The organism is Dermacoccus sp. 147Ba (genome assembly GCF_004151355.1).
In the GTDB taxonomy this organism is placed as follows: domain Bacteria; phylum Actinomycetota; class Actinomycetes; order Actinomycetales; family Dermatophilaceae; genus Dermacoccus; species Dermacoccus abyssi.
The window spans coordinates 1-84,449 of the sequence record NZ_SEHL01000011.1 but is presented as its reverse complement, the minus strand read 5'-3'; the positions used below and the strand labels follow the sequence as shown (position 1 = coordinate 84,449).

Here is an 84,449-nt window from a genome sequence, read left to right as displayed (position 1 = left end):
GGGCGCTGACGGGACATGAGCCGCCGGGCACCCGTGTGGGTGACGACTCGGTGTGAGAGGCGAAACCCATGGGAAAAATTAGGGATCGACTCTAGGGTGAAACTCATGGAGACGTCGCGCAGCCAGTCGGATCACCCGGTCAGTTTGCCGAACCAGAATGCATCGGCTTCGTCAGAGAATCCCTTGGCACTCGTCGCGGGAGCCTCGCGCGGGCTGGGTTTTCTCGTCGCCACCGCCCTCGCCGACGCCGGGCACCGCGTCGTCCTCGCATCTCGCTCCGCGGACGCGCTGACGAAGGCCGCCGACACGCTTGTCTCCCACGGCCACGCGCGCAGTGCCGTCTCGACGATCGTCATGGACGTGAGCGATCGCGACGGGGTGGCTCGAGCCGTCGCCCAGGTCGAGGGCGAGCACGGCCCGATCGACGTCGCCATCCACGTCGCCGGTGTCATAGAGGTCGGCCCGGCCGAGAACACGACGCACGAGCACATCGAAGGCGCGATGAGCATCATGGCGTGGGGGCCGATCAACCTCTCCGACGCCGTCATCCCCGGCATGCGCGAACGCGGGCGCGGGCGCTTCGGCGTCGTCACCTCCATCGGCGGCCTGCTGAGCGCACCGCACCTGCTCGCGTACTCGACGGCGAAGTTCGCGGCCATCGGCTACACCGAGGGCCTCGCCGCGTCGCTCGCCGGCACGGGTGTGAGCGCCACCGTCATCGCCCCGGGGTTGATGCGCACCGGCTCGCACACGGCCGCACAGTTCTACGGCAACGCGCAGGCCGAATACGCGTGGTTTGCGCCCGCCGCGTCGCTGCCGTTCGTCAGCATGGACGCCACGAAGGCCGCGCGACGCATGGTCGACGGCGTCCTCGCCGGCAAGCCGTACGTCATCCTCACGCCCGCCGCGAAGCTCGGCGCGCGCGTCCACGGCGTCATGCCGGGTGTGACGACGCGCGTCATGGGCCTCGTCGGGCGTGCGCTGCCCGGGCCCGTTCCCGGTGCGACGACGCCTGTCCCCGGATCCAAGCTCGCACCTAGGGCCGGACGATTCGTCAAGCTCCTCACGACCCTCGGTGATCGCGCGTCGCGCAGCAACCTCGAACCCGAGGGTTGAGCGGCCCCGGGTCGCGCCACCCGAAGATTTGAACCCAACCACCCGACCATCCGAGGCCCCCGACGAAAGGTACGCACCATGTCTGCTGGAACCCCGAAGTCCGACATCTCGCAGGAGCAGGTCGTCGAGATCATGCGTGGTGAGCGCTTCGTCATGCTCACCTCGATCGCAGTAGACGGGGCCCTGCACAGCCACCCGATGACGCCGCAGGAGGTGACGGACGACGCCGACGTGTGGTTCTTCGTCGGCCTCGGCACCGAGCAGGCGCAGGCGCTGCAGAGCAACCCGCAGGTCAACCTGTCGTTCGCGCACCTCGGTTCGTGGCTGTCCGTCGCGGGACGCGTCGAGTTCGTCGACGACCGCGCTAAGATCGACGAGCTGTGGGGCGACGACGTCGCCGCTTGGTACGACGGCGGCAAGGACGACCCGGACCTCGGTCTCGTCCGCGTCGTCAGCGAGTCCGCGCAGTTCTGGGGCCAGCCCGGAGGCAAGGCCTCCGCGCTCGCGAGCATTGTCAAGGCGCGCGTCAGCGGCGAGCGTCCGAAGGGCCAGAGCGCCACGACCGAGCTGTGACGAACCCGGGAGCCGAACCGACGCGCGGCGGCTCCCGGCGCCACGCTCCCCACCACCCCATCCCCACCACCCGATCGCCGCACGTCGCGGTGATCCTCTCGAGGAGAAACTGATGCGAGCACTCACCTGGCAGGGCCAGGGCAAGGTCTCGGTCGAGCAGGTCGCCGACCCGAGCATCCAGGAGCCCACCGACGCGATCGTGCGCGTCACCTCGACCGCGATCTGCGGTTCGGACATGCACCTCTACACCGTCCTCGCGCCGTTCCTGACGAAGGGCGACATCCTCGGCCACGAGTTCATGGGCATCGTCGAGGAGGTCGGCTCGGGCGTCACGAACCTCAAGCCCGGCGACCGCGTCGTCGTGCCGTTCAACATCTCCTGCGGCCACTGCTGGATGTGCAGCCGAGGCTTGTTCGCGCAGTGCGAGACGACGCAGAACGTCGACCAGGGCACCGGCGCGAGCCTGTTCGGCTTCACGAGCCTGTATGGTGCGGTGCCCGGCGGCCAGGCGGACTACGTCCGCGTGCCGCACGCCGATTTCGGCCCCATCAAGGTGCCTGAGGCCGGCGAGGACGAGCGCTACCTCTACCTGTCCGACATCCTGCCGACCGCGTGGCAGGGCGTGCAATGGGCGAACGTGCGCCCCGGCGACACGCTCGCCGTCATGGGTGCCGGCCCCGTCGGTCAGCTCGCCGTCGCGAGCGCGCAGTACCTGGGGATCGAGGACGTCATCGTCGTTGACCGCGTGCCGGAGCGCCTCGAGCGCATGAAGGCCCGCGGCGCCCGCACAATCAACCTCGACGACCTCGACGGCTCGCAGGTCAGCGCCGTCGGCGACGCGGTGCGCGACCTGACGGACGGGCGCGGTGCGGACGGCGTCGTCGAGGCCGTCGGCATGGAGGCACACGGCAACCCGGTTGCCGCTGCGGGCCTGTCGGCCGTGAGCAAGCTGCCGTCGGCGATCTCGGAGCCGCTCGCGAAGAATGCCGGCATCGACCGTCTCGCCGCGCTGCACGCCGCGATCGACAGCGTCCGCCGCGGCGGCACCGTCTCCGTCTCCGGTGTCTACGGCGGCGCGCTCGACCCGATGCCGATGATGCAGATGTTCGACAAGGGCATCGCGATGCGCATGGGCCAGTGCCACGTCAAGCAGTGGACCGGCGAGCTGCGAGACGTGCTCGTCGACGCCGACCCGTTCGGCGTCGAGCAACTCGCGACTCACCGCGTCGGGCTCGACGAGGCGGCGACGATGTACGACGTGTTCCAGAAGAAGCAGGACGGCTGCCAGAAGGTCGTCCTCAAGCCCTGACGCACTGACGGCCTGGGATCGGGTCGGCGTCCACCGAGACGCTGGGCCACCCGGCCGCCCGGCCACCACAGGCTGGCGGGTAACTCACTGGTAGGCGCGCGGTTAGGCGCCGACCTGTGGGTTACCCGCCATCGTGCGTTCTACGTCCAGGCGGCGCCGCCTGGAGTGCTGCGCGGAATAGTGCGGGCGCGACGGGCGCTGCAGTGAGCATGACGCCCGAGCAGTACGCCGCGAACATCGCCCGCGCCCTCGACGTGCAGGATCAGTCGGTGCGGTTGCAGGCCGCGATGGCGGCGGGCACACATCCGCATCCCGATCTGTTGGAGACGCTCGTGCGTCGCTGCGGCGTCGAGCCCGACTTCTTCGTCCGCGAGACCCTCGCCTGGGCGCTGACGCGCCTGCCGGCTGACGACGTCCTGCCGCGCGTTCAGCGCGAGCTGGCGTCGAAGAACATCCAGGCGCGCACGCAGGCGTTGCACGTGCTGTCGAAGGTCGGCGACGAGCGCGCATGGCCCTGGATCACGCCCGAGTTCCTGCACGACGCCGACGACGATCTCGCCCGCACCGCCTGGCGCGCGGCCGCCGCGCTGGCCCCGGAGAGTCAACATGGCTCTCTCGCTGACGAATTGGTCAAGGAGTTCGGCCGTGGTGACGCTGGCACGCAGATGGCGTTGAGCGTCGCATTGCTTGGTCTCGGCGACGCCGCCGTCCCAGCGGTCACGTCGGCAATCCGGAGCCAAGACGCGGCCGTCACCGAACATGCTCGCGCGACCGACCTGCTGCGCACCCGCCCCGAGCTCGCGTTCGACGGCGCCGTCGAGGAAGCCAAGCGCATCGTCGCGATGGGTTGAGCGCGTCGGCCCCGCCCCCGGCCATGCGACGGGAGAGCGGGTAACTCACGGGTAGGCACGCAACGACGCGCCGACCCGTGAGTCACCCGCCATCCCATCGACGAAGGTGACGCAGCGGCCGCCCCATCCCCCAGAGCTTGCAATCACAACGCCGGGGGCCGCTCAGCACCAGGCCGGCCTGTCGCCGTCGGTGCGGTGCCTCGCCGTCGATGACATTGCACAGCAGGGTGCTGATGAACTTCACCTCGAATGTCGCGGCGGCATGCAGTGTAGTGAGCGCCACACGTGAATGATCCTTGTTCTTTTCGGCCCGTAGGTGGCGCCCCTGAAGGCGCCTCGGGAGGGACGCCACACATGGCGGTCACCACCGACCAACCTGGACAGCTGGGGTCAGGCCGCGTCAGGGCGATCAGGCAAGGCGAGGCGCCCGAGCGGTCCAGCGGGGCGACTCGTCCGACGGCTCACCAGCGGAGCGCAGCGAATGTCAGTTCAGCGCAGCGTCGCGGCCGCTTCGGCGTGGGCGGCGACGAGGCGTTCGAGCTGGCTGTCAGCGCGCACGATGAGGTCGTCGAGTTCGGCGACGTCGATGCGCGCATCGTCGGTCGCGAGCACGCGCAGGCCCTCCCAGCCGGCCCGCTTGCCACGAACGGCCGACAGCAGCGCCTCGAGTTCGAGCACGTCGCTCAGCGGGGAGCGGCGCACGAAGCGGCCGTTGAGTTTCACGCGGCTGACGGTCTCGCCGACGCTCAGCGCGAGCTGCGCGAGCCGCGCCTCACCCACCCCGAGCGCGTCGGCCATGACGCGCAGGCGTGCGCGGTCCTCGGCGATCTCCCGCGTCAGCGTCGCGAGCACCTTCCGCGTGCGCGCCGAACTCTGCGAGCGCGACGCGCGCTCGAACAGGTCGAGCCCACCCTTCGATGCGGCCCAGTGATGAGCGACGTAGCTGGTGACGAACTTGTCGCGCGATTCCATCATCGACCTCCTGCAGGTCTGCGAGAACGGGTGCCACCGTCAGCCTAGGAGGTCACCGTGCGCGCGACCAGCCCCACGCAACACGGTCGATGTCGGAATTTCGTCATGGTTAATTTCCTTGTGTCGCAACATGTTGGCAAGGTATCCGCATGTCGTCCCACCCGAGCACCGATGGAGCCGCACACCTCCGTCTGGCGACGGGTGAGGAGTCGAGGGGCGCGCCCGCACCCCGCGCATTGCGCGTCACCCTCGTCGACGACGACGCCCTCGTCATGGCCGGTTTTCAGGCACTCCTCTCGCCCTACACTGCACGCGTCGAGGCGACGTGCAGCCGCGGCGTACCCACCGAACTCACCGACGTCGCGCTCTTCGACTGCTTCGCCGCCCCCGAGCCGGGGTGGGCGACGCTGGCGCGCCTGCGCGACACAGCCACCGTCACGCGCCTCGTCGTCTACACCAACGGCCCTCCGCAGGCGCACGTCGGCGCGCTCACCGACTTCGGCGTCGCGGGCATACTGACGAAGCACGCGACGGCCGACGAGCTCGTCACCGCACTCGAACGCGTCGCCCGCGGCGAGCGCATCGTCGACCCCGCGTTCCCCGTCGAGCTGGGTGACGACTGGTGGCCCGGGCCCGCCGAGGGGCTCACCGAGCGAGAGGCGCAGGCCGTCACGCTCATCTGCCGCGGCCTGCCCAACGGCGCGATCGCGAACGAACTCAACGTCTCCCTCAACACGCTCAAGAGCTACATCCGCTCCGCCTACCGCACCATGGGCGTCGCCTCCCGCAGCGAGGCGGTGCTGTGGGGCGTCGCGCGCGGACTGCACGTCGACGGCCGGTCCTGACGCGCTCACCACTTTCCAGCATGGCGCCGCGCACCGGCGGTCCATCAGGCAGCCGACGCTTCACCTCCTTGCGGGTGTGGCGCGAAACACGGTGAGCGACAACACTTTTCATCACCACCGACACCTCACGACCCTTGATCGTCGGATCGCTCGAAGGAGAGCTGTGCCCCGCCTCACGGTCGCCGTCGTCGCACGTAGCGAGCTGTTCGGATGCGGCGCGATGGCGGCTCTCGACGCGTTCGGCGTCGCGACACGCCTCGTGCTCGTGCGTGGCCCGGGCCTGCGCGCCGATTTCGCGCTCGATGCCGACGTCGCCGTGCTCGAGTGGAACGAACCCAACCGCAACGCCTGGGATCAACTGCGCGCGCTGCACGCCGCGAACCCGACGACGAAGCTGCTCGTGTCGTCGCTGCACACCGACGATGCCGCCATCAGCCGGCTCCTCGCGCGCGGCGCGTCGGGAGTCGTCGGACGGTCGGCGAGCGCCGCCGATCTGCGCGCCGGGGTCGATGACGTGGTCGCGGGTCGAATCGTCCGCCCCGCGGTGCTTCGACCCTCCCCCACGGACGCGCGGCCGACCGTCCCCTCCGACGGGCTGACCGCACGTCAGGCGCAGATCGTCGATCTCATCTGCTCGGGCATGCCGAACGCGCAGATCGCCGAGCGCCTGCACCTGAGCGTCAACAGCATCGAGTCACACATCAGAGGCGCCTACCGCGCGATGGACGTGCAGACGCGCCCTCAAGCCGTGTTGTGGGGTCTGGCGCGCGGCTACGGTGGTCATGTGTCTGACGATCACTGGCCGCCAGCCGCGGCCCCCACCTCATCATCCGGCTCGTCGACCCACCCAACCGATGACGACGAGTCGCAGGCCCGTGACCTCGCCGACTGGCTCGCCGAACAAGCCGACGCGGGCCTCGAGGGCGCGGACGAGGCAGCCATCCGCGACGTCATCGGCGCGATGATCGAGCACCCTCGGTTTCCGTGCCTCGGAGCGCGTTCGGCGCTGAAACGCGACGGCGCGCTCGTCCGCGTCTTCGACGACATGACCGATGACGCGTGTCTCTCAACGCTCAGCGCTGAGCTGGCTGACTTCGCCGCGATCGAGCGTGGCCCGCGCGAGTTCGGCTCGTTCATCGCCGTCTTCCGTCGCCCGCGGGCGGGTGACGAGCGGAAGTTCGAGAACCTCCTGTGGGGCATGCTGCAGCGATTGCACGATCGTGACGACGCGCCGTGGGCCGAGCGCGTGTCACCCGACACGACGTCACCACACTTCAGTTTCAGCCTCGGCGGCGTGCCGTTCTTCCTCGTCGGGTTGCATCCGCGGGCCTCGCGCATCGCGCGCCGTGCTCCGCTGACGACGGTCGTGTTCAACCTGCACGATCAGTTCGAGCAGCTGCGAGCTGACGGCGGCTTCGACCGGATGCGCGACGCGATCCGCCGCCGCGATGCTGCGTTGCAGGGTTCGATCAATCCGGTCGTCACCGATCATGGACGCTCGTCGGAGGCGCGTCAGTACTCTGGGCGGCACGTGGAGGACGACTGGCGTGCCCCGTTCACCGCGCACCCTTCGAAGGAGAATTCTGATGACTGACCCGCGACGCCCGCGCTCCCCCCACCCGCCGACGCCGCGGCCGCCGTACGCGGGCGGCCCCGAAGCTCCCGCCGACGGTTGGTCGCGCATCGCCCCGCAGACGGGGGTGCTCGTGCCGCTGGCGGCCGGCCAGGTGCTCGAGGTCGTCGACCCGTGCGGTGAGCAGGTGAGCGACTTCTACGCCGTCATGCAGGGCGACATCGCCGAGTGCTTCTCGGCGGGGCGCACCGTCGACTACAACAACACGTTGTACCCATCGACGGGGCACCGGTTGTGGAGCAACCGCAGCAGCGTCATGGCGACGATCGTCGCGGACTCGGTGGGCATCCACGACATGACGGTGACGCCGTGCAGCCAGCAGACGTTCGACATCCTCTACCCCGAGTTCGACGGCGCCCCGCACCCGAGTTGCTTCGCGAACCTGTGCGGCGCGCTCGAACCCGTCGGCGTCGCGCCCGACCACATCGGCACGACGCTCAACATCTTCATGGACGTGTGGACGAGCCCCGACGGTGAACTGCACATCGACCCGCCGCCGACGCAGGCGGGTGACGTCTTCGCCATCCGCGCCGAAGCCGACCTGTTCGTCGGGCTGACGGCCTGCTCGGCCGAGAAATCGAACGCCGGCGTCTGCAAACCCATCGACTACCGGGTGCGCTGAGGCGCTGACGTCGCACCGGCCCGGTCAGCGAAAGTGGTGAAACAGGCGGCCGTTCAGGCCCCGTCGGGGCTCAGGCGCTCCGAGCAGAATGAGCATCGAGATGGCCCATGGTGTGTCACGACCACGCGAAATAGCGCGCGTTCATGACGCAACATCCTTGGGTGGGGAGGCGTTGTGCGCCGACACTGCGCTCCGATGGTCAGGAGAACGTGACGCCCGACCCCGCCCATTTGGTGCCGTCCTTGATAAAGGACGCGACGTTGAGCGTCACGGTTGTCGTGCCCTAGCCGTCGACAGTCACGAGGTCACTGAGCGACACGGGGGCCGGGTTGGCGCTGCTCGTGCCGGAGGAGTTCGTGAGTGAGATGCCGATGTACGTGTTGCAGTCCTGGGCTGTTGAACTGGCAGGACCACTGCAGCCGCCGTTCGGCGTGCCGGCAGTACCGGAGCCCGCGACGCCGGTGCCGCCCGTCAACGCGTAGCTCTTGCCGTTCGTCAGGTTCATCGTGCCACCGGCGCTCGTGTTGAACGCGAAGAACGCCGACGCAGGCAGCGGACGGCCCTTGATGATCTGCGAACACGGGTTCGCCGCCATTGCCGGAGCCGCGCTAGCGGCACGCACTCGGGCGCGTGATGCTCGAACGCGCGGGCGCCGTCGCGGGTCACGTCGGGCAGTGCCACCCAGAGCTGGACGCCGTGCAGCGTCTCGGTGCCGGGCGTCGAGACCTCGGAGTGGACGATGCCGCGGCCGCTCGTCATGAGGTTGACCTCGCCGGGGCGGACGACGGCGCGCGCGCCACCAGAATCATGGTGTTCGATGGCGCCCTCGAACAACCTCGAGACCGTCTGCAGCCCGGTGTGGGGGTGCGGCGGCACGTCCATGCCGACGCCGCGTTCCGGGCCGTAGTGGTCGACGAAGCACCACGCCCCGACGAACGAGCGGTCGCGGTGCGGCAGGGTGCGTCGCACCTCGAGGGCACGCAGCCCGCCGAGCGGAACCTGACGGGGTGAGAGAACCTGAACGACGCCCTCGACGGGGCGTTCTGCGGTGGGCGCCTCGTTCGCCTGGGCGACGATCACACCTGCAGGGTCGAAACCACTGGCGGCCCTGACGTCGGCGTCGGCGCCTGACGTGCGGGCACCGGCGTCGCGGGTAGTGGTCCGACGAGCGCCGTCGCGTGGGTATGGCGGGTGGGTGTTGTCGTGAACACCGTCGCCCTGGATGCCGGACGGGTAGGCGCCGGCGCCGGCGTGATGCGTGGTGTTGGTGCGGGCGCCTGTGTCCTGGGTGTCGTCGAGCATTTCAGCGGTCCCTGATGTCGACCGTTAGCGCCGACGAATGGGGCCCTCATGCCACCCAAGCACCCACGGTGTGCAGGAGCAACAGTCGGCCGATCGTTGTGGACGAAAATCGCAGTTGGGTCGCTCTGCACCGTTAGGAGGGAGGGCGTGGGAACCGTCGCGCCGCGCGGGCTCGCTACCGCTCACTCGCGCGTCGCCCCTCCCAAATCCCCAACCTGTCATGCCGCAGAGAAGTAGGACCCCCGCCGGGCGACTTCATCGCTGATCCGGCGGGGTCCTACTCATCTGCGGAGGGCGTGGGATTTGAACCCACGGTTGGTTTCCCAACTCCGGTTTTCAAGACCGGTGCACTCGGCCACTATGCGAGCCCTCCTCGTCGCTGCACCAACCGCGAACACCACGGGCAACGACCCGTCGAGCGCATCGTCGTCGACGCTCCCAGCAGGGCCGAACCCAGGCGTCGCACGGCAACCGCGCAACGAGAAACCATCGTAAGGCACTGGCGCGCCAACGCAGATTGGGTAGGCTCGACGGCAAGTTGTCCGTTCACATGACATGGAGCCACATCATGGGCAAGATCTCCTTCCTCGCCGGCGGCGTCGTCGGCTACGTCCTCGGCACCCGCGCCGGGGAGAAGCGCTACGAGCAGATCAAGAAGCAGGCCGACAAGGCCTGGCAGAACCCGGCGGTCCAGGAGAAGGTCACCGCCGCAACCGAGCAGGTCAAGACGAAGGCCCCCGCCGTCGCTGCTGCCGTCGGCCAAAAGGCTGCCGACGCAGGCAAGAACGCGGGCCAGGCTGCTGCCGCCAAGGCGGGCGACGCCAAGGACGCCGTCGCGAACCGCGGCGACAAGGACCTGCCGGAGACCATCCACCGCGGCGAGGACGGCGAACTCCACGCCGACACGAGCGGTTTCGGCCCGGGTGGCGAGAAGCTTCCCTGACCTTTCGGGTCGTACGCCCAAATTCCGACTGCGACGCGTCGTGAAGCACTCCGAGCCGGTCTTTCACCCCTTCGGGCGCGACATTTCGCGGCGCATCGCGTAGATTCGCAGACAACGCGGCCTAACGCGGGGCCTTCGGGGCACCGTTCTGGCTGCGACAGGTTAGAGAAGAGGATTCATCCATGAACCGCAGTGATCTTGCCAGCACCATCGCCCAGCGCACCGGCGTCAGCGTCAAGGACGCCTCCGCCGTCATCGCCGGCCTGAACGACGTCATCATCGAGGCCGTCGGCCGCGGCGAGAAGATCCAGCTCCCGGGTCTGCTCACGATCGAGCGCGTCGAGCGCGCCGCCCGCACGGGCCGCAACCCGCAGACGGGCGCCGAGATCGAGATCCCGGCCGGCTACGCCGCCAAGGTCACGGCAGGCTCCAAGCTCAAGGCTGCTGCCAAGGGCTGACCCAACGCCTGACACACGAAGGGGCCCGCGCCGACACGGCGCGGGCCCTTCGTCATGCTCGAACGTCGGACCTGACGATGAGCTCGGGTCAAGAAGCCACCTGCTCCGCGTGCGCGCGACCGGCCGCGATCATGTCCTCGCGCGAAACGATCTTCACGCGCTCGCGGCCCGCGCCCGCGCCGAGCGCGATCTCCTGCGCGTCCAAGCGCTCCCAGTCGTCCCACAGCGTCACGTCGACACCGCTGTCGAGCAGGTGACGCAGCAGCGCCTCCTCGTCCTCGACGGTCGGCGCCGCGAGCGACGGCAGGTCCTCGAGCAGGCAACGGATCGTCTCCGAGGCGTCCGACTTCGTGTGGCCGATGAGACCCACAGGGCCGCGCTTGATCCAGCCCGTCACGTACGTCGCCGCGATCGGCTCTCCGGACTCGTCGAGCACGCGACCGGCCTCGTTCGGCACGACGCCGCGGGCGTCGTCGAAGGGCAGGTTCTGCAGCGGCGACGAGTAGTACCCGACGGCGCGGTACACGGCCTGCACGTCCCAGTCGATCGTCTCCCCCGTGCCGCGCACGTTGCCGTCGCCGACGAACTCGGTGCGCTCGGTGCGCAACCCCGTCACGGCATCCTCACCGAGCACCTCGACCGGCGCCTGGCAGAGGTGGATGTGGATGCGGTGCGGCGCCCCGGTGGGCTCGGTGTCGAGGTACTTGAGCAATGTGTTGACGACGAGCTTCGTCGACTTGCTCGCGTTGATCGCCGCCTGGCCAGCCTCGTCGATCTCGAAGCCCTCCGGCTCGACGATGACGTCGACGCTCGGCGAGTGCGACAGCTCGCGGAACTCCATCGGCGTGAACTTCAGCTGCGCCGGGCCACGGCGAGCGAACACGTGGACGTCCGTCGCCTCGTTCAGCGAGAGGCCCTGGTAGACGTTGTCCGGGATCTCCGTGGTGAGCTGCTCGTCCGCGGGCTTGGCGAGCATGCGGGCGACGTCGAGGGCCACGTTGCCGGCACCGATGACGGCGACGCTCTTCGCCGTGAGCGGCCAATCGCGCGGGGCGTCCGGGTGACCGTCGTACCAGCTGACGAAGTCCGCGGCGCCGTAGCTGCCCGGAAGGTCGATTCCCGGGATCTCGAGCGGGCGGTCCGAGGACGCACCGGTGGAGAAGATCACCGCGTCGTAGTGCTGCTGCAGACGCTCGAGGTCGACGTCCGTGCCGTAGTCGACGTTGCCGATGAAGCGGATGCGATCCCCCGAGAGCACCCGTCGCAGCGCCTTGACGATCTCCTTGATCCGCGGGTGATCGGGCGCCACCCCGTAGCGCACGAGCCCGTACGGAGCCGGAAGTCGGTCGAAGATGTCGACCGTCGCACTCTCGTGCTCCTTGGTGAGGATGTCGGCCGCGTAGATTCCTGCGGGGCCGGCACCGATGATCGCTACGCGTGGTGCGCGCACATGACCTCCTTGGTCGGGAGGTTCACCCCAAGGTGACGGGGTGAACCGTCGGATGGGGTGCGTTCAGATGTAGAGCGCGGGGTCCGTGAACGGGTCGACGGCAGGCGCCTGGGGCACCCGAACCTTCGCCGGAACACCCACCGCGACGCCCGTGGCCGGGACGTCCTTGACGACGACGGCGTTGGCGCCCACCTGAGCGCCGTTGCCGACGACGACGGGCCCGAGGATGCGGGCACCCGCGCCGACCGTGACGCCGTCACCGAGCGTGGGATGACGCTTGACCTTGGCCAGCGTGCGCCCACCGAGGTTGACCCCGTTGTAGAGCATGCAGTCATCGCCGACCTCGCTCGTCTCACCGATGACGACGCCCATGCCGTGATCGATGAAGAAGCGGCGACCGATCGTCGCGCCCGGGTGGATCTCGACGCCGGTGACGGCGCGCGTCACCTGCGAGCCGAGGCGCGCGGGCAGCTTCCAGCGCCCGCCGCGCCGCCACATGGCGTGTGTGACGCGGTGGCTCCACACGGCGTGCAGACCGGGCGACGCGAGCGCCATCTCGAGGCGCGAGCCGCCCGCGGGGTCGCGCGCCAGCGCAGCGTCGACGTCCTCGGCCATGGTTCGGGCCACGGCCTTGCCTGCGTCACGCACGCGCGTGAGTGGGTTCTTCGCCACCGTTCCTCCTCGTCAGGTCACCAGTGAAGCGACCGGCCTTGAGGGGCAACCCCTCGAAGGCCGGTCGTCTTCCCCACATCAGTCGTCGAGGACGCCCTCGAACAGGATGGTCGACAGGTAGCGCTCACCGAAGCTCGGGATGATGACGACGATCGTCTTGCCCTCGTTCTCGGGACGAGCGGCGACCTGCGAGGCGGCGTAGAGCGCAGCGCCCGAGGAGATACCCGTGAGGAGGCCTTCCTCGGTGGCGGCCTTGCGCGCCCATTCGACGGAGGTGGCGGCGTCGACGTCGATGACCTCGTCGTAGATCTCACGGTTGAGGATCTCGGGCACGAAGTTGGCGCCGAGGCCCTGGATCTTGTGCGGGCCGGCCTGACCACCGTTGAGGATGGCCGACTCGGCCGGCTCGACGGCGATCATCTGCACCTCGGGCTTGCGCTCCTTGAGCACCTCGCCGACGCCCGTGATCGTGCCGCCCGTGCCGATGCCCGCGACCACGATGTCGACGGCGCCGTCGGTGTCGCGCCAGATCTCCTCGGCCGTCGTGCGGCGGTGCACCTCGGGGTTGGCCGTGTTGGCGAACTGACGGGCGAGGACGGCGCCCCGCTCCTCGGCGATGGCCTCGGCCTTCGCGACGGCACCCTTCATGCCCTCCGAGCCCGGGGTGAGCACGAGCTCGGCGCCGAAGCCCTTGAGCAGCGCGCGGCGCTCCTTCGACATCGTCTCCGGCATCGCGAGGACGACGTCGTAGCCCTTCGCAGCGCCGACCATCGCGAGCGCGATACCCGTGTTGCCCGAGGTGGCCTCGACGATCGTGCCGCCCGGCTTCAGCTCACCGGAGGCCTCCGCGGCCTCGATGATCGCCTTGCCGATGCGGTCCTTGACGGACGCGCCGGGGTTGTTGAACTCAAGCTTCGCGGCCACCGTGGCGCCCGAGTCGATGATGCGGTTGATCCGCACGAGCGGCGTGTTGCCGATGGCCTGGGTGACGTCGTCGAGGATGGGCATGCGGGCTGACCTCCGTGTGATCCGAGTGAGCGGGATGATTAGAACTGCTTATGAGCATACCAACGTGTGGTTATCGCGAAACCTTCCCCCGAGAGCTTCACTTCCTTTAGCACACGAGGGCGTTGACTAATTCCCGGGTGACATGTGATGGGGCATCCCAGCAGTTACGCGCCGGTAACGCCGTTTAGACTGAGGCGCATGTCAGCCCTTCAGATCGTCGCCGCAGTGATCTGCGTCGTCATCACCGTCGTGGGCGTCGCGCTGCTGGTGCGAGCGGTCATGCGGATGGCGTCGCTGTTCCGACTCGGCGCCCCCGAAAAGCGCACCGATTCACCGGGTGCCCGCACCGTCACGCTCCTTCGCGAATTCCTCGGCCACACGCGCATGGCGCGCCTGCCGATCGTCGCGATCGCCCACTGGTTCACGATGATCAGCTTCGGCGTGCTGTTCTTCACGCTGGTCAACGCCTACGGCCAGATCTTCGACCCGGCCTACGCCCTGCCGCTCATCGGCCACTTCCCGCCGTACGAGTGGCTCACCGAGTTCATGGCGTGGACGGGCTTCGCCGGCATCCTGTGGCTCATCTGGAACCGCCGCAAGCACCACCCGGCGCGTTCGGCGGGTAAGGACGGACGCAAGTCGCGCTTCTTCGGTTCGACGTTCTGGCAGGCCTACTACGTCGAGTTCACGATCTTCGGCGTCGGCGCCTGCATCCTGACGCTGCGTGCCCTCGAGTACGCCCTCGCCGCAGTCACGGACAACGACCACGCGAGCGCCCTGCACTTCCCGCTCACCTTCTTCCTCGGCATGCCGCTGGAGTCGATGGGCCGTGAGGGCATCGAGCAGTTCATCGTCGCCGTCGCCGCCATCAAGATCCTCATCTCGATGGCCTGGATGATCACGATCTCCCTCAACACGACGATGGGTGTCGCCTGGCACCGCTTCCTCGCCTTCTTCAACATCTGGTTCAAGCGCAACGCCGACGGCCGCACGTCGCTCGGCGCGCTGCAGCCGATGAAGGTCGACGGCGAGCCGGTGACGAACGTCGAGGAGCTCGACTTCGACGAGGACACGAGCTTCGGCGTCGGCAAGGTCGAGGACTTCACCTGGAAGGGCCTGCTCGACTTCTCCACCTGCACCGAGTGCGGCCGCTGCCAGAGCCAGTGCCCCGCCTGGAACACCGAGAAGCCGCTGTCGCCCAAGCTGCTCATGATGACGCTGCGCGACCACTCGTCGGCCAAGGCGCCGTTCCTGCAGGCCGCTGCGGCCGGCAAGAGCGCCCCCGCGACGACGGACGGCGAGGCACCCAAGGGTGACTACAGCAACGTCAACCTCCTCGAGACGGCCCTCATCGGCGACACGGGTTACGACATCGAGAACCCGCTGACGGCGTACAACCCGCACGGCCCCGACGCCGTCATCGATCAGGACGTCCTGTGGTCGTGCACCACCTGTGGCGCCTGCGTCGAGCAGTGCCCCGTCGACATCGAGCACGTCGACCACATCGTCGACATGCGTCGCTACCAGACCCTCATCGAGTCCGCCTTCCCGCAGGAGCTCGCCGGCCTGTTCAAGAACCTCGAGAACAAGCAGAACCCCTGGGGCATGTCGGCGCGTGCGCGCCTCGACTGGGCCAAGGGTCTGCCGTTCGACGTCAAGGTCATCGGCTCCGACGTCGAGTCGGCCGACGACGTCGAGTGGCTGTTCTGGGTCGGCTGCGCCGGCGCCTACGAGGACCGCGCGAAGAAGACGACGCGTGCCGTCGCCGAGTTGCTGCACACCGCGGGCGTTGACTTCGCCGTCCTCGGTGACGGCGAGAGCTGCACCGGTGACCCGGCTCGTCGCGCCGGTAACGAGATCCTGTTCCAGATGCTCGCGGGCCAGAACGTCGAGACGCTCAACGATGCGAACGTCAAGAAGATCGTCGTCACCTGCGCACACTGCTTCAACACGATCAAGAACGAGTACCCGCAGATCGGCGGCGAGTTCGAGGTCGTCCACCACACGCAGCTGCTCAACCGCCTCGTGCGCGAGAAGAAGCTGACGCCGGTGGCTGCTCCGGAGGAGTTCGCGAAGCAGCCGAAGGACAAGTCGGGTGCTGCCTCCACGGGCAAGAGCGTCACGTACCACGACCCGTGCTACCTCGGCCGTCACAACAACGTGTACGCGCCGCCGCGTGAGCTCATCGGGGCTCTGCCGGGTGTGGAGTACAAGGAGATGGAACGTTCGGGCATGACCTCGTTCTGCTGCGGCGCCGGTGGCGCGCGCATGTGGATGGAGGAGAAGCTCGGCCAGCGCATCAACGTCAACCGCACGAAGGAAGCCGTCGCAACCGGCGCCGACCGCATCGCCATCGGCTGCCCGTTCTGCCGCGTCATGATGACGGACGGTCTCACCGCCGAGCAGAGCAACGGCGACGCCCGCGAAGAGGTCGAGGTCGTCGACGTCGCCAACATGCTCCTTGCGGCTGTGCGCCGCGGCGAGGAGCAGAAGGAGAACGGCGAGGCGGAGCAGACCGTCTGATCGCTCCAGCACGGCTGACATGAAGCGTGGCACCCACCGATTCGGTGGGTGCCACGCCTCGTTGTTGCCGGTGTTCGTTCACAGGAGGTGACGGCTGTGGGCTCCTTCACTCGGGCCGGGCGGGCCCTTCCACAGGCCGCTCGAGGCGGCACATGACGAGGCGGTGAGCGCTTCGTAACGTCGCGGGCATGAGCAGCCTCGCAGACGACATCAGGGCCCAGGCGCGGGTGGCCCGTACGGTCGGCACCTCTTTGTCGACGACCGCATCGAACACCCGCACGAAGATCACGACGATGCACTGGAAGTCGACGTCGGCCGACTTCTGCCGTCAGAAGCTGACGGAGTTCACGCGGATCATGGATCAGCGCAGCGCTGACGCACATGCCCTCGCGGCCAAGATCGACGCGCACGCGGCGAGCGTCGAGTCCCGCGTCGACACGATCGAGGCGATCGCGGGCCTACCGGGACGTGTTGCCGACGCCGTGACCGGACCGCCCGCGCAGTCTCGCCCCATCCCCACCGAAGCCATCCGGGGAGGTGCGGCGTGGTGAGCAGCCTGACGTGCGCCCGGCCGGAGCTGTCCGTGCGCGTCGACGTGGGCGACGCCTCGACGACGCGGACGTGTCGAGCCGTGGGTGACGGATTCGCGGTGGGTGTCGCCGGAGGTGACGCCGAGACCATCGCGGTCGAGGACGTCGTCGCCCGCCTGACGAGTGAGGTCGAGCAGGCGGATTCGAGCGAGCGGTGCACTGTGGCGGCCGTCGTCAGCGTCGAGGAGGACGTGCAGGTCTACGCGCTCGCCGAACGACGCGAAGGTGTCTGGACCGCCCTTCGCCAGCCGCTCGAGCCGACCCCGACGACCTGGGAGGACGTGCGGAGCGGCATCGTCCTGGCGGCGCTCGACCTGCTCACGGTGGCCGGGGTGACGTCGTGAGGGCGCCCGACGGGTCGTCGTCCGTTTCGTTCAAGGTCCACGGCCCGAGCGCCTCGCACGTCGACGCGAAGCTGTCCGACCTGCGGCTCACCGCCGCAACCTTCCGCACGGTCGCCGACGAGTGTGACGGTCATTTCTCCACCGTCTTCACCATCGAGTGGAACCTGCCCTTCCGCGGCGATGTCCTGTCGCCGGGCACGAGCGCGGCGTGTGCGAAGGCCATCCTCGGCCTGACCATCGGCAAGCAGGGCCTGATGGCCGCGCAGGTGCGCGCCAGCATCATGGCGGCGTTCCTCGACTACTCGGTCAAGACCTACGAGGACGCAGAGCTGATCGCGGGTCAGTTCGTCGACCGGCTAGCCCTCCCCGCCGACCTCGTCATGACCGGCCTGAAGCTCAACCACGTCATCGCGGATGCCATCTCGGGCAAGGACGTCGATCTGGCCACGATCCAACGCGAGGCACCCGATGCCATCGACATGGTTGTCCAGGTCGTCTCCGATGTGCTGCCCGGCCCCTACGCCCAGGACATCACGGCCCTGCACGCCGCCACGATCGTTCTCACAGGCGTCCCGAAACGCGTGGGCACCCGACTGACGTCCGACCCGAACTCGGCGACCAAGGCACCGGAGGTGCGGAGCGTGAGCGAGGCGGCCGGGCGTATCCCGGAGCTCTACAAGAACCCCGAGAACGCCGGGCACATCCAGGTGCAACGCGTCGTCGATCCGACAACGGGTCAGGGGGCGTGGACGCTCATCCTGCCGGGCACCTCGACGTTCGCCCCGAACGGCAAGAACGGTTTCAACGGCAACGGCAACCTCTACGCCGCAGCCGGCCGCCAGAGTCCGGTCGAAGCTGCGGCGCTGACGGCCCTGCGTCAGGCCATGGCGAAGGAAGGCGTGGCAGGCAAGGGCGAGCCGGTCATTGTCCTCGGCCACTCTCAGGGTGGCATGGTGGCCACGAACATGGCGCGCCACCAGGTGAAGGGTGACATCAACATCACGCACGTCGTCACGTACGGCTCGCCGGTGGGACACCTCAAGGTGCCGCACAAGACCTCCGTGCTCAACGTCGAGAACTCGGCCGACCCCGTGCACCGGATCGACGGGCGCGCCAACGGAACCGGTGAACCGAACCGCACCCGGGTCGTGTTCACGGATCCAGGCTCGCTCACCGCGCCGGACGGCTCGACGGACAACTTCGAGGCGCACAGCATGGCGCGCTACAAGGACAACTACCAGGCCATCTCGGAACAGGTCAGGAGCCATCCCGAATCGCAGGTGGCGCAGTACGAGCACTCCACCGAGAAGTTCTTCACCGGCAACGCCCGCACCTACACATTCGATCTCGCAACGGTGGATCCGTCCTCCGAGACGAAGCCCTCACAACCGCCCCAGGGAAAGTCGGAGCCCTACCGTCCGTCGGGCGCGCCGCTCCCGTTGCGCAGTAGGTGATCGATGAGGAACTGCGACGACTCCTTGTGCCAACGCATCGGCCGCCACAGCATGGCGTGCCAGCCCGGCAGATCGACGAACCGTGCGTCGCCACCGGCGGCGGTGATGCGCTCGACGAGATCGGCGGTCGCCGCCGGATCGGTGACGGTGTCCTGGCGTCCGTGGATACCGAGGAACGGCGTCGTGCCGAACGGCTCGGCCTCGTATTCGTCACTCGCCCAGGGCGCGAGACCGACGACGGCCGCGAGGTCATCGCCCTCGTCGCTCGTGGCGAGGTCGAGGGCCACGCGTCCGCCCATCGAGTGGCCGACGACGGCGAGGGGCAGCCCCGGGTATTGGCGGCGCAGCTCACGCAGCGCCCACCGGGCGTCCTGAACGGCCGGCTTCTCGGGCTCGTTCCAACCGCGCACCGCGAGGCGCAGCACGGCTCCCCCGATCCGTCCGTGACTGCGGCGCTCCACGTCGCGGGCGAAGGGGATGACGCGTAGGTAGGCCGGGTCGCCGCGGTACATGGCGATGCTGGCGTTGACCTCCCCGCCGTGGATGAACAGGGCGACGGCCTCGGGATGCTTGGCTCGCGGCAACGACAGCACCGGACTCGCGGTGACCGGCTTGCCGGAGCGCTTCGTCGTCGCGGGCCGATTGGGCGCCTCGACGGTGACGGCTTCGTCGTCGAGGGAGGCAACGTCGTCGTCCACGACCGAGCCGTCGGTGAGCAGGGAGTCGGCCACGTCGTCGAGGGTGTCGGCCACGCGGTCGCCGAACTCACTCTCGTCGACCGTTCGGGCCGGCGCGTCGGGCACCGGTTCGGAGCGCGGCGCTTCCGCAGCGCCCGACGACTTCGCGCTACTCGCCTCGGCGCCCGTCACGGCTCAGACCGTGGTGTGGTGGAAGTTGGCGAAGCTGCGGCTGGCGGTGGGGCCACGCTGGCCCTGATAGTGCGAGCCGTACTGCGCGCTGCCGTAGGGGTGCTCGGCGGGCGAGGTGAGCTGGAAGAAGCACAGCTGGCCGATCTTCATGCCCGGCCACAGCTTGATCGGCAAGGTGGCGACGTTGCTCAACTCGAGGGTCACGTGCCCCGAGAAACCCGGGTCGACGAAGCCGGCGGTCGCGTGCGTGAGCAGACCGAGGCGGCCCAGCGACGACTTTCCTTCGACTCGCGCCGCGACGTCGTCCGGCAGCGTGATCGTCTCGTACGTGGAGCCGAGCACGAACTCGCCGGGGTGAAGGATGAACGGCTCGTCGGGCTCGACCTCGACGAGGCGCGTGAGCTCGGGCTGCTCCTCGGCCGGGTCGATGAAGGGGTACTTGTGGTTGTCGAACAGGCGGAACAACCGGTCGAGACGAACGTCGATGCTCGACGGCTGGATCATCGACGGGTCGAAGGGGTCGAGCACGACCCGCTCGTCGTCGATCTGTCGCTTGATGTCCCGGTCAGAAAGCAGCACGTCTCACACCGTAGTCGACCGTCGTTCCGGGAGCAGGCGCCCGAGGCAGTCTGCTCGAAGAACGGCAACGGATCACTGCGCGGAGGGTCGGCGTGCACGCGTCCCCGCGACCCGCTAAAGTAGCGAAACGCCCCGGAAATCCGGGGCCGTGCGGGCGTAGCTCAATGGTAGAGCGCCAGCTTCCCAAGCTGGACACGCGGGTTCGATTCCCGTCGCCCGCTCCATCACACGTCGTCCTCGTCCGCCTTTCGAGCGGCACATTCGGCGCACACCCCGAGCAATGCCGCGTGTTGCGCGTCCACCGAGAAGCCGGTGAGCTCCCGAATCCGCGCCACGAGTGGCGTGAACTCCTCCACGGCGACATCCGTGAAGCGCTCGCAGCGCACACACTGCAGATGCGCGTGACCGTGCCCGGCGTGACCCGAATGGGCATCTTCAGCGGCATCATCGCCCGCCGCGCACAGCTGCTCGAGGCTCGCGAGGTGGTAGATCGTGGCTCCGCCGGGCACGTGCGTGTGCCGCACGATTCCTTTGTCGACGAGAGCCTGGAGCGAGCGGTAGATCGTCGCCCGGTGCACCCCCGGCTCGAGATCGGCCACCGCCGTCGCGATCGCCTCCGCGTCGAGGTGGCGCGAATCGGCGTCCAACACCTCGATGACGGCACGGCGCCCCGGCGTCAACCGCTCCCCCGCAGCGCGCAGACGCTCCACCGCAGCTTCGACCCGACTCTTCGCTTCGCCCACGCCTCCATCGTCACCCGAGGCCCCGGGACGGGCAAGCGCACCCCGTGTTGCGAGCATTACTCGCGAGTAGCACAATGCAGGAGACCCATTTTTCACGCTGCGGAGGATCCGTGACTCACTACAAGAGCAACGTTCGCGACATCGAGTTCAACCTCTTCGAGGTGTTCAACCGCCAGGACGTCCTGGGCACCGGCATCTACGAAGACGTCGACGAGGACGTGGCCCGCGACATCGTCCACCAGGTGGCGAAGCTCGCCGAGGGTGACCTGAGCGCCAGCCTCGTCGACTCCGACCGCAACCCGCCGGTCTACGACCCGGCGACGAAGTCGGTCACGATGCCCGAGTCGTTCAAGAAGTCCTACTCCGCATACATCGACGCAGGCTGGGGCATGCTCGACGCCCCCGTCGAGCTCGAGGGCATGAAGGTTCCGCCGTCGGTGCGTTGGTCGCTCGCCGAGCTCGTCTGCGGCGCCAACCCGGCCGTCCACATGTTCTCCGCCAGCTACGCGTTCGCCTCCCTCCTGTACTACATGGGTAACGACGAGCAGAAGAAGCTCGCCAAGCACATCGTCGACGGCGCCTGGCACTGCACCATGGTGCTCACCGAGCCCGACGCCGGTTCGGACGTCGGCGCCGGCCGCACCAAGGCCACGCAGAACGACGACGGCACGTGGAACATCACGGGCGTCAAGCGCTTCATCACCTCGGCCGAGTCGGACATGGTCGACAACGTCGTCCACTTCGTCCTGGCCCGCCCCGAGGGCGCAGGCCCCGGCACGAAGGGCCTGTCGCTCTTCATCGTCCCGAAGTACCACGTCGACCTCGAGACCGGTGAGCTCGGCGAGCGCAACGGCGCCTACGTGACGAACGTCGAGGACAAGATGGGCCTCAAGGTCTCCACGACCTGCGAGGTCACCTTCGGTGACGAGCACCCGGCCGTCGGCACGCTGCTCGGCGATGTCCACGACGGCATCGCGCAGATGTTCAAGGTCATCGAGAACGCCCGCATGTTCGTCGGCACGAAGGCCATCGCGACGCTCTCGACCGGTTACCTCAACGCGCTCGAGTACGCCAAGGAGCGCGTCCAGGGTGCCGACATGACGACGCCGGCCAAGGACGCCCCGCGCGTCACGATCACCCACCACCCGGACGTTCGTCGCAGCCTCATGCTGCAGAAGGCGTACGCCGAGGGTCTGCGCTCGCTCGTCGTCTACACGGCGTGCCAGCAGGACATCGTCGACCAGGCGCAGAAGGGCAACCCGGCCGTCGAGCTCGAAGAGGGCACCGAGGCAGAGCTGGCAGCTCGCCTCAACGACCTGCTGCTGCCCATCGTCAAGGGCGTCGGCTCGGAGCGCGCCTGGGTCCTGCTCGGCACCGAGTCGCTGCAGACGTACGGCGGTTCGGGCTTCCTCAAGGAGTACCCCGTCGAGCAGTACGTGCGTGACGCGAAGATCGACACGCTGTACGAAGGCACAACCGCCATTCAGGGCCTCGACTTCTTCTTCCGCAAGATCGTCAAGGACCAGGGCGTCGCACTCGGTGAGCTGCAGAAGCAGATCATGGCCACGATCTCCGAGGCTCCGGCCTCGCTGCAGCGTGAGGCCGGCCTGCTCGGCCAGGCCGCGACCGACCTCAAGGACATGGGCGAGTTCATGTTCGGCGCTGCGATCAACTCGCTCGAGAAGCCGACGGACGCCTACAAGGTCGGCCTGACGTCGACGCGCCTGCTGCTGGCTGCGGGCGACGTCGTCATCGGCTGGCTGCTGCTCAAGGCCGCCGTCGTCGCGCAGGCCCGTCTCGACGCGGGTGACGCCGGCAAGGACGAGGACTTCTACACCGGCAAGGTGGCCGCCGCGCAGTTCTTCGCGCGCACGGTGCTGCCGCGCATGGCGTCGGAGAAGGCCATCACCCTCGCCGAGGACGGCGCCCTCATGGACGTCCCCGAAGCTGCGTTCTGATCCGAACGCTCCACGCGAGTGGCCCGACACCCCCACCCCGGGTGCCGGGCCACTCGGCTTTTCTGCGGCTACTTCGTCCGGTCGGAGGCGAGTAATCCGTACTTGATCGTGTCGGTCCATTCGCCCTTCGACCAGAAGTCCTCGCGCAGGTACGCCTCCCGCGTCATCCCGAGGCGCTCACACAGGCGCGCGGAGGCATCGTTGCGACCGTCCATCTGCGCTTCGAGGCGGTGCAGCGGGAAGTGTGCGAAGACGGCGTCGATGAAGGCCGCCACAGCCTCGGTCGCCAACCCCTTCCCTGCCACCTCCGGGGAGAACACCCACCCGATCTCGGCCCGTTCGTTCGTCTCGTCAAGAAGCCAGATGCCGACGTCACCGACGACGGAGCCTTCGTACTCGACGGCGACGGCCACGGCTCGGGCGTCCGTGTCGAGCCCGATCTGAGTCTTGTGCCGCTCGATCTTCGCGATCACGCCGGCACGGTCGAGCGGCCCCTTGAGCAGATAGCGGGCCACGCCGGGGCGCGCGTGATAGTCGAGCAGGTCGTCGACGTCGTTGTCGGTGAACGGACGAAGGGTCGTGCGCGCGGTAGCGATCGGCAGGGGAAGCGGCATGGAGCCCAGGCTAGCGAGCGTTTCGAACTCAGCCGATCCAGTTGTAGTGCCAGTACTCGGGGTTCGTTCCGTTCTTGTCCAGGTGCTCGGGGCGGTCCCACCCGTAGGCCTTGCCGTTCAGGGTGAGCCATGTATCGGCCGTGCTCCCGAACTCGAACGGAGACTTACTGCGCCCTTCAGCCAGCGCGCTCGTGTTACCGAGGAGATCCATCGCTCGCCCGTAGCCGTGGTTGGACGTGCCCGGGTTGGCCGCGCGTGGGAAACCGTAGACCTTCGCGTACATGTTCTGCCTGGGCGTATTTCGCACTCGGGCACCACCGGGTGTCGCCCATCGCGTATCCCGTGCCCTTCTCCGTCAGGATCGCCGCACCACCGCACCGCGTGGTCGGCAGCCCCTTGGGCCACCCGTGGGCATACATGCCGTCCCAGGCGAACTTCGTCGTGCCGGGCACCCGCGTGTTCGGCTTGAACGACGCCGGCACCACGGCCTTCGCACCTGAGTTGGCCACCGTCACCCAGCCGCCGGCGAAGGGATGAACGGTGCCTCCGCCGACTCGCGTCCAGGCCTTCACCGCGGACGACGACGCCGTCGCGCTCCCAACCATCTGTCGAACGGCGGGATTCGAGACGTAGTAGTCGTAGACCCGTGACTCGACCCCGTGGATCGGGGCGGAGGCCGAGGCGCGCATGAGCGCGCCCCGGTACGCGTGGTTCGGCGAGTCGAACCGCTGCCAGAGACCCTTCGCGTCCGACATCTGAGGGCTCACCGGCCAGCCGGTGTTCGGATGCGCCTTGCAGTACTCCGCAAAGCCGCGAGCACCACACCACCCATCGTCGGAATCGGCCGTCCCGAAGCGTCCACGGCGATCAGGGCGAGGCCCCTCTCGAAGTGTTGCGCATAACCACCACCGGCTCGGTACCACCGTTGCTCGGTGCTCGTCGGCTTGCCCAGGGCTTCGATGTCGGTGACGGTGGCGACGTGCGGACCCACGGGGATCGGCGCCGGGGTGGGCGAGGTGCTCGTCGGCTCCGTAGGCGTCGGCGTGGGCGGTGACGAAGTCGTGCTGCTGCTCGTCGCCGGGGAGGACGCCGAGGGTTCGGACGACGACGGTGTGGGCGTCGGCGGTGTGCTCGAAGCGTTACCGGGCACCGTCGTGGTGGGCTCGGCGCCGGGTACCACCTGCGGTGCCGAGGGCGACGTGGATGCGACGGTTCCGGCTCCCGGCGACGGATGGGGTTCCGCACCCGCCGCGCTGACTCCCCACGCGGCGAACGGCGCCGCGACCGTGCCCGACAGAACGGTCGAGAAGATCGATCGAATCTTCATGTGCGCCCCGGGTACTGCGTTCCCTTGTGCGAGGTCAAGGCTAGGAGAGGCGGGGTGACGTCGGGGCGGAGGATAGGTGAAAATTCGCTGACATCGCTGTGCACGACTCCGGTCGGGCACTACGGTGCTCAGTCGATGACGGCCACGGTGTGCTGAGCGATGGCGAGTTCCTCGTTCGTCGGCACGACGCAGAGGGCCACCTTCGAGGCGGGAGTCGAGACGACGCGCGGGTCGTCGCTGCGCACCTCGTTCGCGGCCTCGTCGAGCTCGACGCCGAGCCACGAGAGACGCTCGCAGACGGCGGCCCGGACCGCGGCGTTGTTCTCGCCGACGCCGGCGGTAAACGTCACGGCGTCGACGCCACCGAGAACCGATGTGTAGGCGCCGATGTACTTGACGAGGCGGTGCACGTAGACGTCGAACGCGAGCGTCGCCGTCTCGTCACCCGCCTCGACGCGCTCCATGAGGTCGCGGAAGTCGGTCGCACCGGCCATGCCGAGGATGCCCGAGCCCCTGTTGAGGAGGGTGTCGATCTCGTCGACGCCGAGCCCCGCGACGCGGTTGAGGTGCAACACGGCACCGGGGTCGATGTCGCCGCCGCGCGTGCCCATGACGAGGCCCTCCAGCGGCGTCACACCCATCGACGTCTCCACGGCACGACCGCCGTCGATGGCCGACATCGAGGCACCGTTGCCGAGGTGGCAGACGATCTGCTTGAGGGAGGCCGGATCGGCGCCGAGCAGTTCCGGCACCCGCGCCGACACGTACTCGTGCGACGTGCCGTGGAAGCCGTACCGACGCAGGGCGTGCTCCTTGGCGAGCGCGGCGTCGATGGCGTAGGTGTACGCCGCGGGCGGTAGCGTCGCGAAGAAGCCGGTGTCGAACACGGCGACGTGGGCGTGGTCGGGAAGGATGCGCTGTGCCGCCTCGATTCCCGTCGCGTTCGCGGGGTTGTGCAGCGGCGCGAGGGTGCCGAGGCGCTTGATCTCGGCGAGCACCCGCTCGTCGACGAGCACGGGGGCGGAGAAGTTTCGCCCGCCGTGGACGACGCGGTGACCGACGGCGACGACGCCCGCGTCCGCCAGTGCGAGACCGGTCTCGCTCATGACGTCCGTCATCTGCTCGAGCGCGACGGCGTGGTCGGCGATCGCCACCTCGCGGTGGGTCTTCTCTCCGTCGTACTCGTGCGTGATCGTCGCGTTGTCGTGCCCGATCCGCTCGACGAGGCCCTTGACGAGGTGCTCGCCGGTGGTGGGATCGACGATCTGGTACTTGAGCGAACTGGATCCGGCGTTGAGAACGAGGACGTTGCCGTCGCGCTGGGTCATCGTGCTTCCTCCTGCGCCTGGACGGCGGTGATGGCGATCGTGTTGACGATGTCCTCGACGAGCGCACCACGCGACAGGTCGTTGACCGGCTTGTTGAGCCCCTGCAACACCGGGCCGATGGCGACGGCGCCCGCGGAGCGCTGCACGGCCTTGTACGTGTTGTTGCCCGTGTTGAGGTCGGGGAAGACGAGCACCGTCGCGCGTCCGGCCACCGGCGAATCGGGCATCTTCGAGCGCGCGACGCTCGGTTCGACGGCCGCGTCGTACTGGATCGGCCCGTCGACGAGCAGCTTAGGCGCCCGCTCGCGCACGAGTTCTGTTGCGCTGCGTACCTTCTCGACGTCGGCACCGCTACCGGACGTGCCGGTGGAGTAGGACAGCATCGCAACGCGCGGATCGACGCCGAACGCCTCGGCAGTACGCGCCGAACTGATGGCGATGTCGGCGAGTTCCTCGGCGCTCGGGTCGGGGTTGACCGCGCAGTCGCCGTAGACGAGCACGCGATCGCCGAGCGCCATGAGGAAGACGCTCGAGACGATCTTCGCGTCCGGAGCCGTCTTGATGATCTCGAAGCTCGGCTTGATCGTGTGCGCCGTCGTGTGCGCGGCACCCGAGACCATGCCGTCGGCGAGCCCGAGGTGCACCATCATGGTGCCGAAGTACGACACGTCCTGAACGATCTCGCGGGCCTTCTCGAGCTCCAGCCCCTTGTGCTTGCGAAGCTCCGCGTACTCGGTGGCGAACTTCTCGACGAGTTCCTCGTCCTGCGGCGAAACGATGCGCGCCCCGCGGATGTCCAGGCCCTTGCTGCTCGCGAGGCCGCGCACCCGGTTCTCGTCGCCGAGGATCGTGAGGTCGGCGATGCCGGCGCGCAGCACCTCGTCGGCGGCCTGCAGGATGCGGATGTCGTCACCCTCGGGCAGCACGATGTGCTTGCGGTCGCCGCGCGCGCGGTCGAGCAGGCGGTGGCCGAACATGAGCGGCGTGACGACGGCCGCCTCGTCGACCTCGATCGCGGTGAGCAGTCGCTCGGCGTCGATCGACTCGCTGAACACGCGCAGCGCCGTCTGCTTCTTCGCGAGGCTCCCCGAGGACAGGGCACTGCGCGTGCCCGCGAGCGCCGCCGTCGTCTCGAAGGTGCCGTCGTTCGTCACGAGGATCGGCACGTCGAGCTCGGTGCCGTCGAGCAGTTGCTGGACGCTCTCGGGCGGGCGGTAGCCGCCGGTCAGGACGACCGAGGCGAGGCCCGGGAAGGTACCCGACTGGTGGGCGAGCACGAGGCCGGGCAACACGTCGTAGCGGTCACCGGGAGCGATGACGGTGACGTCCTCGACGAGGCGCGTCAGCACGTTGGGCAGCGACATGGCGGCGACGACGAACCCACGCGACTCGCGCTGCAGCCACTCCGGGTTGCCGCGCCACAGCGTCGCGTTGCACGCGTCCGCGAGCGCCTGGATCGTCGGCGCGACGAGCAGTGGCACCTCGGGCACGACGCCGGCGACGGGCACGCTCTCGGTCTCGGGGTCCTGCGCCAGCGCGGCGCAGATGGCGTCGGTGTCACCGCTCGTGGCGCGGTTGACGACGAGCGCCACGGGCACCGCGTGCTGGGCGCGAAGCTGCGCGCAACCCATGACGGCGACCTGCTCGATCTCCTCGGGCGTGCGCTCGCGCCCGTGGACGACGAGAACGACCGGTGCACCGAGGTTCGCGGCGATCTTCGCGTTGAACTCGGCCTCCCGGCCGGTGGAGACGTCGGCGAAGTCGCTGCCGAGGGCGAGCACGACGTCGGCGTTCTGGGCCACGGCGTCCCGACGCTGCAGGATCGTGCCGAGTGCGGCCTGCTCGTCGTCGTGCAGGGCGTCGTACGTGACGCCGATGGCGTCCTCGTAGCTCTGGTCGACGGCCGGGTGCGACAGGAGGAGGTCGACGACCTTGTCCCTGCGCGCGGCCGTGACCGGCCGGAAGACGGCGATGCGACCCGCTTGGCGGGAGAGGAGGTCGAGGAGGCCGTAGGCGACGGTCGACTTACCCGTCTCGCCTTCGGCCGAGGTCACAAAGACGGTGCGCGACATGCCTCCACCCTAGCGAGGGCATTCGTCTCAGACCGCGATCTCCCCACCCGGAACGAGGGCATCGAGGCGACGTACCGCGAACTCGTACCCCTGCACACCGCAACCGACGATGACGGCGGCGGCCTTGTCGCTCAGGTACGAGTGGTGGCGGAACGGCTCGCGCGCGTGGACGTTCGAGATGTGCACCTCGACGAACGGTGCCTCCAGGTTCGCGAGGGCGTCTCGGATGGCCACGCTCGTGTGCGTGTACGCGCCTGCGTTGATGACGACGCCGACGCTCGTGCGGCGGATGCGCTGGATCTCGTCGACGAGGGCACCCTCGTGGTTGCTCTGGAAGCACTCGACGTCGAACCCGAGCTCCCCGCCCGTGCGGCGAGCCAGCTCCTCGACGTCACCGAGGGTGTCGGCCCCGTAGATGTGGGGCTCACGCTCGCCGAGCAGGTTGAGGTTCGGGCCGTTGAGGACGTGAAGGGTGCCGCGCGCCGAAGTCATGCGCCCATCTTGCCGTTCGCGCGGCGCGTGCGAAACCCACGGCTCACGGACTCGACCCCTATCGTGTGTCGCACCGAACCCGACAGCGCACAGAAGGCACCGGCCATGAGTGAAGCCAAGAAGGCCCACATCCACCGCTACTACGAGGCCGTCGACGCCGCCGACGTCGAGGGAGTGCTCGACATCTTCACGCCGGACGCCTCCTACCGCCGCCCCGGCTACCCCGACATGGTGGGCGCCGACGCGCTGCGTGCCTTCTACGAGGGTGAGCGCGTCATCGAGAGCGGGCGCCACAGCGTCCACACGCTCGTGCTCGAGGGCGACGAGGGCTTCGTCGGCGGCTCGTTCGAGGGCGTGCTGAAGAACGGCGATCAGGCGTCGCTCGAGTTCGCCGACCTCTTCCGGTTCGTGCCCGACGGCAAGGTCTCCTTCCGCCAGAGCTACTTCTACGCCCCTTTGGTCTGAGCCCGGCGCACGCCCGAGGGCGCTACGGGTCCGCGCTCAGACTCCGCGCAGGTCGAGTGTCAGCGTCGACGGCGCTCCGTCGACGACGATGACGGGGATGCCCCAGTCCTGCTGGTAGAGGTGACACGCGGCGTGCTCGGGCACCTCACCGGTGACCGGATCGCCGTCACAGGCCGCCGCGCGCACACTGACGTGAAGGATCGCCGAGCCGGCGCTCTCGTCGATGACGAGCGACCGCGTGAGTCCCTGACCCTTGCCGGCACCTTCGCGCAGGAACGCCTCCGGCGAACTGCTCACCTGCAGCATCGTCGGGTCACCCCAGCGCATGTCGAGCTTCTGCCCCGCAGGCGGTTCGAACGTGACGACGAGTTCCGCTGCGCCACTCGCGATCTCGGTGACGGGTCGTTGCGTCTGGTGCGCATCGCCGCGCACGTGCTGTGCTTCCTGCGTCAGCGCGACGGGCGTCAGGCGGTGGGCGTTCGCCTCGACGACGAGCAGATGGGCGCGGTCGTCGCCTGTCGCCGGAACGACGATGACGTCGCTCGGCTCCGCGAGGCCGGTCGTGAGCGATGAGACCTCGCCCTTCGCAGGGTCGAAGCGGCGTAGTGCGCCGTTGTAGGTGTCGGCGACGACGACGGAGCCGTCCGGCAGTTCCGCGACGCCGAGCGGGTGCTGGAGGAGCGCTTCGTCGGCCGGTCCGTCGACGTGCCCGAAGTCGAACAAGCCCTGCCCGACGTGGGTCGTCACCTCGAAACCGTCGTCGGTGACGGCAATGCTGCGCAGCGCGGATGTCTCCGAATCGGCGATCCACACGCGCGAACCGTCGGCCGAAGTGGCGAGGCCGCTCGGCTGGGCGAACCAGGCGTCGTGGGCAGCACCGTCGCGGATGCCCTCGTTCGACGTTCCGGCGAGGACGGCAACCGTGTTGTCCGCCGGGTCCTCGGCGAGGTGAAGCACCCACAGCTGATGTGTGCCCGCCATGGCGACGACGACACGGTCGTACCACCACGCGAGGTCCCACGGCGTCGACAACGCCTGCCTGAGCGCCGGCCCGGAGCCTTCGCGCTCGCGCAGCTGTTCCCCCGTTCCGGCGAGGGTGCGCACGCGCCCGTCGCTCAGGCGGATGCCCTTGATCTCGTGGTTGACGCTGTCGGCGACGAGCACGTCGTCACCGGTGCGCTCGGCCGCCTCCGGCGGGAGGACGAGCAGGCCCTGGGGTTCGTTGAAGACGCCCTCACCACCGAAGCGTGCAAGCTCGATCTCGTCGTCGGCCGCGAGGTGGACGACCTCGTGATGCGCGGTGTCGCTCACGACGACGGTGCCGTCGGCGAGGCGCGCCACCTTGCCGGGGAAACGCAGCGCCGTGCTCGGCGCGGGCGGCGGAACGTACGGGCCGCTGCCGGAGCGCAGGGTGCCCTTGGCCTCGTGCTCGACGAGCAGTTCCTCGACGAGCGTCGTGAGGCCGTGGCCGTGACCTTCGCCGGACATCGACGCGACGATGTAGCCCTCCGGGTCGATGACGACGAGCGTCGGCCACGCGCGGGCGGCGTACGCCTGCCACGTCACGAGGTCCGGGTCGTCGAGCACCGGGTGGTGCACGGCGTACCGCTCGACGGCGGCCGCGAGCGCCTCCGGGTCGGCCTCGTGCTCGAACTTCGGCGAGTGCACCCCGACGATGACGAGCTTGTCGCCGAACCTCTCCTCGAGGGGGCGCAGCTCGTCCAGGACGTGGAGGCAGTTGACGCAGCAAAAAGTCCAGAAGTCGAGAACGACGACCTTGCCGCGCAGGTCCGCCAGGCGCACGTCGTCGCCTCCGGTGTTGAGCCAGCCGCGTCCGGTCAGTTCGGGGGCGCGAAGTTTCATGCGAGACACCCTAACGGTCGATGTTTGGGTATCAGCGAGACTGCCCGGTCACGCTGATACTCGAACATTCGCGTTGTCCACAGGGCTCCTGCAGCACTCCACCGGTTTCTTCGACAGTGGGGCGTATGACTCACAGACATCGGGACGTCTCCGCCCTGGGCCGAGAGCTCGCTTCGTCCTCCTACGGCGTCCTGTCGAGGCGACGTCTCGCCCTCGTGGGTGTCGACCGCTTCGATGTGCGCACCCAGATCCGCCTCGGCCGGTGGGAACCCCTCGGGCACCACTCGCTGCGCGTCGTCGACGTGGCATGGAACGACGTCCGCTCGCCCATCGTCGCCGCAGCCTTCGACGCCGCTCCAACAGCCTGGGCAGACGGGGTGAGTGCACTTCTCCTCGCCGGCTTGAGCGGGTGGCGGTCGAACTGCATCGACCTGGCCATGCCCGCCACCGCCTCGGCTCGCTCCACGCCAGAGGTTCGACACCACCGCGTCACCGTCACGCCGTTGCGCTGGCCCCACCCCATACCGCGCGCCCACGAAGCCATCGCAGCCGTGCGCGCGGCGGCGTGGGCCGAGACAGACCGTCAGGCCGCGGCACTTCTGTCCATGAGCGTCCAGCAACGGCTGGTTCACGCACCCCGGATGACGCAGGCGCTGGACCTGCTTCCCAAACTTCGACGCCGCGCTTTCATCCGCGACGTGATTGCGGATATCAGCGGAGGTAGCGAATCGATGGGTGAACTGGACTTTGTCGCCGAATGTCGGCGCCGCGGCCTTCCGATACCTGATCGGCAAGTGCTGGGGCCCGGCCCCCGCGGGCGGATGTACCTCGATGTCGTGTGGGAAGCGGCACGTTTGTGTGTCGAGATAGACGGCGCGCACCACTACGTCGGCGACGTACCCATGGCCGACGCGCTGCGTCAGAACGAGATAGCGATGGGCGGACTCACCGTGATGCGTATCCCTCGGTTGGCCCTACGTGTCAGCCCGGAGCCCTTCTTCGCGCAGATCCAGCGCTATCTCTCCGCTCATGGTTGTGTACGAGCGTGACTCAGGCGTCCCGCTCGTACACAACCATTCACAGGCGTCGGTCGGACAGAACGGGGAAGCTCTCGCGGGCCGCGCGCACCTCGCCCACGTCGATGTCGAGCGTGAGCACGCGCTCACCGCGGCCCGCCTCGGCGAGCACCTCACCGCTCGGGGAGATGACGGCCGAGTTGCCACCCATCTCCGTCTTCGCGTGCGTGCCCGCAGTGTTGCAGGCGATGACGAAGACCTGGTTCTCGATGGCCCGTGCCTGCAGGAGCGTGCGCCACGCTGCGACGCGTGCCGCCGGCCACGCCGCGGGGATGACGAAGATCTCGGCGCCCTCGTCGACCTGCTTGCGGAACAGCTCCGGGAAGCGCAGGTCGTAACAGGTGGCGAGGCCCACCTTGACGCTGCTGCTGCCGCTTTCGTCCCCCGACGACGGCTCGTCGAGGTCGAGCACGACGACGTCCTCGCCCGCCTCGAGAAGCTTGGGCTCGCCGTTGCCGAACCCGAAGCGGTGGATCTTGCGGTAGGTGCCGACGAGTTCACCGTCGGGGTCGAACACCATCGACGTGTTCCACAGTCCACGCCCCTCGGGGCCGGGTTCGCCCGACTTCTCGATGATCGAACCGGCGTGCACGTACGCGCCGAGGTTCGCAGCGGCTTCGGAGAGCGCCTGCGCGACCGGACCCTCGACGTCCTGGGCCTTGTCGGGCCACGCCGGGTAGTCGAAACCTCCGGCGCTCCACAGCTCGGGCAGCACGACGAGGTCGGCGCCCTCCTGCGACTCGACGAGCGAGGCAACGCGGTGGATGCGCTCGGCCATCGGCTCCGAGTCGGTGTAGGCGAGCTGGATGAGGGCGACGCGCATGTTCTCAGTCCTTCGTGGTCGACGAGTTCGAACGGGCCTCTTCGTTCTCGACGGTAGCCGACGAGGCGCCGTCACGCTCCACCCCCGAAGCGGGGCGTCCACCGCGCGCCGCGAGGTACTCGTTGTAGGCGCGAAGTTCGGCGTCGTCGTCCCTTTCGGCCTGACGCTCGGCACGCTCACCCTCGATGCGGTCGGAGCGGTACCACTGGGACGCCACGATCATGGCCAGCAGGAACGTCGGGCCCTCACCCGAACCCCACGTGATGGTTCCCGCGGCCTGCTGGTCGCGTAGCGGGTTGTCGACGAAGCCGAGCTGCTCGAAGAACCCCGGGGCGAGCAGCGTGTCGCCGGTCATCATCGCGACACCGAAGAACGCGTGGAACGTGATGGTGATGAGGAGCACGAGCAGGCGCAGCGGTGCGGGCCACTTCTTGGGGCCCGGGTCGATGCCGATGAGCGACCACGCGAAGAGATAACCGCTCACGAGGAAGTGGACGTTCATGAGGATGTGGCCGGTGTGCGTCGTGAGCGCCAGTTCGAACAGCGGCGTGTAGTAGAACGCCAACAGGCTCACGAAGAACAGCGCCGCCGCGACGGCCGGGTTCGCCACCACGTTGAGGTAGCGGCTGTGGACGACCGAAAGCAGCACCTCACGCGGGCCACGCGTGCCGTCCTTGCGCTTCGCCCAGGCGCGCAGCATGAGCGTCACGGGAGCAGCCATGACGAGGAGGACGGGCACCGTCATCGAGATGACCATGTGGCCGGCCATGTGGACACTCATCATGACGCGCCCGTAGACGCCGGCTCCGCCGTTGACCGTGACGAGGAAGACGAGCCAGGCGACCACCCACAGGATGGTGCGGTGGATCGGCCAGGCGTCACCACGGCGGCGCAGGCGCTCGGCCCACCGCACGTACTGGACGATGGCGACGACCGCGACGACCGTGAACAGCCACTCGATGCGCCACTGGCCGAAGAAGTTCTCGACCGAGAGCGGCGGCGGTGCCGCGTAGCCCGTGAGGTTGACGATGCGGTCGGAGCTCTCCGTCACCTCACCGACCGGCGGGGCGGAGCGGGCCAGGGCGGCGGCGAGGCCCATCGCGCCACCCATGACGAGAGCCTCGACGAACGCGAGGCGTGCGAACAGTGCCTTGCTCGGCTTGTCCGAGGCGTCACGTTCGAGGACGGCGACGACGCGGCGGCGCTGCTGCCAACCGATGATGCCGAGCACGAGAAGACACACGGCCTTGGCCACGATGACGAGACCGTAGCGCGTCGAGAAGTACTCGCCGATCTCGTGCACGCGCAGGGTCGAAGCGAGAACACCCGACAGACCGACGAGGCCGATGCACCACGTAGCGACGGCCGAGAAACGGCGCACCGACGCCGCGGCTCCCTTGCCGAGGCGCGGCCACATCACGCCGAGCGCGATGATGCCGCCGACCCACGCGGCGACCGGCGCGATGTGCAGGATGAGCGAGTCGACGGCCGTCTCGTGATCGGTCGATCCGGCCGCGTGCCCGCTGAGCGCAATGGGCCACAGTGCGAGGAAACCGAGCCCCGTCATCCAGGCGAGCGTGACGCGGGTGGCGCTCCACCAACACACGAGCGCGATGACGAGGGCCGCGAGCGCTGTCAGGGCGGGGTTGCGCAGCAGCTCGATCTGCCAGGTGTTGCTCCACCACTGCCCCACGTACCCGGGGCTGCTCACGGGCAAACCGGCGAGGTCGCCGTAGGAGAGGAAGCTGACGACGACGAGCGACGCGAACCACAGCGCGGCGCTGATGGCGGCCCAGCGTCCGGCCCGAGCAACACGAGCGGTCTTGCTGCCCTCGGGCACGACGAAGGCACCGAGCGCGGCGAATCCGATCGTGGCCGCCATCGCGACGTCCGCGACCGGCTTGAACACGGCGATGCCCCAGCGCACGAGCGCACCCGAGTCGAGAAGCTGCTGGGCCTTGCTCGCGCCGGTGAAGACGATGGTGGCCGCAGCCACGACGACCGCGACGCAGAGGACGACGAGGAGAACCTGAGGGCCGCTGACCCCCGAAGCCGACCCCCGCGACGTGGACGCAGCAGAGCCGGCACGGGGCGTTTCGGGGGCGTTCGTCGACATGGTTCCAAGCCTACGGTCCGGCCCCGACAAGCCGATCACGGCCACCCGGGCGCCACGGTTTGCTTGTATGGCACAACCAAACATATAGTTGTTCGCGCCAAGGAACGCCCGTCGTCCGACGCGGCACCACCCACCCCGCGAAGGACACCATGACCGTCGACCGAGCCGTGGCGCGCGAAATCGCCACGTCGCTCGTGGGCACGTTCAAGGCGCTCAGCGCGCACAAGCGTCGCCTCCCACGCCCCCACCCCCACGCCGAACAAGGGTCGATCCCGCTGCTCTACGCCCTCGCGGCCGAGCCGCTGCGCGTCTCCGCACTCGCCGAGGTCATCCACTCGGATGTCTCGACCGTCAGCCGTCAGGTGAGCGCCCTCTCCGGAGGCGGCCTCGTGGCCAAGATCCAGGATCCCGAGGACGGGCGAGCCCAGCTCGTCAGCCTCACCGACGAAGGCACCGCCCTCATCGAGGACATGCGAGAGCGCCGCGCCCGCTGGGTGCAGTCGCTCCTGTCCGACTGGAGCAGCGACGAAGCGCTCGAGTTCGAACGGCTCCTCACCAAGTTCTCGGACTCGCTCGACGCCTACGTGGCGCCCGCGGCCGACACCGCCTCCCCCACCACCGACTCCTCACGAAGGAACGACACGTGACGTCACCCGCAGCGCCGCCGGCCCCCGCGCCCGCAGCCGGCGAATTCACCCACGCGCAGATCATGCGCATCCTCTACGGGCTGCTCATGGGCATGTTCCTCGCCGCCCTCGACCAGACCATCGTCTCCACCGCGATACGCACCATCGGTGACGACCTGCACGGGCTGTCCGCGCAGGCGTGGGTGACGACGGCCTACCTCATCACCTCGACGATCGCGACGCCGCTCTACGGCAAGCTGTCGGACATGTTCGGGCGTCGCCCGTTCTACCTGTTCGCCATCGTCACGTTCATCATCGGCTCGCTCGCGTGTTCGTTCGCGGACACGATGTACCAGCTCGCCGCGTTCCGTGCGATCCAGGGCATCGGCGCCGGCGGCCTCATGTCGCTGGCTCTCGCCATCATCGGCGACATCCTGCCGCCGCGTGAGCGCGCCAAGTACCAGGGCTACTTCCTCGCCGTCTTCGGTACGACGTCGGTGCTCGGCCCGGTCATCGGCGGCTTCTTCGCCGAGCAGAGCTCCATCCTCGGCCTGACGGGCTGGCGCTGGGTCTTCCTCATCAACGTGCCGCTCGGCGTCGTCGCGTTCTTGCTCGTGGCGCGCACGCTGCACCTGCACCACGAGCGCCGCGAGGCTCGCGTCGACTACCTGGGCGCGGCTGCGCTCGTCATCGGCCTCGTGCCGCTCCTGACGGTGGCCGAACAGGGCCGCACGTGGGGCTGGGACTCGACGAAGTCGATCGCCTGCTTCGTCATCGGCATCATCGGCATCCTGCTGTTCATCGCCGTCGAGGCGCGCATGAAGGACGACGCGCTCATCCCGCTGCGCATCTTCAAGAGCCGCGCCATCTCGGTGACGATCGTCGGTTCGATCATCATCGGCATGGCGATGTTCGGCGCCATGATGATGCTGCCGCTCTACATGCAGATCGTGCACGGCGCGTCGCCGATGAAGTCCGGCCTCATGATGCTTCCGCTCGTGCTCGGCATGATGTCGGCCTCGATCATTTCGGGTCAGATCACGGCGCGCACCGGCGTCATCCGCATCTTCCCGATCATCGGTACGGCCCTGCTGTCGATCGGCATGTTCGCGCTGTCGCACATCACCGCCGACTCCGAGCTGTGGGTCGTCATGGCGTTCATGCTCCTCGTCGGCCTCGGCCTCGGTAACTGCATGCAGGCGCTGACGCTCATCGTGCAGAACGCCGTGTCGCCGCGCGAGATCGGTATGGCCACGTCGTCCGCGACGTTCTTCCGCCAGATGGGTGGAACCATCGGTGTCGCCGTCTTCCTGTCGATGCTGTTCTCGACGGTCGGCGACCGCATCAAGGAGAACATGACGGCGGCCGCCGCGACGCCGGAGTTCAAGCAGGCTCTGCAGACCGCGCTCGGCGACAAGACGCTCATGGCCGACAAGGAGGCCTACGGCATCGTCCAGGGTCTCGCGAACCCGAAGGGTGGTGGCGCTGCGCTCAACTCGGTGAGTGAGGACTCGTCCGTCATCTCGCGTCTGCCGAAGGCCATCGCGCACCCGTTCGAGGCGGGCTTCGCGGACGCCATGGACCACGTCTTCCTCACGGCGATGGGCATTTCCGTCCTCGGCTTCCTCGTGCTGCTGCTCCTGCCGAAGATCGAGCTGCGCACGCAGTCCGGCATGGCGGCCGCTGCTGCGGCCAAGTCGAAGGCCGAGGGCGAGGACGCCGCTGCTGCTGCGAGCGTGGGCGGCGTCGACGATAGCGAGGCTCCCGCCACCACTCGCGCTGCCGACGGTCACGTCAGTGGCACCTCGCCGGCCGCGGAGGTCGTCGGTACGGGCTCCGCGTGGTGCGCAGCGCCGACGATGGAGGAGATCGCCGCGGACGGTCAGCCCGTCCCGGAGGCCGTCCACGACGCCGAGGTTCGTGTGGAACTTCGCGAGCAGGGCGAGGACGTCGCGCACAAGACCCCGCGTCACCGTCGATCGGACGACTGAACGACGTCACCTGAAATGCCCGCTCCGGCTCTGACGGGGCGGGCATTTGCGTGTGATGGAATGTCGGCGCACGCCGACCTCTCGTGAGCGCGATGAGGATCGAAGATGGAGAACTGGAGCCTGGACCATCCGGGGCTCGGCCGCTTCGAGGCGTACGTCGGATGGCATGACGAACTGCGCCAGATCGACCCGAGTTACCCCGAACCCGACGAGGACGATTCGCCCGAAGCGCTCGCGCAGACTGCGGCGGCGAAGAAGGCCGACGGACGGCTGGGGCGCCTTGCCGGTCGAGTGCGCCCGATGCTCGGCATGAACGAGCAGTGGCAGCGCCAGGGGCTCGTCATCACCCGTGACGGGCGCACGATCTCGCGCCACCAGAGCATCGGTTCGCGCAAGGCACCGATGGCGCGCTCGCTGCCGGACGGCAAGTTCACCTCGAGTTCGTCCGCGACGAAGCCGTACTTCGACATCACGGCCGACCCCCTGGGGCGTCACCTGACCGACATCCACCTCAAGACTGAGGACGAGGTCGTCGCCTTCGAGCCGCCCGAGGACTCCCCAGCTGCCCGTCGTCAGGACGCGATGGACGCGTCCCCGTGGAAGCGCGTCGTGTACCCGCTGCTCGGCGGGCTCGGCAAGAGCGGGTGGACCATCGTGATGCTCCTGCTCGCGCCGGTCATCACGGAGATCATCGCCACCGTCATCGCGTGGATCGTCGAGTTGCTCGCGCCGCTCGTGCCCGACATCGACTGGCCCAACATCTCGCTGCCGAGCATCCCGTGGCCCGATCTGCCCAACATCAACTGGCCCGACATTCCGTGGCCGAGTCTGCCGAGCATCCCGTGGCCGGACTGGACTCCGCCCGGCTGGGTGGTGTGGCTGCTCGACCATCCGAAGGTCTGGTTCCCCATCTTCCTGGCCGTCTTCTGGGGTGTGGGGGCGCGCCGCGATGCGAAGAAGTCGCAGGCCAAGAAGGCCGAGTGGGCCAAGCGCCACGAGTACGCCCGCCTGGCCGGAGCGATGCGCGAGCTGGCCGCCCGGGAGACCGACGACTGACGCCCGGCGCGTGGGTCGCTCAGCCGATGAGCGGGCGCCCCTCCGGGTAGGTGTAGCGGCGTGTGCTCTCGCGCAGCGCCAACGCAGAGACGAGGGTGATCGGCCCGAGGCGCCCCAGAAACATGAGCGCGACGAGCAGCAGCTGACCGGCATCCGGCAGCTTGGCCGTAACACCGGTCGACAACCCGACCGTCGCGAACGCCGACGTCGACTCGAACAGCAACTCGGCGAGGCGAATGTCGGATATCTGCGTGAGGATCAGGGTCGAGGCGACGACGGCCGCGATGCCGATGAGGGCGACGTTGAGAGCCTGACGCATCGTGCGATCGGCGATGCGCCGCTCGAAGATCGTCGCATGCGTCTCCCCGCGCATCTCGGAGACGATGCCGACGAGCAGGAGGAAGAACGTCGTCACCTTGATGCCGCCCGCAGTACCGGCGGATCCTCCACCGATGAACATCAGGATGATCGTCGACAAGAGGGTGCCCTCGTCGACCTGGCCGTAATCCCACGCGTTGAATCCCGCGGTGCGCGGCGAGACGCTGTGGAACGTGCCCACGAGGAGCTTCTCGCCGAGGCCCATCTGGCCGAGCGTTTTCGGGTTACTCCACTCCACTGCGGTGATCACGACGGCGCCGATGAGCAGCAACGACGTCGACATCATGAGGGTGATCTTCGTGTGCAGGCTCCAACGGCGCCGCCTGCGGACCCGGATCACCTCCATAATGACCGGGAACCCGAGCCCACCGAGGATTATCGCGGCGCTGATGGGCGCAATGATCCACACGTCACGCGCGTAACTCATGAGATTGTCGCTGAACAGCGCGAAACCGGCGTTGTTGAACGCCGAAACGGCGTGGAAGACACCGAGGTACGCGGCACGGCCGAACGAATGGCCGTAGCCGAGCCACCATCGCAGAGTCAGGGCTGTCGCGACGAGGATCTCGACGGTGCACGTCACGCGCACGACGCCGAACAGCACGTTGCGGATGTCGCCCAGACCCTCGGCCTTCGTCTCGCTGGCAGCTGTGAGGCGGCTGCGCAGCCCGAGCTTCTTCGTCAGCACGATGGCGAGCAGCGACGCGAGCGTCATGACGCCGAAGCCGCCGATCTGGATGAGGACGAGGATGACGACCTGGCCGAACGGCGTCCAGTAGTTCGGCGTGTCAACGGTCGACAGGCCGGTGACGCATACGGCGCTCGTCGCGTGGAACACAGCGGTGACGACGGGCGCAGAGCCTGGCGCCGTGGTGGCGATCGGCAGCATGAGCAACGCCGTGCCGACCGCGACCGCTGCCGCGAATGCGGCGACAACGACCTGCCCCGCGTGCCGGAACCTCAGCTGCTTGACCCACTGATCACGCATCGGCTTCCCATCTCCGCCCTGCGGGCCGCCTGACTGCGGCCCGCCCCGAGCGTAGTCCCCGCCCTGCCACACGGGCGGCGTCAGGCCCAGGCAATGCCCTTCGCGGGGTTCTCGAGGATCTGGCCGACCGTCGAGAGGAAGCGCGAGCCGACGTCGCCGTCGATGAGGCGGTGGTCGAAGCTCAGCGAGAGCTGGGCCACCTGGCGGATCGCGATGTCCTGCTCACCGGCGTCGTTCGTGACGACCCACGGCATCGGACGCACCGCGCCGATGGCCAGGATGCCGCTCTCACCGGGCTTGATGATCGGCGTTCCGGCGTCGACTCCGAAGACGCCGATGTTGCTGATCGTGAACGTGCCGCCGTTGAGGATGGCCGGGCTCGGCTTGCCGTGACGGGCGATGTCGATGAGCTTCGCCATCTCCCGCGCCAGATCGAGCAGGCCGAAGCGTCCGGCGTTCTTGATGTTCGGCACGAGCAGGCCACGGTCGGTGGCCGCCGCGATGCCGAGGTTCACCTCGGAGCGCATGACGATCTCGGCGTTCGCCTCGTCCCACAGCGCGTTCATCATCGGCTCGCGCTTCATCGCAATGAGGCACGCCTTCGCGACGATGAGGTTCGGCGTCACCTTGACGTCGCGGAACTCGCGGTCGCGCTGCAACTCCTTGACGAACTCCATCGTGCGCGTCATGTCGACGGTGTAGAACTCGCTGACGTGCGGCGCGGTGAACGCGCTGCTCACCATCGCCTGGGCCGTCACCTTGCGCACACCCTTGATCGGCAGACGCTCGTCCGTCAGGCCACCCGAAGCAGCCGGGGCCGCTGCCGGAACGACCGGAGGCTCGGGGGCCGTCGAGCGAGCCGCCGCAGCGGCGTCGACCGCGCTCGGGGCAGCCGGCGCCGTAGGCGCGTCGGGACGCATGTGGCGGGGAGTCGACGCTCCTGCCGCAGCCGACACATCGTCACGGCTGGCGACGCCGTCGTCGCGCGAGGCCTTCACCTCGTCGATGTCGACGCCCTGCGCCTTCGCGAAACCGCGCGTCGCCGGGGCGGCGAGCGCACGCTCACCTGCGTCCGGGCGGTTGCGACGGGCGCGGCGGCTCGTGCTGGACGCCGTCGGGCCGTACCCGACGAGGGTCTTCTGCTGCGGCTCCTCGTCGCCCTCGGCTGCCGTGGCCGCCGGAGCGTCGTTTGCCGGGGGCGCGACCTCGGCGGAGGCCTGCATGTCGTCAGCCGCTTCTTCGGCCGGCGACTCGGACGTCGAGGCGTCGACCTCGGCAGCACCGTCGACGGCGGCCTCGACAACGTCGACGTCGCCGCCGACCTCGATCGTCACGATCGGCGTACCGACCTCGACGGTCTCACCCTCGGGAACGAGGATCTCGACGACCTTGCCCTCCCACGGGATGGGCAGCTCGACGAGCGACTTGGCCGTCTCGATCTCGAGGACGGGCTGGTTGACCTCCACGGTGTCGCCCGCGGCGACGTGCCACGTGACGATCTCGGCCTCGACGAGGCCCTCACCGGGATCGGGCAGGGGGAACTGCAGAACAGGCACTGGCGTGTCTCCTAGAAGCTGAAGGCTGCGTCGACGGCATCGAGGATGCGGTCGAGGCCGGGAAGGTACTCGCGCTCGTGGCGGCTCGGCGGGTACGGGATGTCGTATCCCGTGACGCGCTGCACCGGCGCTTCGAGCGAGTAGAAGCACTTCTCCTGGATGATGGCGGCGATCTCGGCGCCCATACCGAGCGTGCGGGCGGCCTCGTGGACGACGACGGCGCGACCGGTCTTGCGAACCGACTCGCAGATCGTCTCCTCGTCGAGCGGCGAGAGCGTGCGCAGGTCGATGACCTCCAGGGATCGTCCCTCCTCCTCGGCGGCCTTGGCCACGTCGAGGCAGGTGCGCACCATCGGGCCGTAGGCCAGGAGCGTGAGGTCGGTGCCCTCGCGCAGAACCTCGGCCTCGTACAGGTCGCGCTGCGGGCCGGCTGCGAGATCGAGCTGGTCGGGGCTCGGCTCGTGGTAGCGACGCTTGGGCTCGTAGAACACGACCGGGTCGTCGGAGTCGATGGCCTGGCGCATCATCCAGTACGCGTCGACGGGCCGCGAGCAGACGACAACGCGCAGGCCGGCGGTGTGCACGAAGTACGACTCGTTCGACTCGCTGTGGTGCTCGACGGCGCCGATGCCGCCACCGAACGGGATGCGGATGACCATCGGCAGCTTCACCGCGCCACCGGTGCGGTTGTGCAGCTTGCTCACCTGACTGACGATCTGGTCGAAGGCCGGGTAGACGAAGCCGTCGAACTGGATCTCGACGATCGGGCGGTAGCCGCGCATCGCAAGACCGACGGCCGAACCGACGATGCCGGACTCGGCCAGCGGTGGGTCGATGACGCGCTCGCCGAACTCGCGCTTGAGGCCGTCGGTGAGGCGGAAGACGCCGCCGAGGTCACCGACGTCCTCACCGATGACGACGACCTTGTCGTCGGCTACCATCGCGTCGTGCATCGCCGCGTTGAGAGCGCGGGCGAGCGAGAGCTTCGGCGGCTTCTTGGCGCGAACGGGAGCCTTCTCAGCGGTCTCCGACGTGCTCACGCGCTCGCCTCCTCGAAGGACGCGAGGTACTCGGCGAACTCCTCGCGCTGCGCGCGCAGCTGCGGGTCGAGGTGGATGTAGGCGTTGTCGAACATCGCCGTCATCTCCGGGTCGGCCATCTCGACGCAGGAGCGGCGCCAACCAGCGGCCAGATCCTTCGCCTCGGCGTCGACATCGTCGAAGAACGACGCGTCGGCGTGGTTCTCACGCTCGAGCAGGGCGCGCAGACGCGCGATCGGGTCCTTGGCCTTCCACGCCTCGACGTGCGCCTCCTCGCGGTAGCGCGTCGGGTCGTCGGACGTCGTGTGGGCGCCCATGCGATAGGTGAAGGCCTCGATGAGCGTCGGGCCGAGCCCGCTGCGTGCGTTGTCGAGGCTGCGGCGCGTGACGGCCCAGGTGGCGAGCACGTCGTTGCCGTCGGTGCGCACACCGGGGAAGCCGAAGCCGTCCGCGCGTTTGTACGGCGGAATGATGAACTGGCGCGTGTTGGGCTCGCTGATCGCCCAACCGTTGTTCTGGATGAAGAAGACCATCGGCGAGTGGTTGACGGCCGCGTAGACCATGGCCTCGTTGAAGTCACCCTGGCTCGTGCCACCGTCACCCGTGAACGCGATGACGGCCGTGTCCTTCGTGTCGTCTCCGGTGCCCACGAGGCCGTCGAGGCGCACGCCCATGGCGTAGCCGGCGGCGTTGAGCATCTGGTTGCCGATGACGATGGTGAACGTGGCGAAGTTGTGGTCGGCCGGGTTCCAGCCACCGTGGCTCACACCGCGGTAGGTGGCGAAGACCTGCGCGGGCGTGATGCCGCGGCAGAACGCGACGCCGTGCTCGCGGTAGCCCGGGTAGGCGAAGTCCTGCTCACGCATGGCGTGGCCGGCGGCGACCTGCGCGGCCTCCTGGCCGAGGAGCTGCGGCCACAGGCCCAGCTCACCCTGGCGCTGGAGGCTGTAGCCCTCGATGTCGAACCGGCGCACGAGCACCATGTCGCGGTACATGGCGCGCACCTCTTCGGCCGTGATGGCCTTGAGCGCTTCCATGTACGGCTCGTTGACGCTCGACATCGGCGTGCGCGAACCGTCGGGTGCAATGAGCTGCACCATGTCCGGGCCGCCGTCCGTGACGTCGGGCAAACCGTCGAGCTTGTGGCCTGCGACGTGCGTGACGCCGTCGATGCCTTCCGATGCTCCGGAGATCGTCATCGTTCCTCCTCGGCGGAGGCGAACGATGCGTCACCCCCGCGTTCGGTGGTGGACGGTTGATGCGCCGTACCACCTCGTCGGGATCTTGTGACGCAGGTCACGCCACAGATGATGACGGTACCCGACCAAACGACCTGCGAAGCACTACCCGCGCGTCACTTTTTCCTTGCGCCGCCGCGGATTTCGAGGGGTGAGCGGCGAGTCTCACCATGTGGTCATCGAGGGCCGACGAAACCCTTCACAACGTCGACAAGGCGGTCGTTGGCCTCCGGCTCCGCGATGGTGGCGCGCACGCCCTCCCCCGCGAACGGACGCACGACGAGTCCGGCGTCCTTCGCGACGCCGGCGAACTCCTCCGTGCGCTCGCCGAGCGGCAGCCAGACGAAGTTGGCCTGCGTGTCGGGGATGTTGAGGTCGGCGTCGGCGAGCGCCTCGACGACGCGTCGGCGCTCGGCGACGAGGGCCTGCACGCGCTCCTCGAGTTCGTCGTACGCAGCGAGGCTGGCGACAGCCGCCTTCTGTGCCATGTCGTTGACGCCGAACGGCGTGGCCGCCTTGCGCAGGGCCTCGGTGATGCGCGGGCGCGCCACGGCGTAGCCGACGCGCAGCCCCGCCAGGCCGTAGGCCTTGGAGAACGTGCGCAGCACGACGACGTTGGGGAACTCCCGGTAGAACGCGAGCGCGTCCGGAGCGTCGTCGGCCTCGACGAACTCGAGGTAGGCCTCGTCGAGAACGACGAGCAGATCCTTCGGAAGCTTCTCGATGAAGGCCCGAAGTTCGTCGGTACGAACGCTGGGGCCGGTGGGGTTGTTCGGGGTGCACACGATGAGCAGGCGGGTGCGGTCGGTGACGGCGGCTGCCATGGCGTCGAGGTCGTGGCGGGAGTCGGCGTCGAGGGGCACCTGAACCGAGCGTGCACCGGTCAGCGCGGTGACGATGGGGTAGGCCTCGAACGAGCGCCACGCGTAGACGACCTCGTCACCCGGCTCGCACGTGATGGCGATGAGCGCGGCGAGGATGCCGACCGATCCGGTGCCGAAGCTGACCTCGTCGTCACTGACACCGAGCTTTTGCGCGAGAGCGTGCGTGAGCTCCGAGGAGGCCATGTCGGGGTAGCGGTTCATCGTCGCGACGGCCTCGTGGACGGCCTCGACGACGGACGGCAGCGGCGGGTACGGGTTCTCGTTGCTCGAGATCTTGTAGACGACCGTGTCCCCCTCAGCTGCGGCCGGTTTGCCGGGCTTGTAGCCGGGCACCGAGTCGAGCGTCGTACGCAGTCGGACGGGGGTGGCGAGGGTCTCGTCGGTCATACCCAGCACCTTAGATCTGCCCCGGCGCCCTCCCAGCCGGGCGCGGGCTCGGACCCAATCGGCCAGTTCGACCCGGCGGGTCGCGACCACGTGTCAGTCGGTATTGAGTTTGCTACTGGGCGTATGAGTGGGTCCGTCAACTTCGCCGACGGAGACATCAACTATTCTGCCGGGACAGGCATTGGAACCCCAGGCGTAGGCATTAACGCTCAGCGAAAAACTGGAGATCTTCCGAGTGGTCCGCAGACTCAGCTCCTCCTCTCTGGTCTGGGCTACACGGATTCAGATTCGGCAGGAGACTATGGCGGTTTCGGTGCCGATGCGCACGTCGCCATTGTCAGCCAAGCTGAGAATTAGGGTGACCCCTTCGTGGTCTTTTGGGTGAATGGAGCACACATGTTTGTATCCCTCGGAGGCTCGTCCGTGACTCCCCTCGGCGTTCTCTTCTTCGTCATTCTTATGGTTGGAGCTGTGCTCTACATCCTTTTTGAGTTTGGATCCTGGGGGAGCGATAACTGGAAAGCCAGCAAGGGTTCTGGCCCTCTTTGGAAGCGGAGAATTCCGCATGATGATGAGAGCGACGAGTGACCTTTGAGTGACCTTGGAACCCGGACCTCCACCTGTATCTGACGCGGCTCGACCGCGCCTTCGGTGGCCACAACTACGCCACCTACCAGCCGCACCTCGACGAGATGACGCTCTGGGCCCTCACGGCTCCGCCACAGGCTTGAGGGTCACACTGGAGACATGCGCACTCTGCTCAAGATCGCCATCAACGGCCTCGCACTCTGGGCCGCCGCAGCGCTCGTCGACGGCATCACGCTGGCCGACGGCGCGAGCACCACGACCTCCAAGGTGCTCACCATCGCCGTCGTCGCGGCGGTGTTCGGCCTCGTCAACGCCGTCGTCCGGCCCGTCGCGAAGTTCTTCGGTTTCCCGTTCCTCATCGTGACGCTCGGGCTGTTCATCTTCGTCATCAACGCGGCCATGCTGGCCTTGACGTCGTGGCTCTCGGGAGTGTTCGGTCTCGACTTCCACGTCGACCAGTTCTGGCCAACGGCAGTGCTCGGCGCCCTCGTCGTGACGTTCGTGTCGTGGGTGCTGGGCCTCTTCTTCGACACCGACGACGACACCCGCCGTCCTGCGCCGCGCGGCTACGACCGCCGCGGCCCCGGTCGCCCGGGCGGGCCGACGATGTCGCGCTACTGAGCCTCGATCACGCCCAGTCGGGCGCTTCGCCGTTCTCGAGGTAGACGCCGAAGCGTCCGGCGTCGGCGGCCGCGATCGCCTGGCGGATCACCTTGGCCGTGTACGCCGCGACGTGGTCGTCGAGATCGCTGGGCGCCACGTGGTGGATGCCGGCGATCTCCTTGCGCTGCAGGGTGAAGTCGTCACTCGAGCGGTCGAGCGTGGCCTCGAAGACGTAGAGCATCGCGTCGTCCCAGCCGCGCCACGGCGGCAGCCACGACACGATGCGCAGCCCGGTGAGGGTGGCCTTGACGCCGAGTTCCTCGTCGAGTTCGCGCACCACCGCGTGTGCGGGCGACTCGTGGGGGTCGACGACGCCGCCGGGCAGATCCCAGAAGCGCTTGTACGAGAGCTCGCACAGCATGACGCCGCCCGCTTCGTCGCGCACGAGTGCCTGCGCGATGGTGCGGGTCTTGGGCAGCTTCGTGTTGAGGTAGACGGCCGCCTTGGAGACGGTGTTCTCGTCGGGCAGCTCCTCGGCCGAGGCCTCGGCCACCGTCGCCTCGCGCAGTTCGGCGGCCACCTTGGCCTTGATCTCGCTCTCCTGCTCGTGCGTCTGGTCGCTCATCAGCCCTCCGGTTGCATGTGGGCGATCTCGTCGAGGAAGTCGTCGACCTCCTTGGGGTCGTACCCTCGGCGCAGCCCCGCCGAGTCGAACCGCGCGTACTGCGGATCGGGCAGTTCGATGCCACGGCGCATCGCGATGACGACCGAGTCGAGGTAGTCGTCGACGTCGTGTTCGTCGTAGCTCGTCGAGGCGCGCCCGATGAGGGTGAACTTCTTCTCCCGCACGAGGTCCATCTGCTCGTGCGTCCAGCGCAGCGTCGTGTCGTCGTCCCGTGTCGTCAGCGCGGCGATCTCGGCGTCGCGCTCGCGGCGCGCCACCTCGTCGGGGTGCTCGACGACGGTGGTGGCCGACCACACCGACATGAGGGTGAGGAAGCCCGCGACCTGCGTCCGCGACACGCCTCCGCGCGGCGTACGGCGCAGCGCCATGGCGTCGAGGTCGGGCAGGGGCTTCGCCTTGCGCATCGCCGTCAGGGCGCGCACGCGCAGGCGTTCGACGTCGTCCGCGTGGTACCCGCCGGCGGCGACCGACGCGAACCTCGCGGACTCGACGACGGCGATCTGCTCAGGACTCCACGACATGACCCCACCTTTTCACGAGGCGGCGGCCGCTCGCGCGTCAGAGCGTGAGGACGAGCTTGCCCTCGGCGCGGCGCTCCTCCATCTCGGCGATGGCCTCGCCGGCCTTCTCGAGCGGACGCACGGGGCCGAGCACCGGCTTGAGCGCGCCGCTCGCGACGAGGGGCTCGATGGCCTTCCACTGCTCGGGCACCGTCTCGGGCCGGGGCATCCAGAACGCGCCCCAGCCGACGCCTACGACGTCGATGTTGTTGAGGAGCAGGCGGTTGACCTTGACCTCGGGGATCGAGCCGCCGGTGAAGCCGAGCACGAGCATGCGGCCCTCGACGCCGAGGCTGCGCAGGGAGTCGGTGAAGCGGTCGCCGCCGACCGGGTCGACGACGATGTCGACGCCGCGGCCCTCGGTGATTTCCATGACGGCGTCCTTGAAACCCTCCGGCGCGATGGCGTGGTCGGCGCCTGCAGCCGTCGCGATCTCGCGCTTGGCTTCGCTCGACGCGACGGCGACGACCTTGGCCCCGCGCGCCTTCGCGTGCTGGATCGCCGCGATGCCGATGCCGCCGGCGGCTCCGTGGACGAGCACGGTCTCCCCCTCGGCGAGGCGGCCGCGTCGGTCGAGCGCGAACTGCACGGTGAGGTAGTTCATCGGCAGGGCCGCGCCCTCCTCGAAGGAGACGCCGTCGGGCAGCGCGAAGACGAACGGCGCGGGCACGGCCACGCGCTCGGCGAGGCCACCGAAGCCGGGGAACGCGACCACGCGGTCGCCCTCACTGAACCCCGAACCTTCCGGGGCACTGACGACAACGCCCGCCACCTCGGAACCGAGGACGAAGGGCGGCTCGGGCTTCATCTGGTAGAGCCCGCGCGTCAGCAGCGAGTCGGGGTAGCACAGGCCCGCGGCCCGCACCTCGACGAGAACGTCGCCCTTGCCCGGCGTGGGCTCGGCGATGTCGTTGATCTCGACGGCCGACGGGCCGTCGAGCGTGGTGACCTGTACTGCGCGCATCGTTGTTCTCCTTGGTGCGGTTCGTCGGGTGTCGAGTGGTTCAGGCGGTGGGGTTCTCGCCCCACGGCAAGGGGGTGGTGCGGTTCACCGCGAGCAGGGCGTCGAGGGCGGCTTCGCAGTGGTCGACGAGTTCCTCACGACCGGGCCGCTCACCGTCGACCTCGCCGCTCGTCCACGACAGGGCCAGGTCTTCAACGTAGGCGAGCCAGCCGCGGATCGCGACGGGACTGGCGTTCACGCCGTCGTCGGCAAGGGCGTCGAGGACGAAGTCGGTGACGCGACCGCGCCACGTGTCCGCGGCCTCCGCGCCGCCGAAGTCGCTGAGGTTGCCGCGCACGAGGGCGATGTAGATCTCGCGTCGTCGCGCAATGCGTGCGATGTAGCGGGTGATGACCTGGCGCAGCGCTTCACGCCCGGTGGCGTCGGCGTCCGGTTGTACCGTGTGAACGACCCGGCGCCCGGCGGCGTGCACGACGGCCTCGTAGTACGCGGCCTTCGTCGGGAAGTAGTGGAAGAGCAGGGCGCGCGAGATGCCGGCCTCGGCGGCGACCTCGTCGAGCGACACCTCCTGGATGGGGCGGTACGCCAGCTTCTTGAGGCCGATGATGACGAGTTGCCGGCTGCGCTCGTCCTTCGTCAACCGCACCCTCTTGGCGGGTACTGGAGAAATCTGCTCGTTCACACTATTGAGCATTGCTCAATAGTGTGACTACAGTCAAGACATGGACCTCACACTCTCACCCCTCGCCCAGGAACTCGCCGATGAAGTGGACGCCTTCGTCCGCGAGAAGATCGAGCCCGCCGAAGTCGAGATTCAACACTTCTACGCCGACCTCAAGGCCAAGGGCGAGAACTCGTTCGTCGTCCACCCGAAGATCGAGGAGCTCAAGGCCGAGGCCCGAGCCGCCGGTCTGTGGAACATGTTCTTGCCCGTGGGCGAGGGCGACGAGTGGGCCGAGCGCTTCGGCACCCGGGGCGGCAAGGGCTTCTCGAACGTCGACTACGCAGCCATCGCCGAGAAGACGGGGCGCACGGCACTGTCGCCGATGATCTTCAACTGCAACGCACCGGACACGGGCAACATGGAGGTGCTGCTCAAGTACGGCACGCGCGAGCAGCAGGAGGAGTGGCTCGTGCCGCTGCTCGAGGGCAAGATCCGCTCGGCGTTCCTCATGACGGAGCCGGCGGTCGCCTCCTCGGACGCCACGAACATGGACGCGCGGGCCGTCATCGACGGCGACGAGGTCGTCATCAACGGTCGCAAGTGGTGGAGCTCGGGCGCCGCGCACCCCGACTGCAAGGTCTTCGTCTTCATGGGTCTGAGCGACCCCGACGCCGACCGCTACGGACGTCACTCGATGGTGCTCGTTCCGGCCGACGCTCCGGGCGTCACGATCAAGCGCGCCCTGCCCGTCATGGGTCAGCTCGACGAGCCGTTCGGCCACTGCGAGGTCGAACTCAAGGACGTTCGCGTTCCCCTCTCCAACGTCCTCGCAGGGCCGGGCAAGGCCTTCGCCATCGCACAGGGCCGTCTCGGCCCGGGCCGCATCCACCACTGCATGCGTCTCATCGGCCTGTCGGAGATGGCCCTCGAACTTTCGTGCAAGCGCGGCACCGAGCGTGTCGCGTTCGGCAAGCCGCTCATGCTGCTCGGCGGCAACCGCGAGCGCCTCGCGAAGGCGCGCATCGAGCTCGACATGGCGCGCCTGCTCGTGCAGCAGGCCGCGTGGAAGCTCGACGACGGCGGCACCCAGGCGGCGCGCGTCGACGTCAGCGCCATCAAGGCGATCGTGCCGTCGATCGCGTGCGACATCATCGACTTCGCCATCCAGATCCACGGCGGCGGCGGCATGTCGGACGACTTCCCGCTCACGGCCGCCTACGCGAACGCCCGCTCGCTGCGCCTGGCCGATGGCCCGGACGAGGTGCACCTCGGCATGGTGGCCCGTGAGGAGCTCAAGTCCTACCTCGCGGCGCAGGGTGCCGGAGCGGCCAAGTGACGACGCCCGCCGACAAGACGCTCGACGACGTCGAGGCCAACGCGGGAGCGATGCGCGAGGAGGACGCGTTCGACGTGGCCGCCGTCGCGCAGTGGCTGCGCGAGAACGCACACCCCGAGGCCGACACGAGCGGTCTCGACGGCACGCCCGAGGTGCGACAGTTCACGGGCGGGGCGAGCAACCTCACCTACCTCCTGCGCTACCCGGAGCGCGACCTCATCCTGCGCCGCCCGCCCTCGGGCACGAAGGCCAAGGGCGCGCACGACATGCGCCGCGAGCACGACATCCAGCGCGCACTCGCGCCGCACTTTCCCGCCGTCGCGCCGATGGTGGCCTTCTGTGACGACGAGTCGGTCATCGCCAGCGAGTTCTACGTCATGGAGCGCCTCGACGGCATCATCCTGCGTCAGGAGATCCCGCCGGAGATGGGCCTCGACGAGGACGGCGTGCGCAAGCTGTGCGAGACGGCGATCGACGAACTCATCGCGTTGCACTCGGTCGACATCCAGGCCGCGGGGCTGGAGTCGTTCGGCAAGGGCGAGGGCTACGTGCGTCGTCAGGTCGAGGGGTGGTCCGCGCGCTACCGCAAGGCCCGCACGCACGGCGAGGAGCACGGCACCGGCTCGTTCGAGACGGTCATGGCGTGGCTCGACGAGCACCAGCCGCAGGACGTCGCGAACTGCCTCATCCACAACGACTACCGCTTCGACAACTTCGTGCTCGACAAGGACGACCCGACGCGCATCCTGGGCATCCTCGACTGGGAGATGGCAACCCTCGGCGATCCACTCATGGATCTCGGCGGGGCCCTCGCCTACTGGGTGCAGGCCGACGATGACGAATTCATGCGCGGCTCACGCCGTCAGCCGACGCACACGCCGGGCATGATGACGCGCGACGAGGTGTGGAGCTACTACGCCGAGAAGTCCGGGCGCACGATCGACCCGAAGGATCAGCTGTTCTACGAGGTGTTCGGGCTGTTCCGCCTGGCCGTCATCGCGCAGCAGATCTACTACCGCTACGCGAACGGGCAGACGCACAACCCCGTCTTCAAGCAGTTCCGACCGATGGTCAACTACCTCGAGTGGCGCTGCGAGAAGCTGATCGGCGCGAACGGGGACGGGGCGTGAGCATTGTCTACCTCGTGCGTCACGGCCAGGCCAGCTTCGGGCGCAGCGACTACGATAAGCTGTCGCCGCTCGGTGAGGAGCAGGCGCGCATGACGGGCGCCGCCCTCGCCGGGTGCGGCGTGAAGCCCGCCCTGCTGGTCACGGGTTCGCTTCAGCGCCAGCGCGTCACGGGTTCGCGCATGTGGGAGGAGGCCGGCTGGGAGGCTCCCGTCGACATCGACGAGGGGTGGAACGAGTACGACCACGACGCCATCGTCTACACGCACAAACCGGCGTACACGAACCAGGCCGTCATGCAGGCCGACCTCGCGCGCCGCGGCAACCCGCGCCGGGCGTTCCAGGAGATGTTCGTCGAGGCCACCGGTCGGTGGACGTCGGGTGAGCACGACGACTACGACGAGACGTTCGCCCAGTTCGCCGACCGCATCATGCTCGCGCTGGGGCGCGTGACGTCGCGGCTCTCCTCGGGGCAGGACGCCGTCGTCGTGTCGTCCGGCGGGCCGATCTCGTGGGTGGCTTCGCACCTGCTCACGAGCTCGGCGAAGGAACGCGCCGTCTCGAGTGCGGGCGCCGCGGGCGTCAGTGACGCCGCGGTGGCCGTCTGGCACAATCTCAGCGCCACGACGGTCAACGCGTCCGTGACGAAGATCCTCGTCGGGCGCACACTCACGGCACTCACGGTGAACGACCACAGCCATCTCCAAGGTCGCGAGGGGTACGTCACCTACCGTTGAGTCGCCCGTCCCCAGCCGACTTCTCACCCTCTCGGGCAGGGTTCCGAGTCGCCCGTCCGACTAGCGGCCGGCGATTCACCCCGTGAGGAAGGAGTGCCCGTGACCGAGTTGAAGCGCCCTGGTGCGGCCCTCCACTTCATCGAGTCCGGCCCGCGGAACGCCCCCGTGGTCGTGCTGGGGCACGGGTTGTTCTTCACGGGGTCTCTCTTCCACCATCAACTCGACGCACTCGGACAGCAGTTCCGTTGTGTGAGTTTCGACTGGCGCGGGCACGGGCTGACGTCGGCCCGCGGCCCGTTCGCGATGAACGACCTCGTCGACGACCTCGAGGCGCTTCTTTCGACGATCAACCGGCCAGTGCACTACGTCGGGCACGGCTTGGGAGGTTCGGCGGCCTTGCCGCTCGCGGCCCGGCGCGGTGAACTCTTCCGTTCCCTCACCTTGCTCGGGGCGTCGGCGAACGCGGAGGATCCCGACGACGCGTACTGGTACCTGCGCCTGGCCAATCGCTATCGGCGCCTCGGCGGGTGGGCGGTTCGCCCGAAACTCAGGCAGGCGCTCTTCTGCGAGACGAGCCTGCGCAGCGGGCAGGTGCGGCGAGAGGTCGACCACTGGGCCGAGGAGTTCGGGCAGCCGTCGCGAGCCGAGTTGCGCCACGCGATCCGCGCGTTCGCGAACCGCCGCGGCACACAGCCAGAGGCCCACAGCCTCCGAGTTCCGACACAGCTCATCGTCGGCGAGGACGACGCCGTCAATCCGCCATATCGCAGCAGGCGGCTCGAGGAGCTCATTTCGGGCGCCGAGGTGCACACGGTCGAAGGCGCCGGACACGCGGTACCGCTCGAATCGCCGCAGACGGTGACTCATCTGGTGCGCTCGTTCGTCGAACGCGTGGAGCACCTCCCCCGCCACTGACGCCGCCTCCCCCGACCTGTCACGTCGGGGCCGTATCCTGGCGGCATGCGCGTTCTCGTCACCGGCGGTGCCGGTTTCATCGGCTCCCACACCGTGCTCGCCCTGCTCGAGGCGGGCCACGAACCCGTCATCGGCGACAACTTCGCGAACTCGAGCCCCAAGGTGCTTGAGCGCTTGGAGCAGATCGCCGGGCAGCCGGTGACGTGTCACGAGGTCGACCTCACCGACGTCGCAGCCACGGACGCCCTCGTCGCGGACGTGAAGCCCGACGCGGTCATCCACTTCGCCGGCTACAAAGCCGTCGGCGAGAGCGTCGAAAAGCCGCTCATGTACTACACGAACAACCTCGACTCGACGTTCGCGGTGCTCGCGGCGATGACCGAACACGGCGTGGAGAAGTTCGTGTTCTCGTCGTCGGCGACGGTGTACGGCCCGGATGCGCCGCTGCCGTACCACGAGGAGTACGAGCCGCTTCGGGCGACGAACCCGTACGGCTGGACGAAGGCGATGATCGAGCAGATCGTCACGGACGTCGCGGCCGCGAGCCCCGGTTTCAAGGCGGCGCTCCTGCGTTACTTCAACCCCATCGGCGCGCACGAGAGCGGGCTCATCGGTGAGGACCCGAGCGGCATCCCGAACAACCTCATGCCGTACATCGCGCAGGTGGCCGTGGGGCGGCGCGAGAAGCTGGGCGTCTTCGGTGACGACTACGACACGAAGGACGGCACGGGTGAGCGCGACTACATCCACGTCGTCGACCTCGCGGCCGGGCACGTTGCGGCGCTCGACCACCTCGACGCGATGAGCGAGTCGGCGCGCGCCTTCAACCTCGGCACCGGGCAGGGCACGAGCGTTTTCAAGCTGCTCCACGCGTTCGAGCGGGCGTGCGGCAAGGAGTTGCCGTACGAGGTGGGTCCGCGGCGTGCGGGCGATCTGCCGGTGACGTACGCCGACCCGACGCGCGCGCGTGAGGAGCTCGGCTGGAAGGCCGAGAAGACGATCGACGACATGTGCGTCGACACGTGGCGTTGGCAGTCGGCCAACCCGAACGGGTTCGGCGGCTGAAGCGCCGATGACGAGTTGGGCGCGCACGATCGCGGACGACCCGAACCACTCGACCTGGTACGTCGAGCGGATGCGTGGGCTGGCCGCCGACGGTGAGGATCTCGCGGGCGAGGCGCGCTTCGTCGCGGCGCTCGTCGGGCCGGGTTCGCGGGTGCTCGACGCCGGATGCGGACCAGGGCGAGTCAGCGGCGCGATGAAGGCGCTGGCGCTCGAGCCTGTGGGCGTCGACCTCGATCCGGTGCTGCTCGATGCGGCACGCGAGGACTGGCCCGGCATCCGCTTCGAGCAGTGCGACATGGGCGCGGTGCCGGCGGGTTCTTCGAGAGCCTGGGAGCGCCGTTCGACGCTGCCGTGTGTGCGGGCAACGTGTTGCCGTTCATGGAGGACGGCGACCAGGCGCGAGCGCTGGCGTCGTTGTTCGAGGCGGTGCGTGACGGCGGTCGCCTGGCCGTCGGGTTCGGCACCGAGCGCGGCTATGTGCTCGAACAGTTCCTCGCGGACGCCGAACGCGCCGGCTGGCGCCGTGACGCCGTCTTCGCGACGTGGGAGCTGCACGCGCGCGACAACGCGTCAGACTTCGTGGTGGCCGTGTTCACGCGGGTCGGGTAGCGCTCGAGCACTGCCTGCCCCGCCCGTCAGCGCCGGGCGCGCAACGCGTGACGGTTGAACGTGCCATCTCACACTGCGAGAATTGAATCTCGCAATGTGTCGCAGTGCGCGATTTCCAGACACTCTTGACCCATGAGTGGCGATGCCTCCACCGTCTACACGCACGGCCACAGCGAACCGGTCCTGCGTTCACATTCGTGGCGCACCGTGGAGAACTCGGCGGCGTACCTGGCGCCGCACCTCACCCCCGGGGCACGCCTGCTCGACGTCGGGGCCGGACCGGGCACGATCAGCATCGACTTCGCGCGGCGCGTGAAGCACGTGACCGTCACCGAGATCAGCGACGACGCGCTGAGCCACTCCCGCCAGGCCGCCTCGACGGCGGGCGTGACGAACATGAGCTTCGCGGTGGAGGATGTGCACGACCTGTCCTTCCCGGACGACTCGTTCGACGTCGTCCACGCGCATCAGGTGCTGCAGCACGTCGCCGACCCCGCCGTCTCACTGCGCGAGATGGCCCGTGTGACGCGTCCTGGTGGTGTGGTGGCCGTCCGTGATGCCGACTACGGCGCGATGACCTGGTGGCCGGAGTCGGCGGACATGCAGCGGTGGCGCGAGCTGTACTCGGCGGCCGCACGGGCCAACAGGGGTGAACCCGACGCCGGGCGGCGCCTGTTCGCCTGGGCCCACGCAGCGGGGTTGGTCGACGCCACAGCGTCGAGTTCCACGTGGACCTATGCTGCATCCGACGAACGCCTGTGGTGGGCCGAGCTGTGGGCCGATCGCGTCACCCACACCTTCTTGGCCGAACAGCTCGTGGCCGACGGTTCGGCCGCCCGCCCCGAACTGGAGGACATCGCGACGGCATGGCGCAGGTGGGGTGAACATCCTGACGGCTGGTTCTGCGTGCCGCACGGCGAGATCCTCTGGCGCAAGCCCTGAGGCCGGGCCCTGGTGGTGGGCGGTGCACGGTCCCGGGATGGGCATGCCTGAGGTGACGATCAACCCGGTGGGTACGGATGCCGAGGATCAGTTGACGTTGCGATACGAGTGGTCCGGCGTCCCCACCGGGGACAGGGAGTTCGAGCGACACTTCCGCGCGTGTTGGCAGACGGAACGGCACCGACGACGTGCTTTCGTCGCACATGCGGCGGACGGGCGTCCGGTGGGGATGGCTAATGCCCTGATCTACACGAGGGTGCCGAGCCCTGGACGTCCGACGGCTCGGTGGCTTTACGCGGCCAACGTCTTCGTGACACCGACCTTTCGCCGCCGCGGTGTTGCCGCCTCCTTGATGGCCGAGGTCATCGACGCCGTCCGCGCCGAGGGGATGGTGCGCATCGTGCTCGCCCCGTCGGAGATGTCGATACCGCTGTACCGTTCGCTCGGGTTTCGTGTGGCCGACGATCTCATGCGTCTGGATCTCGAGTGAGCCCCGTTCGTCAGGCGATGAGCGCGTAGCCCTCACGAGAGGTGATCTCGTAGGCCGTGGTGTCGGCCGGGTCGGTGCGGTACCAGGTGCCGGTCGGGGAGTTCCAGACACACACGCCGTCTGATCGCATGACCACCGCCCAGCCGCCGAACGTCTTCGCACGGTGATGGTGACGGCACAGCAGTTGCAGGTTCTCGCCCGACGTTGCACCGCCGTCGGCGTACGGCACGACGTGGTCGGCATCGCAGAACTCGCCCGGGCGCATGCAACCGGGGAAGCGGCAGTGCTCGTCACGCTGCTCGACGAACCGGCGCGTGGTGATCGACGGGCGGTAGGTGAATCGCGACGTCCACCGCGTCACGCCGCGCTTCTCGTCGACGAGTGCGACTGTGAAGGCGGAACCGACCGTCCCTGCGAGGCGCTCCACGCAGGCCGCCGACACAACACCGACGCCGGGCACGTGCAGGTCGGCGACTCGCGTCGTCGAGCGCGGGGCGGTTGCGGCGCGTCGCTGACCTGCCGTTCCTATCCCGACGCCATCACCAACCTGCCCTGCGGCAAGTGGCGCGACGCCGTCCTCGGCTTCCCGGTAGAGCGCGCCCCACGGGGCCTGCCCAGCGGCGGGCCGCGCAACGCCACGGCCCGAGCCACCCTGTGCAGAACAGCCTCGACTGCGATCGATCGCACCGAACGGAACGGGCATGCCGCTCCCCTGACCGGCGAAGGGCATGGTTGTGCCTGGGGTGGTGCCGTCCTCGAAACAGCGCACGGGCACGGTGAGCCGCACGATGGGGTCGAATCTCACGGAGCCGAGGAGCAGGTCGACGAAGGCATCGACCCGCGCCCGGTTCATCCGGTACCGCGTCGCGCCGCCGTGCAGACGCTCGTGTTCCTGCGCCAGCTGGCGCGCACGCGCATCGATGGCGGCCTGGACCTGCCACGCCTGGTCGGCGTCCATGACAACGGTCATCTGCGTGAGCCTGGGCTGATCGGGGTGCTCGCGGAACGAGACCTCGACGAGCGCCTCCGACGCGTCCTCATCCGCCGGCGCCGACAGCCCGAGCGAGGCAAGGAGCCGCCGCACACGACGCTTCACCGCCGCCGAACCGCCCAACAGCGCCCGGCCGGACACGAGCATCCCCTCGACGCTCTCCCGCTCGGCCGGCGCGAGGTGTTCGAGTTCGCGAAGCACCGTCTCGCAAGTCGTCATGCGCATCTCGCCCGCGCCGGCCATGACGAACATGCGAGGCAACGAGGCTCGCACGGCGTCACCCGCTTCAGCCCACGCCTCCGCCGTACCGACACGGACTCCGAGCCGGGCCGCCAGATCGTCGGCAGCGAACTCGCCGGGCACGAACTGACGCGGGTCGCTCTCCCACTGGTCGACCTCGAGAACGTCGTGTCGCGTGACGACGCGAGCGTGGGCCGCCGCGAAGGCGTGCATCGTGGCGTCGGCGCTGCGCGAGACGTACGCGGCCGTGACGGTGAGCTCTTCGAGGGCGCGTCGCTCGGCGTCGAGTTGGGCGAGTTCCTCATCAACGGTTACCGCGTCCACCGCGAGCGCCGACGACTCACCCCAGTCGATCGTCGGACGCGATGCGACCTCGAAGAGTTCGACGCCCACCGCGTGCCACGCCTCGACCCGCGCTTCGAGAGGCAGCGCACGAACGGCGGCCAGCACCTCGGCCACGTCGTCACGCTGTGTTGTCTCCACGCCTCATTTTATCGAACTTATGTTCGATTATCGAGCGAAAAGTCCGCCCAAATTTACCGGAGAGAAGCGGTCAGACACCGCCGCCAGCAGCCGACGCAGTTCGGTGCACCTGACGCACTCTGAGCCTGCTCAAACCGCATCAGCTGCACCGAAGTGCGTCAGCTGCACCAAGGCCCCCAACGCAAACGCCGCTGGGGCGTCACATCTTCTCGGGCGTCTCGATGCCGAGGAGGCCGAGGCCGTCGCTGAGCACCTGCAGCGTCAGTGCGCACAGGGCGAGGCGCGAGTCGCGCACGGCGTCGTCGTCGGCCTTGAGCACCGGGCACTTCTCGTAGAAGGCCGTGAACGCCGTCGCGAGTTCGAAGAGGTAGGCGGCGAGCCGGTGCGGTTCGAGCATCTCGCCGACGAGCGCGACGACGGCGCCGTAGTCGAGCAGCTTCAGCGCGAGCGCGCGCTCGGCGTCCTCACCGATCGTGATGGCGGACGCCGGGGTAGCACCCGCATCGGCGGCCTTCGCGAGGATCGAGCGGATACGCGTGGCGGCGTACTGCAGGTACGGGCCCGTGTTGCCGGTGAGCGCGAGCATGCGGTCGAAGTCGAACGTGTACTCGCTGTCGTGGGAGACCGACAGGTCCGAGTACTTCACCGCGCCGATGCCGACCTGGCGCGCGACGACGGCGCGCTCGGCGTCCGTCATGTCGGCCTTCGACTCCGCGACGACCTTCTCGGCGCGCTCGATGGCCTCGTCGAGCAGCTCCATGAGCCGCACCGAGTCACCCGAACGCGTCTTGAGCATCTTGCCGTCCGCGCCGAGCACCGAACCGATCTGCACGTGGATCGGTGTCGACTCCGGCCGGATGTAGCCCGCCTTGTCGGCCGCCGACCACGTCATGCGGAAGTGCAGGTTCTGCGGCGCGCCGACGACGTAGACGAGCCGGTCGCCGAGCAGATCCTGCGAGCGGTGCCGGACGGTGGCGAGGTCGGTCGTCGCATAGCCGTAGCCGCCGTCGCTCTTGCGGATGATGAGCGGCACGGGAGCGTCGTCACGGCCGGTGAACTCGTCCTGGAAGATGCACAGCGCGCCGTCGGAGATCCGCGCGATACCGCGCGACTCGAGGTCCTCACAGATGCCCGCGAGTTCGTCGTTGTACGTCGACTCACCCGCGAGGTCGGCGTCCGTCAGCGTCACGCCGAGCGTCGAGTACACCCGGTTGAAGTACGCCTTGGAGCGGTCCATGAGCTTGTTCCAGTGCGCCAGCGTCTCGGGGTCGCCGCCCTGCAGCAGCGTCACCCGCTTGCGGGCCCGCATGTTGAAGTCGCCCTTCGAGCCGGCCGGCTCGGCCTTCTCGGCGGTGTCGAACTTGACGCGCGCGGCCTGGTAGAAGGCGTTGGGGTCGGTCTCGAGGAGCTCCGCCTCGGGGCTGTTCTCGCCGACCTCGAGCAAGTGCTCGATGAGCATGCCGAACGGCGTGCCCCAGTCGCCGACGTGGTTCTGGCGCACGACGGTGTGCCCGAGGCGCTCGAGCACGCGCGCGAGCGAGTCACCGACGACCGTCGTGCGCAGGTGACCGACGTGCATCTCCTTCGCGACGTTCGGCGAGGAGTAGTCGAGCGGAATGACCTCGAGCTTGCTCGGGGGCAGGACGCCGAGGGTGCCGTCGGCCAGGATCGTGGAAGCCTCCGCGGCCACCCAGTCCGTCGACAGCGTGATGTTGAGGAAGCCCGGGCCGGCGATCGCGACGTCCGAGATGAGCTGCATCGCAGCGGAGTCCGCCTTGAGGGCCTCGACGATGGCCGTCGCCACCTCGCGCGGGTTCTTGCCCACCTTCTTCGCGAGCGCCATCGCCGCGTTGACCTGGACGTCGGCGCTCGTCTGCTTCTTGTTGGCAGGTCGGATGACCGGGTCCGCGTCTCGCCACTCCTCGCCGAACGACGTGGCGATGGCGTTCTGAACGAAACCGGTCAACGAAGCGATTGGATCTGCCATACGTCAAGGTTAGAGCGGCGGCGCAAATCAGTTCTGCTACGTCGCACGGCCCCGCCGGCCCAGTGCGTGAGAACTCGGGCGGAACCTCAGCGAGGCCGGCGGCGTCGGACTCCCCGAGTCTGTAAGACTGACAACGAAGAATTGCACCCCACGGGAGGAAACACCATGAAGCTCCGCAGCACGGCTGCCGCCGTCGCAATCGCCGCCACCGCCACGATGGGCCTGACGGCCTGCGGCGGCGAAGAAGCCCCCAAGGCCAAGGACGCCTGGAACGCCTCCCAGGAGTCGGCCGGCAAGTACAAGAGCATGGAGGTCAAGGCCTCGGGCAAGAGCAACGGCAAGCCGGCGAGCTTCACGATCAAGGGTGACGTCGACGGCGACCCGCAGACGCTCTCGGGCGAGATGGAGGGCGGCAAGATGGAGGCCGTCATCGTGGGCAGCAAGTCCTACATCAAGGCCGACTCCGCCTACTGGAAGTCCGCGATGGGCAACAGCGGCGCATCGAGCGCGATGACGTCGATGATGGCCGACAAGTGGGTCGAGTCCCCCGAGAGCAACAGCGGGGACACGAGCGACACGCTCAAGGACCTCGTCAAGGAACTCAAGGACGACAACAACGAGTCCAACAAGAAGCTGCTGTCGGACAAGGCCACCGTCACGGAGGAGAAGGTCGACGGCAAGGACGCCTGGAAGATCGAGAGCGAGGACAAGAAGGTCAAGGCCTGGGTCTCGAAGGAGGACTCGCGCGACGTCCTCAAGGTCGAGGGCTGGGAAGCCAAGGGCTCGTCCAACGGCGAGGAGATGACGACGGTCAACTTCGTCTCGCACGACAAGGACTACGGCATCAAGGCGCCGAGCGGCGCCAAGAAGATGACCGACCTCATCAAGGGCTGACGCTCCGATGACGACGACGGCGCCGCTGCGTCCCCTCAGCGTGGCCTCGGCCGTCACCGCGCTTCTCGCGGTGACGCTTTCGGGGTGCACGAAGGGCTCGGACGCGGCGGCGCCGTCGCGTTCGGGCGCGGCGACGCCGGCGTCGTCCTCGAGTTCGTCCAGCTCATCGAGCACGACGCTGCCCTCCGCCACGGCTGCCTGGACCAAGACGCAGGACCGCATCGACGCCTACACCTCGCTGCGGGTCGACGGTCGTGACGCGATGGGCGAGAAGTCTCCACGGGCGATCATCAGCGGAGACCTCAACACCGACCCGAGCGACATCGTTTTCACGAGCGACGAGATCGGCAACTTCACGTTGCGGCGCATCCGCTCCGACATCTACCTCAAGGGCGACGACGCCTACTGGAAGGCCGTCGCGGAGGACGACCCCACGCTCCCGGACGCGTCGTCGTTCGCCGACCGCTGGGTCAAGGCACCTGCGTCGACCTGGGACGACAACGATCTCGACGACATGTCGATCAAGCCGATCTTCGACGCGATGACCGACGACAGCGACCCGAAGTGGAAGACGCTCGCCTCCGACGACGCCGAGCTCACCCGAGACACCGTCGACGGGGTGGAGGCGTACAAGATCACTGGCGCCGACGGTGACACCGTCGTCTGGGCGAGCGCCGACGGCAAGTACAACCTGCTCAAGATCGAGGACGCCTCACCCGGTGAGGACGAGTTCTCGCTGGCCTCCTTCTCGCGCTGGAACGAGAAGTTCGAGGTCACCGCCCCCAAGGGCGCGCTCGACCTGGGTTCTGCCGACCCCGAATCCGGCACCGAGAAGACGACCTGACGCTCTGGTGGCGCGCCGAACCCGCGTGCCATGATGAGCGCGCAGTCGAGCGCTCGCTCCGATTGACGACCCCTCGGAGACGAACCGCCTTGACAACCACCCCTCGCGCTCGCCGCGTGCAGGCTCTCGTCAGCGCGCCGCTCGCCCTCGCCGTTCTCGGTGGATGCAGCGTCGCCGGCAAGAGCGTCGCGCCGGCGAAGACCACCTTGAACTCGAGCACCACGTCGACCACCCCGGCCGCCACACCGAGCACGGACAATCTGCCGAGCACCGACAACCTGCCGACCGCGTCCGTCCTCATCTCGCGAGCCCAGGACGTGCTCGTCCGGACGAAGACTCTCACCATCCGCACGACGATCACCGTGCCCGGCGGCGAAATGTCCACCACGACGAGACGGGGCCGAATCATCGGTACGCCCCAAGCACTGACCTACACGCAACTCGACTACGGCACAGAAGAACTGCGCCTCATCGGCGCGACGCTCTACGTCAAGGGAGATGCGACGTACTGGGGCGAGTACGCCACTGACTACGCGAACCGTTGGACGCGTTCGCCCGACGACGAATGGACACGCACCGCCATCGAGGACATGACAATCGTGCCTCACGTCGACGAACTCCTCGAGGAGGACAGCGAGATCGTCCAGGCGCTCACCGGCAAGGCCGCCTCGGTCACCATGGAGACACTGGACGGGCAGCGGATGTACTGCGTGGAGAACGAAAACGGTGTGCTGAGGGCCTGGATCGATCCCAAGAGCAATCAGATCCGCAAGGTCGAGGGGTACGGGACCGACGGCGATGGCACCGGCATCGACGAGCTCTCCGGTTACGACGGTGACTACTCCGACATCGTGGCCCCGAAGACCACCCTGACGCGTCCGCCCGTCGAAGCCTCCTCCACGACCTGATCCCACCCACCCGACACGCCGGGCACTTTGGGCGCGCCACGCGCGTTTGGCACAGTGGCTCACCGCCGAGCCTCCCCGACGCGATACGGAGTCACCCCTCATGACGCTGCGCACCACGGCTGCCGCCACGCTGACGACGGGCGCCGCCCTCCTCGCCCTGAGCGCCTGCGGCGGAACCCCGAGCGCCGCTGACCTCACGAAGGACGCCAAGTCCTCGTCGACGTCCGCCAAGTCGACCTCCGTCGACATCGTCGGCTCCGTCAACGGCACGCGCACGACGTTCAGCGCCTACGGCGCGACGAACGGCTCCAACCAGAAGCAGATCCAGACGCAGGGCAAGGCCTCCTCCGAGGGGCTCGTCATCGGCAAGCAGGCCTACCTCAAGGCCAACACCGACTTCTGGCAGCAGATCGGCGCCAACGCCACCGACGCGAAGAAGCTCAACGGCAAGTGGTGGAAGGGCGCGGCCAACGATCCCGCCTCCAACCCGGCGCTCGACGTCAAGCAGATGCTCACCGAGTTCTTCGACTCCGAGGACGGTAAGAAGCTTGCGTCGAAGGACGCCAAGGTCGCCGAGACGAAGACCGCGGGCAAGGACACGTACACCGTCAGCGCCTCCGACGCAAAGGACGCGGTCAAGCTCGTCGTCACCCGTGACGACAAGCCGCAGGTCGTCAAGATCGAGAACTACAGCTCGAAGCTGACGAACACGAAGGCGAACTACACGTTCTCGAAGTGGAACTCCGTCGAGACGTACAAGGCCCCCTCGGGAGCGAAGCCGATCACGTCCGTGCTGGGCGGCCAGTCCGGTTCCGGCGCATCGGGTTCCACGGGCAAGTGAGGCCCGTGACACATCCCACCCGCAAGTGAGGACCTAGGTCCTCTGGAGATCGGAAACTCCTGAGTAGCCTTTCTTGTGAAAGTCTTCACAAGTCTCGTCGAGGGGTCACAACCGATGGATGTCCTGGAACTGGCGCGGTGGCAGTTCGCCATCACGACCGTTTACCACTTCCTGTTCGTGCCGATCACGATCGGCCTTTCGGCCCTGGTCGCCGGCTACCACACCGCATGGCTGCGCACGGGTAACACCCAGCACCTGCGCCTCGCCAAGTTCCTCGGCAAGTTGTTCACCATCAACTTTGCCCTGGGCCTCGTCACCGGCATCGTGCAGGAGTTTCAGTTCGGCATGAACTGGAGCGACTACTCGCGCTTCGTCGGTGACATCTTCGGTGCGCCGCTCGCGATCGAGGCGCTGCTCGCGTTCTTCCTCGAGTCGACGTTCCTCGGCCTGTGGATCTTCGGCTGGGGCCGCCTGCCGCGCAAGATTCACGCCGCCTGCATCTGGCTCGTGCACATCGGCACGTTGCTGTCGGCGTACTTCATCCTCGCCGCCAACTCGTTCATGCAGAACCCGGTCGGCTACCGCTTCAACCCGGAGACCCAGCGCGCCGAGCTCGTCGACTTCGGCGCCGTGCTGCTCAACAAGGTGCAGCTCGTCACCTTCCCCCACGTCGCGTTCAGCTCGTACATGGTCGGCGGCGCCGTCGCCATGGGCGTCATGCTCTGGAACCTGCGCAAGCGCACCCTCGAGGCCCGCGCGGCCGCTGACGCCGTCGAGACGGGCGGCGCGACGAAGGTCGCCCCCACCGCCGACGACCTCACGATGTACCGCAAGGCCTCGCGCGTCGGCGCCATCGTCATGCTCGTCGCGAGCCTCGGCGTCGTCGTCACCGGAGACCTCCAGGGCAAGGTGATGACCGAGGTGCAGCCGATGAAGATGGCCGCCGCGGAAGCCCTCTACGACACATACGAGAAGGACGCCCCGTTCTCGATCTTCACCGTCGGCACCCGCGACGGCAAGGAGGAGAAGTTCGCCGTCACCGTGCCGAACCTGCTCAGCTTCCTCGCCACGGGCGACTTCCACGGCAAGGTCGAGGGCGTCAACGACCTCGAACCGGAACTGCAGAAGAAGTTCAACGAGGGCAAGCTCACCTCCGCGGACAGCTACACGCCCAACATGATGTGGTCGTACTGGAGCTTCCGCTGGATGATGGGCTGGGGCGGCATCTGCATGGCCATCGGCGTGTGGGTCCTGTGGATCACCCGTAAGGGTCGCAACCCCGTCAACCGCTGGATGGGCCCCGCCGCCCTCGTCGGCGCCCTGTCCCCCGTCTTCGCCATGAGCATCGGTTGGATCTTCACCGAGATCGGCCGCCAGCCGTGGGTCGTCTACGGCGTCATGACGACGAAGCAGGGCGTCAGCCCGAGCGTCTCCGCCGGCGAGGTGCTCACCTCGATGATCGTCTACACGCTCCTCTACGGAGCACTCGCCGTGGTCGAGGTGAAGCTCTTCATGGACTACATGAGGAAGGGCGCCGAACCCGTCGCCGACGACGGGGAAGACCTGCCCGGTGGGCACTCCGACGGTTCGAAGAACGACGACGAACTCTCGTTCGCGTACTGACAGGGAAGTTGAACGATGGAACTCACCACCTTCTGGTTCATCATCATCGGCGTCCTGTGGACGGGCTACTTCGTCCTCGAGGGCTTCGACTTCGGCGTCGGCATGCTCCTGCCGGTGCTCGGCAAGGGCAAGGCGGACTCGACGGATCAGGTGACGGACCCCGTCACCGACCACATCGGCGAGAACGAGAAGCGCCGCCGCGTGCTGCTCAACACGATCGGCCCGGTGTGGGACGGCAACGAGGTGTGGCTGCTCACCGCCGGTGGCGCGACGTTCGCGGCGTTCCCGAACTGGTACGCGACGCTGTTCTCCGCGGCCTATCTGCCGCTGCTCATCATCCTCGTCGGCCTCATCGTGCGGAACATGGGCTTCGAGTACCGCCACAAGCGTGACTCGGTGGCGTGGCGCAAGGGCTGGGACACGGCAATCATCGTCGGCTCGTTCATCCCCGCGATCCTGTGGGGTGTCGCCCTGACGAACATGGTGCGCGGCCTGCCGATCAACGCCGACATGGAGTTCACCGGCAACCTCTTCACGCTGCTCAACCCGCTGTCGCTGCTCGGCGGTGTCGTGACGATGCTCGTGTTCATGACGCACGGCTGCTTCTTCGTCGCGCTCAAGACGGACGGCGCCATCCGCCACGACGCCCGTGCGCTCGCGACGAAGACGGGGCTTGCCGCTGCCGTGCTCGCCGTCGTGCTGCTCGTGTGGCTCGGCATCGAGGTCGGAACTGTGACCTCGTGGGTGACGTCGGTGCTCGTGGCTCTGTTCTTCCTCGCGGCTCTCGCGTTCAACCTGCGCGGCAAGGAGGGCGCAGCCTTCGCGGGCACGTTCGTGGCCATCGCGCTGTTCGTGCTGACGTATTTCGTCATGCTGTTCCCGAACGTCATGCCGAGCACGACGAACGCGGCCTGGTCGCTCACCACGGAGAACGCGTCGAGCTCGCACCACACGCTCGTCATCATGACGTGGGTGGCGCTCATCTTCACGCCGCTCGTGGTGCTCTACCAAAGCTGGACGTACTGGGTCTTCCGCAAGCGCATCACGACCAAGCACATTCCGGAGGCCGTCGACCCGAGCAGGCCCGACCCGATCAAGGTGCACTGAGGCTCGCCCGGTCGCACGAGGACGCCGCCGCCCGATTCGGGCGGCGGCGTTCTGATGTTCCCTGCTGGTTGCGCTGCGAAGTCGAACTGAGCGGCATCTCGAAACGGCGCACTCGGGCGCCCTCCTCCTGACAAGCTGACGCCATAGAACAGCCGGGCAACGGAGGAAAGATGACAACCAACGTCGAAGAGATCGTCGCGGCGATACGCGGTGGAAAGGGCCTGCCGTGGTCCGACGAGAAGGTCTACGAGCAGAAGGAACACTTCTTCCCTGCTACCTGGCGCGCCAAGTGGCCCGAAGGGACGCCCCTCGCGCCGTACCTGCGTTCTGCCGAGGCGGGTTCACCGGCACGGCGAGACGTGACCCGCCGCGAGATCTTCAACGCCGCCGAGAAGGTTGCAACGCCCGAGGACGCACTGGATCTCTACGTGCTCATGTGCGGCTGGGGCGCCGGTTTCCAAGGTCTGACTAGTTACCGCTGCCAGCGGCCCCTTTCCGACCCGGGGATCACGACCAAGCTGTTCGACTCCTACCAGGCCATTCGCGGCGGCGCCGACCCTGTCGACGTCTACCGCGACCTCCAGTCCGGTGGCTTCAAGATCAAGTACTTCGGCCCGGCGTTCTTCACGAAGTGGATCTACTTCCTCGGGTACGAGCTGCCTGACACAACCCACCCGAAGCCGCTGATTCTCGACTCCCGCGTTGCCACCACCCTGGGGTGGAAGTCGTGGGGGTGGACCCCCGAGGAGTACAGACAATACCTCTGCCTCGCGGCCGAAGTCGCGGAGCGTCTCGGCGTCGAGCCGCACGTCGTCGAACACGCCCTCTACGCCCTGCGTGGTGACGTCGTTATCGACGAGCCCGAGGCGGGACTGCGCTCCATCGTGGTCAACGGTGTGCCCGAGGAGGTGCGCACCCAGCTCGAACGGCAGGCAGCGGCGCATGGGCGGACCTTCGAAGACTACGTTCTGAAGGTACTCATCGACGCAACCGAACAGCCGTCGCGGTAACGCTCTGCGAGAGCAGCCGCACGCCGTCGGCAAACTCGCCACCCGCGAGGGCGCCAAAAGTGTGAAGGGGATGGTGTCCGGGCCTTGGCCCCGGCCCACCGCACAGGCATCCGCCCAACCGTTCGGGCCCCGTCCGTGCTTGCATGGACGTATGAAGAAACTCATCAACGACGCGGACGCCGTGGTTCGGGAATCGCTTGAGGGACGCGTGCTGCTTCAGCCGAACGTCAGCCTGCTCGGCTCGAGCCAGACGGTCGTTCGCACCGACCGGGTCGTGAACGATGACAACCGCGCGACGGTGCCGGTGGCGTTGATCTCCGGCGGCGGCGCGGGTCACGAGCCGGCGCACGCCGGATACGTGGCACACGGCATGCTGACGGCCGCCGTCAGTGGCGGCGTGTTCGCCTCGCCCAGCGTCGACGCGGTGCTCGACGCCATCCGCGCCGTCACCGGTGACGCCGGCTGCCTGTTGATCGTCAAGAGCTATACCGGCGACCGCCTCAACTTCGGAATGGCCGCCGAACTCGCCCGCCATGACGGCCTCGACGTCGAAATGGTCGTCGTCGGAGACGACGTGGCGCTCAGCGACGACGACACACACGCAGGACGGCGCGGTCTCGCGGGTACCGTCCTCGTCCACAAGGTAGCGGGAGCCGCTGCGGAATCCGGGAGCACACTGCGAGAGGTGCACGACGTGGCCACACGGGTGACCGGACACCTCGGCACCATGGGCGTCGCCCTCGCCCCCTGCACCACCCCCGGCGCGGACGCACCGAGCTTTGAACTCGGTGACGACGAGATCGAGCTCGGCCTCGGCATCCACGGTGAACCCGGCGTCGAGCGCACGCGCCTCACCAGCGCCGATGACATCGCACAGACGCTCGTCGGGCGGATCCTCGACGACCGCGAGATCGTCGACGGTGACCGCGTCGTCGCCCTCGTCGGCACCGCCGGCGCCACCCCGCCGAGCGAACTCGACATCGTCGCGCGGGGTGCGCACACCGCCCTGACGAATCGGGGCGTCGTCGTCGAGCGTCTCTGGGCCGGCCCGGTACTCACCTCCCTCGACATGTCCGGTGCGCACGTGTCACTCCTGCCCGTTGACGACGGTCTTCTCGACCTGCTCGACATACCCACCGCGTCGCCCGCGTGGCCGGGGTTCCCGGACGCTCGGCGCCCGGCCCTCAGCGTCGTGACGACCCCTGAATCCGCCGACCGCGCTGGGGGCCCGAAGGGCGAGGCCGACCCGTTCGTGCGCCAGGTCATCGACGCTGCCTGCGAGCGCCTTCTGCGCGCACGCACCGAACTCGACGCGGCCGACCAGCACGTCGGCGACGGCGACCTCGGATCGGCGCTCGCTCGCGGCGCCCGGGCCTGGCTCGACGACCCCGGCGAAGGCGACGCGGCCTTGTTGCTCCAGGAACTCTCCGCGCGATGCCGACGGGCGATCGGCGGCACGTCGGGCCCGCTGTACGGGATGCTTCTTCTGCGCGCCGCGCAGGCACTCGCGGACGGTGCGTCGTGGGGTGACGCTTTGCGTGCTGGCGTCACGGGCGTCCGGGAACTCGGCGGCGCCCAGCCCGGTGACGGCACGATGGTCGACGCCCTGGAGCCTGCCGCGGACGCGGCCGATTCGGGCATCGACGCCGTCGTGACGGCTGCTCGGGAGGGTGCCGCCCGAACTTCGGACGCCGTCGCCACCAAGGGGCGCGCCAGCTATCTCGGTGAGCGCGCGAAGGGGTACGAAGACCCGGGCGCCACTGCCGTCGTCATGTGGCTGGAGGCCGTGCGAGAAGCAATGTCACAGCAGTGACACGCGGTTCTTTCGTCTGAGCACGGTCGCGGAGCGTCCGCTCGCGCCGGCGCTGTTCACCGACTACCGCGGCACCTCGACGAACGTCGTCACGCGGGTGACGGCGGGGCGGCGCGGGGTGGAACTGAACCCGAAGTTCGGCTCGGGCGCGACGTCGGCCAGCGCTCCCACCGGCTCGCCCGCCCACGTGCCCTCGATGTGCTCGACGGCATGCAGATCCTGGGCGAGATAATGCTCGCGCCGCCCGTTGCCCGCCGTACCCGAGGTGCGCACGCCCGTCATCACCCGGCGCGCCACGGGGTCGATGAGGCGGGCCGTGAGCGGGTGGACGAGCGGCCCGCGCACCGGCAGCAACGGCGCAGCCAGGAGCAGTCGCCCTCCCACTGCGAGCGACAGCTGCAGCTCACCTGCCTGGACCACCCAACGCTCACCCCCGTCACGAACCGAGCGATCCACCACGACATCGACGAGCGTCACCCCATCGAACTGGTAGGTGCCCGAGACGTACTCGGCCACCTGCTCGCTCGGGGCCAGCAACTCCCGGCACCCGTCGGGGTGCGCCACCATGACGTCGGCGAACGCACCGAGGGGCGAACGCTCCCACACCCCGACGACAAAGCGCCGCCCGGACGTCGAGCCTGCGCCCGCGATGTAGCCGTCGAAGCGGTCGCGTCGGTACGTCGTCATGCCGTTCCTCCCTCAGCGAGAGCCGTGGCGCCTTCGCGCTCAGGCGCCGAGGGACCCTCCCGGTCTCGCTCAAGCCATCCCATCACGGATGTCACGGCGATGCCGTGCACGACGACGCAAGTCGACGCTGCTCAAGCTGCCCGCCGGCGCTCGTCGGCCGACGTCCGGGCGCATCGAGGTGCCGAGCACACACCTCGTCTCGCAGCGGGGTTGCTCACGACACGCCTGTCCATCAGCGCGAGCCCGGCTCTCTTCTGCGCGCTCACCTCGCTGGTCGTCCTCGTCGCGAGAATCCCCATGATGCGCGGGGCAGCGGACTGAGCCCGTTCATCTCGCACGACGAGGCGCCACGCCACGTGAGAGCCGAACCCAATCGGCCGTTCGCCGGCCGCCCGTGAAAACCGAAGGCGCCTGGACCCCACGGGGATCCAGGCGCCTTCGGAATGTTCGCGCGTCGCGCAGCCAGGCTCAGCTCAGGCGCTCGAGCAGCTTCTTGGCGAGCGCCTCGGACGATGCCGGGTTCTGACCCGTCAGCAGGTCACCGTCGACGACGGTGAACGGCTGCCAGGCGGGGCCGGTCGAGACGTCAGCGCCGAGTTCGCGCAGCCGGTCCTCCAGCAACCACTTGGCCTTGTCAGCCTTGCCGGCGGCCTTCTCCTCCTCATTCGAGAAGCCGGTGATCTTGCGTCCGGCGACGACGGGATCGCCCGCCGACGTCCGCGCCGGAAGCAGCGCCGCCGGGCCGTGGCACACGATCGCGACAGGCTTGCTGCCCTCGAGCGCGTCCGCGATGAGCTTGCCGGACGTGGCGTCCTGCGCAAGGTCTTCCATCGGGCCGTGCCCACCCGGGTAGAACACCGCGTCATAGTCGCCGAGGACGACGTCCTCGAGCTTCATGGGGTGCTGCAGGCCGTCGATCGCGTCGAGGTCAGGACGCACGTCCGCGCCGCCGTTCGCGTCGGGGGCGAGGCTGACCTCATCGGCCACCGGCGTCACACCACCGGGCGTGGCGAACGTGACCGAGTGACCTGCCCCGGTGATCAGACGGTAGGGGGTGAGAAGTTCTTCCGCCCAGTAACCCGTCGGGACGCTCGAGCCGTCGGCCAGGGTCCAGGAGCGGGCGCCGGTGACGACGAAGAGAACGTTGGACATGTCAATCTCCTTGCTGATTCAGTGCGCAGCAGCGCGTGGCGTTCGCATCGGGGCGAGTCGTCACTTGTTGTAGGTGAGGCACTTCTTGGGTGCGAAACGGTGAGATCAGCGACGCGAGCCGCGTCGGGGGAACCCAGCCGCCGACAGCGCCGCAGCGATGAGGGCGGGCTGGCCGAACAGGCGGACGAGGCGCTTGGTGTCGGTGTCGAGGCCGAAGGCGTCGTGCCGCTCGGCGTACTGGCTGATGTTGCCGGGGAAGATCGCGGCGTAGAAGGCGGCGAGCGCCACCCCCACCGCGGCGCGACGCTGCGGCAGGGTGAGCATCGCCGCACCGAGCGCGACCTCGACGACACCGGAGGCGAGGACGACGACGTCCTTGTCGATCGGAAACCAGTCCGGCACCTGCGCCTGGAAGTCCTTGCGGGCGAACGTGAGGTGCGAGACACCGGCGAACGACATGAAGGTTCCGAGGCCGAGACGGGCCACCTCCTGCCCACGGGTCGCCGGCGGGGCCGGCTCGGCAAGTGATCGGACGGATTCGATCAGTCGGGTGAAACGAGTCATGGTTGTTCCCTCCTCGCGTCGCGGGTCACGACGCATCGATCACTTGGCGACGCGGACGAGCTTCGTGTTGGCGAATTCGCCGAAGCCCCAGCGTCCGAGCTCACGCCCATAACCGGAGCGGCGCACACCACCGAATGGCACGCCGGCCTTCGTCGTGCCGTGCTCGTTGACATAGGTCATGCCCACCTCGAGGCGTCGTGCGATCTGCTCCGCCTTGTCGGTGTCCTTGCCCCAGACGGAGCCGGACAGGCCGAAGGAGGAGTCGTTGGCGAGCTCGACGGCTTCGTCGATCGAGTCGTAGGAGTAGACGACGGCGACGGGCCCGAAGATCTCCTCCTTGAAGGCGTCCATCTCACGCGTGACACCGGTGAGCACGGCGGGGGCCATCCAGGCGCCGTCCTGCTCGAGCGCCGTGCCACCCGTGCGCAGGGTCGCACCCTGCTCGACGGCGCGCTCGACCTGAGCGATCGCGTCGTCGCGAGCCTCGACCGACGAAAGCGGGCCCATGTCCGTGCCCTCGTCGTCCGGGTTGCCGACCTTCATGCCCTCGACGGTGGCGACAACGCCGTTGACGAAGTCGTCGAACATCGTCGACGGCACGAAGATCCGCTTCGGGGAGTTACAGGCCTGCCCGGCGTTGCTCATGCGCGCGGTGGCGACGGCCTTCGCCGTCTCGGCGACGTCGACGTCGTCGAGGACGATGAGCGCGTCCGAGCCACCGAGTTCGAGGACGCTCTTCTTGAGGTTCTGCGACGCGGTCTCGGCGACGGCCTTGCCGGCGCCCTCGCTACCGGTCAGGGAGACGCCGCGCACGCGCGGGTCCTCGATGATCGACGTGATCTGCTCGTTGCTGACGAACAGGTTGATGTAGGCATCCTGCGGCACACCCGCGGCGTGGAGGATCTCCTCGATCAGCTCGGCCGTGCGCGCGCAGATCGAGGCGTGCTTGAGCAGGATCGTGTTGCCGAGCATGAGGTTCGGGGCGACGAACCGCGCGACCTGGTAGTGCGGGAAGTTCCAGGGCATGACGCCCATGAGCACACCGATCGGGTCGGTGACGACGAGCGACTTCGCGTCGTCGCCGATGTTCAGCTGCTCCTCGACGAGCAACTCCTCACCGTGCTCGGCGTACCAGCGGAAGATCGACGACGCGAGCGCGACCTCACCCTGCGCCTGCGCGAGCGGCTTGCCCATCTCGGCGCCGATGACACGGGCGAGCTCGTCGGCGCGCTCGTCGTAGATGTCGGCGACCTTCGTGAGGACGGCGGCGCGCTCGGACGCGTCCGTCGTGCGCCACGTGCCGAACGCGGCGTCGGCGCGCTCGATGGCGCGGGTGACGTCAGCATCCGTCGCGGAGGTGTACTCCTTCTCGACGACGCCGGTGGCGGGGTTCTCGGTGCGGTAGGCCATGAGGTGCCTCCTGAGATCGATGAGCTCTTTCATCGATCACAACACCACCGGCCCCCAGAAGCATTCCTGCACGCAGTTTTTCACCTCGAGGGGTGAAGAAACGCGCCCGCGTGTGCGGCCCGGCCAGCCCGGCGCCGGGGGTGCAGCGCAGGCGCCGCCGGGGCGCCGGTGGATCAAGCGTCCGCGAGCGCCCGACGGTGGTTCGTGCGGTGACGTTCGAGCCAGTTCATCGCGGGCGTGACGGCGATGCCGTGGACGACGACACTCGCGATCATGACGACGGCGACCGTCGACCAGAGCCACTCCGCGCCGTCGAAGGACGCCTTCCCCGTCGCGTAGGCGACGTAGAAGACCGTGCCGATGCCGCGGACGCCGAAGAACGCCGTCACCCACCGCTCCTGCGACGTGAGGCCGACGGCGCGGTCGGTGTCGTCACGGCGACCTGCGAGGCTGATCCAGCCCGAAGCCGGGCGGATGAGGAAGATCAGCACGAGTGCGATGACGACGCTGCGCCAATCCGCGTGTGCCAGAAGCCCGTTCGTCGCCGACGCGCCGAGCAACAGCAGCATGAGCAGCGTGAGGATCTGCTCGAGCCGCTCGATGAACGAGTGCATCTCGGCGTGGTAGCTGTGGCCGCGCTCGCTGGCGCGCAGTACGAGACCACAGACGAACACGGCGAGGAAGCCGTACCCGCCCACCACCTCCGTCAGGCCGTACGCCGCCATGATGGCCGCGAGCGCCGCAAGCGGCTCCCCCGCGTCGGCGAGCCGGTACTGCTTGTGGGGCAGACGGAAGAACAGCTTGCCGAGCACCCACCCGACGAGCGCACCCGCGACGGCGCCGATGGCGACCTTGCCGATGAGATCCCAGCCGATCCATTTCAGGGCCCAGTGCGAGGGTGCGCCCTCCATCGTCCACGCGATCGCGGCGTAAATGAAGGGGAACGCGAGGCCGTCGTTGAGGCCGGCCTCGGAGGTGAGGGCGAAGCGCACCTCGTCGGACTCGTCGATCTCCTCGTCGCCGACACCCATCTCCTGCGTCTCGGGGCCGGCGACCTGGACGTCGGAGGCGAGCACCGGATCGGTCGGTGCAAGTGCAGCGCCGAGGAGCAGCGCCGTCGGCGCCGCAATGCCCATGCCCCACCCGAGCAGCGCCACCGCCGCGATGCACAGCGGCATCGCGACGCCGAGCAGACGCCACGTCGCTGCCCACGCGCGCCACGACGAGCCGTGACGCAGGCGCAGCGGGCGGTCGAGCGCGAGCCCGACGCCCATGAGCGCGACGAGGACGGTGGCCTCGGCGGCGTGGACGAGGAACGTGTTGTGCATGGCCGGGTCGAGCGAGAAGCCCTCCGGCAGCGGCATGAGACCGAACAGCACACCGACGCCGAGCAGCACAAGCGGTGTCGAGATCGGCACGCTGCGCACGAGCGTCGGGAGGAAGACGGCGAGCAGCAGCGCCACTCCGCCGAGCAGCCAGGTCATGTCGACAGCCACGCCGCCACCTCTCGTTGTTCGTCCGTGCCTCCCTGAGATTAAGGCGTGCCACATGACGACGGCCACCGTTCGCCCCATCCCGTGCCCGCGAACGCCGGCGGGTGCGGGACAATGAGACCCATGCGCCCGTTCGACCCCGCCCTGCTGCGCGCCGTGCCTGCCACCCGGCTGCCGGTCGCGCTGCTCGCCCTCATCGGAGGGCTCAGCGGAGCCGTCGCGATCGCCCAGGCCGTCGCCGTGGCGCACCTCGTCGTCGCCGTCGTCGAGGGCCACTCGTTCTGGACGCCCGGCCTGTGGGTCCTGGGCCTCTTCACCCTGCGCGGGGTGCTCAACGCATCGACCGAGACGGTGGCCGCCCACGCGGGCGCACGCATCTCCGGGGCGCTGCGCGAGGGCGCGATGCGCCGCTGGATGACGCAGACGGCGGACGAACGCCCCGGCCCCAGCGCCATGCTCACCATGGCCACGAAGGGCGCGGCCGCCGTCGAACCGTACGTCGCGCGCTACCTTCCGGCTCTCGTCACAGCTGGCGTCGTGCCGGTGTTCGCCATCGCCGCGATGCTCGTCGTGGACTGGCCGAGCGCCCTCATCGTCATCGTCACGCTGCCGCTCCTGCCGGTCTTCGCAGCGCTCATCGGCCGCTACACGCAGCGCGCCACGGCGGAACGATGGGTCGAGACGACGATGCTCGCCGGACACTTCTCCGACGTCGTCGCGGGCCTTCCGACGCTCGTGGCCTACGGACGGGGCGAGCACCAGGTCGAGCAGATCCACCGCGTCGGCGAACGTCACCGCTCGGCCACGATGCGCACGCTGCGCATCGCCTTCCTCTCCTCCGCAGCGCTCGACCTGCTCGCGACGATCTCCGTCGCCATGGTCGCCGTCGCCGTCGGCCTGCGCATGGCCCACGGCGACGTCTCGCTGCTCACCGGCCTCATGGCCATCCTCATCGCGCCCGAGGCGTACTGGCCGATCCGCCGCGTCGGGCAGGAGTTCCACGCGGCGGCCGACGGCGTAGAGGCCATCGACTCGCTCCTCGCGGACAGCGACGCCCGGCCGTGGCACGCGCCCGCCCCCGAGCAGGCCGGCGGCCTCGCGCGCGCCATGCTGAGCGGCGTCTCCTACACCTACCCCGGCCAGCAGAGCCCGGCCGTCAGCGGTGTCACCTCCGTCGTGCGCGACGGCCTCACCGCCCTCACCGGCCCGAGTGGATGCGGCAAGTCGACGCTCCTCGAAGTGCTCGCCGGCGCGCGCCGCCCGACGGCGGGGCGCCTCGAGGTGCCGAGCACGCACCTCGTCTCGCAGCGTCCGTTCATCGCGCCGATGTCGGTGCGCGCCAACCTGACGCTGGGCAACGACGCGAGCGTCGACGAGATCCGCGAGGCCATGGCCGCCACCGGCTTCGACGACGTCGTCCTCGGCATGCCCGACGGCGTCAACACCTCCCTCGGCGACGAAGGGTTCGGCCTCTCCGCGGGCCAGCGCGCCCGCCTCGTCCTGACGCGCGCGTGGCTCTCCGACGCCGCCATCGTCCTGCTCGACGAGCCCACCGCTCACCTCGACCCGGCGAGTGCTGCGGACATCCGTGAGGCGATCGTCGCGCTCGCCGCGCGCAAGCCCGTCGTCGTCGTGACGCACGACGAGGAACTCGCGGCCCGCGCCGACAACCAGTGGCGTCTCACGGCCCGCCCGATCCGCGACGAGGTGACGGCATGACCTCCGAAACGCAGGAGCGACGCCCGCTGTTCAAGCCGGTGCGCGGCGTGACGCTCGCCGGGCTCATCGGTGCGCTCGCGTTCGCGTGTGGCGTTGCGCTGACGGCTACGTCGGGCTGGCTCATCGTGCGCGCCAGCGAGCGCCCCGTCGTCCTCACCCTGCTCACCGCCATCGTCGCCGTGCGCGCGTTCGGTATCGGGCGCCCGGTTTTCCGCTACGTCGAGCGACTCGTCTCCCACAACGCCGCGCTGGCCGACCTCACGGATCGTCGAACCGCGGCCTACCGCCAGCTCGTGCCGCTCACCCCGGCGCGCCTGGGCACGAAGCGCCGCGCCGACCTTCTCTCCGGCGTCGTGCGCGACCTGGACGACGAGGTCGACATCCAGGTGCGCGTCGTCGTCCCGCTCATCACGACGGTCGGTGCCGCGCTCGTTGCCGTCGTCACGACGTTCGTCGTCCATCCGCCCGCGGGCTTCGTCGTGCTCGGCTCGGTCGTCGCGGCGGCCCTCGTGGGGTGGATCGACCTCGCGCTCGAACGCCGCGGCCAGGCGGCGTCGCTCGCGGCGCGCGGCCAGGTCGACCGGGTGGCGCACCTCGTGGCGTCCGGAGCGAACGAGCTCGGCGCCATCCGCGCCACCGACGAGCCGATGACGTGGCTCGCGTACGCGCAGAAGAACGTCGAGAAGGCCGCGTTCGCCCAGTCGCGCGGCCGCGCCGCCGGAGTGGCTCTCGCGCTCGCCGTCACGGGAGTGGCAACCCTCGCCATGGCGTGGGTTCTCGACGGCGAGGTCGAGGCCGGAACGATCAACGGGCCCTTCGCTGCGCTGCTGCTCCTCACCCCACTCGCCCTCGGCGACGTCGTCGGCCTCATCCCCGACGCCGTGGGCTCGCTCGCCCGCTCGTCCGCCGCCCGCGACCGTCTCGAAGCGCTGCTCACGCAGGAGCCGGCGGTGCGGGATTCGGGCTCGGAGGCTGCGCCGGACGAGACGGTGCCGCACCTGCGCGTGCGTGACCTGACGGCTTCGTGGACCGGCGAGAAGACCGACCTCGGGCCTGTCACCCTCGATGTCGCACCCGGTGAGCACATCGCCGTCACCGGCCCCAACGGGTGCGGCAAGTCGACACTTCTCGCCGTCCTCGCGCGCCACCTCGACCCGACCGGCGGAACGTACGCCTGGGGCGAGCGTGACGTCCGCGACCTCCCGCTGGACGCCGTGCGCGACGGCATCGCCTTCGTCGACGACGACCCGCACCTGTTCGCCGGCTCGCTGCGCGCCAACCTCCTGCTCGCCCGCCCTGACGCGGACGACACGGACGGGCTTCGCGCGCTCGAGCGCGCCGGGCTCGGGCCGTGGCTCGCGGAACTCGGCGAGGGTCTCGACACGCACCTCGGCGAATACCTCGTGAGCGCCGGACGTTCGGGGGCCGAGTCGGTGGCCACCGCCACCGAGCGCTCGATCAGCGGCGGCGAGAGGGCGCGCCTCGGCATTGCGCGGGCACTGCTCTCCGAGCGTCCCGTCATCCTGCTCGACGAGCCCGTCGCCCACCTCGACGGACCGACCGCCGACGCCGTCGTCCGCGACCTGCTCACCGCGAGCGCCGGACGCACCGTCGTCATGGTGAGCCACCACCCCATCGCGTTCGACGCGCTCGACCGCGTAATCGACCTGCCCGCCGTCACGAGCTGAGCTTCGACGGTTCCTGCGCACGAACCGCATGGCCGTCGTACGCAACGAGCCCCACACCGCGTTGGTGTGGGGCTCGTTGGTCGTTCAGTTCGGTTCAGCCACCGAAGAGCTTGCCGAAGATGCCTTTCTTCGGCTCGCTCACGGCCGAGCGTTGCGCCGTCGAGGGCGCCTGTCGCGGGGCGGACACGACCTCAGGTGCCTGCGTCGAAACGCCCCCGCGCGATTCGTACGCGCGTAGCGTCTCGCGGGCCTTGACGAGGAAAGCATCGACGCTCGCGGCGTCGTACCCTCTGCGCCCGAAACCACGCGCCCGCGTGAACGCCACGTCGTCGATCGAACGAGACGTGACCACGCCCTGACGCGGCGCGCCCTGCTCGTAGCCGCGAAGGGTGATCACAAGGGAATCGAGGAAGTCATCGACCTCGATCTCGTCGTAACCAGCCCCGCCGCGCCCTTGCTCGAACTCGACCTTGACGACGTCGTCCGACGCCAGCACGTCAGCCCTTGAAGATGCGACGCAGCAGGCCCTTGCGCGATGTGTCGTCACGCTCCGGCAGCGGCTCGGCCTTGTCGATGGGCTGCGGACGGTCGATCGACTCCGGGCGTTTCACGTCGGACGCCCGACGGTCGTCGGCGACCGGGCTCGACGCCTCGAACGACTGCTGCTCGCGCACGTCGTCGCCACCACCGGCAACGTCGAACGAACCGTCACGACGGGCGTCGTCGGCGAACGGGTCACGGTTGCCGACGCCGGGCTGCTCGAAGCCACCCTCGCGCGGCTCACGCACGCGAGCGGTCTCCTCGTTCATCGGCGCCACACGCTGCGGGCCGTCCGTGCCGCGCCCACCGAACGTTTCGGCCCGGGCCGGCTGCTCGGGGCGCTCGAAGGAGTCCCGACCAGCGTCGTCCGCGAACGGGTCACGCTCGAAGCCACCGGTCTGCGGCGGGGCAGCCTGCGGCGCCTCGCCCCGTTCGGTCGGCTGCGTCGGCAGCGGACGCTCGGTCACAGCGCTCGGCTCGGAGAACGGGTCGAACTCCCCATCGCGACGGGCGTCCTGTGCCACGGGGGCCTCGGGCGCCACCGGACGGTCATCGACGAGCGGCGCCTGCTCGGTCGGCAGAACGCCGGCGTCCGGCCCACGATCGAGATCGCTCGCCGGCATGCTCGAGCTCTCGTCGTAGGCGCCGCCCGTGCTGCGACGCGGGGAGTCACCGGCCCCGTCCTCGGGCGAGGAGTATGCGCTGTACTCGGGGTGGTACTGAGCCTCCGCCTCGCGGTCCTCATCGCTCATCGAACGGCGAGCCTCACTGCGGGGCAGCGGAACTCGACGGTCGGTGGCGCGGTAGGAGACGATCTCGGGCTGCGTGGCGATCGGGCGCTCGTCGGCGACGGCGTCACCGCCGGCCACTGTGTCGCCTTCGTACGCGTTGCTGCCCTGGAAGCGCTCGTCGGCGCGGGGGCCCTCATCCTCACCCTGGCGAAGGATCGCGCCTTCGTCGGGGTAGCGGGGGGCGCGGTCGCGGCGAAGACCGTTGTCCTCGAAGGCCCAGTTGTCACCCTGCTCGGCTGCGGCGACCGGGCGGGCCTCCTCGGCACTCACCTGCTGCGGCGGCACCGGCTCGGCGAACGTCTCGCTGTGGGCTGCAGCCGGGTCGTGGTAGTCGGCGGCGTCGTGCTCACGACGCACCGGGTCGCCGGCAGAGTCACCGGCGGGCTCGCCGTCGATACGCACGGCGTCGCGCTCGTCACGCGGGGCCCACTCGTTGCGCTCAACCTGCTCGCCCTGATCGCTGTGGCGGTGAGCGGCGTAACCTCCGGCGGCAGCACCGCCGGCAGCGGCTGCGACACCGGCGGGGCCGAAGCCCGAGGAACGCTCCTCGCGCTCGCCCTCGAAGCCACGCTCGTCACGCAGGTCTGCGTCACGACGCTCGTCCGCGAAGGGGTCGTTGCCCAGCTGCTCGTCACGTACGACGTCATCGCGGCGCTCGGCGTCGAAGCGCTCCTCAGGCGTGACCGCGGAGTCGTTCGCCAACGTGTCGCGCTCGGCCGGCGGCGCGTACGCGGCGTCGTGGGAGGTGTTCACGTCGGAACGGCCCTCCGAGCGCAGCTCACGGTTGCGGCCCGACTCGTCCGGGGCCATGATCGGCGCCTCGTCGACCGGGTCGGATCCGACCATGTTGACACCGCCCTGACGGCCGGCCCCTGCATGACCGGCGCGGTCGTCGCGCACGTCATCACGCGTGTCGGAAGCGAAGGCGTCGTCACGGCGCTCGTCGCGCTGACCGTGCGCAGCCGCGGCACCTCCGGCGGCGACAGCGCCGCCACCTGCCACCAGGCCCGCGTCGCGACCGTCGAAGCCACGCTCGTCTCGGCGCTCACGACCGTCGAAAGCGCGCTCATCGGCGACGTTCTCGTCGCGGCGGCCGTCGAACGCTGCGGCGTCCGAGACCTCGTCGACACGGACGCCGGGCTCACCGAAGCCACCCCGACGCTCGTCGGCGGGCTCGAAGCCGCGCTCGTCGTCGAAGCGCTCCTCACGCCGCGGCGCACCGCCGGCGACCGCGAGGGCCTCACCGTCACGCACGCCCCCGTCGTCGGCGAAGGCGCTGCGCGGCGAGTCCTGAAGCTCAGGCGCCGCAGGCTCTGCGTAGGCCTCCGGGCGACGCTCGTCGCGCAGGTCACGCTCGTCGACGAAACCGCGCTCGTCGTAGCGATCGTCGCGGACGTCGCCGCGCGGATCGACGTCCGCACGGTCCTCGCGGCGCTCGTACGCAGCAGCACCCGCGACACCGGCGCCGGCGGCACCTGCCGCAGCCACACCGTGACCGCCGTGTGCGCCGTGTCCACGCTCGTCGCGGACGACACCACGGTCGTCGGCCTCGACGTCACTGGGGAGTCCTGCGTCGACAGGCGCGGACGCCCGACGCACGCCGTCCTCGTAGGCACGGATGCGCTGGGCGACCCGGTCGAGCAGGTCGTCGACGTCGTCGAGGTCGTATCCACCGGCAGACTGCGGGCCGCGCTCGGAGAACACCACCTCGACGACGTCGTTGGCGCTCACGGCGTGCGACGGCATCTGGCCGCCGCGCTCGATGGCTTCGAGCGTGTCGGCGACGCGGTCGAGGTAGTCGTCGACACCGACCTCGTCATAGCCGACCTTGCCGGCGTCGGCGCGGTGGAACTGCGCCGTCCTGACCTCATGCGCGGTGATCATCTTCATATCCCCTCGGTTACGGATGCGCTGCGGGGGCAGCGGTTCTTGGTTGAGCCTAACCACGGGCGCACCTGGCCGATACCCCCTTGTTCGGAGTGTCGTCTCCCGGTGACGCGCCAAAGCGGCCCGAGCCCCGAGGCGGCGGCGCCACAGGTGTAGTTGCACTTCATAGCTCATTCGTGCAAAATTGCACTCGCATATTTGACAGTGCAAAGGAGTGGCCGTGGGTTTCATGTGGGATTGCAGCACTGACGACCCCCGAGCCCAGCGCGCCCACAAGCGGCTCCAGGAGATCCGCTCGGCGGCGTGCATCCTCGTCATCGAGCGCGGGTACGACGGCTTCACCATGGACGACCTCGCCGAGGCCGCCGGCGTCAGCCGCCGCACCCTGTTCAACTACGTGCCCGACAAGGCGTCGGCCGTCCTCGGCCCCGACGGCGTCGGGGACAACCCGCAGGTCGCGCTCTTCCGTGACGGCGGCCCCACCGGTGTCCTCATGCCCGACCTCATCCAGGCGCTCGACAGCGTCATGAGCGAGGTCGAGGATCCCTCCATGGCCAGCGATCAGCACGCCCTTGTCGAACGGGCCATCGCGAGCGACGGCAAGGTGGCCCACCTCGCGATCGAGCGGTTCACGCACCTGTCCGACACCCTGGCCACCCTGATCTGCGAGCGCGAGAAGTGGGACGCGGGCGACCTGCGCGCCCGCACGATCACTGCAACCTTCCTCGCCATCGTCAAGGTCAGCCTCGAGGAGTTCTCCCTCCGCAAGGCCGACTCCGACTTCATGACCGTCTTCCACGACGTGCTCGACGCGGATGCCGCCGTCCGCTCGATGCGCTGACACCCCACAGACCCCCCTTTCACAAAGGAGTTCCCCAGTGGCAAACATGCTCTACCGCCTCGGAAGGACGGCCTACCGCAAGTGGCCGTTCTTCCTCGTGGGGTGGCTCATCGCCCTCCTCGCGCTCGGCGGATTCGCCGCCGCGAAGTCGCGGCCGATGACGTCGCAGTTCACGATTCCCGGCATCCCCTCGCTGCAGGCCGCCGAGACGCAGAAGGAACTGTTCCCGGATCAGCCCGCCGCCGACAAGCAGGTCAACGGCCAGCTCGTCATCAAGGCACCGGCCGGGCACACCCTCGCCGAACAGCCCTACAAGGGCCAGGTCGACGAACTGATCAAGAAGGTCAGCGGCGTCCAGCAGATGCCGAAGACGAAGCTCGCCAACCCCGCCGAAGCCGGCCCCGCGATGAAGCAGCAGATCGTCGCGCAGGCCACGAAGCAGGGCACGCCCAAGGCTGTCGCGGAGAAGAACGCCGAGGCGCTCTCCCCGCTGAGCAAGGACGGCCGCATCGGCACGGTGTCGTGGAACTTCGCCGTCGACAACATCATGGACATCAAGCCCGAGACGCAGCAGAGCATCCTCGACGCGGCCAAGGCCGCCGAGAAGAACGGGCTCACCATCGCGGCCGGCGGCCAGGGCATGCAGGAGATGATGCAGCCGGGCACCACCTCCGAGCTCATCGGCATCGGCATCGCGCTGCTCGTCCTCGTCCTGACCTTCGGCTCGTTCGTCGCCGCGGGCATGCCGATCCTCAACGCCGTCATGGGCCTCATGCTCGGCATGATGGGCATCACCGGCGCCACCGCGTTCTTCGACCTGCCCGAGACGACGACCGCGCTGGCCTCGATGATCGGCCTCGCCGTCGGTATCGACTACGCGCTGTTCATCCTGTCGCGCTACCGCGCGGAGCTGCGCCACGTCGACATCAAGAGCCAGGCCGACCGTGAGCACGCCATGGGCCGCGCACTCGGCACGGCCGGTTCGGCGGTCGTCTTCGCCGGCCTCACCGTCATCATCGCGCTGTCCGCGTTCGGCGTTCTCGGTATCAGCATGCTGACGGCGATGGGTCTCGGCGCGGCCGGCACCGTCACGCTCGCCGTCATCACGTCGCTGACGCTGCTGCCCGCCCTCATGGGCATGCTCAAGACGAAGGCGTTCGCCGGTCGGGTCCGCGAGGACAAGGCCGCCGACGAGTTCGACCACGACTCGACCAACGGCTCGGTGCGCCTCGCGCGCGGTATCCGCAAGGCCCCGTGGGCGGTCGCACTCGCTGTCGTCGCGCTGCTCGCCGCCCTGGCCTCGCCGGTGCAGCACCTCCACCTCGGCCTGCCGTCCGACGCGACGGCGCAGAAGGGTACGGAGGCTCGACAGAGCGCCGACCTGCTCGCCGAGGGCTGGGGCGCGGGCAAGAACGCGCCGATGATCGCCATCATCGACGGCCGTGAGATCGACGGCGGCCAGAAGGCCCAGATGGGTGCCTACGCCAAGGTCGTCGAATGGGCGGCCAAGGACGAGAACGTGGCCAACGCACAGATCGTGCAGATGGCGAAGAAGGGCGACGGCGCCGTCGTCATGGTGACGCCGAAGACGGGCCCGGCCGACAAGGCCACCGACGAGATGCTGGAGCGTCTGCGCGACCAGCAGGCCGCCACCGAGAAGGCCACGGGCACGAAGCTCGGCATCACCGGCCAGACGGCGATCGCGGCGGACGTGTCGGAGAAGCTCGCCGACGCCCTGCCGAAGTACCTCGCCATCGTCGTCGGCCTCGCGTTCCTGCTCCTCGTGCTCGTGTTCCGTTCGATCGTCGTGCCGCTGCTCGCCACGCTGGGCTTCCTGCTCTCCGTGCTCGCGACGCTCGGTTTCACGACGAAGCTCGTCACCGACGGCACGTTCGGCATCTTCGAGCCGCAGCCGATCATGAGCTTCATGCCTACGCTGCTCATCGGCATCGTGTTCGGGCTCGCGATGGACTATCAGGTGTTCCTCACGACCCGCATGCGCGAGGCCTACGTGCACGGCACGGAAGCGCGTGACGCCGTCATCGACGGTTTCCGCCACTCGGGCCGCGTCGTCGTGGCCGCTGCTCTCATCATGATCTCGGTGTTCGCCGCCTTCGCGGCACAGGACAACGCGCTCATCCGTGAGATCGGTATCGCGCTCGCGGCAGCGATCGTGTTCGACGCCTTCCTCGTGCGCATGATCCTCGTGCCCGCCGTCATGCTCATGCTCGGCGACAAGGCCTGGTGGATGCCGAAGTGGCTCGACAAGATCCTGCCGAACGTCGACGTCGAGGGCGAGAGCCTCGCCCAGCACGGCGCTCGCCCGGGGACGCCGGCCGTGGCCGGCGCAGCTGGTTCGGCTGCGGGCACCGCTGACGCACCTGCCGCGTCGGGCTCGGTGACCGCTGGTGGCGCCACCCCGGCGTCCACGGTGGCGAAGGTCTTCGAAGGCGAGAGCCACAGCGAGCCGAAGCACCTGGCCGACGACAACGACACGGTGCGTGACGACGGCTACAA

At 68.7% G+C, this 84,449-nt stretch carries 75 protein-coding genes, 2 tRNA genes and 2 pseudogenes; 43 read left to right on the top strand and 36 right to left on the bottom strand.

Translation table 11 applies throughout. From position 1 onward, the window contains the following. Positions 1–183: 183 nt before the first annotated feature. The 4 genes from EVU97_RS13400 to EVU97_RS13385 all read left to right on the top strand — a co-directional run bounded on the left by EVU97_RS13400 (position 184) and on the right by EVU97_RS13385 (position 3,849). The gene (locus EVU97_RS13400) at positions 184–1,116 is read left to right on the top strand and encodes an SDR family oxidoreductase (RefSeq protein ID WP_240730236.1); all 933 of its coding nucleotides are present in this window, start codon (positions 184–186) and stop codon (positions 1,114–1,116) included. Between the two features lie 78 nt (positions 1,117–1,194). Further along, a complete protein-coding gene (locus EVU97_RS13395) occupies positions 1,195–1,689 on the top strand; it encodes a pyridoxamine 5'-phosphate oxidase family protein (RefSeq protein WP_006946673.1) in 495 nt (164 codons plus the stop codon). A gap of 112 nt (positions 1,690–1,801) precedes the next feature. After that, positions 1,802–2,998, top strand: a complete 1,197-nt coding sequence (locus tag EVU97_RS13390; protein ID WP_129666514.1) for a zinc-dependent alcohol dehydrogenase — start codon at positions 1,802–1,804, stop codon at positions 2,996–2,998. 209 nt (positions 2,999–3,207) lie between these two features. Next, positions 3,208–3,849, top strand: a complete 642-nt coding sequence (locus tag EVU97_RS13385) for a HEAT repeat domain-containing protein (RefSeq protein WP_225910997.1) — start codon at positions 3,208–3,210, stop codon at positions 3,847–3,849. 489 nt (positions 3,850–4,338) lie between these two features. Here the strand turns inward: EVU97_RS13385 and EVU97_RS13380 are convergent, their stop codons facing one another. Continuing rightward, positions 4,339–4,821, bottom strand: a complete 483-nt coding sequence (locus tag EVU97_RS13380) for a hypothetical protein (RefSeq protein WP_047310604.1) — start codon at positions 4,819–4,821, stop codon at positions 4,339–4,341. 149 nt (positions 4,822–4,970) lie between these two features. Here EVU97_RS13380 and EVU97_RS13375 point away from each other — a divergent pair, with 149 nt between their 5' ends. The 3 genes from EVU97_RS13375 (at position 4,971) to EVU97_RS13365 (ending at position 7,921) form a co-directional block, all read left to right on the top strand. Then, on the top strand, positions 4,971–5,666 hold the full coding sequence (locus tag EVU97_RS13375) for a response regulator transcription factor (RefSeq protein WP_129666508.1): 696 nt from the start codon (positions 4,971–4,973) through the stop codon (positions 5,664–5,666). Between the two features lie 163 nt (positions 5,667–5,829). Next, a complete protein-coding gene (gntA, locus tag EVU97_RS13370; protein ID WP_129666506.1) occupies positions 5,830–7,260 on the top strand; it encodes a guanitoxin biosynthesis heme-dependent pre-guanitoxin N-hydroxylase GntA in 1,431 nt (476 codons plus the stop codon). Then, the gene (locus EVU97_RS13365; RefSeq protein ID WP_129666504.1) at positions 7,253–7,921 is read left to right on the top strand and encodes a DUF1989 domain-containing protein; all 669 of its coding nucleotides are present in this window, start codon (positions 7,253–7,255) and stop codon (positions 7,919–7,921) included. The genes gntA and EVU97_RS13365 overlap by 8 nt, the downstream gene beginning before the upstream one ends. A 283-nt stretch (positions 7,922–8,204) precedes the next feature. Here EVU97_RS13365 and EVU97_RS13360 read toward each other — a convergent pair whose 3' ends face one another. The 3 genes and pseudogenes from EVU97_RS13360 to EVU97_RS13350 form a co-directional block, all read right to left on the bottom strand. After that, positions 8,205–8,426, bottom strand: coding sequence for a hypothetical protein (locus EVU97_RS13360; RefSeq protein WP_052946804.1), 222 nt, complete (start codon positions 8,424–8,426; stop codon positions 8,205–8,207). A gap of 107 nt (positions 8,427–8,533) precedes the next feature. Beyond that, positions 8,534–9,223: pseudogene (locus EVU97_RS13355) on the bottom strand (pirin family protein); the annotation flags it as partial. A 288-nt stretch (positions 9,224–9,511) separates the two neighbouring features. After that, positions 9,512–9,596, bottom strand: a tRNA-Ser gene (locus tag EVU97_RS13350). A 195-nt stretch (positions 9,597–9,791) separates the two neighbouring features. Here EVU97_RS13350 and EVU97_RS13345 point away from each other — a divergent pair. Together EVU97_RS13345 and EVU97_RS13340 are read left to right on the top strand one after the other, a co-directional pair. Further along, on the top strand, positions 9,792–10,166 hold the full coding sequence (locus tag EVU97_RS13345; RefSeq protein ID WP_052946805.1) for a YtxH domain-containing protein: 375 nt from the start codon (positions 9,792–9,794) through the stop codon (positions 10,164–10,166). 182 nt (positions 10,167–10,348) lie between these two features. Further along, positions 10,349–10,624 (top strand): HU family DNA-binding protein, encoded by a 276-nt coding sequence (locus EVU97_RS13340; protein WP_047310606.1) that lies wholly within the window; start codon positions 10,349–10,351, stop codon positions 10,622–10,624. An 88-nt stretch (positions 10,625–10,712) separates the two neighbouring features. On the opposite strand, the gene EVU97_RS13335 is transcribed toward EVU97_RS13340, so the two are convergent. From EVU97_RS13335 to cysK, 3 genes are all read right to left on the bottom strand, one after another. Beyond that, positions 10,713–12,074, bottom strand: a complete 1,362-nt coding sequence (locus EVU97_RS13335) for an FAD-dependent oxidoreductase (RefSeq protein WP_047310607.1) — start codon at positions 12,072–12,074, stop codon at positions 10,713–10,715. 63 nt (positions 12,075–12,137) lie between these two features. Next, positions 12,138–12,689: a serine O-acetyltransferase EpsC gene (gene epsC, locus EVU97_RS13330; protein WP_047311146.1), complete on the bottom strand. Its 552-nt coding sequence runs from the start codon at positions 12,687–12,689 to the stop codon at positions 12,138–12,140. 135 nt (positions 12,690–12,824) lie between these two features. Next, positions 12,825–13,754: a cysteine synthase A gene (gene cysK / locus EVU97_RS13325; RefSeq protein WP_047310608.1), complete on the bottom strand. Its 930-nt coding sequence runs from the start codon at positions 13,752–13,754 to the stop codon at positions 12,825–12,827. 198 nt (positions 13,755–13,952) lie between these two features. Between cysK and EVU97_RS13320 the strand changes: the two genes are divergently transcribed. The 4 genes from EVU97_RS13320 (at position 13,953) to EVU97_RS13305 (ending at position 18,665) form a co-directional block, all read left to right on the top strand. Further along, positions 13,953–16,277: a (Fe-S)-binding protein gene (locus tag EVU97_RS13320; RefSeq protein ID WP_129666502.1), complete on the top strand. Its 2,325-nt coding sequence runs from the start codon at positions 13,953–13,955 to the stop codon at positions 16,275–16,277. A gap of 188 nt (positions 16,278–16,465) precedes the next feature. Then, on the top strand, positions 16,466–16,828 hold the full coding sequence (locus EVU97_RS13315; protein ID WP_129666500.1) for a hypothetical protein: 363 nt from the start codon (positions 16,466–16,468) through the stop codon (positions 16,826–16,828). Then, a complete protein-coding gene (locus EVU97_RS13310; protein WP_129666498.1) occupies positions 16,825–17,211 on the top strand; it encodes a hypothetical protein in 387 nt (128 codons plus the stop codon). The genes EVU97_RS13315 and EVU97_RS13310 overlap by 4 nt, the downstream gene beginning before the upstream one ends. Then, positions 17,208–18,665 (top strand): hypothetical protein, encoded by a 1,458-nt coding sequence (locus tag EVU97_RS13305; RefSeq protein ID WP_129666496.1) that lies wholly within the window; start codon positions 17,208–17,210, stop codon positions 18,663–18,665. The genes EVU97_RS13310 and EVU97_RS13305 overlap by 4 nt, the downstream gene beginning before the upstream one ends. On the opposite strand, the gene EVU97_RS13300 is transcribed toward EVU97_RS13305, so the two are convergent. Next, positions 18,623–19,534 (bottom strand): dienelactone hydrolase family protein, encoded by a 912-nt coding sequence (locus EVU97_RS13300; RefSeq protein ID WP_129666494.1) that lies wholly within the window; start codon positions 19,532–19,534, stop codon positions 18,623–18,625. The two genes, EVU97_RS13305 and EVU97_RS13300, sit on opposite strands and share 43 nt — an antisense overlap. Before the next feature lie 3 nt (positions 19,535–19,537). Further along, positions 19,538–20,113 (bottom strand): dCTP deaminase, encoded by a 576-nt coding sequence (dcd, locus tag EVU97_RS13295; RefSeq protein WP_047310613.1) that lies wholly within the window; start codon positions 20,111–20,113, stop codon positions 19,538–19,540. A 150-nt stretch (positions 20,114–20,263) separates the two neighbouring features. On the opposite strand from dcd, the gene EVU97_RS13290 reads away from it, so the two are divergent. Continuing rightward, positions 20,264–20,337, top strand: a tRNA-Gly gene (locus EVU97_RS13290). Here EVU97_RS13290 and EVU97_RS13285 read toward each other — a convergent pair. Beyond that, on the bottom strand, positions 20,338–20,856 hold the full coding sequence (locus EVU97_RS13285; RefSeq protein ID WP_240730235.1) for a Fur family transcriptional regulator: 519 nt from the start codon (positions 20,854–20,856) through the stop codon (positions 20,338–20,340). A gap of 110 nt (positions 20,857–20,966) precedes the next feature. Here EVU97_RS13285 and EVU97_RS13280 point away from each other — a divergent pair, with 110 nt between their 5' ends. Next, positions 20,967–22,814: an acyl-CoA dehydrogenase gene (locus EVU97_RS13280; RefSeq protein WP_047310615.1), complete on the top strand. Its 1,848-nt coding sequence runs from the start codon at positions 20,967–20,969 to the stop codon at positions 22,812–22,814. Positions 22,815–22,882: 68 nt separating this feature from the next. Here EVU97_RS13280 and EVU97_RS13275 read toward each other — a convergent pair whose 3' ends face one another. Then, positions 22,883–23,428: a GNAT family N-acetyltransferase gene (locus EVU97_RS13275; protein ID WP_129666490.1), complete on the bottom strand. Its 546-nt coding sequence runs from the start codon at positions 23,426–23,428 to the stop codon at positions 22,883–22,885. A 28-nt stretch (positions 23,429–23,456) separates the two neighbouring features. Next, complete coding sequence (locus tag EVU97_RS13270) at positions 23,457–23,735, bottom strand: D-alanyl-D-alanine carboxypeptidase family protein (protein ID WP_129666488.1); 279 nt, start codon at positions 23,733–23,735, stop codon at positions 23,457–23,459. A 625-nt stretch (positions 23,736–24,360) separates the two neighbouring features. On the opposite strand from EVU97_RS13270, the gene EVU97_RS13265 reads away from it, so the two are divergent. Beyond that, positions 24,361–24,813: a hypothetical protein gene (locus EVU97_RS13265; RefSeq protein WP_129666485.1), complete on the top strand. Its 453-nt coding sequence runs from the start codon at positions 24,361–24,363 to the stop codon at positions 24,811–24,813. A gap of 70 nt (positions 24,814–24,883) precedes the next feature. On the opposite strand, the gene EVU97_RS13260 is transcribed toward EVU97_RS13265, so the two are convergent. The 3 genes from EVU97_RS13260 to aroQ are packed head-to-tail and all read right to left on the bottom strand — an operon-like array spanning position 24,884 to position 28,647. After that, positions 24,884–26,083 (bottom strand): acetate/propionate family kinase, encoded by a 1,200-nt coding sequence (locus EVU97_RS13260; protein ID WP_129666483.1) that lies wholly within the window; start codon positions 26,081–26,083, stop codon positions 24,884–24,886. Then, positions 26,080–28,155, bottom strand: a complete 2,076-nt coding sequence (gene pta, locus EVU97_RS13255; RefSeq protein WP_129666481.1) for a phosphate acetyltransferase — start codon at positions 28,153–28,155, stop codon at positions 26,080–26,082. The genes EVU97_RS13260 and pta overlap by 4 nt, the downstream gene beginning before the upstream one ends. A 27-nt stretch (positions 28,156–28,182) precedes the next feature. After that, entirely contained in the window at positions 28,183–28,647 is a 465-nt protein-coding gene (aroQ, locus tag EVU97_RS13250) for a type II 3-dehydroquinate dehydratase (RefSeq protein WP_129666479.1), read from the bottom strand. 105 nt (positions 28,648–28,752) lie between these two features. On the opposite strand from aroQ, the gene EVU97_RS13245 reads away from it, so the two are divergent. Next, positions 28,753–29,112: a nuclear transport factor 2 family protein gene (locus EVU97_RS13245; protein WP_129666477.1), complete on the top strand. Its 360-nt coding sequence runs from the start codon at positions 28,753–28,755 to the stop codon at positions 29,110–29,112. A gap of 36 nt (positions 29,113–29,148) precedes the next feature. On the opposite strand, the gene EVU97_RS13240 is transcribed toward EVU97_RS13245, so the two are convergent. Beyond that, positions 29,149–30,975 carry an NHL domain-containing thioredoxin family protein gene (locus EVU97_RS13240; protein ID WP_129666475.1) on the bottom strand — a complete coding sequence of 609 codons (1,827 nt, stop codon included), beginning with the start codon at positions 30,973–30,975 and terminating at the stop codon, positions 29,149–29,151. Positions 30,976–31,190: 215 nt separating this feature from the next. Between EVU97_RS13240 and EVU97_RS13235 the strand changes: the two genes are divergently transcribed. Next, on the top strand, positions 31,191–32,024 hold the full coding sequence (locus EVU97_RS13235; RefSeq protein ID WP_165357972.1) for a DUF559 domain-containing protein: 834 nt from the start codon (positions 31,191–31,193) through the stop codon (positions 32,022–32,024). Positions 32,025–32,052: 28 nt separating this feature from the next. On the opposite strand, the gene EVU97_RS13230 is transcribed toward EVU97_RS13235, so the two are convergent. Then, on the bottom strand, positions 32,053–32,874 hold the full coding sequence (locus EVU97_RS13230) for a carbon-nitrogen family hydrolase (protein WP_129666471.1): 822 nt from the start codon (positions 32,872–32,874) through the stop codon (positions 32,053–32,055). A 4-nt stretch (positions 32,875–32,878) separates the two neighbouring features. Beyond that, positions 32,879–34,990: a cytochrome c oxidase assembly protein gene (locus tag EVU97_RS13225; protein WP_129666469.1), complete on the bottom strand. Its 2,112-nt coding sequence runs from the start codon at positions 34,988–34,990 to the stop codon at positions 32,879–32,881. A gap of 149 nt (positions 34,991–35,139) precedes the next feature. Here EVU97_RS13225 and EVU97_RS13220 point away from each other — a divergent pair, with 149 nt between their 5' ends. The 3 genes from EVU97_RS13220 (at position 35,140) to EVU97_RS13210 (ending at position 38,663) form a co-directional block, all read left to right on the top strand. Then, the gene (locus EVU97_RS13220; RefSeq protein WP_047310625.1) at positions 35,140–35,637 is read left to right on the top strand and encodes a MarR family winged helix-turn-helix transcriptional regulator; all 498 of its coding nucleotides are present in this window, start codon (positions 35,140–35,142) and stop codon (positions 35,635–35,637) included. After that, the gene (locus EVU97_RS13215) at positions 35,634–37,607 is read left to right on the top strand and encodes an MDR family MFS transporter (protein ID WP_304988626.1); all 1,974 of its coding nucleotides are present in this window, start codon (positions 35,634–35,636) and stop codon (positions 37,605–37,607) included. The genes EVU97_RS13220 and EVU97_RS13215 overlap by 4 nt, the downstream gene beginning before the upstream one ends. 105 nt (positions 37,608–37,712) lie before the next feature. After that, on the top strand, positions 37,713–38,663 hold the full coding sequence (locus tag EVU97_RS13210) for a hypothetical protein (protein ID WP_129666467.1): 951 nt from the start codon (positions 37,713–37,715) through the stop codon (positions 38,661–38,663). Positions 38,664–38,682: 19 nt separating this feature from the next. Here EVU97_RS13210 and EVU97_RS13205 read toward each other — a convergent pair whose 3' ends face one another. The 5 genes from EVU97_RS13205 to hisC all read right to left on the bottom strand — a co-directional run bounded on the left by EVU97_RS13205 (position 38,683) and on the right by hisC (position 45,134). Next, positions 38,683–40,029 carry a TrkH family potassium uptake protein gene (locus tag EVU97_RS13205; protein ID WP_129666465.1) on the bottom strand — a complete coding sequence of 449 codons (1,347 nt, stop codon included), beginning with the start codon at positions 40,027–40,029 and terminating at the stop codon, positions 38,683–38,685. Positions 40,030–40,109: 80 nt separating this feature from the next. Then, positions 40,110–41,585, bottom strand: coding sequence for a dihydrolipoamide acetyltransferase family protein (locus tag EVU97_RS13200; protein WP_129666463.1), 1,476 nt, complete (start codon positions 41,583–41,585; stop codon positions 40,110–40,112). An 11-nt stretch (positions 41,586–41,596) separates the two neighbouring features. Continuing rightward, a complete protein-coding gene (locus tag EVU97_RS13195) occupies positions 41,597–42,625 on the bottom strand; it encodes an alpha-ketoacid dehydrogenase subunit beta (RefSeq protein ID WP_082128641.1) in 1,029 nt (342 codons plus the stop codon). Next, positions 42,622–43,824 carry a thiamine pyrophosphate-dependent dehydrogenase E1 component subunit alpha gene (locus EVU97_RS13190; protein WP_129666461.1) on the bottom strand — a complete coding sequence of 401 codons (1,203 nt, stop codon included), beginning with the start codon at positions 43,822–43,824 and terminating at the stop codon, positions 42,622–42,624. The genes EVU97_RS13195 and EVU97_RS13190 overlap by 4 nt, the downstream gene beginning before the upstream one ends. A gap of 215 nt (positions 43,825–44,039) precedes the next feature. Continuing rightward, the gene (hisC, locus tag EVU97_RS13185; protein ID WP_129666459.1) at positions 44,040–45,134 is read right to left on the bottom strand and encodes a histidinol-phosphate transaminase; all 1,095 of its coding nucleotides are present in this window, start codon (positions 45,132–45,134) and stop codon (positions 44,040–44,042) included. 747 nt (positions 45,135–45,881) lie between these two features. Here hisC and EVU97_RS13180 point away from each other — a divergent pair. Then, positions 45,882–46,343, top strand: a complete 462-nt coding sequence (locus EVU97_RS13180) for a phage holin family protein (RefSeq protein WP_129666457.1) — start codon at positions 45,882–45,884, stop codon at positions 46,341–46,343. Positions 46,344–46,350: 7 nt separating this feature from the next. On the opposite strand, the gene EVU97_RS13175 is transcribed toward EVU97_RS13180, so the two are convergent. Genes EVU97_RS13175 through EVU97_RS13160 form a run of 4 tightly spaced genes read right to left on the bottom strand, consistent with a single transcriptional unit; the run spans position 46,351 to position 49,228 of the window. Further along, positions 46,351–46,950 carry an NUDIX hydrolase gene (locus tag EVU97_RS13175; RefSeq protein ID WP_129666455.1) on the bottom strand — a complete coding sequence of 200 codons (600 nt, stop codon included), beginning with the start codon at positions 46,948–46,950 and terminating at the stop codon, positions 46,351–46,353. Further along, positions 46,950–47,531 (bottom strand): DivIVA domain-containing protein, encoded by a 582-nt coding sequence (locus tag EVU97_RS13170; protein WP_129666453.1) that lies wholly within the window; start codon positions 47,529–47,531, stop codon positions 46,950–46,952. Before EVU97_RS13170 ends, EVU97_RS13175 begins: the two co-directional genes overlap by 1 nt. Before the next feature lie 37 nt (positions 47,532–47,568). After that, the gene (locus EVU97_RS13165; protein ID WP_129666451.1) at positions 47,569–48,534 is read right to left on the bottom strand and encodes an NADPH:quinone oxidoreductase family protein; all 966 of its coding nucleotides are present in this window, start codon (positions 48,532–48,534) and stop codon (positions 47,569–47,571) included. Between the two features lie 40 nt (positions 48,535–48,574). Further along, on the bottom strand, positions 48,575–49,228 hold the full coding sequence (locus tag EVU97_RS13160) for a TetR/AcrR family transcriptional regulator (RefSeq protein ID WP_205744923.1): 654 nt from the start codon (positions 49,226–49,228) through the stop codon (positions 48,575–48,577). Between the two features lie 28 nt (positions 49,229–49,256). On the opposite strand from EVU97_RS13160, the gene EVU97_RS13155 reads away from it, so the two are divergent. The 9 genes and pseudogenes from EVU97_RS13155 (at position 49,257) to EVU97_RS13120 (ending at position 56,419) form a co-directional block, all read left to right on the top strand. Then, the gene (locus EVU97_RS13155; RefSeq protein WP_129666449.1) at positions 49,257–50,534 is read left to right on the top strand and encodes an acyl-CoA dehydrogenase family protein; all 1,278 of its coding nucleotides are present in this window, start codon (positions 49,257–49,259) and stop codon (positions 50,532–50,534) included. Next, positions 50,531–51,664, top strand: a complete 1,134-nt coding sequence (locus EVU97_RS13150; RefSeq protein ID WP_240730234.1) for a phosphotransferase family protein — start codon at positions 50,531–50,533, stop codon at positions 51,662–51,664. Before EVU97_RS13155 ends, EVU97_RS13150 begins: the two co-directional genes overlap by 4 nt. Beyond that, on the top strand, positions 51,661–52,398 hold the full coding sequence (locus EVU97_RS13145; RefSeq protein ID WP_047310634.1) for a histidine phosphatase family protein: 738 nt from the start codon (positions 51,661–51,663) through the stop codon (positions 52,396–52,398). The genes EVU97_RS13150 and EVU97_RS13145 overlap by 4 nt, the downstream gene beginning before the upstream one ends. A 99-nt stretch (positions 52,399–52,497) precedes the next feature. Then, entirely contained in the window at positions 52,498–53,313 is an 816-nt protein-coding gene (locus EVU97_RS13140; RefSeq protein ID WP_165357971.1) for an alpha/beta fold hydrolase, read from the top strand. Between the two features lie 45 nt (positions 53,314–53,358). Further along, a complete protein-coding gene (gene galE, locus EVU97_RS13135; RefSeq protein ID WP_129666445.1) occupies positions 53,359–54,378 on the top strand; it encodes a UDP-glucose 4-epimerase GalE in 1,020 nt (339 codons plus the stop codon). A gap of 7 nt (positions 54,379–54,385) precedes the next feature. Further along, positions 54,386–54,631: pseudogene (locus EVU97_RS15465) on the top strand (class I SAM-dependent methyltransferase); the annotation flags it as partial. Between the two features lie 35 nt (positions 54,632–54,666). Further along, on the top strand, positions 54,667–54,987 hold the full coding sequence (locus EVU97_RS15305) for a hypothetical protein (protein ID WP_240730239.1): 321 nt from the start codon (positions 54,667–54,669) through the stop codon (positions 54,985–54,987). A gap of 132 nt (positions 54,988–55,119) precedes the next feature. Then, the gene (locus EVU97_RS13125) at positions 55,120–55,929 is read left to right on the top strand and encodes a class I SAM-dependent methyltransferase (RefSeq protein ID WP_129666443.1); all 810 of its coding nucleotides are present in this window, start codon (positions 55,120–55,122) and stop codon (positions 55,927–55,929) included. A gap of 37 nt (positions 55,930–55,966) precedes the next feature. Continuing rightward, positions 55,967–56,419, top strand: coding sequence for a GNAT family N-acetyltransferase (locus tag EVU97_RS13120; protein ID WP_129666441.1), 453 nt, complete (start codon positions 55,967–55,969; stop codon positions 56,417–56,419). Positions 56,420–56,429: 10 nt separating this feature from the next. On the opposite strand, the gene EVU97_RS13115 is transcribed toward EVU97_RS13120, so the two are convergent. Then, on the bottom strand, positions 56,430–58,133 hold the full coding sequence (locus EVU97_RS13115) for an HNH endonuclease signature motif containing protein (protein ID WP_129666439.1): 1,704 nt from the start codon (positions 58,131–58,133) through the stop codon (positions 56,430–56,432). Positions 58,134–58,332: 199 nt separating this feature from the next. Further along, complete coding sequence (gene argS, locus EVU97_RS13110; RefSeq protein WP_129666437.1) at positions 58,333–60,120, bottom strand: arginine--tRNA ligase; 1,788 nt, start codon at positions 60,118–60,120, stop codon at positions 58,333–58,335. 165 nt (positions 60,121–60,285) lie between these two features. Between argS and EVU97_RS13105 the strand changes: the two genes are divergently transcribed. The 8 genes from EVU97_RS13105 to EVU97_RS13070 all read left to right on the top strand — a co-directional run bounded on the left by EVU97_RS13105 (position 60,286) and on the right by EVU97_RS13070 (position 69,160). Further along, positions 60,286–61,014: a hypothetical protein gene (locus tag EVU97_RS13105; RefSeq protein ID WP_118912945.1), complete on the top strand. Its 729-nt coding sequence runs from the start codon at positions 60,286–60,288 to the stop codon at positions 61,012–61,014. Positions 61,015–61,021: 7 nt separating this feature from the next. Next, positions 61,022–61,858: a hypothetical protein gene (locus tag EVU97_RS13100; RefSeq protein ID WP_129666435.1), complete on the top strand. Its 837-nt coding sequence runs from the start codon at positions 61,022–61,024 to the stop codon at positions 61,856–61,858. An 89-nt stretch (positions 61,859–61,947) separates the two neighbouring features. Then, the gene (locus EVU97_RS13095; protein WP_129666433.1) at positions 61,948–62,766 is read left to right on the top strand and encodes a hypothetical protein; all 819 of its coding nucleotides are present in this window, start codon (positions 61,948–61,950) and stop codon (positions 62,764–62,766) included. 100 nt (positions 62,767–62,866) lie between these two features. Then, complete coding sequence (locus tag EVU97_RS13090; RefSeq protein WP_047310643.1) at positions 62,867–63,607, top strand: hypothetical protein; 741 nt, start codon at positions 62,867–62,869, stop codon at positions 63,605–63,607. Positions 63,608–63,721: 114 nt separating this feature from the next. Further along, positions 63,722–65,230 (top strand): cytochrome ubiquinol oxidase subunit I, encoded by a 1,509-nt coding sequence (locus EVU97_RS13085; protein ID WP_047310644.1) that lies wholly within the window; start codon positions 63,722–63,724, stop codon positions 65,228–65,230. Between the two features lie 15 nt (positions 65,231–65,245). Beyond that, on the top strand, positions 65,246–66,337 hold the full coding sequence (gene cydB, locus EVU97_RS13080; RefSeq protein WP_047310645.1) for a cytochrome d ubiquinol oxidase subunit II: 1,092 nt from the start codon (positions 65,246–65,248) through the stop codon (positions 66,335–66,337). A gap of 170 nt (positions 66,338–66,507) precedes the next feature. Continuing rightward, on the top strand, positions 66,508–67,347 hold the full coding sequence (locus tag EVU97_RS13075; protein ID WP_047310646.1) for a hypothetical protein: 840 nt from the start codon (positions 66,508–66,510) through the stop codon (positions 67,345–67,347). A 151-nt stretch (positions 67,348–67,498) separates the two neighbouring features. Then, complete coding sequence (locus tag EVU97_RS13070) at positions 67,499–69,160, top strand: dihydroxyacetone kinase family protein (RefSeq protein WP_129666431.1); 1,662 nt, start codon at positions 67,499–67,501, stop codon at positions 69,158–69,160. Positions 69,161–69,223: 63 nt separating this feature from the next. Here EVU97_RS13070 and EVU97_RS13065 read toward each other — a convergent pair whose 3' ends face one another. The 5 genes from EVU97_RS13065 to EVU97_RS13045 all read right to left on the bottom strand — a co-directional run bounded on the left by EVU97_RS13065 (position 69,224) and on the right by EVU97_RS13045 (position 74,469). Further along, the gene (locus EVU97_RS13065) at positions 69,224–69,847 is read right to left on the bottom strand and encodes a hypothetical protein (RefSeq protein ID WP_047310648.1); all 624 of its coding nucleotides are present in this window, start codon (positions 69,845–69,847) and stop codon (positions 69,224–69,226) included. 468 nt (positions 69,848–70,315) lie between these two features. Further along, positions 70,316–70,999 (bottom strand): type 1 glutamine amidotransferase domain-containing protein, encoded by a 684-nt coding sequence (locus tag EVU97_RS13060; RefSeq protein ID WP_129666429.1) that lies wholly within the window; start codon positions 70,997–70,999, stop codon positions 70,316–70,318. Between the two features lie 105 nt (positions 71,000–71,104). Continuing rightward, positions 71,105–71,563 (bottom strand): hypothetical protein, encoded by a 459-nt coding sequence (locus tag EVU97_RS13055; RefSeq protein WP_205744922.1) that lies wholly within the window; start codon positions 71,561–71,563, stop codon positions 71,105–71,107. A 39-nt stretch (positions 71,564–71,602) separates the two neighbouring features. Next, positions 71,603–72,973: an NAD-dependent succinate-semialdehyde dehydrogenase gene (locus EVU97_RS13050; protein ID WP_129666427.1), complete on the bottom strand. Its 1,371-nt coding sequence runs from the start codon at positions 72,971–72,973 to the stop codon at positions 71,603–71,605. Between the two features lie 173 nt (positions 72,974–73,146). Continuing rightward, on the bottom strand, positions 73,147–74,469 hold the full coding sequence (locus EVU97_RS13045) for a sodium:proton antiporter (RefSeq protein ID WP_205744921.1): 1,323 nt from the start codon (positions 74,467–74,469) through the stop codon (positions 73,147–73,149). 120 nt (positions 74,470–74,589) lie between these two features. Between EVU97_RS13045 and cydD the strand changes: the two genes are divergently transcribed. Together cydD and cydC are read left to right on the top strand one after the other, a co-directional pair. After that, complete coding sequence (gene cydD, locus EVU97_RS13040) at positions 74,590–76,185, top strand: thiol reductant ABC exporter subunit CydD (RefSeq protein WP_129666424.1); 1,596 nt, start codon at positions 74,590–74,592, stop codon at positions 76,183–76,185. Beyond that, positions 76,182–77,873, top strand: coding sequence for a thiol reductant ABC exporter subunit CydC (gene cydC, locus EVU97_RS13035; RefSeq protein ID WP_129666422.1), 1,692 nt, complete (start codon positions 76,182–76,184; stop codon positions 77,871–77,873). Before cydD ends, cydC begins: the two co-directional genes overlap by 4 nt. Positions 77,874–77,967: 94 nt before the next feature. On the opposite strand, the gene EVU97_RS13030 is transcribed toward cydC, so the two are convergent. Together EVU97_RS13030 and EVU97_RS13025 are read right to left on the bottom strand one after the other, a co-directional pair. Further along, on the bottom strand, positions 77,968–78,369 hold the full coding sequence (locus EVU97_RS13030) for a DivIVA domain-containing protein (RefSeq protein ID WP_052946812.1): 402 nt from the start codon (positions 78,367–78,369) through the stop codon (positions 77,968–77,970). 1 nt (position 78,370) lies between these two features. After that, positions 78,371–81,088, bottom strand: coding sequence for a DivIVA domain-containing protein (locus tag EVU97_RS13025; RefSeq protein WP_165357970.1), 2,718 nt, complete (start codon positions 81,086–81,088; stop codon positions 78,371–78,373). A gap of 232 nt (positions 81,089–81,320) precedes the next feature. On the opposite strand from EVU97_RS13025, the gene EVU97_RS13020 reads away from it, so the two are divergent. After that, a complete protein-coding gene (locus EVU97_RS13020; RefSeq protein WP_129666518.1) occupies positions 81,321–81,932 on the top strand; it encodes a TetR/AcrR family transcriptional regulator in 612 nt (203 codons plus the stop codon). A gap of 46 nt (positions 81,933–81,978) precedes the next feature. Beyond that, the coding region (locus tag EVU97_RS13015) for an MMPL family transporter (RefSeq protein ID WP_240730237.1) at positions 81,979–84,449 on the top strand (2,471 nt) is incomplete at its 3' end.

Excerpts from the sequence above, each read along its gene's own strand:
- hisC (WP_129666459.1), bottom strand. The coding sequence starts at position 45,134 with ATGACCGACGAGACCCTCGCCACCCCCGTCCGACTGCGTACGACGCTC.
- EVU97_RS13260 (WP_129666483.1), bottom strand. The coding sequence starts at position 26,083 with ATGACCCAGCGCGACGGCAACGTCCTCGTTCTCAACGCCGGATCCAGT.
- EVU97_RS13170 (WP_129666453.1), bottom strand. The coding sequence starts at position 47,531 with ATGTCGTGGAGTCCTGAGCAGATCGCCGTCGTCGAGTCCGCGAGGTTC.
- EVU97_RS13065 (WP_047310648.1), bottom strand. The coding sequence starts at position 69,847 with ATGACGACGTACCGACGCGACCGCTTCGACGGCTACATCGCGGGCGCA.
- EVU97_RS13175 (WP_129666455.1), bottom strand. The coding sequence starts at position 46,950 with ATGAGCGACCAGACGCACGAGCAGGAGAGCGAGATCAAGGCCAAGGTG.
- EVU97_RS13245 (WP_129666477.1), top strand. The coding sequence starts at position 28,753 with ATGAGTGAAGCCAAGAAGGCCCACATCCACCGCTACTACGAGGCCGTC.
- EVU97_RS13390 (WP_129666514.1), top strand. The coding sequence starts at position 1,802 with ATGCGAGCACTCACCTGGCAGGGCCAGGGCAAGGTCTCGGTCGAGCAG.
- EVU97_RS13090 (WP_047310643.1), top strand. The coding sequence starts at position 62,867 with ATGACGCTGCGCACCACGGCTGCCGCCACGCTGACGACGGGCGCCGCC.
- EVU97_RS13165 (WP_129666451.1), bottom strand. The coding sequence starts at position 48,534 with ATGCGCGCAGTACAGGTCACCACGCTCGACGGCCCGTCGGCCGTCGAG.
- pta (WP_129666481.1), bottom strand. The coding sequence starts at position 28,155 with ATGTCGCGCACCGTCTTTGTGACCTCGGCCGAAGGCGAGACGGGTAAG.
- EVU97_RS13125 (WP_129666443.1), top strand. The coding sequence starts at position 55,120 with ATGAGTGGCGATGCCTCCACCGTCTACACGCACGGCCACAGCGAACCG.
- EVU97_RS13375 (WP_129666508.1), top strand. The coding sequence starts at position 4,971 with ATGTCGTCCCACCCGAGCACCGATGGAGCCGCACACCTCCGTCTGGCG.
- EVU97_RS13205 (WP_129666465.1), bottom strand. The coding sequence starts at position 40,029 with ATGCGTGATCAGTGGGTCAAGCAGCTGAGGTTCCGGCACGCGGGGCAG.
- EVU97_RS13120 (WP_129666441.1), top strand. The coding sequence starts at position 55,967 with ATGGGCATGCCTGAGGTGACGATCAACCCGGTGGGTACGGATGCCGAG.
- EVU97_RS13210 (WP_129666467.1), top strand. The coding sequence starts at position 37,713 with ATGGAGAACTGGAGCCTGGACCATCCGGGGCTCGGCCGCTTCGAGGCG.
- galE (WP_129666445.1), top strand. The coding sequence starts at position 53,359 with ATGCGCGTTCTCGTCACCGGCGGTGCCGGTTTCATCGGCTCCCACACC.
- EVU97_RS13320 (WP_129666502.1), top strand. The coding sequence starts at position 13,953 with ATGTCAGCCCTTCAGATCGTCGCCGCAGTGATCTGCGTCGTCATCACC.
- EVU97_RS13275 (WP_129666490.1), bottom strand. The coding sequence starts at position 23,428 with ATGCCGCTTCCCCTGCCGATCGCTACCGCGCGCACGACCCTTCGTCCG.
- EVU97_RS13240 (WP_129666475.1), bottom strand. The coding sequence starts at position 30,975 with ATGAAACTTCGCGCCCCCGAACTGACCGGACGCGGCTGGCTCAACACC.
- EVU97_RS13395 (WP_006946673.1), top strand. The coding sequence starts at position 1,195 with ATGTCTGCTGGAACCCCGAAGTCCGACATCTCGCAGGAGCAGGTCGTC.
- EVU97_RS13155 (WP_129666449.1), top strand. The coding sequence starts at position 49,257 with ATGGACCTCACACTCTCACCCCTCGCCCAGGAACTCGCCGATGAAGTG.
- cydC (WP_129666422.1), top strand. The coding sequence starts at position 76,182 with ATGACCTCCGAAACGCAGGAGCGACGCCCGCTGTTCAAGCCGGTGCGC.
- EVU97_RS13075 (WP_047310646.1), top strand. The coding sequence starts at position 66,508 with ATGACAACCAACGTCGAAGAGATCGTCGCGGCGATACGCGGTGGAAAG.
- epsC (WP_047311146.1), bottom strand. The coding sequence starts at position 12,689 with ATGGCCGAGGACGTCGACGCTGCGCTGGCGCGCGACCCCGCGGGCGGC.
- EVU97_RS13100 (WP_129666435.1), top strand. The coding sequence starts at position 61,022 with ATGACGACGACGGCGCCGCTGCGTCCCCTCAGCGTGGCCTCGGCCGTC.
- EVU97_RS13060 (WP_129666429.1), bottom strand. The coding sequence starts at position 70,999 with ATGTCCAACGTTCTCTTCGTCGTCACCGGCGCCCGCTCCTGGACCCTG.
- EVU97_RS13385 (WP_225910997.1), top strand. The coding sequence starts at position 3,208 with ATGACGCCCGAGCAGTACGCCGCGAACATCGCCCGCGCCCTCGACGTG.
- EVU97_RS13340 (WP_047310606.1), top strand. The coding sequence starts at position 10,349 with ATGAACCGCAGTGATCTTGCCAGCACCATCGCCCAGCGCACCGGCGTC.
- EVU97_RS13050 (WP_129666427.1), bottom strand. The coding sequence starts at position 72,973 with ATGGCCTACCGCACCGAGAACCCCGCCACCGGCGTCGTCGAGAAGGAG.
- cydD (WP_129666424.1), top strand. The coding sequence starts at position 74,590 with ATGCGCCCGTTCGACCCCGCCCTGCTGCGCGCCGTGCCTGCCACCCGG.
- EVU97_RS13190 (WP_129666461.1), bottom strand. The coding sequence starts at position 43,824 with ATGACGATCTCCGGAGCATCGGAAGGCATCGACGGCGTCACGCACGTC.
- EVU97_RS13020 (WP_129666518.1), top strand. The coding sequence starts at position 81,321 with ATGTGGGATTGCAGCACTGACGACCCCCGAGCCCAGCGCGCCCACAAG.
- EVU97_RS13070 (WP_129666431.1), top strand. The coding sequence starts at position 67,499 with ATGAAGAAACTCATCAACGACGCGGACGCCGTGGTTCGGGAATCGCTT.
- cysK (WP_047310608.1), bottom strand. The coding sequence starts at position 13,754 with ATGCCCATCCTCGACGACGTCACCCAGGCCATCGGCAACACGCCGCTC.
- EVU97_RS13360 (WP_052946804.1), bottom strand. The coding sequence starts at position 8,426 with ATGAACCTGACGAACGGCAAGAGCTACGCGTTGACGGGCGGCACCGGC.
- EVU97_RS13085 (WP_047310644.1), top strand. The coding sequence starts at position 63,722 with ATGGATGTCCTGGAACTGGCGCGGTGGCAGTTCGCCATCACGACCGTT.
- EVU97_RS13180 (WP_129666457.1), top strand. The coding sequence starts at position 45,882 with ATGCGCACTCTGCTCAAGATCGCCATCAACGGCCTCGCACTCTGGGCC.
- cydB (WP_047310645.1), top strand. The coding sequence starts at position 65,246 with ATGGAACTCACCACCTTCTGGTTCATCATCATCGGCGTCCTGTGGACG.
- EVU97_RS13230 (WP_129666471.1), bottom strand. The coding sequence starts at position 32,874 with ATGCGCGTCGCCCTCATCCAGCTCGCCTACACCGACTCGGAGCCGATG.
- EVU97_RS13345 (WP_052946805.1), top strand. The coding sequence starts at position 9,792 with ATGGGCAAGATCTCCTTCCTCGCCGGCGGCGTCGTCGGCTACGTCCTC.
- argS (WP_129666437.1), bottom strand. The coding sequence starts at position 60,120 with ATGGCAGATCCAATCGCTTCGTTGACCGGTTTCGTTCAGAACGCCATC.
- EVU97_RS13225 (WP_129666469.1), bottom strand. The coding sequence starts at position 34,990 with ATGTCGACGAACGCCCCCGAAACGCCCCGTGCCGGCTCTGCTGCGTCC.
- EVU97_RS13055 (WP_205744922.1), bottom strand. The coding sequence starts at position 71,563 with ATGACTCGTTTCACCCGACTGATCGAATCCGTCCGATCACTTGCCGAG.
- EVU97_RS13160 (WP_205744923.1), bottom strand. The coding sequence starts at position 49,228 with ATGCTCAATAGTGTGAACGAGCAGATTTCTCCAGTACCCGCCAAGAGG.
- EVU97_RS13365 (WP_129666504.1), top strand. The coding sequence starts at position 7,253 with ATGACTGACCCGCGACGCCCGCGCTCCCCCCACCCGCCGACGCCGCGG.
- EVU97_RS13380 (WP_047310604.1), bottom strand. The coding sequence starts at position 4,821 with ATGGAATCGCGCGACAAGTTCGTCACCAGCTACGTCGCTCATCACTGG.
- EVU97_RS13105 (WP_118912945.1), top strand. The coding sequence starts at position 60,286 with ATGAAGCTCCGCAGCACGGCTGCCGCCGTCGCAATCGCCGCCACCGCC.
- EVU97_RS13220 (WP_047310625.1), top strand. The coding sequence starts at position 35,140 with ATGACCGTCGACCGAGCCGTGGCGCGCGAAATCGCCACGTCGCTCGTG.
- EVU97_RS13025 (WP_165357970.1), bottom strand. The coding sequence starts at position 81,088 with ATGATCACCGCGCATGAGGTCAGGACGGCGCAGTTCCACCGCGCCGAC.
- aroQ (WP_129666479.1), bottom strand. The coding sequence starts at position 28,647 with ATGACTTCGGCGCGCGGCACCCTTCACGTCCTCAACGGCCCGAACCTC.
- EVU97_RS13315 (WP_129666500.1), top strand. The coding sequence starts at position 16,466 with ATGAGCAGCCTCGCAGACGACATCAGGGCCCAGGCGCGGGTGGCCCGT.